General features: G+C 46.2%; 122 protein-coding genes and 3 tRNA genes (2 of these 125 only partly in view). 91 read left to right on the forward strand and 34 right to left on the reverse strand.

All coding sequences use genetic code 11. The features are described from left to right. On the forward strand, positions 1-1,536 hold the 3' portion of the coding sequence (gene lpdA / locus ICN23_RS08020) for a dihydrolipoyl dehydrogenase (RefSeq protein WP_216231643.1). 252 nt of this gene lie to the left of the window's left edge; the window shows 1,536 of its 1,788 coding nt (coding positions 253-1,788); its start codon lies off the left edge, out of view; its stop codon occupies positions 1,534-1,536. Positions 1,537-1,616: 80 nt separating this feature from the next. On the opposite strand, the gene ICN23_RS08025 is transcribed toward lpdA (ICN23_RS08020), so the two are convergent. Then, the gene (locus ICN23_RS08025) at positions 1,617-2,171 is read right to left on the reverse strand and encodes a phasin family protein (protein ID WP_216231644.1); all 555 of its coding nucleotides are present in this window, start codon (positions 2,169-2,171) and stop codon (positions 1,617-1,619) included. A 205-nt stretch (positions 2,172-2,376) separates the two neighbouring features. On the opposite strand from ICN23_RS08025, the gene ICN23_RS08030 reads away from it, so the two are divergent. Both ICN23_RS08030 and ICN23_RS08035 read left to right on the forward strand, forming a co-directional pair. Further along, positions 2,377-3,264: a DMT family transporter gene (locus ICN23_RS08030; protein WP_216231977.1), complete on the forward strand. Its 888-nt coding sequence runs from the start codon at positions 2,377-2,379 to the stop codon at positions 3,262-3,264. Positions 3,265-3,384: 120 nt separating this feature from the next. After that, entirely contained in the window at positions 3,385-4,401 is a 1,017-nt protein-coding gene (locus ICN23_RS08035; RefSeq protein WP_216231645.1) for a serine hydrolase, read from the forward strand. Between the two features lie 2 nt (positions 4,402-4,403). On the opposite strand, the gene ICN23_RS08040 is transcribed toward ICN23_RS08035, so the two are convergent. The 13 genes from ICN23_RS08040 to ICN23_RS08100 all read right to left on the reverse strand — a co-directional run bounded on the left by ICN23_RS08040 (position 4,404) and on the right by ICN23_RS08100 (position 16,195). Next, positions 4,404-5,228, reverse strand: coding sequence for an IclR family transcriptional regulator (locus ICN23_RS08040; RefSeq protein ID WP_216231646.1), 825 nt, complete (start codon positions 5,226-5,228; stop codon positions 4,404-4,406). A gap of 102 nt (positions 5,229-5,330) precedes the next feature. Continuing rightward, entirely contained in the window at positions 5,331-6,365 is a 1,035-nt protein-coding gene (locus ICN23_RS08045; RefSeq protein WP_216231647.1) for a quinone-dependent dihydroorotate dehydrogenase, read from the reverse strand. 9 nt (positions 6,366-6,374) lie between these two features. Further along, positions 6,375-7,121: an arginyltransferase gene (locus ICN23_RS08050; RefSeq protein ID WP_216231648.1), complete on the reverse strand. Its 747-nt coding sequence runs from the start codon at positions 7,119-7,121 to the stop codon at positions 6,375-6,377. After that, positions 7,118-7,855 (reverse strand): leucyl/phenylalanyl-tRNA--protein transferase, encoded by a 738-nt coding sequence (gene aat, locus ICN23_RS08055; RefSeq protein WP_216231649.1) that lies wholly within the window; start codon positions 7,853-7,855, stop codon positions 7,118-7,120. Before aat ends, ICN23_RS08050 begins: the two co-directional genes overlap by 4 nt. A 9-nt stretch (positions 7,856-7,864) precedes the next feature. Further along, on the reverse strand, positions 7,865-8,425 hold the full coding sequence (locus ICN23_RS08060; RefSeq protein WP_216231650.1) for an NUDIX hydrolase: 561 nt from the start codon (positions 8,423-8,425) through the stop codon (positions 7,865-7,867). 9 nt (positions 8,426-8,434) lie between these two features. Continuing rightward, positions 8,435-10,261, reverse strand: a complete 1,827-nt coding sequence (locus tag ICN23_RS08065) for a bifunctional chorismate-binding protein/class IV aminotransferase (RefSeq protein ID WP_216231651.1) — start codon at positions 10,259-10,261, stop codon at positions 8,435-8,437. 24 nt (positions 10,262-10,285) lie between these two features. Next, positions 10,286-10,861 (reverse strand): peptidylprolyl isomerase, encoded by a 576-nt coding sequence (locus ICN23_RS08070; RefSeq protein ID WP_216231652.1) that lies wholly within the window; start codon positions 10,859-10,861, stop codon positions 10,286-10,288. Between the two features lie 82 nt (positions 10,862-10,943). Beyond that, on the reverse strand, positions 10,944-11,570 hold the full coding sequence (locus ICN23_RS08075; protein ID WP_216231653.1) for a 2-hydroxychromene-2-carboxylate isomerase: 627 nt from the start codon (positions 11,568-11,570) through the stop codon (positions 10,944-10,946). Positions 11,571-11,576: 6 nt separating this feature from the next. Then, on the reverse strand, positions 11,577-12,890 hold the full coding sequence (locus ICN23_RS08080) for a replication-associated recombination protein A (protein ID WP_216231654.1): 1,314 nt from the start codon (positions 12,888-12,890) through the stop codon (positions 11,577-11,579). 4 nt (positions 12,891-12,894) lie between these two features. Next, positions 12,895-13,374: a DUF3429 domain-containing protein gene (locus ICN23_RS08085; protein ID WP_370624768.1), complete on the reverse strand. Its 480-nt coding sequence runs from the start codon at positions 13,372-13,374 to the stop codon at positions 12,895-12,897. 31 nt (positions 13,375-13,405) lie between these two features. Then, a complete protein-coding gene (locus ICN23_RS08090; RefSeq protein WP_216231655.1) occupies positions 13,406-14,260 on the reverse strand; it encodes a 3-hydroxybutyryl-CoA dehydrogenase in 855 nt (284 codons plus the stop codon). 1 nt (position 14,261) lies between these two features. Continuing rightward, on the reverse strand, positions 14,262-14,990 hold the full coding sequence (locus ICN23_RS08095; protein WP_216231656.1) for a glutathione binding-like protein: 729 nt from the start codon (positions 14,988-14,990) through the stop codon (positions 14,262-14,264). Positions 14,991-14,998: 8 nt separating this feature from the next. Beyond that, positions 14,999-16,195 carry a pyridoxal phosphate-dependent aminotransferase gene (locus tag ICN23_RS08100; RefSeq protein ID WP_216231657.1) on the reverse strand — a complete coding sequence of 399 codons (1,197 nt, stop codon included), beginning with the start codon at positions 16,193-16,195 and terminating at the stop codon, positions 14,999-15,001. An 85-nt stretch (positions 16,196-16,280) separates the two neighbouring features. Here ICN23_RS08100 and yaaA point away from each other — a divergent pair, with 85 nt between their 5' ends. Both yaaA and ICN23_RS08110 read left to right on the forward strand, forming a co-directional pair. Further along, positions 16,281-17,057 (forward strand): peroxide stress protein YaaA, encoded by a 777-nt coding sequence (gene yaaA / locus ICN23_RS08105; RefSeq protein ID WP_216231658.1) that lies wholly within the window; start codon positions 16,281-16,283, stop codon positions 17,055-17,057. Further along, positions 17,057-18,268 (forward strand): DUF2863 family protein, encoded by a 1,212-nt coding sequence (locus ICN23_RS08110; RefSeq protein WP_216231659.1) that lies wholly within the window; start codon positions 17,057-17,059, stop codon positions 18,266-18,268. The genes yaaA and ICN23_RS08110 overlap by 1 nt, the downstream gene beginning before the upstream one ends. An 83-nt stretch (positions 18,269-18,351) precedes the next feature. On the opposite strand, the gene ICN23_RS08115 is transcribed toward ICN23_RS08110, so the two are convergent. Then, a complete protein-coding gene (locus ICN23_RS08115; protein ID WP_216231660.1) occupies positions 18,352-18,726 on the reverse strand; it encodes a hypothetical protein in 375 nt (124 codons plus the stop codon). Between the two features lie 13 nt (positions 18,727-18,739). Then, positions 18,740-19,729, reverse strand: coding sequence for a malate dehydrogenase (locus tag ICN23_RS08120; RefSeq protein WP_215324359.1), 990 nt, complete (start codon positions 19,727-19,729; stop codon positions 18,740-18,742). Positions 19,730-19,888: 159 nt separating this feature from the next. Here ICN23_RS08120 and ICN23_RS08125 point away from each other — a divergent pair, with 159 nt between their 5' ends. The 25 genes from ICN23_RS08125 to ICN23_RS08245 all read left to right on the forward strand — a co-directional run bounded on the left by ICN23_RS08125 (position 19,889) and on the right by ICN23_RS08245 (position 43,176). Next, on the forward strand, positions 19,889-20,617 hold the full coding sequence (locus ICN23_RS08125) for a GntR family transcriptional regulator (RefSeq protein WP_370624781.1): 729 nt from the start codon (positions 19,889-19,891) through the stop codon (positions 20,615-20,617). A 132-nt stretch (positions 20,618-20,749) separates the two neighbouring features. Further along, positions 20,750-21,169 (forward strand): succinate dehydrogenase, cytochrome b556 subunit, encoded by a 420-nt coding sequence (gene sdhC / locus ICN23_RS08130; protein ID WP_216231662.1) that lies wholly within the window; start codon positions 20,750-20,752, stop codon positions 21,167-21,169. Between the two features lie 24 nt (positions 21,170-21,193). Further along, on the forward strand, positions 21,194-21,559 hold the full coding sequence (sdhD, locus tag ICN23_RS08135; RefSeq protein ID WP_068321349.1) for a succinate dehydrogenase, hydrophobic membrane anchor protein: 366 nt from the start codon (positions 21,194-21,196) through the stop codon (positions 21,557-21,559). Between the two features lie 4 nt (positions 21,560-21,563). After that, positions 21,564-23,342, forward strand: a complete 1,779-nt coding sequence (gene sdhA / locus ICN23_RS08140) for a succinate dehydrogenase flavoprotein subunit (RefSeq protein ID WP_216231663.1) — start codon at positions 21,564-21,566, stop codon at positions 23,340-23,342. Between the two features lie 17 nt (positions 23,343-23,359). Beyond that, positions 23,360-24,064, forward strand: a complete 705-nt coding sequence (locus ICN23_RS08145) for a succinate dehydrogenase iron-sulfur subunit (protein WP_062308838.1) — start codon at positions 23,360-23,362, stop codon at positions 24,062-24,064. Then, positions 24,061-24,330, forward strand: coding sequence for a succinate dehydrogenase assembly factor 2 (locus ICN23_RS08150; RefSeq protein ID WP_216231664.1), 270 nt, complete (start codon positions 24,061-24,063; stop codon positions 24,328-24,330). The genes ICN23_RS08145 and ICN23_RS08150 overlap by 4 nt, the downstream gene beginning before the upstream one ends. 82 nt (positions 24,331-24,412) lie before the next feature. Continuing rightward, entirely contained in the window at positions 24,413-25,726 is a 1,314-nt protein-coding gene (gene gltA / locus ICN23_RS08155; RefSeq protein WP_068321361.1) for a citrate synthase, read from the forward strand. 17 nt (positions 25,727-25,743) lie between these two features. Beyond that, positions 25,744-27,153: a 3-isopropylmalate dehydratase large subunit gene (gene leuC, locus ICN23_RS08160; RefSeq protein ID WP_216214580.1), complete on the forward strand. Its 1,410-nt coding sequence runs from the start codon at positions 25,744-25,746 to the stop codon at positions 27,151-27,153. A gap of 13 nt (positions 27,154-27,166) precedes the next feature. Then, positions 27,167-27,376, forward strand: coding sequence for a hypothetical protein (locus tag ICN23_RS08165; RefSeq protein ID WP_216231665.1), 210 nt, complete (start codon positions 27,167-27,169; stop codon positions 27,374-27,376). 32 nt (positions 27,377-27,408) lie between these two features. Next, on the forward strand, positions 27,409-28,056 hold the full coding sequence (gene leuD / locus ICN23_RS08170; RefSeq protein ID WP_216231666.1) for a 3-isopropylmalate dehydratase small subunit: 648 nt from the start codon (positions 27,409-27,411) through the stop codon (positions 28,054-28,056). Between the two features lie 23 nt (positions 28,057-28,079). Next, a complete protein-coding gene (gene leuB, locus ICN23_RS08175) occupies positions 28,080-29,150 on the forward strand; it encodes a 3-isopropylmalate dehydrogenase (RefSeq protein WP_216231667.1) in 1,071 nt (356 codons plus the stop codon). Between the two features lie 50 nt (positions 29,151-29,200). Beyond that, positions 29,201-30,358: an aspartate-semialdehyde dehydrogenase gene (gene asd / locus ICN23_RS08180; protein ID WP_216231668.1), complete on the forward strand. Its 1,158-nt coding sequence runs from the start codon at positions 29,201-29,203 to the stop codon at positions 30,356-30,358. A 10-nt stretch (positions 30,359-30,368) separates the two neighbouring features. Beyond that, positions 30,369-31,769: a FimV/HubP family polar landmark protein gene (locus ICN23_RS08185; protein ID WP_216231669.1), complete on the forward strand. Its 1,401-nt coding sequence runs from the start codon at positions 30,369-30,371 to the stop codon at positions 31,767-31,769. 1 nt (position 31,770) lies between these two features. Further along, the gene (gene truA / locus ICN23_RS08190) at positions 31,771-32,610 is read left to right on the forward strand and encodes a tRNA pseudouridine(38-40) synthase TruA (RefSeq protein ID WP_216231670.1); all 840 of its coding nucleotides are present in this window, start codon (positions 31,771-31,773) and stop codon (positions 32,608-32,610) included. Positions 32,611-32,636: 26 nt separating this feature from the next. Next, positions 32,637-33,314, forward strand: coding sequence for a phosphoribosylanthranilate isomerase (locus ICN23_RS08195; protein WP_216231671.1), 678 nt, complete (start codon positions 32,637-32,639; stop codon positions 33,312-33,314). A 30-nt stretch (positions 33,315-33,344) separates the two neighbouring features. Next, on the forward strand, positions 33,345-34,538 hold the full coding sequence (gene trpB / locus ICN23_RS08200) for a tryptophan synthase subunit beta (RefSeq protein ID WP_068321388.1): 1,194 nt from the start codon (positions 33,345-33,347) through the stop codon (positions 34,536-34,538). A gap of 34 nt (positions 34,539-34,572) precedes the next feature. Continuing rightward, positions 34,573-35,370, forward strand: a complete 798-nt coding sequence (trpA, locus tag ICN23_RS08205) for a tryptophan synthase subunit alpha (protein WP_216231672.1) — start codon at positions 34,573-34,575, stop codon at positions 35,368-35,370. Between the two features lie 5 nt (positions 35,371-35,375). Then, entirely contained in the window at positions 35,376-36,263 is an 888-nt protein-coding gene (gene accD / locus ICN23_RS08210) for an acetyl-CoA carboxylase, carboxyltransferase subunit beta (protein ID WP_068321394.1), read from the forward strand. Between the two features lie 4 nt (positions 36,264-36,267). After that, positions 36,268-37,593 carry a bifunctional tetrahydrofolate synthase/dihydrofolate synthase gene (folC, locus tag ICN23_RS08215; RefSeq protein ID WP_216231673.1) on the forward strand — a complete coding sequence of 442 codons (1,326 nt, stop codon included), beginning with the start codon at positions 36,268-36,270 and terminating at the stop codon, positions 37,591-37,593. Positions 37,594-37,596: 3 nt separating this feature from the next. Then, on the forward strand, positions 37,597-38,424 hold the full coding sequence (locus ICN23_RS08220) for an SPOR domain-containing protein (RefSeq protein ID WP_216231674.1): 828 nt from the start codon (positions 37,597-37,599) through the stop codon (positions 38,422-38,424). After that, positions 38,424-38,990 carry a CvpA family protein gene (locus ICN23_RS08225; protein ID WP_216231675.1) on the forward strand — a complete coding sequence of 189 codons (567 nt, stop codon included), beginning with the start codon at positions 38,424-38,426 and terminating at the stop codon, positions 38,988-38,990. The genes ICN23_RS08220 and ICN23_RS08225 overlap by 1 nt, the downstream gene beginning before the upstream one ends. Positions 38,991-38,994: 4 nt before the next feature. Next, entirely contained in the window at positions 38,995-40,533 is a 1,539-nt protein-coding gene (gene purF, locus ICN23_RS08230; protein ID WP_216231676.1) for an amidophosphoribosyltransferase, read from the forward strand. Between the two features lie 60 nt (positions 40,534-40,593). After that, entirely contained in the window at positions 40,594-41,802 is a 1,209-nt protein-coding gene (locus tag ICN23_RS08235; protein WP_216231677.1) for an O-succinylhomoserine sulfhydrylase, read from the forward strand. Positions 41,803-41,831: 29 nt separating this feature from the next. Next, positions 41,832-42,449 (forward strand): bifunctional 2-polyprenyl-6-hydroxyphenol methylase/3-demethylubiquinol 3-O-methyltransferase UbiG, encoded by a 618-nt coding sequence (locus ICN23_RS08240; protein ID WP_216231678.1) that lies wholly within the window; start codon positions 41,832-41,834, stop codon positions 42,447-42,449. Positions 42,450-42,459: 10 nt separating this feature from the next. After that, complete coding sequence (locus ICN23_RS08245; RefSeq protein WP_216231679.1) at positions 42,460-43,176, forward strand: Crp/Fnr family transcriptional regulator; 717 nt, start codon at positions 42,460-42,462, stop codon at positions 43,174-43,176. Positions 43,177-43,259: 83 nt separating this feature from the next. Here the strand turns inward: ICN23_RS08245 and ICN23_RS08250 are convergent, their stop codons facing one another. Beyond that, a complete protein-coding gene (locus ICN23_RS08250) occupies positions 43,260-43,568 on the reverse strand; it encodes a high-potential iron-sulfur protein (RefSeq protein ID WP_216231680.1) in 309 nt (102 codons plus the stop codon). Between the two features lie 200 nt (positions 43,569-43,768). Between ICN23_RS08250 and ICN23_RS08255 the strand changes: the two genes are divergently transcribed. The 8 genes from ICN23_RS08255 (at position 43,769) to ICN23_RS08290 (ending at position 48,105) form a co-directional block, all read left to right on the forward strand. Beyond that, the gene (locus tag ICN23_RS08255; protein WP_216231681.1) at positions 43,769-44,353 is read left to right on the forward strand and encodes a rhodanese-like domain-containing protein; all 585 of its coding nucleotides are present in this window, start codon (positions 43,769-43,771) and stop codon (positions 44,351-44,353) included. Positions 44,354-44,570: 217 nt separating this feature from the next. Beyond that, the gene (locus ICN23_RS08260; RefSeq protein ID WP_216231682.1) at positions 44,571-45,098 is read left to right on the forward strand and encodes a YeeE/YedE thiosulfate transporter family protein; all 528 of its coding nucleotides are present in this window, start codon (positions 44,571-44,573) and stop codon (positions 45,096-45,098) included. A gap of 1 nt (position 45,099) precedes the next feature. Next, on the forward strand, positions 45,100-45,666 hold the full coding sequence (locus tag ICN23_RS08265; RefSeq protein WP_216231683.1) for a DUF6691 family protein: 567 nt from the start codon (positions 45,100-45,102) through the stop codon (positions 45,664-45,666). Positions 45,667-45,683: 17 nt separating this feature from the next. Then, positions 45,684-45,917 carry a hypothetical protein gene (locus ICN23_RS08270; protein ID WP_216231684.1) on the forward strand — a complete coding sequence of 78 codons (234 nt, stop codon included), beginning with the start codon at positions 45,684-45,686 and terminating at the stop codon, positions 45,915-45,917. A gap of 7 nt (positions 45,918-45,924) precedes the next feature. Continuing rightward, positions 45,925-46,551, forward strand: coding sequence for a hypothetical protein (locus tag ICN23_RS08275; protein ID WP_216231685.1), 627 nt, complete (start codon positions 45,925-45,927; stop codon positions 46,549-46,551). Positions 46,552-46,561: 10 nt separating this feature from the next. Next, the gene (locus ICN23_RS08280) at positions 46,562-47,539 is read left to right on the forward strand and encodes a sulfurtransferase (RefSeq protein ID WP_216231686.1); all 978 of its coding nucleotides are present in this window, start codon (positions 46,562-46,564) and stop codon (positions 47,537-47,539) included. Positions 47,540-47,550: 11 nt separating this feature from the next. Continuing rightward, on the forward strand, positions 47,551-47,868 hold the full coding sequence (locus tag ICN23_RS08285; protein WP_216231687.1) for a helix-turn-helix transcriptional regulator: 318 nt from the start codon (positions 47,551-47,553) through the stop codon (positions 47,866-47,868). 18 nt (positions 47,869-47,886) lie between these two features. Next, positions 47,887-48,105 (forward strand): DUF2892 domain-containing protein, encoded by a 219-nt coding sequence (locus tag ICN23_RS08290; RefSeq protein ID WP_216231688.1) that lies wholly within the window; start codon positions 47,887-47,889, stop codon positions 48,103-48,105. 88 nt (positions 48,106-48,193) lie between these two features. Here ICN23_RS08290 and ICN23_RS08295 read toward each other — a convergent pair whose 3' ends face one another. From ICN23_RS08295 to modB, 3 genes are read right to left on the reverse strand one after another with little or no spacing between them, the layout of a single operon-like run. Then, positions 48,194-49,093 carry a prenyltransferase gene (locus ICN23_RS08295; RefSeq protein WP_216231689.1) on the reverse strand — a complete coding sequence of 300 codons (900 nt, stop codon included), beginning with the start codon at positions 49,091-49,093 and terminating at the stop codon, positions 48,194-48,196. Between the two features lie 21 nt (positions 49,094-49,114). Then, positions 49,115-50,224, reverse strand: a complete 1,110-nt coding sequence (locus ICN23_RS08300; RefSeq protein ID WP_216231690.1) for an ABC transporter ATP-binding protein — start codon at positions 50,222-50,224, stop codon at positions 49,115-49,117. Then, a complete protein-coding gene (gene modB / locus ICN23_RS08305; protein ID WP_216231691.1) occupies positions 50,224-50,877 on the reverse strand; it encodes a molybdate ABC transporter permease subunit in 654 nt (217 codons plus the stop codon). Before modB ends, ICN23_RS08300 begins: the two co-directional genes overlap by 1 nt. Before the next feature lie 160 nt (positions 50,878-51,037). Between modB and ICN23_RS08310 the strand changes: the two genes are divergently transcribed. From ICN23_RS08310 to mnmH, 17 genes are all read left to right on the forward strand, one after another. Continuing rightward, complete coding sequence (locus ICN23_RS08310; RefSeq protein ID WP_216231692.1) at positions 51,038-51,325, forward strand: metalloregulator ArsR/SmtB family transcription factor; 288 nt, start codon at positions 51,038-51,040, stop codon at positions 51,323-51,325. 35 nt (positions 51,326-51,360) lie between these two features. Continuing rightward, positions 51,361-52,761 (forward strand): sulfite dehydrogenase, encoded by a 1,401-nt coding sequence (gene soxC / locus ICN23_RS08315; protein WP_216231693.1) that lies wholly within the window; start codon positions 51,361-51,363, stop codon positions 52,759-52,761. Beyond that, entirely contained in the window at positions 52,745-53,836 is a 1,092-nt protein-coding gene (locus ICN23_RS08320; protein WP_216231694.1) for a c-type cytochrome, read from the forward strand. The genes soxC and ICN23_RS08320 overlap by 17 nt, the downstream gene beginning before the upstream one ends. Before the next feature lie 81 nt (positions 53,837-53,917). After that, on the forward strand, positions 53,918-54,370 hold the full coding sequence (soxY, locus tag ICN23_RS08325; protein WP_215361666.1) for a thiosulfate oxidation carrier protein SoxY: 453 nt from the start codon (positions 53,918-53,920) through the stop codon (positions 54,368-54,370). Between the two features lie 56 nt (positions 54,371-54,426). Then, complete coding sequence (soxZ, locus tag ICN23_RS08330; protein WP_068321433.1) at positions 54,427-54,735, forward strand: thiosulfate oxidation carrier complex protein SoxZ; 309 nt, start codon at positions 54,427-54,429, stop codon at positions 54,733-54,735. Positions 54,736-54,787: 52 nt separating this feature from the next. Next, a complete protein-coding gene (soxA, locus tag ICN23_RS08335; protein ID WP_068321437.1) occupies positions 54,788-55,603 on the forward strand; it encodes a sulfur oxidation c-type cytochrome SoxA in 816 nt (271 codons plus the stop codon). Positions 55,604-55,622: 19 nt separating this feature from the next. Beyond that, positions 55,623-56,261 (forward strand): sulfur oxidation c-type cytochrome SoxX, encoded by a 639-nt coding sequence (soxX, locus tag ICN23_RS08340; RefSeq protein WP_216231695.1) that lies wholly within the window; start codon positions 55,623-55,625, stop codon positions 56,259-56,261. A gap of 49 nt (positions 56,262-56,310) precedes the next feature. Continuing rightward, positions 56,311-58,041, forward strand: coding sequence for a thiosulfohydrolase SoxB (soxB, locus tag ICN23_RS08345; RefSeq protein ID WP_216231696.1), 1,731 nt, complete (start codon positions 56,311-56,313; stop codon positions 58,039-58,041). Positions 58,042-58,061: 20 nt separating this feature from the next. Beyond that, the gene (locus ICN23_RS08350; RefSeq protein WP_216231697.1) at positions 58,062-58,499 is read left to right on the forward strand and encodes a DsrE family protein; all 438 of its coding nucleotides are present in this window, start codon (positions 58,062-58,064) and stop codon (positions 58,497-58,499) included. Between the two features lie 10 nt (positions 58,500-58,509). Next, positions 58,510-59,463 carry an MBL fold metallo-hydrolase gene (locus ICN23_RS08355; protein WP_216231698.1) on the forward strand — a complete coding sequence of 318 codons (954 nt, stop codon included), beginning with the start codon at positions 58,510-58,512 and terminating at the stop codon, positions 59,461-59,463. A gap of 77 nt (positions 59,464-59,540) precedes the next feature. Continuing rightward, positions 59,541-59,852, forward strand: a complete 312-nt coding sequence (locus ICN23_RS08360) for a hypothetical protein (RefSeq protein WP_216231699.1) — start codon at positions 59,541-59,543, stop codon at positions 59,850-59,852. 21 nt (positions 59,853-59,873) lie between these two features. After that, on the forward strand, positions 59,874-60,995 hold the full coding sequence (locus tag ICN23_RS08365; RefSeq protein ID WP_216231700.1) for a YeeE/YedE family protein: 1,122 nt from the start codon (positions 59,874-59,876) through the stop codon (positions 60,993-60,995). A 19-nt stretch (positions 60,996-61,014) separates the two neighbouring features. Further along, positions 61,015-61,452: a YeeE/YedE family protein gene (locus ICN23_RS08370; protein WP_216214638.1), complete on the forward strand. Its 438-nt coding sequence runs from the start codon at positions 61,015-61,017 to the stop codon at positions 61,450-61,452. Position 61,453: 1 nt separating this feature from the next. After that, positions 61,454-61,897: a YeeE/YedE family protein gene (locus ICN23_RS08375; RefSeq protein ID WP_216231701.1), complete on the forward strand. Its 444-nt coding sequence runs from the start codon at positions 61,454-61,456 to the stop codon at positions 61,895-61,897. A 57-nt stretch (positions 61,898-61,954) separates the two neighbouring features. Continuing rightward, positions 61,955-62,299, forward strand: coding sequence for a TIGR01244 family sulfur transferase (locus tag ICN23_RS08380; protein ID WP_216231702.1), 345 nt, complete (start codon positions 61,955-61,957; stop codon positions 62,297-62,299). A 22-nt stretch (positions 62,300-62,321) separates the two neighbouring features. Then, complete coding sequence (locus ICN23_RS08385; protein WP_215349437.1) at positions 62,322-62,741, forward strand: thioesterase family protein; 420 nt, start codon at positions 62,322-62,324, stop codon at positions 62,739-62,741. Between the two features lie 6 nt (positions 62,742-62,747). Beyond that, positions 62,748-63,821, forward strand: a complete 1,074-nt coding sequence (gene mnmH / locus ICN23_RS08390) for a tRNA 2-selenouridine(34) synthase MnmH (RefSeq protein ID WP_216231703.1) — start codon at positions 62,748-62,750, stop codon at positions 63,819-63,821. On the opposite strand, the gene ICN23_RS08395 is transcribed toward mnmH, so the two are convergent. Then, positions 63,818-64,996, reverse strand: coding sequence for an acyl-CoA dehydrogenase (locus ICN23_RS08395; protein ID WP_216231704.1), 1,179 nt, complete (start codon positions 64,994-64,996; stop codon positions 63,818-63,820). The two genes, mnmH and ICN23_RS08395, sit on opposite strands and share 4 nt — an antisense overlap. A 104-nt stretch (positions 64,997-65,100) precedes the next feature. On the opposite strand from ICN23_RS08395, the gene ICN23_RS08400 reads away from it, so the two are divergent. Together ICN23_RS08400 and ICN23_RS08405 are read left to right on the forward strand one after the other, a co-directional pair. Next, complete coding sequence (locus tag ICN23_RS08400) at positions 65,101-65,811, forward strand: queuosine precursor transporter (RefSeq protein WP_216231705.1); 711 nt, start codon at positions 65,101-65,103, stop codon at positions 65,809-65,811. 103 nt (positions 65,812-65,914) lie between these two features. After that, on the forward strand, positions 65,915-67,522 hold the full coding sequence (locus ICN23_RS08405; RefSeq protein ID WP_216231706.1) for an ABC-F family ATPase: 1,608 nt from the start codon (positions 65,915-65,917) through the stop codon (positions 67,520-67,522). Positions 67,523-67,557: 35 nt separating this feature from the next. On the opposite strand, the gene ICN23_RS08410 is transcribed toward ICN23_RS08405, so the two are convergent. From ICN23_RS08410 to ICN23_RS08425, 4 genes are all read right to left on the reverse strand, one after another. Next, positions 67,558-67,827, reverse strand: coding sequence for a DUF1289 domain-containing protein (locus tag ICN23_RS08410; RefSeq protein ID WP_216214655.1), 270 nt, complete (start codon positions 67,825-67,827; stop codon positions 67,558-67,560). Beyond that, positions 67,824-68,996, reverse strand: coding sequence for a GNAT family N-acetyltransferase (locus tag ICN23_RS08415; RefSeq protein WP_216231707.1), 1,173 nt, complete (start codon positions 68,994-68,996; stop codon positions 67,824-67,826). The genes ICN23_RS08410 and ICN23_RS08415 overlap by 4 nt, the downstream gene beginning before the upstream one ends. Before the next feature lie 2 nt (positions 68,997-68,998). After that, positions 68,999-69,385, reverse strand: coding sequence for a lactoylglutathione lyase (gene gloA, locus ICN23_RS08420; RefSeq protein ID WP_216231708.1), 387 nt, complete (start codon positions 69,383-69,385; stop codon positions 68,999-69,001). A gap of 84 nt (positions 69,386-69,469) precedes the next feature. Beyond that, complete coding sequence (locus ICN23_RS08425; RefSeq protein ID WP_216231709.1) at positions 69,470-71,140, reverse strand: electron transfer flavoprotein-ubiquinone oxidoreductase; 1,671 nt, start codon at positions 71,138-71,140, stop codon at positions 69,470-69,472. 158 nt (positions 71,141-71,298) lie between these two features. Here ICN23_RS08425 and ICN23_RS08430 point away from each other — a divergent pair, with 158 nt between their 5' ends. The 16 genes from ICN23_RS08430 to ICN23_RS08505 all read left to right on the forward strand — a co-directional run bounded on the left by ICN23_RS08430 (position 71,299) and on the right by ICN23_RS08505 (position 85,341). Further along, positions 71,299-72,000 carry a CoA transferase subunit A gene (locus ICN23_RS08430; RefSeq protein WP_216231710.1) on the forward strand — a complete coding sequence of 234 codons (702 nt, stop codon included), beginning with the start codon at positions 71,299-71,301 and terminating at the stop codon, positions 71,998-72,000. A gap of 42 nt (positions 72,001-72,042) precedes the next feature. Next, the gene (locus tag ICN23_RS08435) at positions 72,043-72,693 is read left to right on the forward strand and encodes a CoA transferase subunit B (protein WP_216231711.1); all 651 of its coding nucleotides are present in this window, start codon (positions 72,043-72,045) and stop codon (positions 72,691-72,693) included. A gap of 81 nt (positions 72,694-72,774) precedes the next feature. Beyond that, the gene (locus ICN23_RS10100) at positions 72,775-74,604 is read left to right on the forward strand and encodes an alpha/beta fold hydrolase (RefSeq protein ID WP_216231712.1); all 1,830 of its coding nucleotides are present in this window, start codon (positions 72,775-72,777) and stop codon (positions 74,602-74,604) included. A gap of 21 nt (positions 74,605-74,625) precedes the next feature. Continuing rightward, a complete protein-coding gene (locus ICN23_RS08445) occupies positions 74,626-76,659 on the forward strand; it encodes a bifunctional (p)ppGpp synthetase/guanosine-3',5'-bis(diphosphate) 3'-pyrophosphohydrolase (protein ID WP_216231713.1) in 2,034 nt (677 codons plus the stop codon). An 18-nt stretch (positions 76,660-76,677) separates the two neighbouring features. Continuing rightward, positions 76,678-76,754: transfer RNA gene (locus ICN23_RS08450), tRNA-Val, on the forward strand. Between the two features lie 100 nt (positions 76,755-76,854). Continuing rightward, positions 76,855-78,777 (forward strand): threonine--tRNA ligase, encoded by a 1,923-nt coding sequence (gene thrS / locus ICN23_RS08455; RefSeq protein ID WP_216231714.1) that lies wholly within the window; start codon positions 76,855-76,857, stop codon positions 78,775-78,777. A gap of 42 nt (positions 78,778-78,819) precedes the next feature. Continuing rightward, positions 78,820-79,344, forward strand: coding sequence for a translation initiation factor IF-3 (infC, locus tag ICN23_RS08460; protein WP_205627502.1), 525 nt, complete (start codon positions 78,820-78,822; stop codon positions 79,342-79,344). A gap of 127 nt (positions 79,345-79,471) precedes the next feature. Next, positions 79,472-79,669 carry a 50S ribosomal protein L35 gene (rpmI, locus tag ICN23_RS08465; RefSeq protein ID WP_011902674.1) on the forward strand — a complete coding sequence of 66 codons (198 nt, stop codon included), beginning with the start codon at positions 79,472-79,474 and terminating at the stop codon, positions 79,667-79,669. A gap of 25 nt (positions 79,670-79,694) precedes the next feature. Further along, positions 79,695-80,060 (forward strand): 50S ribosomal protein L20, encoded by a 366-nt coding sequence (gene rplT / locus ICN23_RS08470; protein ID WP_011902675.1) that lies wholly within the window; start codon positions 79,695-79,697, stop codon positions 80,058-80,060. Positions 80,061-80,085: 25 nt separating this feature from the next. Next, on the forward strand, positions 80,086-81,132 hold the full coding sequence (gene pheS / locus ICN23_RS08475; RefSeq protein WP_216231715.1) for a phenylalanine--tRNA ligase subunit alpha: 1,047 nt from the start codon (positions 80,086-80,088) through the stop codon (positions 81,130-81,132). A gap of 33 nt (positions 81,133-81,165) precedes the next feature. Continuing rightward, positions 81,166-83,622 carry a phenylalanine--tRNA ligase subunit beta gene (gene pheT / locus ICN23_RS08480; RefSeq protein WP_216231716.1) on the forward strand — a complete coding sequence of 819 codons (2,457 nt, stop codon included), beginning with the start codon at positions 81,166-81,168 and terminating at the stop codon, positions 83,620-83,622. Between the two features lie 49 nt (positions 83,623-83,671). Beyond that, complete coding sequence (locus tag ICN23_RS08485; RefSeq protein ID WP_068321512.1) at positions 83,672-83,995, forward strand: integration host factor subunit alpha; 324 nt, start codon at positions 83,672-83,674, stop codon at positions 83,993-83,995. After that, positions 83,973-84,323 (forward strand): MerR family transcriptional regulator, encoded by a 351-nt coding sequence (locus tag ICN23_RS08490; protein ID WP_216190180.1) that lies wholly within the window; start codon positions 83,973-83,975, stop codon positions 84,321-84,323. The genes ICN23_RS08485 and ICN23_RS08490 overlap by 23 nt, the downstream gene beginning before the upstream one ends. A 25-nt stretch (positions 84,324-84,348) precedes the next feature. Beyond that, positions 84,349-84,425: transfer RNA gene (locus ICN23_RS08495), tRNA-Pro, on the forward strand. 34 nt (positions 84,426-84,459) lie between these two features. Further along, positions 84,460-84,867: a PaaI family thioesterase gene (locus ICN23_RS08500; protein WP_216231717.1), complete on the forward strand. Its 408-nt coding sequence runs from the start codon at positions 84,460-84,462 to the stop codon at positions 84,865-84,867. 189 nt (positions 84,868-85,056) lie between these two features. After that, positions 85,057-85,341, forward strand: coding sequence for an H-NS family nucleoid-associated regulatory protein (locus ICN23_RS08505; RefSeq protein ID WP_216231718.1), 285 nt, complete (start codon positions 85,057-85,059; stop codon positions 85,339-85,341). Between the two features lie 76 nt (positions 85,342-85,417). Here ICN23_RS08505 and ICN23_RS08510 read toward each other — a convergent pair whose 3' ends face one another. After that, entirely contained in the window at positions 85,418-86,116 is a 699-nt protein-coding gene (locus tag ICN23_RS08510; protein ID WP_216231719.1) for a helix-turn-helix domain-containing protein, read from the reverse strand. A 299-nt stretch (positions 86,117-86,415) separates the two neighbouring features. On the opposite strand from ICN23_RS08510, the gene ICN23_RS08515 reads away from it, so the two are divergent. From ICN23_RS08515 to bamC, 9 genes are all read left to right on the forward strand, one after another. Then, positions 86,416-89,271: a 2-oxoglutarate dehydrogenase E1 component gene (locus ICN23_RS08515; RefSeq protein WP_216231720.1), complete on the forward strand. Its 2,856-nt coding sequence runs from the start codon at positions 86,416-86,418 to the stop codon at positions 89,269-89,271. 48 nt (positions 89,272-89,319) lie between these two features. Continuing rightward, a complete protein-coding gene (gene odhB / locus ICN23_RS08520) occupies positions 89,320-90,531 on the forward strand; it encodes a 2-oxoglutarate dehydrogenase complex dihydrolipoyllysine-residue succinyltransferase (RefSeq protein ID WP_216231721.1) in 1,212 nt (403 codons plus the stop codon). Between the two features lie 12 nt (positions 90,532-90,543). Continuing rightward, positions 90,544-91,980 carry a dihydrolipoyl dehydrogenase gene (lpdA, locus tag ICN23_RS08525; RefSeq protein WP_216231722.1) on the forward strand — a complete coding sequence of 479 codons (1,437 nt, stop codon included), beginning with the start codon at positions 90,544-90,546 and terminating at the stop codon, positions 91,978-91,980. Continuing rightward, positions 91,981-93,084, forward strand: a complete 1,104-nt coding sequence (gene zapE, locus ICN23_RS08530) for a cell division protein ZapE (RefSeq protein WP_216231723.1) — start codon at positions 91,981-91,983, stop codon at positions 93,082-93,084. A gap of 9 nt (positions 93,085-93,093) precedes the next feature. Further along, on the forward strand, positions 93,094-93,945 hold the full coding sequence (locus tag ICN23_RS08535) for a 3',5'-nucleoside bisphosphate phosphatase (protein WP_216231724.1): 852 nt from the start codon (positions 93,094-93,096) through the stop codon (positions 93,943-93,945). A 28-nt stretch (positions 93,946-93,973) separates the two neighbouring features. Then, entirely contained in the window at positions 93,974-95,176 is a 1,203-nt protein-coding gene (locus tag ICN23_RS08540) for a tryptophan--tRNA ligase (protein ID WP_216231725.1), read from the forward strand. A 9-nt stretch (positions 95,177-95,185) separates the two neighbouring features. Further along, entirely contained in the window at positions 95,186-95,749 is a 564-nt protein-coding gene (locus tag ICN23_RS08545) for a bifunctional 2-polyprenyl-6-hydroxyphenol methylase/3-demethylubiquinol 3-O-methyltransferase UbiG (RefSeq protein ID WP_255532737.1), read from the forward strand. A gap of 77 nt (positions 95,750-95,826) precedes the next feature. Beyond that, positions 95,827-96,699 (forward strand): 4-hydroxy-tetrahydrodipicolinate synthase, encoded by an 873-nt coding sequence (dapA, locus tag ICN23_RS08550; RefSeq protein ID WP_216231980.1) that lies wholly within the window; start codon positions 95,827-95,829, stop codon positions 96,697-96,699. Continuing rightward, complete coding sequence (gene bamC, locus ICN23_RS08555; protein ID WP_216231981.1) at positions 96,699-97,844, forward strand: outer membrane protein assembly factor BamC; 1,146 nt, start codon at positions 96,699-96,701, stop codon at positions 97,842-97,844. The genes dapA and bamC overlap by 1 nt, the downstream gene beginning before the upstream one ends. A gap of 60 nt (positions 97,845-97,904) precedes the next feature. On the opposite strand, the gene ICN23_RS08560 is transcribed toward bamC, so the two are convergent. Together ICN23_RS08560 and ICN23_RS08565 are read right to left on the reverse strand one after the other, a co-directional pair. Beyond that, positions 97,905-98,087, reverse strand: a complete 183-nt coding sequence (locus ICN23_RS08560) for a hypothetical protein (protein WP_216231726.1) — start codon at positions 98,085-98,087, stop codon at positions 97,905-97,907. 113 nt (positions 98,088-98,200) lie between these two features. After that, entirely contained in the window at positions 98,201-99,427 is a 1,227-nt protein-coding gene (locus ICN23_RS08565) for a cupin domain-containing protein (RefSeq protein WP_216231727.1), read from the reverse strand. Positions 99,428-99,482: 55 nt separating this feature from the next. On the opposite strand from ICN23_RS08565, the gene ICN23_RS08570 reads away from it, so the two are divergent. Beyond that, complete coding sequence (locus ICN23_RS08570) at positions 99,483-100,079, forward strand: peptidylprolyl isomerase (RefSeq protein ID WP_216231982.1); 597 nt, start codon at positions 99,483-99,485, stop codon at positions 100,077-100,079. 68 nt (positions 100,080-100,147) lie between these two features. Here the strand turns inward: ICN23_RS08570 and cysE are convergent, their stop codons facing one another. Both cysE and ICN23_RS08580 read right to left on the reverse strand, forming a co-directional pair. Then, positions 100,148-100,909, reverse strand: a complete 762-nt coding sequence (cysE, locus tag ICN23_RS08575; protein ID WP_216231728.1) for a serine O-acetyltransferase — start codon at positions 100,907-100,909, stop codon at positions 100,148-100,150. A 23-nt stretch (positions 100,910-100,932) separates the two neighbouring features. Further along, complete coding sequence (locus ICN23_RS08580) at positions 100,933-101,685, reverse strand: RNA methyltransferase (protein WP_216231729.1); 753 nt, start codon at positions 101,683-101,685, stop codon at positions 100,933-100,935. Positions 101,686-101,827: 142 nt separating this feature from the next. On the opposite strand from ICN23_RS08580, the gene ICN23_RS08585 reads away from it, so the two are divergent. After that, complete coding sequence (locus ICN23_RS08585) at positions 101,828-102,616, forward strand: inositol monophosphatase family protein (protein ID WP_216231983.1); 789 nt, start codon at positions 101,828-101,830, stop codon at positions 102,614-102,616. 30 nt (positions 102,617-102,646) lie between these two features. On the opposite strand, the gene ICN23_RS08590 is transcribed toward ICN23_RS08585, so the two are convergent. From ICN23_RS08590 to ICN23_RS08600, 3 genes are read right to left on the reverse strand one after another with little or no spacing between them, the layout of a single operon-like run. Next, positions 102,647-103,429 carry a UDP-2,3-diacylglucosamine diphosphatase gene (locus ICN23_RS08590; protein WP_216231730.1) on the reverse strand — a complete coding sequence of 261 codons (783 nt, stop codon included), beginning with the start codon at positions 103,427-103,429 and terminating at the stop codon, positions 102,647-102,649. Next, on the reverse strand, positions 103,426-103,929 hold the full coding sequence (locus ICN23_RS08595; RefSeq protein WP_216231731.1) for a peptidylprolyl isomerase: 504 nt from the start codon (positions 103,927-103,929) through the stop codon (positions 103,426-103,428). The genes ICN23_RS08590 and ICN23_RS08595 overlap by 4 nt, the downstream gene beginning before the upstream one ends. Continuing rightward, positions 103,904-104,773: a M48 family metallopeptidase gene (locus ICN23_RS08600; RefSeq protein WP_255532738.1), complete on the reverse strand. Its 870-nt coding sequence runs from the start codon at positions 104,771-104,773 to the stop codon at positions 103,904-103,906. Before ICN23_RS08600 ends, ICN23_RS08595 begins: the two co-directional genes overlap by 26 nt. Before the next feature lie 87 nt (positions 104,774-104,860). Between ICN23_RS08600 and cysS the strand changes: the two genes are divergently transcribed. From cysS to ICN23_RS08635, 7 genes are all read left to right on the forward strand, one after another. Then, the gene (cysS, locus tag ICN23_RS08605) at positions 104,861-106,282 is read left to right on the forward strand and encodes a cysteine--tRNA ligase (protein WP_216231733.1); all 1,422 of its coding nucleotides are present in this window, start codon (positions 104,861-104,863) and stop codon (positions 106,280-106,282) included. Continuing rightward, positions 106,282-106,962, forward strand: a complete 681-nt coding sequence (locus tag ICN23_RS08610) for a DNA-3-methyladenine glycosylase (protein ID WP_216231734.1) — start codon at positions 106,282-106,284, stop codon at positions 106,960-106,962. The genes cysS and ICN23_RS08610 overlap by 1 nt, the downstream gene beginning before the upstream one ends. 9 nt (positions 106,963-106,971) lie before the next feature. Beyond that, positions 106,972-107,943, forward strand: coding sequence for an acetyl-CoA carboxylase carboxyltransferase subunit alpha (locus ICN23_RS08615; RefSeq protein ID WP_216231735.1), 972 nt, complete (start codon positions 106,972-106,974; stop codon positions 107,941-107,943). Beyond that, the gene (tilS, locus tag ICN23_RS08620) at positions 107,909-109,213 is read left to right on the forward strand and encodes a tRNA lysidine(34) synthetase TilS (protein ID WP_216231736.1); all 1,305 of its coding nucleotides are present in this window, start codon (positions 107,909-107,911) and stop codon (positions 109,211-109,213) included. Before ICN23_RS08615 ends, tilS begins: the two co-directional genes overlap by 35 nt. Before the next feature lie 61 nt (positions 109,214-109,274). After that, complete coding sequence (locus ICN23_RS08625; RefSeq protein WP_216231737.1) at positions 109,275-110,525, forward strand: aspartate kinase; 1,251 nt, start codon at positions 109,275-109,277, stop codon at positions 110,523-110,525. A 70-nt stretch (positions 110,526-110,595) separates the two neighbouring features. Next, positions 110,596-110,690, forward strand: a tRNA-Ser gene (locus tag ICN23_RS08630). A 128-nt stretch (positions 110,691-110,818) separates the two neighbouring features. Beyond that, positions 110,819-111,772: a Bug family tripartite tricarboxylate transporter substrate binding protein gene (locus tag ICN23_RS08635; protein WP_370624782.1), complete on the forward strand. Its 954-nt coding sequence runs from the start codon at positions 110,819-110,821 to the stop codon at positions 111,770-111,772. A 74-nt stretch (positions 111,773-111,846) separates the two neighbouring features. On the opposite strand, the gene ICN23_RS08640 is transcribed toward ICN23_RS08635, so the two are convergent. Continuing rightward, positions 111,847-112,111, reverse strand: the end of a protein-coding gene (locus ICN23_RS08640) for a hypothetical protein (protein ID WP_216231738.1). The gene runs 284 nt beyond the window's last position; 265 of the gene's 549 nt are visible here — the last part of the coding sequence; the start codon falls outside the window, past its right edge — the gene reads right to left on this strand; its stop codon occupies positions 111,847-111,849.

Below are 112,111 nucleotides of genomic sequence, written 5' to 3' on the forward strand. Positions count from 1 at the left end.
CCTCAACCAGCTCCAGTAGCAAAATCTGCCGCACCAGCGGCCCCAGCTGCACCAGTCATGACAGCAGCACCGATTGCTGGTCAATACAGTGGCAAAGTTGATCACGAATGCGAAGTATTGGTTTTGGGTGCCGGCCCTGGCGGTTATAGCTCAGCGTTTCGTAGTGCTGACCTAGGCATGAATACTGTTCTAGTAGAGCGTTACCCAACGTTGGGCGGCGTTTGTTTGAACGTAGGCTGCATTCCCTCTAAGGCGTTGCTCCATACGACTTCAGTCATGGATGAAGTCAAGACTATGGCGAAGCACGGTATTACTTTTGGTGCTCCGAAGATTGAGATAGATCAGTTGCGTGGTTACAAAGAATCTGTGATTGCTAAGTTAACTGGCGGTCTTGCTGGAATGGCCAAGGCTCGCAAAGTAAAAGTAGTGCGCGGCCTAGGTAAGTTCTTAGACGCAAACCATGTCGAGGTTGAGCTAACCGACGGTACTGGACAAGATCTCACTGGCAAAAAAGAAGTGGTCCGCTTTCAGAAAGCCATCATTGCTGCTGGTAGTCAGCCAGTGAAGTTACCTTTCTTGCCTGAAGATCCACGGATCGTTGATAGTACTGGCGCCTTATTGCTCAAAAGTATTCCAAAGCGCATGCTGGTCATCGGCGGCGGCATTATTGGCTTAGAGATGGCTACGGTCTACAGCACACTAGGTTCACGCATTGATATTGCAGAGATGATGGATGGCCTTATGGCTGGTGCTGATCGTGATTTGGAAAAAGTCTGGGAGAAATTTAACGCCGGTCGTTTTGAAAAAATCATGCTCAAGACCCGTGCTGCTAAAGCAGAAGTGAAGCCTGATGGCATTCAAGTGAGTTTCGAAGGCGAGAACGCTCCTGCTCAACCACAAACTTATGACTTGGTATTAGTTGCAGTGGGCCGCACTCCAAATGGCAAGAAGATAGACGCCGGTAAAGCAGGTGTGCAGGTCGATGAGCGCGGATTTATTCCGGTGGATAAGCAAATGCGTACCAATGTCGCCAATATCTTTGCGATTGGCGACTTAGTAGGTCAACCGATGTTGGCTCACAAGGCGGTGCACGAAGGTCACGTCGCTGCTGAAGCTGCTGCTGGTGAGAAGTCTTACTTCGATGCGAAGCAAATTCCATCGGTTGCCTACACTGATCCCGAAGTGGCTTGGGCTGGTTTAACGGAGGAGCAGTGCAAAGCTCAAGGTATTGCTTATGAGAAGGGTTTATTCCCATGGGCGGCTAGTGGACGCGCGATTGCTAACGGACGTGATGAAGGTTTCACAAAACTCATTTTTGATGCAACTACCCATCGCATTATTGGTGGCGGTATTGTTGGTACACATGCCGGTGATTTGATCGGTGAAGTGTGTCTGGCAATTGAGATGGGTGCTGATGCGGTAGATATTGGTAAAACAATTCATCCACATCCAACCCTTGGTGAATCAGTGGGTCTTGCAGCTGAGGCAGCCCATGGCCATTGCACTGATCTGCCACCAGTAAAAAAGAAATCCTAAAAGAACGCGTAGAAGAAATTACGCAAGAAAAAAGCCCCGAGTGATCGGGGCTTTTGCATTACAGAGTGCTCTGCGGTAATTTACTTCTTCTTCGCGGTTTTGCTAACAGTATCAGCGGCCTTTAATACAGTTTCTGTAGCGCTATTGAGATTGGTTTGAGCAACTTCAACCGCATGCTTTACAGCCTTCTGACTAGTCTCAAATACATTGTTCGCAGAAGCAATAGCTTGCTTCATGGCTTGAACAGCTGCATCAGATCCTGCAGGCGCATTCTTAGTCCACTCTTCTACCAAAGAATTGATTTTCTTTTGGCCTGCTTGAAATTCTTTTTCAGCAGATTGAGTAAAGCTGTTTTGAGTTTCGTGGGCTAACTCGTATAAGTGACGGCTATAAGCCATAATTTTTTCTGCCATTGGCTGTACAGCTTCTGCTTGATGAGCAAGTAATTGCTGAATGTCTTTTACTTCCAATGCTTTTTTAGCGCTATTCATACTATCGCTCAAGCTTTGCTTAGCAATATGCATATTGAGCTCTACTAATTTTTCAATGCTTTGTAGGGCTTGATTAGTCAATCCGCTCAAAGTCTCTAAGTTCGCTTTTTGTGCTGCTGCAAGTTGTTCTGGAGTTAAGTTCATTTCAGTCTCTTTCCGTTTGAGTTTGATCTGTGGCTTGATTTTGTCTTTAGGCTTTTGCCTAATGTACTCTCTTTGGCGAATTATATGGCATATATGTTGCGTTGCAGCATATGTTCCTAAACTTGGATATAAATAGGGTAGATGGGTAAAAGCGCCTAAAATCATGGATTCAGTAAAAAATCCTAATAATTTCAGCAAGTTACTCATGAAGCTTACGCTAGACAACGCGATTGCCCCGATATTTGTGCTCATTTGGAGTACAGGTTTCGTGATTGCACGTTTAGCAATGCCTTATGTTGAACCAGCAACCTTTTTGTTTTGGCGTTTTGCAGGTGTTTTAGCGGCAATGGCAGCGCTTAGCTTGGTTTGGAGAATCACTTGGCCTACCTGGTCTCAAATCAAGCATATCGCCGTTGCCGGCATCCTACTTCAGTTTGGATATTTACTGGGCGTATGGTTTGCCGTCAGACTGGGAATGACTGCAGGTTTGGTGGCCATTATTGTTGGGCTTCAGCCAATTGTGACAGCCTGGTTTGCTGCTTGGATTTCCGAGAAGGTATCGCCGCGTCAGTGGATTGGCTTGGGATTTGGTTTTGCTGGTGTCGCCCTAGTGGTGGCTGAAAAGATTGGTTTTATGCATATTCCTTTGGCGAGTTATGCGCTTGCATTTGCTGGACTACTCTCGATTACCTTTGGCACTTTGTATCAGAAGAAATATTGCCCAGTATTCGATCTACGTGCCGGCTCCTCTATTCAATTCGGTGTTTCAGCGGTGCTGTGCTTTATTTGTATGTATTTGTTTGAATCAGGCGAGATGGTCTGGAATCCCTCTGTTGTTGGAGCGTTGCTCTGGGCTATCTTCCCCTTATCAATAGGATCAATTAGTTTGTTGTTCATGATGATTCGTAAGGGAGCCGCTACTAAAGTTACTAGCTTTCTCTATTTAGTGCCGCCGACAACTGCTGCAATGGCTTGGCTGTTGTTTGATGAGCCATTTACCTTGTTGATGGCCGTTGGTTTATGCCTAACGATGACGGGTGTGGTGCTGGTAAATGCACGTCAAGCTAATACCGTAGCGACTATTGCAGAGTAAGGATGCTGGCTAGTATTAATTTTGGTGAATGAAATACCTAGATTGGGGCGAATAAAACTGCCTTGTCTTAGGAAATTAATTATCATTCCGTATGTTGAAAGTTTTGGAAGGTATTTTGGGATGCGTTTGAATCGATTTTGGCTCTTTGCCGTAGCGGTATTTTTTGCAGTTGGCGCTTTAGCGAATGCGCCTGCAATTGCTGCCAATAAAGATAAACAGCAAACCAAAACAAGTGCTAAAGCCGCTACCAAGACAAGCAATAAGGCTGCCAAGAAACCCAAAACAGTTCGCGTAACGGTGACACGTTCATCGGAGCCCGTTATTCCTGCAAGACCATCTCTTGCAACCGCATTAGGCTTACGCGGACAACACGATGAGCTCAATCTCAAATCCAGCGTGGCAATGGTAGTCAATCAAGATACCAAAGAAGTGTATTTTGAAAAGAACCCTTCAGTAAGTTTGCCAATCGCTTCTATTACCAAGTTAATGACAGCGATGGTGGTATTAGATTCTCATATGCCCCTAGATGAAACTTTAGTCATTAATTCTGAGGATGTACAAAGTTATCGCTCTTCGCGTTTAGCTGGCGGTACTGTTTTAACTCGCGAAGAAGCCTTGTTATTGGCTTTGATGTCCTCTGAGAACCGCGCTGCATATACCTTAGGTAGAAATTATCCTGGTGGCGTTTCATCATTTGTGGGTGCCATGAATCGCAAAGCCAAAGAGCTTGGCATGGACCATTCTCACTTTGCGGATCCAACTGGTCTGATGAGTGAGAACGTTGCAACAGCAGAAGATCTGACGCGCATGCTCAATGCAGCCTATCAATACAAAATGATTCGTGAGTTTTCAACCTGGCCAGATTTGACTATGGTGATTGCAAAACGTCCGCAGAAATTCTTGAATACCAATCGCCTAGTGCGCTCTGGTGATATGAATATCGGCCTACAAAAAACCGGCTTTATTAATGCCGCTGGTAAATGTTTGGTGATGCAGGCAAGAGTGAATAACACACCGTTGTTATTGGTTTTCTTGGATTCTGTTGGAACACAATCGCGCTTTGCTGATGCCGTGCGTGTCCGCGATTGGTATGAGCGAATGCCTCCTGGGGCACAGCCAATTCGTCGCTTAATGTAAGACTAGCTTGTGCTGCCTGGTTCGGCAGATTTGGGCTTAAAGCCCATGCCCTTCGAGATCTGTAGGGCAGTTTCTTGTAGGGCGCGCAGCCAGTCCGCCTGAATACGATCGGTTGGTGCGCTTAAGGAGAGGCCGGCAACTAATTTTCCTGTGTCATCCAAAATAGCGGCTGCTAAACAGCTCACGCCCAACTCTAATTCTTCATCATCACGAGCGTTACCTAGTTTACGAACTTGATTGAGTTCAGCTTCGAGTTTGCCTAATTCCGTAATACTGTTTCGAGTGTGTCCAGATAAACCAGTGCGCGTGACATATGCACGAACCTGGCCAGGATCATCGCTAGCTAAAAAGAGTTTGCCAACCGAGGTCAGGTGCAAGGGTGCGCGTCCACCAATCGCGCGAACGACTTGCATTCCTGAGCGCTCGCTATAAGCGCGATCAACATAAACGATTTCATCGCCTTGGCGAACAGATAGGTTCACTGTTTCACCGGTGAGCTTATGCAGGGTGCGCATTGGGAGTTGCGCTGCTTCACGTACTGACAATCTGGCTTTGACTAAATTGCCAAGCTCTAAGAGTTTTAAACCAAGACGGTAAGTGCCACCATCACCACGCTCAACTAGTCTGCAAGCAACCATGTCATTCAAAATGCGGTGGGCAGTAGAGGGGTGCAAGCCAGTTAATTCAGCAAGATTTTTGAGGCTACTAGAGTCTTCTTGATCGGCCAACGCATCCAGTAAATTCATCATGCGCTCCACCACCTGGATGGCAGTTTTGCCAACCTCACCGGTAGATTTAGAGGTTTTGATAGTTTTGCTAGTGCTCATAGGGCTTATTGTAGCGATTTCATATCAAATTGCATATTATGAAATCCCATTTTATAGGCCTAGCAATGGAAAAACACCCACTTAGGACTGTCTAAGACGGTATTAGGGCTGTCTTAGGGCGGCAGCGCACTCATCGACTAAATCTGGACCTCGATAGATCAAGCCACTGTACAACTGGACTAGGCTAGCGCCTGCCATGATCTTTTCTCGGGCATCGGCGCCGGACAGGATTCCACCCACGCCAATAATCGGAATTTGATTGCCCAGTCGTGCTTTTAATGCTTTGATCACGATATTGGAAGCATTACGAACAGGTGCTCCAGATAGGCCGCCAGCTTCTTCGCCAAACTCCATGCCTTTGACTGCATCACGGGAGATGGTCGTGTTGGTAGCAATGACTGCATCGATACCAAACTCCAGAAGAAGGTCGGCAATCAGATTGATATCGCCATGATCCAAGTCCGGCGCAATCTTGAGGAAGAGTGGTTTACGTACGCCGTAGCGATCGCATAAACGTTTTCTGGCTTCATCCAAACTTCCTAATAATTCACGGAGCATTGCTTCGCCCTGTAAGGCACGGAGATTTTGAGTATTTGGAGAAGAGATATTGACAGTAATGTAAGTGGCAATTTCGTAAACAGCTTCCATCGCCAAGACATAATCACGAGAGGCTTCTTCAATTGGTGTGCTGGCATTCTTGCCGATATTCATGCCAAGAACACCACCGCTTTGCCAAAATTTAGAGCGCCGTACTCTGCTTACACAGGCATCAACGCCATCGTTATTAAAGCCCATGCGATTGATGATGGCCTGCGCTTCTGGTAAGCGAAACATTCTTGGCTTAGGATTGCCTGGCTGTGGGCGAGGGGTGACAGTACCAATCTCTAAGAACCCAAATCCTAATGCAGCAAGCGCATCAATGTGTTTGCCATCTTTATCTAAGCCGGCAGCCAGACCAACAGGGTTTGGAAACTCGATACCACATAGCATTTGTGGATCATTGATAGGCTTGGTAACCAAGCGCTCTAATAATCCCCAGCGCTGCGCGCGATCCATATTGCTTAAGGTGAGGTTATGCGCCTTCTCAGGGTCTAGACAAAAAAGCCAAGGGCGCAAAAGAGAATAACGATCGATCATGGGTAGATATTATGACTCAGAGAGCGGTTGCCAATGATCGTCGATTAGACCTTCCATTGGCTGATACTTCACTTTGTACGACATCTTGTTGCTTTCTTTGATGTAGTACCCCAGGTAGAGGTAGGGTAAGCCTAAGGCGCGTGCTTGCTCGATCTGCCATAGGATGCTGTAGCTGCCATAGCTTGCTGAATGGCTTGAGGTGTCATAGAAGGTGTAAACCGAAGAAATGCCTTGTTCCAAAATATCGATCATGCTGACCATGCGTAATCGACCCGGATGTGGATCATGAGGACCATCTCGAAACTCAACAATGCGCGAGTTCACCCGACTTTGTAATAAAAATTGCATGTACTGATCTTGATCATCGCTATCCATATCGCCACCTTCATGACGTTCATGTTGATAGCGCTGATAGAGTTGGTAATGCTCTTCTTGGTAGCCTAGATTTAATACGGAGGCTTCGAGGCCAGCGTGTTTCTTCTGGGCGCGACGCTGACTACGTGAGGGTATAAATTCATTCACCAAAATACGTGTCGCAACACAGGCTCTGCATTCATCACAATAAGGTCTATAGGTATATAGACCGCTTCGCCTAAAGCCGGCATTCAATAAATCACTGTACACATCTGCATGTATCAAATGTGATGGCGTGGCTACTTGTGAGCGAGCTGTCCTGTTTGGTAGATAGCTACAAGCGTAGGGAGCAGTCGCATAAAACTGCAGTGTAGTTAAAGGAAGTTCTTTAAGCTGGGTCATAGCCAGTGATGCAGGATAGTTTTATCAAAAGTCCAAGATTTATCAATCTTAGTTTGATTTAAAGATATTTGCAGTTGCTCTAAAAAGATTTGCCGAGGAATGGGTGCGGCGCCCAGGGAATGGAGGTGGGCTGTCTCTTGTTGACAGTCAATCATGTGCACTCCATTTTCTAAGCACCAGGCGCTTAGGGCTGCCAAGGCGATTTTGGAGGCATTCGTCTTGCGGCTAAACATGGACTCACCAAAAACCATGGCCCCAAAAGAGACGCAATAAAGTCCACCCATCAGCTGTCCATTCTCTGTTACAGCAATACTGTGGGCATTACCTTGCTCATGTAATGCGGTGTAGGCATCCATAATTTCATGGGTGATCCAGGTGCCATCTTGATCTTTACGGGCACTCGTTGCACAAGAACGGATGACTGCGCCAAAATCTGCGTCAACTGCTATTTGGGAATGGGCGTCTTGACAAAAGAGGCGAATAATTTTTCGTAAGGACTCACTGCATTTAAAGTCTTTTGGCTTAAGAACCATCCTCGGATCTGGTGACCACCATAAAACTGGTTGATTGTCGGAGTACCAGGGAAAAATGCCTTGTTGATAGGCGCGTGCGAGTTGACCTGGATATATTTGCTCACTGACCGCAATCAATCCAGGAACACTAGGATCCGGATCAGCCTCCAGTAGGGGGTTTGGAAAAGGGTCGTGTGGCCCTAGCCAGGCAATCTGACCCATGTCGACTCTTTAAATTCTCTCGGATGGCAAGACATCACGACTACGCACATGAAACTCTTTGCCAGCAACCAAGTTACCTGCAGCGCGGTCTGCAAAAAACCACTCTAGGGTCTGCTTCACCGTGGGGAAAGCTAAATCCTCCCAGGGAATCTCGTGTTCAAGAAAAAGAGCCACTTCAAGACTCTCTTCGCCAGCTGAAAACTCTGGAGTACTCATCGTCGCTAAATAGAAAAGATGGACTTGCTCAGCATGCGGCACATTCAGTAGGGAGTATAGCGGTCCAATTTCGACAACAGCACCAGCCTCTTCCAGTGTTTCGCGAGCAGCTCCATGACTTGTGCTTTCGCCAAGTTCCATAAACCCCGCGGGAAGCGTCCAATATCCATGACGAGGTTCAATTGCTCTGCGACATAAAAGCACTTGCTGGCCATATACCGGAATGCTACCTACTACATTACGAGGATTTTGATAGTGAATGCTGCCACAAGCGTCGCATACATGGCGCTCACGAGAATCATCGGCCGGAATTTTGATCGTCAATACAGCGGCACAGTTAGGGCAATACTTCATACTGACTTTCTAAAAATGGGCTTTGATGGCACCGCGGAGGGCATTACTAAGAATAATCTCATCCGCCATTGAAACATCATTAATAGTCAGGTTGGCTTCACGGGCATTCATTTTGGGATCAGCAAGCAAAGCGGCACGCATGACACCAGGCAAAAGACCGGCGGAGACAGGTGGCGTAAGCCATTCTGAGCTATCTTGAGATTTAACAAAAATGCTAGTCCTACCACCCTCTGTCACAAAGCCTTGCTCATTACAGAAGAGGGCATCAAAACCACCTAACTTAGTAGCTTCTTGCCATGCTTGATCGTAAAGAGTTCGTTCGCTAACCTTGTGTCTCAGTAGTGCATCCCCTGAATACATCGTTACGTCACCAGGCAGGATGTCTTTAGCCCAGAAGATTTTGACTGGTTCATTTGTCTGATGAATGACGGCGCTTGAAACAGAAAGTTCTCCATTAGCTGCGAGATCGAGTCTTAAGCGATGCGACAAGTTTTTATCAAAAGACGTACAGGCCTCCAGAATCAACTTTTCTGCAGTCGCAATATCAAAGGAAATTCTTAAAGCAAACGCAGATGCTTGTATGCGCTGTAAGTGCGATTGAAGTCTCTGCGGCTCACTATGAATCACAGCAATCGTTTCAAATAAGCCTGTAGCACTGGGAAGATCCATCAGAAAAGCCGATTTAATATGGCATTCCTGCCATTCTTCCTTGGTATTCGAGTCATTGGTAATGCCAGCACCTATTCCCAAGGCAAAGGAGGATGCATGCGACTGACGATCCACAGCAATTTCAACAGTACGAATGGGTACGCTAAATGCAAAGTTGCCATTGGGATCGAGCCAGCCTAACGCGCCACAGTAGTAACCACGATCTTCGGGTTCAAGCTCTTGAATAATCTCCATGCTGCGCTTCTTTGGGGCGCCAGTAACAGAGCCGCATGGAAAAACAGCCTTAAAAATATCAAATAGACCAACGTCAGGTCTGATCTGACCTTGCACAGTGGAGGTCATCTGCAAGACATCACCATGTCTTGCAACTTCAAATAAATTGGGTACGGTTACCGATCCCGGTAAAGAGACGCGACTGAGATCATTGCGGAGTAAGTCAACAATCATGACATTCTCTGCTTGATTCTTGGGGTCATCAGATAAAGCACTTGGAACCGCAGATAAAGCGCTAGCAGTACCTTTCATGGGCATGGCTTTTAAAGTATCACCATCACGCGCAATAAACAGTTCTGGGGACTGAGACAGTAGAAAATTACCATCATGTTCCAGATAAGCGCCAAATCTCCCTGGCTGCCTATCTCGCAGGCGACTATATAAGGCTAAAGGCGCTCCATAGGTTTCACCCTTAATGCGATAGGTGTGATTAATTTGGTAGCTATCACCACTGCGGATATATTCCTGAATCGCAGCCATATCAGCATTAAAGCGATCTTCGGATATAGACTCTTGTACATTGATGACGCCAGAGCAGCACTCTGAAGCACCAAGTAATGCCAGTTTTTTCGCAATGCAGAGATCTACATCCTGTTTAGAGAGTTTTGTGAAGCTCGAGAAAGCCCAGGCTTCAATTAATGGATGTGGTTCATCAGATAAAGATGGTCTCTGGGGAAGCTTGTGTATTTGTCTGCCTAATTCATAAGCAAAAGCAGCGACAACATATTCACCCTTGGCTAGAGACGCAGATATCTCAGAAAAGCATTTTTGGGTTGCAGATAAATCTAGAACGTCATCACCAGTCGGGAGTACGCGCCAGTAGTGGAGCACATTTTCATAAAGGCGACTGGTAGGTGAGGCCGCGGTGCTTTGCGCATCATCGAGCAAAATCATCGCGGCTTACCTGGTAACGTCTGATTACTTGAGAATCGTGGCAGATTCGATGGTGACAGTTTTGGTCGGAACATCGGCCATTCTGCCCATACGAGGTGCTGGCGCAACCATCGTAGGTATCTTGCGAATCGCATCAATCGTTTGTGTGCCTGAGATGACTTTGCCAAACACGGTATAGCCATTACCCATTGCATTTGGATAATCTAATCCGGTATTGTCTTTAACGTTAATGAAAAACTGAGAAGTGGCTGAATCGGGATCGGATGTACGGGCCATCGCAATGGTGTAGATATTATTTTTTAAGCCGTTTTGTGCCTCAGAAACTACTGGAGCATCAGTTGGTTTTTGGTTTAAGTCTGCAGTAAAGCCGCCGCCCTGAATCATGAAGCCATCAATCACACGATGAAAGATAGTGCCGTTATAAAAACCGCTCTTCACATAGTTTAAAAAATTAGCAGTGGTCTTAGGTGCTTTAACGTCATCTAACTCCACCACAAAATTACCCATGGTTGTTTTAAATTCCACCTTTGGTCCAGCAAATGCCACTTGACTGGAGAGGCAGGCAACTGCAACAACGAGGGCGGCGAATAGCTTACGCATATGAACTCCTTAAACAAGATAAAAATGACTTGAGTTGATTGTATTGCTCAATACCGCAGGGCGGGTAAATGGAGTGGTGCCCTTAACTCAGGCCATTGGGAACATTGCCAGCATAGGCGTAAGAGGCTTCGCCAAACATGCCTGGCCTGGCAAGGTAATCCAAAACCCAATCAATAGTGTCGACACCCCAAAAGCAGTGTTGATTGACAACCAGAGCGGGAACTCCAAAAGCACCATCCGCCTTTGCTTGATTGGTATTGGCAATCAGTTTTGCCTTTACCTCTGGGCTTTCAGGTTTAGGGGTGTCTATAGGCAGACCTAAGTAGGTACAAAACTCTGGCCAAGATAGATTGGGATCCTTGCCTTCCACCCAAACATAATCAAAGGCGCGCTCAACCATTGGCCAGTCTGCATTTTGTTCAACCAGAAGACGTTGTGCTGCAACCGTCATAAATGGATGGTGTTCCGGAAAGCGAAAGGGGATACCTATTTTCTCTGCTTGCCAGACACAGAACTGATAAGTGTGTGGACGTTTGGCGGCCACCTCACCCGGACCCTTATTTTCGGCAGCACGGAGTAGGCCGCCCAACAGAATCGGAACGGGTTTGATGTCTAGCTTACCTTCGAGACGCTGTCTTTGCTTAACGTAAAGATAAGCAAATGGCGAAACAATGTCGTAATAAAAAGTAGCCGGAGTTTTTGTGCTCATATGGCTTTACTTCTTCCTGTGCTCGTCATCGAGCTTTTTTAAGAAAGCTAACTTTTCTTTAATCTGAGACTCCAGGCCACGTTCAACTGGCTCATACCAGTGTGGTTCTTTCATACCCTCAGGTAAGTAGGATTCGCCGGCAGCATAGCCATGAGGTTCGTCGTGGGCGTAGCGATATTCTTTGCCATGACCAAGCTCTTTCATGAGCTTTGTTGGGGCATTGCGCAAATGATTCGGCACACCTCTAGATTGATCTTGCGCCACAAAGGCACGTGCAGCATTAAAGGCGTTGTAGCTGGCATTACTCTTAGAGGCGACGGCAAGGTAAACCACTGCCTGGCCAAGTGCAAGCTCACCCTCAGGTGAGCCGAGTCTTTCAAAGGTTTGCGCAGCATCATTGGCTAATTGCATTGCTCTTGGATCTGCTAAGCCAATATCTTCCCAAGCCATGCGGATAATGCGACGCGCTAGATAGCGGGGATCTGCTCCACCATCGAGCATGCGGCAAAACCAATACAAGGCTGCATCAGGATTGGAACCACGAACAGATTTGTGTAGTGCAGAGATTTGATCGTAGAAGTGATCGCCACCCTTGTCAAAACGTCGCGCTTGAGCGCTGAGGGCATTTTCAATAAATTGCTGATCGACGTTCTTGAGTTCAGCATTCGGAGTGAGTGCCGCATTACGTACTTGTTCAACCAGATTTAATAGACGCCTTGCATCGCCATCAGCATTGGAGATGAGCGTGTCAATGGCGGCAGATTCAAATTGCACATCAGGCATTGCATGTTGGCGCGCACGATCAAAGAGTAATTTCAACTCCTCTGGAGTGAGTGACTTCAATACATACACCTGAGCTCGCGACAAGAGTGCGGAGTTCACTTCAAAAGAAGGGTTCTCAGTAGTGGCGCCAATAAAGGTAAACAAGCCCGATTCCACGTGGGGTAGCAGGGCATCTTGCTGGCTCTTATTGAAGCGATGAATCTCATCTACAAACAAAATCGTTTGCTTGCCATACTGAGCCATGTTCTGTTGTGCTTGCTCAATAGCCTCGCGGATTTCTTTGACTCCAGCAAGAACTGCAGAAATCGCTATGAACTCTCGATCGAATGCTTTTGCTGAGAGACGTGCCAATGTTGTCTTGCCAACACCCGGGGGCCCCCACAAAATCATGGAGTGTGGCTTGCCCGAGGCAAATGCTAGGTTAAGAGGTTTGCCGCTGGTTAATAAATGTGTTTGCCCAATGACTTCTTCAATCGTTTTTGGGCGCAGCGCCTCCGCTAAGGGTGGGGGCGGAGTGCTATCAAAAAGACTGCTCATTACATCATGCTTGAATAAAAAGAATCACTAAAGATGCCCAGGTTAGGCATGCAGCGGCAATATAGGTCAAGCGATTACGCATCGTCATAAATGCTGCGCGAGTAGCGTCATCAGAAAAATAATATTGATAAGTATTCTGATCAATATTGCGCTGAATAATCAGAGTGGAGGCAAGGATGAGTAGACCCACAGGGATATAAATATGAAGTGCAACCCATGCAACTAAGGCTGGGATAACCCCCCAGATCCAAGCATTGCGGTCTTCCCAGCGATCTCCAGCGGGTGCTTTGCCCAAGAGGTGCAAATTAGCGCCCCAATGTAAGGCCCCCATAAATGAAGTAATGACAGCTCCATAGCCTGCTAATGATTCAGCGCTCAAGTAGTTCATCGGTGTTGGTGCAAGTTGCACCATTAAAGCTAGACCAATAAATGGAATAAGACCGGCATAACCAAGTTTGCGTACTAGAGGTGGAATGGGGTTCACGATGGGATGGTTTCGTTATTTAAAGTAAAAATTATTTATCGTAGGTATAAACGCCGCGTCCTGTTTTGCGACCGAGGTATCCAGCTGCAACCATTTCACGCAACAGTGGGCAAGGGCGATACTTAGAGTCGCTGAAGTTTTCAAAATAAACTTCCATAACTGCTAGGCAAGTATCTAAACCAATGAGATCAGCCAATGCCAGTGGACCAATCGGCTGATTGCAGCCCAACTTCATTCCGGCATCAATATCTTCCGGACTAGCAAGTCCTTCTGACAGAACAAAGAATGCTTCATTGATCATTGGTAACAAAATACGATTGACTACAAAGCCAGGAGAGTTTTTAACGGTGATCGGCTCTTTACCAACTCGCTTAGCCATCTCAATAATGGCGGCATGAGTTGCATCGCTAGTTTGTAGGCCACGAATCACCTCTACTAGAGCCATCAAGGGTGGCGGGTTAAAGAAGTGCATTCCAATAAAGCGCGCAGGATTGGAATCAAGAGCTGCTAATTTGGTGATGGATAAAGAAGAGGTATTGGTAGCAATGATGGTGTCTTTGCTCACAATCTCATCGACTTGCTTCAAGATTTTCTCTTTAATTGCTTGGTTCTCAGTAGCGGCTTCAATCACCAAACCCAAACCTTTGAAGTCGTGATAAGAAGTGCTGCCTTTAATTCGTTTCAGCGCAGCATCTTTAGCTTCAAGTGTTAAGGTTTCTTTTTTGACGAGACGATCCAGGCTTTTACTAATTTGATCGAGACCGCGTTGAACTGCTGCGTCGTTAATATCAACCATGACGACATCAAGGCCAGCAACTGCACACACTTGCGCAATACCATTTCCCATAGTGCCTGCACCGATTACACCGACGGATTGAATACTCATCTTATTTCCTCTTTTGATACTGGGTTGAACCAAATAACTGCTCTCTAGCCTTGTCATCGTGCAAGGGTTTGCGTAATGCGGTTAATACTTCACAACCACGCTTTACAGCTGGTCGTGCACCAATCTTTTCAAACCAACGTTTGAAATGCGGGTACTCGTTGATATCGATACCTTGATTTTTCCAATTACGCGTCCATGGATAAATCGCAATATCGGCAATCGAATACGTTTTCCCTGCTACATAGGGATTATCTTTCAGTTGGCTATCCAACACCCCATAGATTCGCCTAGCTTCATTGGTATAGCGATTAATCGCGTATTCAATTTTCTCAGGTGCGTAGAGGCGGAAATGGTGGTTTTGCCCAAGCATAGGGCCTAGGCCACCCATTTGGAACATCAGCCATTGCAGCACTTCATACTTGCCGCGGGTGTCTTGGGGTAAGAGCTTGCCAGTCTTGCCGGCTAAATAGAGAAGAATCGCTCCAGACTCAAAAAGACTAATGGGCTTGCCATCTGGACCATCAGGATCAACTATTGCCGGGATTTTGTTATTGGGGCTAATCTTTAAAAAATCAGGGGCAAATTGATCTCCTGCACCAATATCGATGGGGTGAGCGATCCAATCCTTTCCCAGTCGAAAGCCGCATTCTTCCAGCATGATGTGCACTTTGTGGCCATTTGGTGTCGGCCAGCTATAAACATCAATTACGGTAGATTTTTTATTTGCCATGATGTCCTTTAGATTTTTTCTAAACGTTGTAAGGCGCTTGATAGTGTTTGATCTTGTTTAGCGAAACAAAAACGAATGACGCCAGATTCAGTAGCTTGCTCATAAAAAGCAGAGACTGGTATCGCTGCCACCCCAATCTCCGTTGTAAGCCATTTACAAAAGTCAGCCTCATTGAATTTTGCCTGGGGAATACCTAATGCTGAGTAGTCAACGCACTGAAAATAGGTGCCTGGAGTAGGGAGCAACTTAAATTTAGTTTTGCTCAGTCCCGCCCTAAAAAAATCACGCTTAGCCTGATAAAAGGCGGGGAGATTTAAATAATGTTCAGCATCTGCAAGATATGTTGCTAGACCATATTGCATCGGTGTGTTCACGGTAAATACATTGAACTGATGGACCTTGCGAAACTCTTTTGTAAGTGCCGGTGGTGCGGCAACATAACCTACTTTCCAGCCTGTCACATGATAGGTCTTGCCAAAACTAGAAATCAGAAAGCTCCTAGCGGCAAGCTCAGGATGAGAGGCAACGCTGTGATGCTGAGCTCCGTCATAGACCATGTGCTCATAAACCTCATCACTCAAAATCAATGTGGAAGTATTGCGCACTAAGCCTGCGAGGCGATCTAAGTCAGTCTTGTCCCAAACCATTCCAGTAGGGTTGTGTGGCGTATTGATGATGAGCAGTCGGGTTTTGGTGTTGATTGCTTTGGCTAGGATTTCCCAAGGAATTTCATAAGAAGTCACTTGCCCATGCTCATCACGAATGACTTGTAAAGCAATGGCAATAGTTTTGCCGCCTGCCAATTCAATAGCAGGTCGATAGCTGTCATACGCTGGTTCAATAATGATGACTTCATCGCCCGGACTAACGCAAGCGAGTATGGTCGTCAAAATACCTTGTGTACCGCCCGCAGTGATGGTGATATCGGTATCAGCATCGTAGTGATGTCCATACAAGTTTTGAATCTTCTGGCTAATGCCATTGCGTAGCTCTGCAATACCAATCATGGGTGGATATTGATTGCGATTGGCTAACATCGCTTCATTGACCTCGGCAATCAGTTTTCGATCACAAGGAAAATCTGGAAAACCTTGGCCTAAATTAATTGCTTTGTGCTCTGCAGCTAAAGCTGACATTACCGTGAAGATCGTGGTCCCCACCCTTGGCAGGCGACTTGGAAAAGAGGGGGTCTCTAGTGGGTTCATGGAGGTGAAGGCAGGTGGTCAGTCTTTTAGAGCGGATATATCCGGTAGTCGCTAGAATGGTAAAAATACATAAACAAATTGTGCCATGCTGATCGTCCTTTCACCTGCTAAATCCCTGGATTACAAGACCCCGGCCAAGGTCAAGGCACCCACTTTGCCAGAATTTGTCTCCGAATCAGCCAAGCTGATCGCCGATCTCAAGAAGCTCGCACCACAAGATGTTGCCAAGCTCATGGGCTTATCTGACCAATTGGCAACTTTGAATGTCGGGCGCTATCGCGATTGGTCTAAGAAATTTACCGAAGAAAATAGCAAGCCGGCGATCTACGCCTTTGATGGTGATGTATATGACGGTTTTGATGTCAAAACCCTGGATGCCAAGTCCGTTCAGTTTGCTCAAGACCACATTCGGATTTTGTCTGGCTTGTATGGCGCCCTGAAGCCCTTGGATTTGATGCAGCCATATCGTCTAGAGATGGGCACCTCCTTCAAAAATGCAAGAGGTAAGGATCTCTATGCATTCTGGGGCGGTAGAGTGACTGATTCCATTAAGAAGGTTTTAGAAAAACAAAAGAAGCCCGTACTACTTAATTTGGCCTCGGAAGAGTATTTCAAGGTACTTCAGCCCAAAGAATTGGATTGCCTAGTGATTGCTCCTGTGTTTCAGGATGCTAAAGATGGTAAGTACAAGATCATTTCTTTTTATGCCAAGCGGGCTCGCGGTTTAATGGCGCGCTATGTAGTTGAGAATCGCATTACTGATCCAGCAGATTTAAAAGGCTTTAATTTAGATGGATATAAGTACTATGCCGCAGAATCTAAAGTAGATAAGCCTGTGTTTAGAAGGGCAGAAAGAAAATAATGGCTGTTCATCGCACCAAAGCATCGCAACGCAATTCTCCAGAGGTGGAGAAGTTGGTGGCTGACGCTATTTCTTTGGCCGCTTCTGGAAGTCAGGTCGAAGACCGTTTTTGGGAGGAGCGCTTGAACGTGCGCTTAATGCGCTTACTCAAAAGCCAAAATCAAAATGTGATTGATGCTGCCCTAGATCAAACCTTTCGGATTAATACAGTCGCTTTTGAGGTACTTGCCGATATCGCAGAAACCTTGGCCGAATCCTTAAGGATCGAGCATGAAGGGCAGGAGTGGGATGTGTTGTTATTAGCGCTGCCAATCGTTGCACATACGCGCTATCAAATTCCTTCTGGCCCACTGCCAACCAACATCATTGAATCCACAGCCCAAGCATTACATAGCGCGATTGCCTCAACAGATACACGTTTAGCGATTGTTCCTTGGTTGTACAGCATCGATCAAATGCCTCATTCGCATTGTCAAACTCGCATCCTGACTGAATCATTAGCAAGTGCAGCAATCTCTGGAAAAGACGTCAAGCTCGAGTTGCGCGACATGTCAGAAACCATTGCTGTTTTGGCTGATCCCCGTTTCATTATTGCTGCCTTAAGTGCGCCTGCTGGCTCACCAATCTTCCGTTGGCAGGCAGAGCCACCAGCACGCCAAGAGCGTGGAGTGAGTTTGATCGGTTGGCAAAACGCCATGCAAGAGCCGATTGCTTCTTTATTGCCGGGCTGTGAGTTTGAACTTCTCTTGCCGGAAGCGTATTTCACAAACTGTCGTTTGGCTGATAAACATGTGCGGCCATTAAGCATTCGTGCAGCAGTGAACTTTCTCGAGAGCACTCTCGGAATTCTGCCTGCAGGCTTATCCTGTGTTGTTGGTGCATTTGGCGAAGAACAGGCTGATGAGTACCGGATTTCTTTTAGTGCAAAAGGATCCTCAGAGGTAATGTATGGCGTGATCTGGCCTCTATATGACCGCGAGAGTGTGGCAAGCGACGCCTTAAATGATTTATCGGATGATGAGAGTCCGATTAAGAAGATTTGCGATGCCTTGCATGATGCTGGAGTGGAGGATGTCTTCCGCCATGCCATGCTATTTGATCCAGAGCTGTGCGACGACTGCGGCGCACCGTTATTTCCGGATCGCTCTGGTGAAGCGGTGCATGCTGAAATGCCTGATGACGCACCGTCACAGCAACCTTTGTTCCACTAGAGAAATAAGAAATTAAGTAAAGAAACTAAGCAATAAAAAAGCCGAGGAATCCTCGGCTTTTTTAATTAATGCAACGTGAGAAATTAATTCTGCACAAATGGTTCCGCACCAGCAAACAAGTGTGGCAACTTACCAGACTTCATATCTGCTGTTTGGCAGAAATCGGCAAGACGTACACCTGCTTTGATGTTAAACAACATTGCTTTGTTACCTAGCACTACAAGATCGTAACCAGAGTTCATGTTCTTGTAACGCAAGCTGCCTGGCAATGAAGTTTGGCGCTCTAAATCATAAGACTTAGATTCCCAAGTTAAGCGAACTTTTTCAGTAGTGCCAGTAGTTTTGAACTGCTTACTTTCCTGACAAGTCCATGTGATTACTTCTTCACTAGCGCTAGCATTTACAGCGCCTAAAAGGCTTGCAAGTACTACGCTAATGGCGAGAAGATTTTTTTTCATGTGCGAATTTTCCTTATGAGAGCAGGTGCTTAACGCCAGCTTGCTCTTCGAGTAATTCATTCAAGGTGTGTGTCATGCGCTCACGGGAGAACTCATCGATCTCTAAACCTTCGATCATTTTGTATTCGCCGTTTTCGCAAACAACTGGGAAGCCATAAATTACTTCAGCAGGAATGCCGTATTCGCCTTTAGAAGGAATACCCATAGTTACCCACTTACCATTTGTACCGAGTACCCAGTCATGAATATGATCAATCGCTGCGTTCGCTGCAGAGGCTGCAGAAGATAGACCGCGAGCTTCAATGATGGCTGCACCACGTTTGCCAACAGTAGGAATAAATACATCTTTGTTCCATGCTGCATCGTTGATAGCGTCTTTAACTGACTTGCCATCGATGGTTGCAAAGCGATAGTCTGGGTACATTGTTGGGCTATGGTTGCCCCAAACAACTAATTTCTCAATATCAGCAACAGGCTTATTCAACTTGTTAGCTAATTGTGAGAGTGCGCGGTTGTGGTCAAGACGTAACATCGCAGTAAAGTTTTTCGCAGGAATATCTGGAGCAGATTTCATAGCGATGTAAGCGTTTGTGTTTGCTGGGTTACCAACAACCAATACCTTGACAGTCTTTTTAGCAACGGCATTCAGTGCTTTGCCTTGTGCTGTGAAAATTTGTGCGTTAGCGGAGAGCAAATCTTTACGCTCCATGCCAGGGCCACGTGGACGTGCGCCAACTAAAAGAGCAACGTCGATATCTTTAAATGCTGTCATTGGATCTGAGTGAGCTGTCATACCAGCCAAGAGTGGGAATGCGCAGTCTTCCAACTCCATCATTACGCCAGTTAAGGCTTTTTGTGCCTTTTCATCAGGAATCTCAAGCAATTGCAAGATTACGGGCTGATCTTTGCCCAAAAGGTCGCCATTGGCGATACGGAATAAAAGGGAATATCCGATTTGACCGGCTGCACCGGTTACGGCGACACGCATTGGGGCTTTTGCCATTGCTTAGAACTCCAGAGGAAGGTTAATTAAACGAAAACTTTTCTATTATCCATTCAAGTGTAGGGACTTTAGCTTTACACTGTCAATGATGTCTTATATAAGACTAGAATTACCTAGAATTTTATCCAATTGACGCGGTCTGGAGTTAATTTGTCTGATGTGACTTTGCCTGTTGCCTCATTTAGCCCTCTGTACGAGCAGATTAAGGCGATGATTTTGGCTAGTTTGCAAGCCTCTGAATGGCTTCCAGGGGAGGCTATTCCCAGTGAAATGGAGCTGGCAGCCCGGTACGCTGTCAGTCAGGGCACAGTACGCAAGGCAATTGATGAGCTTGCCGCTCAAAACCTCCTAGTTCGTCGCCAAGGGAAGGGTACTTTCGTGGCCACCCATCAAGAAGATGACTGGCAGTACCGTTTTTTACGTTTAGCTCCCGATTCTGGCGAGAAATTTCACCTTACCAATCTGTTTTTGTCCTGTGAAAACACTAAAGCAAGCCCATACGTGGCTAATTTGCTTAAATTAAAGGCAGGCGACCCCATCATTCATATTGATCGGGTACAGAGTTTTGCAGGCAAACCCATTGTTTTTGAAGAGATTTTTCTTCCTGGTGCACGATTTAAGGGCTTAGACTTAGAGGCTCTCAATGCTTGGCATGGCCCGGTGTACGCTTTCTATGAAGGCCAATATGCCACCCATATGGTTCGAGCGGAAGAAAAGATTAAAGCGATCACGGCAGACGAAGTGCTGGCCAAACACCTTCATTTGCCCATCGGTGCGCCACTGCTTTCTGTGGAGCGTGTTGCCTTTACCTACGGGAATAAACCAGTAGAAATTCGTCACGCAAGGTACGACACTTCAGAGCAGCATTACGAAAACAAATTGAACTAAGCAAATCAGTAAAAACCAGTAATTAACCCCTTTAAACGCCAAAAAATCCCCACCATCCCTAAGGTTTCCAATAGAATATGTTGCGATACAACAAAACCACACTGAACCTCCACCTAAAGATAGAGATTACCCATGGTTGATTCACAGCAAAACGTAAAAAAAGATAGACCGGTTTACCGCAATATTGGTCTTGCCCAGTTGATTAAATACCGCCTCCCTTGGGCTGGTAAGGTATCCATTCTTCACCGCATTAGTGGAGCAGTATTGTTCCTCTTGTTGCCATTTATCTTGTATCTCTTCGACCAGAGCATTGCCTCTGAGTTGAGCTATCAAAAATTCCAGGCTTTTACCGGCAACATACTGGTAAAAATTATTTGCCTCGGTTTGATTTGGTGTTTCTTACACCACTTCTGTGCTGGTATCCGCTACCTCTTACTCGATTTAGAAATCGGCGTAGAAAAGTCTGAAGCTAATCGTTCGGCCATAGTTGTTCTCGTGATTGGTCTAGCTTTGACTGCAGTAGTTGGTCTCAAAATGTTCGGCTTGTACTAAGCGCTAATCATTTAAGGAAATCTCATGCCTATTTATCAAATCGGACCAAAGCGCTTAGTTGTCGGTGCGCATTACGGCCTTAAAGAATGGATCATCCAACGCGTTACAGCGATTGTGATGGTGGTATTTACGATTGTTTTGTTAGTTGACTACTGCATCACTGGTAGCGCCTCCTACGAGGGCTGGTCTGGCTTGTTTAGCGGTCAAGTAATGAAGCTGCTAACACTCTTGGCTTTCATCAGCTTGTTCTACCACGCCTGGATTGGCGTGCGTGACATCTGGATGGATTACATCAAGCCCGTCAGCATTCGTTTGACACTCCAAGTGTTAACTGTTCTGTATCTCGTAGCCTGTGCGGCCTATGCCGTTCAAATTTTGTGGAAAGTGTAATTCGATGACTGCAATTAAAAAATCATTGCCACGCCGCCGTTTTGATGCGGTGATTATTGGAGCAGGTGGTTCAGGTATGCGCGCTTCATTGCAGTTGGCTGAAGCCGGCTTGAATGTTGCTGTTCTTACAAAAGTTTTCCCAACACGTTCACACACTGTTGCTGCACAAGGTGGCATCGGTGCTTCATTGGGCAATATGAGTGAAGACAATTGGCACTATCACTTCTATGACACCATCAAAGGTTCTGATTGGTTGGGTGACCAAGACGTTATCGAGTTCATGTGTCGTGAAGCTCCAAAAGTTGTTTATGAGTTAGAGCACTTTGGCATGCCGTTTGACCGTAACCCAGATGGCACGATTTATCAGCGTCCATTCGGCGGCCACACAGCAAACTATGGCGAGAAGCCAGTACAGCGTGCTTGCGCTGCAGCTGACCGTACTGGTCATGCGATGTTGCACACTTTGTATCAACGTAACGTCCGCGCAAAAACCAATTTCTTCGTTGAATGGTTAGCGCTCGATTTGATTCGTGATGACGACGGTGATGTGGTTGGTGTAACTGCTCTCGAAATGGAAACTGGCCAGGTTTACATCTTGGAAGCCAAGATTGTGATGTTGGCTACTGGTGGTGCAGGTCGTATTTGGGATGCATCTACTAACGCATTTATTAATACCGGCGACGGCATGGGCTTAGCAGCTCGCGCAGGCATTCCATTGGAAGATATGGAGTTCTGGCAATTCCACCCAACTGGCGTAGCTGGTGCGGGCGTATTGTTGACAGAAGGCTGTCGCGGTGAAGGCGGCATCTTGCGTAACAAAGATGGTGAGCGTTTCATGGAACGTTATGCGCCAACATTGAAAGATTTGGCTCCACGCGATTTCGTATCTCGCTCAATGGATCAAGAAATTAAAGAAGGGCGCGGTTGCGGTCCTAACGGTGACTACGTTGTGCTCGATTTGACGCACATTGGTGCCGATACGATCATGAAGCGTTTGCCTTCTGTTTATGAAATTGGTATCAACTTTGCTAACGTTGACGTTACTAAAGAGCCAATTCCAGTGGTGCCAACGATTCACTATCAGATGGGCGGTATTCCTACCAACATCAATGGTCAAGTAGTTGTGCCTGCTAATGGCATTCACAATGAAATCGTGAATGGTTTGTATGCAATCGGCGAGTGTTCATGCGTTTCTGTGCACGGCGCTAACCGTTTAGGTACAAACTCATTGCTCGACCTTTTAGTATTCGGTCGTGCAGCTGGTAACCACATTGTTGGTCTTGATCTCAAGAATCGCGAATTCAAGCCATTGCCTGCTAATGTTGGTGAGCAAACATTGGAGCGTATTGCGAAGTTGGATAACTCAACTTCAGGCGAGTACGCGCAAGATGTTGCAAACGATATTCGCAAGTGCATGCAGAAATATGCTGGCGTATTCCGCAATCAAGAGCTGATGGACGAAGGTGTTCGTCAAATGGCTAAATTGACTGAGCGCGCTAAGCACTTATGGGTTAAAGACAAATCCGAGATTTTCAATACTGCACGTATTGAGGCTTTGGAAGTGGCTAACTTGGTTGAGACTGCAAACGCAACCATGATTTCTGCGGCAGCTCGTAAAGAGAGTCGTGGCGCTCACTCACATGATGACCATCCGCATCGTGATGATGAGAACTGGATGAAGCATACCCTTTGGTACAGCGAAGGCAATAAGCTTACTTACAAACCAGTTATTTTGAAGCCTTTAACTGTTGAGTCCTTCCCTCCAAAAGAACGTACTTTCTAAGCGAAGAGAAATAGAAAATGAGTGATATCCGTATATTCGAAATTTACCGCTACGATCCAGATGTCGATGCAGCTCCACGCATGGAACGCTATGAGTTAGAACTCACTGGCGAGCGCATGTTGTTGGACGCGTTGATTTCCTTGAAGAAGCAAGACGAAACTATTTCTTATCGTCGTTCATGCCGTGAAGGCGTGTGCGGTTCAGATGCCATGAACATTAACGGTAAAAACGGCTTGGCTTGTTTGACCAATATGTTGACTTTGCCTAAGGTCATCACATTGCGCCCATTGCCTGGCTTGCCGGTTGTGCGTGATTTGATCGTCGACATGACTTTGTTCTTCAAGCAATACTTGTCTATCAAGCCTTACTTGGTAAACGACAATCCACCTCCTGAAAAAGAGCGTCTCCAGAGTCCTGAAGAGCGTGAAGAGTTGAATGGTTTGTATGAGTGCATCTTGTGCGCATCATGCTCAACTTCATGCCCATCATTCTGGTGGAATCCAGATAAGTTCGTTGGCCCAGCCGGCTTGTTACAGGCATATCGCTTTATTGCTGATAGCCGTGATGAAGAAACTGCTCAGCGTTTGGATAACTTAGAAGATCCATACCGCTTGTTCCGCTGCCACACCATCATGAATTGCGTGGACGTATGTCCTAAGCACTTGAATCCAACGAAGGCAATTGGCAAGATCAAGGAGTTGATGGTTCGTAGGGCAGTATGACCCTCGGAAATGCAGAGTTATATCGTTTAAAGAGTGATGCTCGCAGGGGCTTGCTAGAGAACGATTTAATTCTGCAGCGTTTTTTTGAGCGCTACGGTACTCAGTTAAGCGTTGAAGATGGAAAGGTTTTAAGCCAACTATTGGCTCTAGATGACAACGACTTAATGGATTTATTAATTGGTCGTAAAGATTCTGTAGCAAGCTTGGAGAAAGAGATGCAAACAAACTCTTTCAAACTAGTTTTACAGAGGTTGAGAGAGAAGTAATTCAACCTTTTGGTGCAGTAAGCGTATAGATGCATGAATGAATAGTGTATTAATCATAATTTTGAATGACTAAGGATTAGAAATGATTGAATCGGACATCAAGGCAAAACTCTCGTTTTCGGATGGAACACCAGATATTGATCTGCCAATTTACAAAGGGACAGTTGGTCCTGACGTAATTGACATTCGTAAGCTCTATGGTCAGACCGGTAAGTTCACTTACGATTCAGGCTTTCTATCTACTGCGTCATGCAATAGCAAAATTACTTATATTGATGGCGACAAGGGCGAGTTGCTCTATCGTGGTTATCCAATTGAAGACTTAGCGAATAACTGTGACTTCTTAGAAGTTTGCTACCTCTTGATCAATGGCGAATTGCCAAACGCAACTGAGAAAAAAGCATTTGACGAAATGGTCATGCACCACACCATGGTTCATGAGCAAATGCAATTCTTCTTGCGTGGCTTCCGTCGTGATGCGCATCCAATGTCTGTGTTGACTGGCTTGGTTGGTGCAATGGCTGCTTTCTACCATGATGAGATTGATTACAGCGATCCGCATGCTCGTGAAGTTGCCCAAATTCGTTTGATCGCAAAGATGCCTACATTGGTAGCGATGGCATACAAGTATTCCGTAGGGCAGCCATTTATCTATCCAGATAACTCCTTGTCATACACAGCAAACTTTATGCGCATGATGTTCGCAACACCATGTGAAGAGTACAAAGTGAACCCAGTATTGGTTCGTGCTTTGGATCGTATCTTCACATTGCATGCTGACCACGAGCAAAATGCTTCTACTTCTACAGTGCGTTTGTGTGGCTCTTCTGGCACCAATCCATTTGCTGCTATCTCCGCTGGTATTGCTTGCCTTTGGGGTCCAGCACACGGCGGTGCAAACGAAGCTTGTTTGCAGATGTTGAATGAGATTCAAGCTCAAGGTGGCGTAGACAAGATTCATGAGTTCATTGCTCAAGTAAAAGACAAGAACTCTAGCGTTCGCTTGATGGGCTTTGGTCACCGTGTTTACAAAAACTTTGACCCACGCGCTAAATTAATGCGTGAGACTTGCTATGAAGTCTTGAATGAATTGGGCTTGCAAGATGACCCATTGTTCAAGTTGGCAATGACTCTAGAGAAGATCGCATTGGAAGACGACTATTTCGTTAGCCGCAAGCTCTATCCAAACGTAGACTTCTACTCAGGAATCGTTCAACGCGCTTTGGGTATCCCAACAGAAATGTTTACCTGTATTTTTGCTTTGGCAAGAACAGTAGGTTGGATTGCTCAGTGGGAAGAAATGATTACTGATCCTGAATATAAGATTGGTCGTCCACGTCAGTTATATGTTGGCGAAACAGCGCGTAAGGTTCCAAACATTACAGTTCGTAAATAAGGTTTTTAAGGTCACTCATGTCTCGTACGCTTTATGACAAATTGTGGGATGACCACGTTGTTTACTCTGAAGAGGATGGCACAGCCACGATTTATATTGATCGTCAGTTGCTTCATGAGGTAACCAGCCCTCAGGCATTTGAAGGTTTAAATTTAGCTGGCCGTCCTGTTTGGCGCATCTCTGCCAATCTGGCAGTATCCGATCACAACGTTCCAACAACGGATCGCTCTGAAGGCATTACTGACCCAATTTCCAAGCTGCAAGTAGATACCCTGGATCAAAACTGCGATGCTTTTGGCATTACTCAATACAAAATGAACGATACCCGTCAAGGGATTGTTCATGTGATTGGACCAGAGCAGGGCGCTACTTTGCCCGGCATGACAGTGGTTTGCGGAGATTCTCATACCAGTACTCATGGCGCCTTCGGTGCTTTGGCATTTGGTATCGGCACCTCTGAAGTCGAACACGTATTAGCTACTCAAACCTTGCTCATGAAAAAGAGCAAGAACATGTTGGTAAAAGTGGATGGCCGTTTACAGCCAGGCTCTACTGCTAAAGATATAGTGCTTGCCGTGATCGGTAAGATTGGTACAGCTGGTGGCACTGGTTACACCATTGAATTTGCTGGCGAAGCGATTCGCGAGCTGTCGATGGAAGGGCGCATGACTTTATGCAATATGGCAATTGAAGCTGGCGCACGTGCTGGTTTAGTTGCTGTAGATGAAACAACCATTGAGTACATTCAAGGTCGCCCATATGCCCCTAAGGGTCCTGCGATGTTGCAAGCTCTGCAATATTGGAGAACCTTGCACTCTGATCCAGATGCAAAATTTGATGCTGTTGTTGAATTACGTGCCGAAGAAATCGCTCCACAAGTGACCTGGGGAACTTCTCCAGAGATGGTGTTAGCAATTAGTGATCGCGTACCCGATCCAGAAAAAGAACGTGATCCAAACAAGCGCTCTGCAATGGAACGTGCGTTGCAGTATATGAATCTCAATCCAAATACACCAATTAGCAGCATCGCTATTGATAAAGTATTTATTGGTTCTTGCACAAATAGCCGCATTGAAGATATCCGCGCTGCCGCAAAAGTGGTGGATCGTTTGGGTAAAAAAGTAGCTGCCAATGTGAAGTTGGCTCTTGTAGTTCCAGGTTCTGGTTTGGTTAAAGCTCAAGCGGAACGCGAGGGTTTGGATCGCATTTTTAAAGCCGCAGGTTTTGAATGGCGTGAGCCAGGTTGCTCTATGTGTTTAGCAATGAATGCTGACCGCTTAGAGCCGGGAGAGCGTTGTGCATCTACCTCCAACCGCAACTTTGAGGGTCGTCAAGGTAATGGTGGGCGTACCCATTTAGTTAGTCCAGCAATGGCTGCAGCTGCAGCCATTGAAGGTCACTTTGTTGATGTTCGTAAGATTTCATAAGGGTAATCAAGTCATGAAATTTTCTTCAGCCTCTTTAATTTCTAAATTAGCCATTGTTGGTATTGCTGGACTTCTGATTTCTGCTTGCAGCAGCACTATGGAAGGCGTTGGAAAAGATTTGCAAAACCTAGGAACTTCCATGGGTGGATCAAGCAACACAACACAGCAGGGCAATCAATCTCAAACTAAGGGTAAGGACGTTGTCGTTACTCCTGTGAAGTAAATACTTAGAGCAAACAGAGTAAAAGTCGAATCATGGAAAAATTTACGGTATACAAAGGTTTAGTTGCTCCGCTTAATCGCGAGAACGTGGATACCGATGCCATCATTCCTAAGCAGTTTCTGAAATCTATTAAGAAAACTGGCTTTGGTCAAAACCTCTTTGATGAATGGCGTTATTTAGACCATGGTGAACCTGGTCAAGATTGCAGTACACGTCCAATCAACCCAGACTTTGTTCTCAATCAACCTCGCTATAAGGGCGCAGGAATTCTTTTGGCTCGTAAAAACTTTGGTTGCGGCAGTTCACGTGAACATGCGCCATGGGCCTTGGATCAATTTGGCTTTAGAGCGGTAATCGCACCTAGTTTTGCAGATATTTTCTTTAATAACTGCTTTAAGAACGGTCTTTTACCTATCGTTTTGACCGAAATGCAGGTTGATCATCTGTTTAACGAGACCATGGCTTTTAATGGCTATCAGTTAACAATTGACCTAGAAGCTCAGCAGGTCATTGCCCCTGATGGCACCGCATACAGCTTCGATGTGGCCCCATTTAGAAAGTACTGCCTTATTAACGGCTTAGACGATATTGGTTTAACCCTGCAACATGCAGATAAAATCAAGGCTTATGAAGCGGAGCGCATCCTCAAGATGCCTTGGCTTGCGACACAATTGCCGTAATTTCGTTGATTTAAAGGCCTTTCATGAAAATTGCAGTCCTACCGGGCGATGGTATCGGCCCGGAAATCGTTGCTCAAGCCGTTCGAGTGCTCCAAGCACTTGGCCCCAAGTTTGATTTAGAAGAGGCTCCAGTTGGTGGTGCTGCTTATGACGTTGCTGGTCATCCTTTGCCGCCTACAACACTAGAGTTAGCTAAAAAAGCCGATGCTATTTTGTTTGGTGCGGTAGGTGATTGGAAGTACGACACGCTTGCGCGCGAACTGCGCCCTGAGCAAGCGATCTTAGGTTTGCGTAAACATTTGGAGTTGTTTGCTAACTTCAGACCAGCGATTTGCTATCCAGAACTGACTGCTGCATCAAGTCTCAAGCCAGAAATTATTGGTGGTTTAGATATTTTGATCGTCCGTGAGCTCAATGGGGACATCTATTTTGGTCAGCCGCGCGGCATTCGCACTTCAGAGTTACCTTTGTTTAAAGGTGCTCGTGAAGGCTTTGACACTATGCACTACAGCGAACCAGAAGTAGAGCGTATTGGACATGTTGCTTTTCAAGCTGCACGCAAGCGCGGCAAGAAAGTATGCAGCGTTGATAAAGCGAACGTATTAGAAACTTCACAGCTTTGGCGTGAAGTGATGATTCGTATTTCTAAAGAGTATCCAGACGTTGAGTTATCGCATATGTATGTCGATAACGCTGCAATGCAGTTGGTTAAAGCACCTAAGGCATTTGACGTAGTAGTTACTGGTAATTTATTTGGCGATATTCTGTCTGACGAAGCAGCTATGTTGACTGGCTCAATTGGTATGTTGCCATCTGCCTCTTTGGATAAGAACAATAAAGGCTTGTATGAGCCAAGTCATGGATCTGCGCCTGATATTGCTGGTAAAGGCATCGCCAACCCATTGGCAACGATTTTGTCTGCTGCCATGATGTTGCGCTATTCCTTAGGAATGCCTGCTGAGGCGGACCGTATTGAAAAGGCGGTTCAAAAAGTGTTGGCGCAAGGATTACGTACCGCTGATATTTATACCGAAGGCACGAAAAAAGTATCAACCATTGAAATGGGCGATGCTGTTGTTGCAGCACTTGCATAAGAAACAAAACAAACGTAAACAGAAATTAAATTCACTAGATAGTTAACATCATGGCAAATACAAAAACACCTTTGGTTGGTTTAGTTGGCTGGCGCGGTATGGTTGGTAGCGTTCTTATGGAGAGAATGTTGGCCGAGAAGGATTTCGATCTGATCGAGCCAGTATTTTTTAGTACTAGCCAAGCCGGTGGTGAAGTGCCCCTCCTTAATGGTAAGAAAGTTACTAAGAGCGAAAGCACTTTGCAAGATGCCAATGACATCAAGGCATTGTCACGTTGCGACATCATCTTGACATGCCAGGGTGGCGACTACACCAATGATATTTTCCCTAAGCTACGCGCTGCAGGGTGGAATGGCCATTGGATTGATGCTGCCAGTGCGTTGCGTATGAAAGATGACGCTGTATTGGTCTTGGACCCAGTGAATCGTCCGGTGATTGATAAAGCTTTGGCTGCTGGCGGCAAGAATTGGATTGGTGCCAATTGCACTGTGAGCTTGATGATGATGGCTATGGGCGGTCTGGTGAAGGCTGACATGGTTGAGTGGATTAGCGCCATGACTTACCAAGCAGCTTCTGGTGCCGGTGCGCAGAACATGCGCGAGTTGCTTCTGCAAATGGGGGCGTTGCGTGATAGCGTCGCTACTGAATTGGCTGACCCATCTTCCTGGATTTTAGATATTGATCGCAAAGTTACTGAGACATTGCGCTCTCCTGACTTTCCGAAGAAAAACTTCCGCAATACCGCATTAGCGGGTAGCTTGATTCCTTGGATTGATGTGCCTGTTGAGAACGGTCAAACTAAAGAAGAGTGGAAGGGTGGCGCTGAGTTCAATAAGATCTTGGGTCGTCCAGCATTCCGTACGCCAGGCAGCATTCCTATTGATGGCTTATGTGTGCGTGTTGGTGCAATGCGCTGCCACTCACAAGGTTTGACTGTAAAGCTCAAAAAAGATATTCCACTCAAAGAGATCGAAGAAATTTTGGCTGCGGATAACCAGTGGGTCAAAGTGGTTCCAAATGATCGTGAAACAACTGAGCGTGATTTATCTCCGGCAGCTATCAGTGGTACGTTGACTGTACCTATTGGTCGTTTGCATAAGATGGCAATGGGTCCAGAGTACTTAGGTGCATTCACGGTTGGCGACCAACTCCTGTGGGGTGCTGCTGAACCATTGCGTCGCATGCTCCGCATATTGCTCGAAAAGTAATCTTAAGTTGATGCTACGTCTTAGCCAATCAAGCTTTTTAAAGCTCCTTTGCTTTGTTTGGCTAAGCTGGTCTTTTAACGTCACTGCTATCTCCTTAGGAGCACCGCAACTCCAGTCTCGCCCAGGCGAACCATTGCGAGTAGAAATTCCTATTCGGGTGGGGACTGATGAGCAGGGAGTTCTATCCAGTCTGAATGTGGCGATGCCGAATAAGGCTGCATATGAGCGCCTCGGTATCTCTCAAAAGATCCTGCAGTTAAATCCGCAAGCGATGGTGTATCGCAATCGTCAAGAGCGGTTAATGGTGCTCGTTGAAACCGTTGACTCTGTTCCCATGACAGATGATCCATTTCTAGATGTATTGGTCAACCTCAACTGGTCGAGCGGAAGTCTCACTAAGACATTTACTTTATTGCTGGGTGATGTACAAAAAATCACCGTAAAGCCAGGTCAAACCTTATCTGAGATTGCCGCCACCATTGCGCCTCAACTAGAGGGTGCTACTCTCGATCAAACCATGATGGCTTTGTATAAAGCCAATCCGGATGCCTTTGCTAGCGGCAGTATTAATCGCCTTGCTGCTGGCGCTGAGTTAACTAAACCAAGTCAGGCCTTGTTACGCTCTATCAGTCCTGCTGAAGCCAATCAGTTTGTTGCGGATGCCAATGAACAGTGGCGTGCTGAGCATGGGGATAAAGGGGCTAATGCGGGAACTGGAAAATCCAATACCGCAAAGTCTGGAGAGGTCGCGCCTAAGGATCGCTTAAAGATTGGCTCTAGTGCCGAAGGTAACGAGCAAGAGCGTCGCTATACCGAAGAGTTGGTCGCTCAAGAGAAGATGCTTGAGCAAACTAAAGCTCGTGTCGCTGAATTGGAAAAGAATATTGCCGATCTACAAAGACTTTTAGATAAGACAAAAGAGAAGAAGGCGGTAGATAGTAATTTTGGTTTAGGCGGCTTTGGCCCAGCTATTTTGGCTATTGGCTTAATCGCTCTAACTGGTCTACTTCTGTGGGGCTTGGCTCGTAATGCTCGTCGTTCAGAGGCGCCAAGTATTCATACGCATGCCCAACAAGCAAGCAAAGAAGAAAAATATCATGAAGAGAAACCTGCAGCAGGAACTCCTTTTGAAATGCCAGCTCGTGCTAAAGCATTGTTTGAGGGAATCGATCTTGATCTTTCAAAGCCAGCAAATGCGGCGCCATCTGTTACGGCAGTCCCAGCTTCCAATCCTCTAGCCGATACCTTGCGCGTCAAACTCAATTTGGCACGTGCTTACATCACGATTGAAGATTTTTCTGCTGCTAAAAAGTCTTTGGATGAAGTGCTCCGAATGAGCAATTCAGTTGACCCTGCAATTACCATTGAAGCACAGGGCTTGTTAGCAGAAATCTCGCATCGCAATACCTAATATGCGTATAGCCCTTGGCCTTCAGTATGACGGCAGCCCATATTCTGGTTGGCAAACTCAGGTCAATCACAACACCGTACAGGACGAATTAGAAAAAGCAATCTCTGCTTTTGTTGGTGAGCAGGCGAGTGCTGAGCATCCCATTCATACCATCACCGCAGGTAGAACGGATACTGGAGTTCATGCTCTAGGGCAGGTTGTGCACTTTGATACCAATGTCGAGCGCGAAGATTTTTCTTGGGTTAGGGGTGTGAACTCTTTCTTGCCGCCATCGATTGTGGTGAACTGGGCAAAGCCCGTTTCAGATGAATTTAGTGCTCGTTTTACAGCTTATGAGCGCGAATATATTTATGCGTTACAGGTTGGACCATGTCGTTCGCCAATGTCGCATTCGCGTGCTGGATATTTAATGCTGCCGCCAGGTCAGTGGCTCGACGTGGATGCAATGAAAAAATCGGCTGAATGTTTAATTGGTGAGAACGATTTCAGTTCATTTCGCTCATCTGAATGTCAGAGTAAAACCCCAGTCAAAACGATTTATTCCATAGAGATTATTTCTGAGCAGCCTTGGGTTTATTTCCGGATCCGTGGAAACGCTTTTTTGCATCATATGATCCGCAATATTGTTGGATGCTTTTTACAAATCGGGCAGGGCAGACAAAAGCCAGAATGGATGACAGAAGTGCTAGCAGCCAAGAATCGGCAAATTGCTGCCCCGACCTTTATGGCGGATGGTCTGTACTTGGCCAAAATTACTTATCCCGAGGAATTTGCTATTCCTCAGCCATGGCTGGAAAACTCCTGGCTACCTGCCAAGGTTATTGGGAAGCAAGAGAAATAATAGGCCCCAGGCCTTATCATTCATTTATGGGCTTACTGACATATTCTCCCGGCCGAACTAGGGTCAAAATCTGCGGTTTAAAGACGTCTGGTGATGTGGATTCAGCCGTTTCCGCTGGGGTGGATGCTGTCGGCTTCGTCTTTTACCCTCCAAGTGTGCGGGCTGTAAGCCCTAATATCGCTGCCCAGCTTATTTCCAGGCTCCCAGCAGGGGTCGATGCCGTTGGGTTGGTTGTAAACGCTACAGATGAGCAATTTGCCGCTATTCGAGCCGCTGCTTCGATCACCTTATGGCAGTTTCATGGGGATGAGACCCCAGAGCGCTGTGCCCAGCTTGCTGCTGGTGAGCCTTGGATGAAGGCCGCCCGCGTAGGAACAGGCTTCGCTTTTGATGATTTTTCCCTACAATATGGTCAAGCAAACGCTTTTCTGCTGGATGCCCTCGTCGAGGGATATGGTGGCGGAGGCGTTCCTTTTGATTGGCAAGGAATACCGCAGACATGGGTAAGCGAAAACGCGCCTCGGGTCGTTTTGAGTGGTGGATTGAACGCGCACAACGTGGGCGAGGCGATTGCACGCCTGCATCCTTGCGCGGTTGACGTCAGCAGTGGCGTAGAAAGCAGCAGGGGTGTTAAAGATCCTGCGCTCATGGCTCAATTTATCCAAGCAGTGCGCGCAGCTGATGCGAAAACATCATCCCAATAATTTGCTGTAACCAAATCAAAAGAGGTAGTTATGTACGATAAGCCAGATGCACGAGGACACTTTGGTCCCTATGGTGGCGTATTTGTTTCTGAGACATTGATGTATGCATTAGATGAGCTGAAGGAAGCCTATGCAAAATATCAACACGATCCAGAATTCATTGAAGAGTTTCATTACGAACTCAAGCACTTTGTAGGCAGACCATCACCGGTCTATCACGCTAAGCGTTGGAGTGAAATGCTCGGTGGTGCGCAGATCTACCTAAAGCGTGAAGATTTAAATCACACTGGTGCACACAAGATTAATAACGTGATTGGCCAAGCAATGTTGGCTAAGCGTATGGGCAAGCCCCGCATCATTGCTGAGACTGGAGCAGGGCAGCATGGCGTTGCCACAGCTACTATCTGTGCCCGGTTTGGCTTGGACTGTACGGTCTATCAAGGTTCTGTTGACGTAGCTCGTCAAGCGCAAAACGTATTTCGCATGAAGTTGCTCGGCGCCAAAGTCGTTCCAGTGGAATCTGGCACAAAGACTTTAAAAGACGCGCTCAATGAAGCGATGCGCGATTGGGTTACAAACGTTGACAATACTTTCTACATTATTGGCACTGTTGCAGGACCGCATCCATATCCAATGATGGTGAGAGATTTTCAAAGCGTGATTGGTGAAGAGTGCAAAGTGCAGATGCCGGAGATGACTGGTCGTCAACCAGACTTTGTTCTCGCTTGTGTAGGTGGTGGTTCAAATGCGATGGGTATTTTCTATCCGTACATTGATTACCCCGAGGTAAAACTTGTTGGTGTTGAGGCGGCGGGACATGGTTTGGGAAGCGGCTTACATTCTGCAGCGTTATGCGTAGGTAAGCCTGGCGTATTACACGGCAACCGTACTTACTTATTGCAAGATGAAAATGGTCAGATCTCTGAAACCCATTCTGTTTCTGCTGGTATGGACTACCCAGGAGTAGGCCCTGAACACGCTTGGTTAAAAGATTCTGGGCGTGCAGACTATGTGGCAATTACTGACGAAGAAGCATTGCAAGCATTCCATGACTGTTGTCGTATTGAAGGCATCATTCCTGCGCTTGAGTCTTCTCACGCTATTGCCTATGCCTGCAAGTTGGCTAAGACATTACCAAAAGACAAAACGATCTTGGTGAACCTATCTGGTCGTGGTGATAAAGATATGCATACCGTTGCTCAAGCAACAGGCTCCGAAGGCTAAAAAGAAAAAATAAAAATAGAAAAATAAAATAGCTATGTCAAAAATTACAGCGCTCTTTAAACAGCTAAAAGCAACGGGTAAAAAAGGATTAATTCCTTTCATTACTGCTGGCGATCCAGATCCAAAACAAACTGTTGAACTCATGCATGCATTAGTGCGCGGTGGTTCAAGCGTGATCGAATTAGGGGTGCCATTTTCAGATCCAATGGCTGATGGTCCCGTCATTCAAAGATCATCCGAGCGCGCATTAACGCATGGCGTTACTTTGCATAGTTGCTTAGAGATGGTGAAAGAGTTTCGCAAGAAAGATGCCAATACTCCAGTGGTGTTAATGGGCTATGCAAATCCGGTTGAGCAAATGGGAGCAGAGCGTTTTGCTACAGAAGCAAAAGCTGCTGGCGTTGATGGCGTGCTGGTAGTAGATTACCCTCCAGAAGAGTGCGTTGATTTTGCTGCTCGTATGCGCGTTGCTGGAATTGACCCGATTTTCTTATTGGCACCTACTTCATCACATGAGCGTATTAAAGAAGCCGCCAAAATAGCTTCTGGTTATATCTATTACGTTTCTATGCGGGGCGTTACAGGTGCATCCCACCTCAATACCCAGGACGTAGCCAGCATCATCCCGAAAATCCGCGAAGAAACCGATATTCCAATCGCTGTAGGCTTCGGAATTAGCGATGCCGCTAGCGCTAAGGCTGTGTCGGCCAGTGCTGATGCCGTGGTGATTGGTAGCCGAATTATTCGCCTTTTAGAGGATGCGCCCCCTGGCCAGGCGGTACAATCACTGGAAACCTTCATTCGTGAGATTCGCGACGCATTGGATAGTTAAAACTAATGAGCTGGATAGATAAATTACTCCCACCCCAAATTCAACACACTGATCCTGCAAATCGCAAATCAGTGCCTGAAGGATTGTGGGTTAAGTGCCCTGGTTGCGAAACGGTTCTCTATAGCACTGACATCGAAGCGAATTTATCAGTCTGCCCAAAATGTAGTCACCACATGCGCATCGGTGCGCGTCTACGTTTAGATAGCCTGTTAGATGAAAAAGGTCGCTATGAAATCGGTGCAGATATTTATCCAACCGATCCACTGAAGTTTAAAGATTCTAAAAAATATCCAGACCGCATTAAAGAAGCAAACGATGCTTCTGGTGAATCTGAAGCTCTGATTGTGATGGGCGGCAAGATTGAAACGATACCTGTAGTTGCTGCATGTTTTGAATTCCAATACATGGGCGGCTCGATGGGCTCCGTTGTGGGTGAGCGTTTTGCCCGCGGCGTTCAAGAAGCGATTAATAAGAAGTGTGCATTCATTTGTGTCACTGCTACTGGCGGTGCACGTATGCAAGAGAGTTTGTTATCTCTGTTTCAGATGGCCAAGACCAACTCGATGTTGACCTTGTTAGCTAAAAAAGGCCTGCCTTATATCAGTGTACTGACCGACCCAACTATGGGCGGTATTTCTGCAAGCTTTGCCTTTATGGGCGATGTAGTGATGGCTGAACCTAAGGCTTTGATTGGTTTTGCAGGTCCACGCGTGATCGAGCAAACTGTTCGTGAGAAATTGCCAGAAGGTTTCCAGCGCTCAGAATTCTTGATGCAAAAGGGCGGCATTGACATGATTGTTGATCGTCGTCAGATGCGCGGTGAAATTGCTCGTTTGCTGGCTTTGCTGCAAAAGCTTCCTGAGCCTGCGATAGCGGGTAGCGCAGCCGTTTAAGCGCTTGAGCTCAGCACACCAAGCCCCCATTTTATTTTCCAGCCTAGAGGCTTGGCTTAGCCACCTCGAAACTGCTCACCCTGTTGGTATCGATATGGGACTTGAGCGCATCAATCGCGTGAAGGCGGCATTAGATTTGCATTTCGATTGTCCGGTGATTACGGTTGCTGGCACTAATGGCAAAGGATCCACTTGCGCCTTCTTAGAAAGCATTCTCCTATCATCTGGTTACCGCGTTGGTTGCCACACTTCACCGCACCTACTGCAATTTAATGAGCGTGCTCGCATCAATGGTGAGGATGTTAAAGACAATATCTTGCTTGAGCATTTTGCTGCTGTAGAAAAAGCGCGCGTTAGCTTGGTGGATGCGCCAACGTTGACCTATTTTGAATTCACTACCTTAGCCATCATGCATCTGTTTTCTAAATCGAATCTAGATGCCGTTGTATTAGAAGTAGGCATGGGTGGACGTTTAGATGCAGTCAATATTGTGGATGCCGATTGCGCCATCGTGACTAGTATTGACATTGATCATGCGGATTTCTTAGGCGGTACACGAGAAGCGATTGGTTTAGAGAAAGCCGGCATATTCCGCCAAGGTCATATTGCGGTATGTGGTGACCCTGTGCCGCCACAAACACTCATCGACCATGCTGAAAAGCTGGGTTGTGATCTTTGGTTGCAGGGGCGTGATTACAACTTCCAGGGTGATAAGCAGCAGTGGGGTTGGGCAGGGCGCAATAAGCGCTTTAGTGGCCTTGGTTATCCAGCATTGCGTGGCGCCAATCAGATTCTCAATGCATCCGCTGTTATTGCCGCCTTAATGGCACTTCATCAGCGCTTGCCTGTAAGCGCTCAGGACATCCGCAATGGCTTTGCCTTAGTGGAGTTGCCTGGCCGCTTTCAGGTCCTTCCTGGTCAGCCTACGGTCGTTTTGGATGTCGCTCATAACCCCCATGCTGCAGCTACCTTGGCTCAGGGCCTGGATAAGATGGGCTATCACCCCTATACCTATGCCATTTTTGGGGCAATGGCTGACAAAGACATCGAAGGCGTCATCAAGCCCCTTCTGAATATCGTGGATTTCTGGTTTTGCACGGATTTACCGACTCCCAGAGCCGCCAGCGCCAAGGCCTTGGCTGAGAAGCTTGAGTCTTTGGGCGTAAAGCCTAAAAATGGAGCAGACGGAGGGATAGAATGCTTCCCAGAACCCGCTTTGGCGTATCAAAAAGCGCTATCTCAGGCAGGTGAGGGTGATAGAATTGTCACCTTCGGATCCTTCTATACCGTTGCAGGCGTAATGACTTACCGAAACAACCAGGCCCACTGATCCATGATTCGTTTACCAAGCTTTTTTAAGCGAAAAACCCAGTCTGATGACCTTGAATTCGATTCAAGGGGTGGTCGCACCGCCAATAGAGCCGCGCCACGCAGTTTTCAGCGTGCAGCAGAAGCTGAAGAGTTGGCCCTAACCGAAGATCCAGAACAGCAAAGAGCGCGTCACCGTCTGATTGGCGCAGCTGTATTGGTCTTAATCGCAGTCGTTGGACTCCCTCGCATTTTGGATAGCAAACCAAAGTCTGCGCCAAATGATATCGCCGTCAACATTGTGGCTAGCTTGCCGATCCCGGGTACCGAAACCAAGCCTGAAGAAAAGCCAAAAGCAGAAGTACCGGTTGAGCCTGCTAAAGAGGCTCCAAAAGTTGCTGCCACACCGGTGCCAGTACCAGAAGTAAAAACCGAATCTAAGCCTGAAACTAAGCAAGAAGCAAAAGCTGACACTAAACCAGCGCCACCTGCAGTAAATAAATCTGGCACATTGGGTTTGGCAGCGGGTGAAGAGGTGGTTGCTGCGAACACACCCAAAGCAGACAAGCCAAAAACAGATGACGTAACTAAGCCTGCCACTACAAACGGTTCAGGTAAGTACGTTATTCAGATTGGTGCTTTTGCATCAGAAGAGCGTGCCAAAGGTTGGATTGCAAAACTCAAAGATCAAAAGATTCCAAACTATGTCTTAAACAAGACTGGTACCGATGGGGCTAAGTTGTATGTACTGCGCGCAGGTCCATATACCGATAAAGAATCCGCCGAAGCAGCGGAGAAGAAAATTAAGGCGATGGGTCTGTCACCAAGACTCGTCGAATCCGGTAAGCAGTAATGGAATACTTATCCACCCTCAAGCTAACATCGGTGGATTACTTCACCCTAGTTGTGCTCTTGATCTCCGCTTTGGTTGGTATCTCACGCGGCCTGTTTAAAGAGGTGCTTGCTTTAGCATCTTGGTTTGCTGCGGCTTGGGTTGCCTATCACTATAGCAATTACCTATCTACCGAGTGGCTCTCTACATTTCATCTAGATGAGCTACTGAGTTTGGGTGTGAGCTTCCTTATTTTATTTATATTGACACTCATCATCTGTGGCTTGTTTGGTGGAGTAGTGCAAAAAATTATTCTGTCTGTAGGGCTGAGTTTGACTGACCGCTTCTTGGGTTTGATTTTTGGTGTAATTCGTGGCGGCTTGATCGTTGTAGTGCTTGCTACCTTGGCGGCACTCACTCCCATTCCGCAAAGCATGGCCTGGAAGAATGCCATTACCAGACCAGCAATTGACATGGCAACCGGTTTAATTAAAGGTTGGCTTCCTGCCGACTGGGCAAAGCAATTGGGTGATGCTATGCCTAAAGTTACCCCTACCATTACTCCTAAATTAACAATAGGAATCTAGAGATATGTGCGGCGTCGTCGGAACTGTTTCTCACTCACCAGTAAATCAACTTCTCTATGATGCCTTGTTGCTTTTGCAACATCGCGGTCAAGATGCCGCAGGTATTGCGACGATGAACGGTAATTCGTTCACGATGCATAAAGCCAACGGCTTAGTACGAGATGTTTTCAGAACACGTAATATGCGCAGCTTGGTAGGTAATGCAGGCATTGGTCAGGTGCGTTATCCAACTGCTGGCTCGGCAAGTAGCGAAGAAGAAGCGCAACCTTTTTATGTCAGCGCACCATACGGCATTATCTTGGCGCACAACGGCAATTTAACCAATGCACCAAGTCTGCGTGTTGAGATGGCGTATCGTGATCGTCGTCACATCAATACGAGCTCCGACACTGAAGTATTACTGAACGTATTGGCTGACGAACTACAAAAAGAAACCAATAGCGCAGCTCTTGATGAGGGCGCGATGTTTAATGCCGTTACTGGAGTCACCAGTCGCGTTAAAGGTTCATATGCAGTTGTGTCATTAATTGCCGGCTATGGCTTGTTGGCATTCCGTGACCAGTACGGCATTCGTCCTTTGTGTATCGGACGTATTGATACACCGCAAGGTCCTGAGTGGATGATTGCATCCGAATCTGTTGCTCTCGAAGGTTTGGGCTTCACATTTGTACGTGACGTCAATCCAGGCGAAGCAATCTATATCGATTTAGATGGCAATTTCTATTCACGTCAGTGCGTACCAAATGCAGTGCTTACTCCTTGTATCTTTGAGTATGTCTACATGGCTCGTCCAGACTCCACCATCGATGGCGTCACCGTCTATAACGTGCGTATGCGCATGGGCGATTACTTGGCTGAGAAGATTCGCAAAGAGACCAATGTTGACGAGATCGATGTGGTGATGCCGATTCCGGACTCTAGCCGTCCAGCAGCAATGCAGGTTGCCAAGAACTTAGGCGTGGATTACCGCGAAGGCTTCTTTAAGAACCGTTACATCGGTCGCACCTTCATCATGCCGGGGCAGGCTGTGCGCAAGAAGTCTGTCCGTCAAAAACTCAATGCGATGCGTATTGAGTTCAAAGATAAGACTGTATTGATCGTAGATGACTCCATCGTACGTGGAACTACATCTTTTGAGATTGTGCAGATGGCTCGCGAGTCTGGCGCCAAGAAAGTGATCTTTGCTTCGGCTGCGCCTCCAGTACGTTTCCCGAACGTCTACGGCATTGATATGCCTACGCGCAGTGAATTGGTTGCTTATGGCCGTACTGATGAAGAAATCAACAAGATGATTGGTGCAGATCAACTCATCTACCAAAGTGTTGAGGATATGAAACAGGCGGTGCGGGATATTAATCCCAATATTCAGCAGTTTGAAGCCTCTTGTTTTGATGGAAATTACATCACGGGCGATATTACTGAGTCCTATTTGGATGCTTTAGAAGCTGCCAGAAATACTTCAGCTGCTAAGGCTGACCGTCAAAAGGATTCGAGCGATTTTGCCCGCTCCCAGCTTCACCTGCATTTGGCTACCGAAGACTAAAAAGCGACAGGATATTGCCTCACACGAGGCAATTCCTCAATTCGGTGTCAAAATAGCAGTATGAAGAGCAAAACCACACGCAAAAAACCGGATTTTTCTAAGCTGGCCCTAGAGACTCTAGCGGTCCGTGCTGGCACACGTCGTACCGCTGAGTATCAAGAACACTCCGAGGCAATGTTTCTCACTTCAAGTTTCTGTTTTGATAGCGCTGAATTAGCAGCCGATGGCTTTGCTCACGCTGATCAAGGATTTATCTACTCCCGCTTTACTAATCCAACAGTCAGTATGTTCCAGGATCGCTTGGCTGCTCTAGAGGGTGGTGAGGCTTGTATTGCAACTGCTTCTGGAATGGCTGCCATCATGACATTGGCGATGGCGCATCTGCAGGCAGGTGACCATGTTGTTTGCTCTCGCTCAGTATTTGGTGCAACGATCCAGTTGTTCACCAATATCTTGGGTCGCTTTGGCATTACGACGACTTATGTTGATTTGGCTGATACCAAGTCATGGCAAGCTGCTGTCCAGCCAAACACTAAACTCTTTTATCTAGAGACGCCTTCCAATCCATTGACTGAGATTGCGGATATCAAAGCAATTTCAAAGATCGCCAAAAAAGCAAAAGCATTATTTGCGGTAGACAACTGCTTCTGCACACCAGCCTTACAGAAACCATTAGCACTTGGTGCGGATGTCGTCATTCATTCGGCTACTAAGTACTTAGATGGCCAAGGCAGGGTAGTTGGCGGTGCGATCGTGGGTAGCAAAGACTTCATCATGGGCAAAGTATTCCCATATGTCCGCACTGCAGGCCCAACGCTGTCCGCATTTAATGCTTGGGTGTTCCTGAAAGGCTTAGAGACTTTAGAGCTTCGCATGAAGCAACAAAGTCAGAATGCACTCGCCTTGGCTCAATGGTTAGAGAAGCAGCCTGGTGTCGAGCGCGTATACCATCCAGGCTTGAAGTCACATCCTCAGCATGCATTGGCTAAGCGCCAGCAAAAAGAGGGCGGGGCGATTCTGTCTTTCACTCTAAAAGGCGGCAAGAAAGCTGCGTTTAAGCTCATTAACCAAACCAAGCTTTGCTCGATTACAGCAAACCTAGGTGACACGCGCACAACCATAACCAATCCAGCAACAACAACGCATTGCCGCGTTCCGCCTGAAGCAAGAATAGCTGCTGGTATCACGGATGGCTTGGTGCGTATTGCAGTGGGCCTGGAGAATATTAATGATCTCAAGAATGACTTGGCTGGCGGCTTAAAGAAGTAAATAAAACTCAAGTTGAAAAGAATATCCCAATGAGTTTTGCTGATGCAACCCAGTTCTGGAATGAGCGTTTCGATAAAGAAGAATTCATCTTTGGTAAAGAGCCTAACGAATATTTGGTTGAAAAGGCAAATCAGTATCTAAAGCCAAAAAATAAAGTTCTTTGCATTGCTGATGGTGAAGGGCGCAACGGTGTCTGGCTTGCTAAACAAGGAATGCAAGTTGTTGGCTTTGACGCCTCTGATATTGCGCTAGCTAAAGCAAAACAGTTTGCTAAAGACAATCAAGTCGAGGTGGAGTATTCATTCTCAGATACTGATAGCTTTATATGGCAAGCCAATGCTTATGACGCAGTGATTGGTATCTTTATCCAATTTGCTGACCCCGCAATGCGTGAGCGTATCTTTAAGCAAACGTATCAAGCACTCAAGCTAGGCGGCATCTTTATTCTGCAGGGCTACACGCCAAAGCAGTTGGAATATAAAACTGGTGGACCAAGCTTAATAGAGCATCTCTACACAGAAGAATTAATTAGAGATCTTGCTAAAGACTTTCAGATACTTGAACTAATGAGTTATGAGAAAGAGCTCTCAGAGGGACCAAGGCATACCGGCATGTCTGCAATTTTGGGCTTAGTCGCTCAAAAGTGAGTTTTCTCTTATGAAGACCATTGAAATTAAAAGTGCATGGCAGGGTAACAGCGATTGCAATGCATGTTCTATTCGTAGCTCGGCATTATTTGCCGAGTTGAATGAGGAAGATTTTTCCAAAATTCATTCGCCTATTGATGATCTCCGCTTTGAAGCCAATTCAGGTATCTATATACAAGGCGAGTCTGCAGATCACCTATACACATTGCGCGAAGGTTACATTAAGTTATTGCATGTTAATTCTGATGGCTCCAGCAGAATCGTGCGATTAGTTATGCCTGGAGATCTTTTTGGTATGGAGGCGCTGTTGGAGGAAAGCTATGCCCATTCTGCTAGCGCTTTATCGAATGTTCATTTATGCCGCATTCCAAAAGCAATCATCTCTAGCCTAGGGGAAGAGTCGCCACGTCTACACCGCCAGATAGTTAAAAAATGGGGCGAAGCTTTAGCTCAATCCGAATCCTGGTTTTCTGAAATTAATACCGGTCGAATTGAAGTGCGTTTGGCGCGCTTTTTTCTTAGAGTTGCCAAGGCGTCTGGAGAGATGGCAGTTGCACCGCTCTTTAAGCGTGAGGATATGGGATTAATGATGGATGTGAAGTTTGAGACCATCAGCAGAGCTCTTGCCTCAATGGCCGAGCAGGGGCTGATTTCCAATATCAGCAGGCTGAGTATTCAGATTCCGAATATGGAAAAGCTTAAAAGCTTTTCTCAAGCAGGGTCTTAAAGCTAATAGAAGATAAGCAAGAGGAAATAAAAAAGACTGCCGTAGCAGTCTTTTTTTGCCTTAGTGCTTAACTAAATATTTAATTAAGCCTTCTTAGCGTAAGCAGAGCACCAGCCTTTGCCAGCAACTTTCTTAGTTCCAAATAAAGAACAACCGCCAGTTGCATCACCCACTTTACCTTGGAACAAAGCGCAGTTATCGCACTCTTGACCAGCGGCATATTTAGGATATTTAGCTTTATCTACAGCAGTTGCAACTGCCTTGTATCCCAAAGCGGCAGCTTGTGGGTCAGTCTCAGCAACCATTGCTTGAGCTTGAACTTTACCGTTCAATGCCAATGTGCAGGCACCAGCAGCAGACAAAATCATAAATTGGCGACGACTATTCTTCATAAAGACTCCAGTATTCAGGTAAGTAAAAAAGTTCAAATAACTAGCTATGTTGGATATTAAAGGGGATAACACCTTCAACAATAGGGGTTTCTCTGTATTAAGTTTAGCAAGTCTAGGCCTCACACTACGTAAATATGCATAAATGCGTATATAAGCAATTAAATCACTGTTTTACGACAAAATAATACATAGAGGGTTTTATGAAAAAGTTTATTTCTCTTGGTCTGATGTTGTTTTCAGGCCTCGTATCAGCACAATCCGCTGCACCTGCAAGTCCTGAGCTGCTGCAGATTATTGATAAATCCACCAAATTTGTCGTTAACACCCCAAAGGGTCCGGTAGAAATCACTCGTGTGATGACGCCCTGTGCCAAGAATAAAGGCTGGCTGCAACCATTGATTCCAATCAAGGGTGTTGTGCCAGTTGATGAGATTGACGTATTGAATGCGCTGAATGATAAAGACTCAATCGTGGTTGATATGCGCGTGGTTGATGACCGCGTTAAAGGAACAATTCCAGGCTCAGTCGGTATACCGTACACCGAAGTAGCTATGCGCATGGATGAGTTGGGTTGCAAAAAGCCTGCTGCTGGATCAACTAAATGGGATTGCTCTAAAGCCAAGAAGGTTTACGCATTCTGCAACGGCCCTGTTTGTCCACAAAGCCCAATGGCAATGGCTGCGATGACACGCGACGGCTTCCCAGCAACGAAGATTTATTACTATCGTGGCGGCATGTTGGATTGGGATGCATTGGGATTAACAACTGTAAAAGGTGAGTTCTAATCTTATTAACTTAAGACCCGAAATTCGAAGGGGGCCGCGGCCCTCTTTTTTTATTGTCTGATAGCTGCATGAGCACCCATTCAGCACCCTAGACCCATTCATTCATGATGTAGATCAAATTCTACTAACTTGTTTGCTTCCACCTATTGACATTGCAATTTAAATTGATAATATATAAATGTATATATTATTTAAACCTTAAATGAGGTCAGTAAAGATGGTAAATAAAGCAGGGCAGGCGAAACCAGCGCCGTATATGAATCCATTGCTTGCAGGCATCCTGCTTGGAATGGTTCTATTGGCAACTTTTGTAGTCACTGGTCATGGACTTGGGGCAACAGGATTTACTACCCGCTTGACTGCGTGGGTTGGAATGTATGTTGCACCGGTTGCTACAAATGCAAATGACTATTTGGGTGGAATGGTAGAAGAAGGCAAACCTTTAAATGCTTGGATTACTTGGCAGGTGATCGGCGTAGCATTAGGCGCATTGATATCTGCATTCCTAGCAAAGAGAATTCGTATTCAGATGGACGGCAAGAAATTTCTCGGTGGCGCTAAGCGTCCGATGACGGCATTATTTGGCGGCATCTTGGCAGGCTTTGGAGCACGTGTTGCTGCAGGATGTACTAGTGGTCTGGGTTTATCTGGCGCCGCGGTACTTAGTTTGGCTGGATTTACTTTCCTTGGCACATTCTTTGCGGTGGGTTTATTGGTAAGCCGCTTCTTGAAAGAGGGGAAATAAGATGAGCGAGATTCTTTCAGGACTTCTTTTGGGCGCTGCTTTTGGTTTTGTTTTAGAGCGTGCGGGTTTTGGCAATCCTAATAAATTAACTGGCCAATTTCGACTAACGGATTGGTCCGTGTTTAAGGTCATGTTCACCGCTATTGTGTTTGCTGCAGTAGGGCTCATGGTCTTAGAAAAGACTGGGCTGGTTGATGCTGGTAGTTTGTTTGTCCCCCCAGCATTCTTGGGCGCAGCTGCATTGGGTGGAGCGCTTGTTGGTGCTGGCTTCGCAATTGGTGGGTATTGCCCTGGAACATCAGTGGTTGGCTTAATGTCTGGTCGCATTGACGCAGCAATCTTTTTGCTTGGCCTGCTTTTGGGCACCGTAGTTTTTGCTGTTATTTACCCAGAGATAGAGGTCTTAACTACTTTAGGTGAATTCGCTAAAGCGGATTCATTGCCAGATGCTTTCAATATCTCAGATTGGTCGATTGATGTCGGAATGATTTTCGCGGCCGTTGGTGTTTTTGTCTTGGGCTCTTGGATGGAAAAGAAATCCAAAGGTCCTGTTAGTTCTCAAGCTTAATCATTAAAAGGAAAAATATGTCTAAGAAATCTACTGTAGCTGCATTGGCGCTTGCCTTGGCGGGTTTATCTGCAGCACCGCTCGCCCTTTCTGCTGATGCGCCTGCGAACCCAACAAGGTCTGAGCAAAAGAATCCTTGCGGTCCTAAAAAAGAAGCCTCAAATCCTTGTGGTCCAGCAAAGAAAAAGGCAGCTAACCCATGTGGGCCAGCCAATCCTTGTGGGCCAAAGAAGCGTAAGGCAGCGGAGTAACTTTTAAATGCTCACTCAATCCAATCTTTGGTTAGCCGCTCAGAAGCTGGCAAACATTCAAATGCAGTACGCTAAATCTGGGCGTACATTGAATGAAGCTGCTTTATGCGGTGCCAAGGATTTTGTTGAGTGGCAGCATTATCCGAACAATGACTTAGCTGATGTGAATAGTGGCTATGAGTTTTATTACCATGCGCATTCAGCTGATGAGATGCCCGATGGAGAGCATGGCCACTTTCATGTGATTAAACGGGACGCACAGAGCTTTCATCATCTTGTTGGCATTGCATTAAATCAAAAGGGCTTGCCAACCCGTTTATTTACAACAAATCAGTGGGTCACAGGCGAGGAAATGATCGATTCGGACTTGGTCATCAAGTCCTTAAAGAGCTTTGAGATGGTGGTCAAAGGTCGTATGGCACCAGTAAGTAACTGGGTGGGTGCACTTATTCAATTATTTAGTACAGATATTGAAAAATTGATTGTGGATCGTGATCAAAAGATTGCATCAATGGAGGTTGAGTTTGGTGGTCGTGCACTTGTACTAAATTCTAGAAAGCATCATGTTTTAACGGAGTGCAAGATTGATCTGCTAGGTCGTCTTTCAGAGAATTTATTGGTAGTTAATTCATAAGGGAGTAGAAATGAAAAAAATTCAATGGGCAGTAGCTCTTGTCTTGGCTAGCATGGTAAGTTTCGTGCAGGCTATTACATTGCCTGGGCCAGTGGTTAGTGCTGAATGGCTTGCTGCAAACCAATCTGAAGTGCAAATTCTGGAGGTAAGAGGCGATGTGGCTAGCTATGTACGTAGCCCTGAATTTGAAGTCGATAAAAAGACTGGAAAAAAGGTGCTAGTAGAGGTTGGCGGCCATATTTCAGACTCTAGCTTGTTAGACTTTAAAAAGGTTAGAGCTGATCGCATGATTGATGGAAAAAAGATTAAATACTTGATTCCTGAAAAGGCAGATTTTGAAAAAATTATTCAAGCTGTTGGCGTTAACTCTGACAAGCCTATCGTTTTGGTACCAATTGGATTGGATATTTCCGATGTGGACGAAGCCCTAAGAGCCTATTGGCAGTTCAAGGTTTATGGTGAAGACAATATTGCCGTTTTAGATGGTGGCATGGCAGGCTGGCTTGCTGAAGGTCGTGATTTTGTAGTTAGCCCTTCAACCAAGACCGGCGGAAACTGGACTGCAAAAGCCGAGCGCAAAGAATTGATTGCCAATTCAGAGCAAGTAGCTCTTGCATCAAAAAGCAGTAAGGTGAATTTGATTGATGCACGTCAACCAGCACAATTTTTTGGCTTAAGTAAACGTGACTATGTAGGTGCTTATGGACACATTGCTGGTGCAAAAGAATTGGCCCCAGAGTTGTTGGCAAAGACTTCAAAGGGTGCACTGTATTTTTGGGATAAAAATACCTATAACGCATTGTTGACAGCAAACGGCATTAATCCAAAATCACCAGCCATTAGTTATTGCAATAGCGGCCATTTGGCAGCTGGTGGTTGGTTTGTATTGTCAGAGCTGGTAGGTAATAAATCCACCAAGCTGTATGACGGCTCCTTATATCTTTGGACTCTTGAAGGTCGTCCATTGGTAGGCGTTCCGCTGAACTAAGGTTGCGTGCCATGTCACTTCTTGCCACCAACATCAACCTGCAAAAGATGCAGTCATCAGCAGATGATGCCTGTCGTTTGATGAAGGTTCTTTCTAATCGCGATCGGATGATGTTGTTGTGTCAAATTAGCCAAGGGGAGAAGTGTGTGGGTGAGCTGGAGGCATGCCTTGATATTCAGCAGCCCACCTTATCGCAGCAGTTAACCGTTTTAAGGAATGAAGCGTTGGTGAAAACCAGAAGAGAGGGTAAGCAAATTTATTACTCGCATTCCAATCAGGTTGCCTTAGAAGTGATGAATGTGCTTTATCGGAATTACTGTAGTAAATAATTTAAAAGGAGCTTTAATATGAAATGCAATGTTGGCGGTATTGATCGTATGTTACGTATGGTAGTGGGCCTAGTATTAATTGGCCTGGCTGCAACTGGCACTGTTGGTGTTTGGGGTTGGATCGGTGTAGTGCCGCTCGCAACAGGTCTATTTAGATTCTGCCCGGCCTATCCATTGTTGGGAATTAATACTTGCGGTACTGATTCTTCTTGTGGCGGTGGCGGTTGCTGTAAATAAGCTGCTTCAGTAAAAGTAAATAAGGGGCACTTAGTTGCCCCTTATTTTTTCTCCGAAGCATAGATAAAAGACATCTATGCCTAATTAATTAGCCCCACAATAGCCCAAAGAATAAAAGCAGTGCGTAAAGGTGAATGGCTGCTAAATTATTCACAATCAACCTCTTCATTTTCTCTTTCTCGCTTATCTCCGCCGAAACCTCCTTTGCGCAGTGCTGAAATATTGGCAAAGGGAGGAGTGTGATGAGAGTTGCCTTTGGTAATTCAAGGTAATGGATGCCAATCATTTGCAGCGCATAAGAGCCAGCAATTACAGTTAGATACCAACGACCTAATTCATTGCGAGTAGTTTGTGTTGCAAGCGTGAGTTTATGCGCAAGTTGGTCAGCCCTAATATCGGGAATCTGATTGACCAACAATATATTGGACACAATTAATCCGAACGCAACACCAATTGGAATTGCTTCGTATGCAATAGCGTTTATTTGGATGCTGGCAAAACCAATGACCACAAGTGACCAAGCTATTGAGATTGCTAATTCACCAAGAACTCCTTTAGACATCAACTCAAAAGGAGGGGCAGAATATGCCCAAGCTATAAATATCCCAATCATTCCAAGGGGAATGAGATGCCATGTAGTTTGTGAGCATAAATAGAGGCCCAATCCTGCGCTTAATAAGATGAGGGTGATACCAAGCAGAAGTATTTGCCTCGGTTTGAATATCTGGTTTTGTATGAAGCGACTGCCCCCGGTGAATGGGGTAATACGATCTTCATTATTCTGGTCAGATCCGTTGAGATGATCGAAGTAATCGTTTAGTAGGTTAGCTGCTCCGTGAGCAAAAAGAGCCAAGCTGAGGGCTAGAAAGTTAATTCCAAAAGTTGCTTTGGTAGCGCTAGGTAATGCAAGGCCTATCAAGCAGCCCAACAGAGTGATGGTGAGAAATGCAGGCCTAGTTGCTAAAAGTAGATTTAACTTTATGCTCATGACGATGTCATGTATTGCGTATTAATGATCTACAAATCGTCTTGGATCATTAATGGGGCGCAGGGGCATGATATGAATTTGATCTCCATCGAATTCAATATGCATTTGACTGCCAACTTCCATGCTCAGTCTTTTAACTTCAGATGCTGAAGCAACCCATTCAATTTTGTGCGCACTATTTTGAATTTGTAACTGCACAACGGCAATTTGACCTAAGCTGCTAATTTCTACGGTAGTAGCTGGAATGCTGGCAGGGGTTGGTGCGTTAAAGACCCTTAATCCATCCTGTGGAATCACCCAAGCAACTTGCGCGTTTGGGGGAATCTTTCCTTTGTCAGCCACAGTAAACGTTTTTTCACAACCATCCCAAGTGAGATTTCCTGCATTAAATATTCCATGAAACATATTGCTGATGCCTACCAACTCAGCTACGCGTGAGTTTCTGGGTCTTTGGAATAAGACTTGTGGTGGAGCCGTTTGCAGACTAATTCCATTATCAATAACGGTAATGCGGTCAGCCAGCAGGTCCGCCTCGCGCAAATCATGGGTTACTAGCAGAATGGGAATGTTCAAGTCCTTGCGTAAATCTGCGAGGGTTTTGTAAAGACTCTGACGGGTTGGTGCATCTACTGCGGAGAAGGGCTCATCTAGTAACAAAATCTTTGGCTGCCGAGCTAGAGCTCTGGCAAGCGCAACGCGCTGCTGCTGCCCGCCAGAAAGCTGGCTGGGTAAACGATGAGCAAGTTCTGCTATTCCCATCCGATTTAACCAATCTTGAGCAATTTCTTTGCGCTCACTTACTTCGTAGATGGAGTTTTGCAGCGGGATGATGACGTTTTCAACGGCGGAAAGATGCGGAAAGAGGGCGTACTGTTGAAATAAGAAGCCGCAAGAGCGTTGTGCTGGTGCTAGGTTTTTAATTACCCCTGAAAGTTCGCTCGCTTCAAACCAGGTTTCTCCATCACACTCAATTTTTCCGAACTTCGCTTGACTCAGTCCGGCGATAGTTCTAAGGGTGCTGGTCTTGCCGCTACCAGACGGCCCTACAAGTGCATGCAATTGACCAGGAGCGCACTCCAAGTTGATTTGCAATGGATTGGGGAGAGTTTGGTTGATTTTGAGTTTGAGCATTAGCCTCTCCCTTTGCTCTGTGGGGTGGCGCTTCTTCCAAAGACGCCATAAGAGAGCGCAATCGCAATCAGTGAAATTCCCAGAAGAAGCAAGGCAAGCGCCCCAGCGCCGGCAGTATCAAAACTTTGTACCTTGTCGTATATAGAAATAGATACCGTTTTGGTTTCGCCTGGGATGGCGCCTCCGACCATGAGGACGACCCCAAATTCCCCAAGAGTATGGGCAAAAGTCAGTACGGCTGCACTGGTAATACCCCTCCAGGCCAGCGGAAGCTCAATTAAACGAAAGATTTGCCAATTGGATAGGCCGCTTACTTGGGCGGCTTCGCGAATTTCTGGGTTAATGGCTTCAAAAGCGCGCTGAATCGGCTGTATGGCAAAAGGTAGGTTGACTATGAGGGAGGCTATCAAGATGCCGGTAAAGGAAAAAACTAATGGAAAGCCTAAGAAGCTCTTCCCACCCAGGCCAACCAGCAGGTAATAGCCCAAAACTGTAGGTGGCAGAACGAGTGGGAGGGCTAAGGCTGCCTCTACCCAGGGCTTGCTTCTATTGAGGCTAAGCAGGCTATGGGATACCCAAACCCCAAAAGGGATGATGAGAGCCAAAGTCCAAAGTGCCAGCTTTAGCGAAAGAAGGATTGCGTCTATATCCATCGTTTTGATTGTATTGCCAAGCAATATAGGGTAACTCACTATACCGATTTAGCTACTTCAGGAGTCCAATATATGCGTATACATGCATATATATTACAAGGCGATGATTTAGGTGAAATCTAGGGTTCAAAAAGCAACAAAAAACTTATCTCCGAAACAGATGGAGAAAGTATTTTCTCAGGTCGCCGCCTATTTCAATGTGCTGTCTGAACCAGCGCGCCTCCGCATTATGTATTCAGTCTGCAGCGGAGAGAAGTCCGTTTCTGAAGTGGTTGAAATGTGTGGCTCAAGTCAGGCGAATGTTTCAAGACATCTTTTGGCTTTGCATAAAGCGGGAATATTGCTCAGACGTAAAGAGGGTGTAACGGTTTATTACTCAATTGCAGATAATGCAACTGTAGAAATGTGTCAGTCAGTCTGCGCAAAGATTGCTGAAGGTATTCATTAAGTTTTGCAGTAAATCACTTTTCAAGTAGAGGTCAAATGACTAAGAAGCAAATTGAATTAAGTGTCGAGGATATCTCGGCAGTTGAAAAGCCGGCAAATAGAGCCCGCTTAGTTAAAGCGCCAGAGCACTTTATCTCTCAAGAGTTAATTGCCGACATCAACGCCAATGGCCTTGATGAAACGCGCCGTGGCTTCCTGCGCAAAGGCTTCATGTCTGCAGTTGGCGGAGCGGCAGCAGGCTTGGCTGCGCCTCTGGCCTTTGCTGCAGGCGAGGGCGACCCAGCAATTTTAGAAAAGCAAGAATGGCAAACAACACTTGGTAAGAACGTTGCCACCATGCCTTATGGCGTGCCGTCTATTTATGAGGCTAATTTAATTCGCCGTGAGTCACCTGGCTTGACACGTGTATCGGCTGCATCAGTTGCCTTTACACCTTTGCAAGGCTTGTTCGGGACAATTACGCCAAACGGTTTGCACTTTGAGCGCCATCACCAAGGTTGGTACAACTTAAATCCTGAGACCCATCGATTGATGGTGAACGGTATGGTGAAAAATGCTCGCGTCTTCACAATGAATGACTTGATGCGTTTGCCTTCAGTTTCTCGTACACATTTTATTGAGTGCGGTGCAAATACCGGCTTAGAGTGGGGCAACGTTGCTGTCCCGACAGTGCAATACACACACGGCATGTTGTCCTGCTGCGAATTCACAGGCGTACCACTGAAAGTATTGCTTGAAGAGTGCGGTGCAGATCTGAAAAAAGGCAAGTTCTTACTTGCTGAAGGTGGTGATGGTTCTGGCATGACTCGTACTATCAACTTAGAGAGTTGCCTTGATGACACTATCGTAGCCTGGAGTATGAATGGCGAGATGCTCCGCCCCGAAAACGGCTTCCCATTGCGCTTGGTAGTCCCTGGGGTACAAGGCGTTAGCTGGGTTAAATGGTTGCGCCGTCTTGAAGTGGGCGATATGCCTTGGAATTCAAAAGATGAAGCGGTTCACTATATTGAACTCATGCCGGATGGCACTCACCGTCAGTACGCTTCTATCCAGGAGTGCAAATCAGTTATTACAACGCCTTCAGGCGGTCAGCAATTGCTCGACAAAGGTTTTTATAACGTAAGTGGTATGGCTTGGTCTGGGCGCGGAAAGATTAGGCGTGTTGACGTTTCTTTTGACGGCGGCAATAACTGGCGTCAAGCGCGCCTCGAGACTCCAGTACTCACTAAGTCAATTACACGCTTCAATATTGATTGGGTTTGGGATGGATCGCCTGCAATATTGCAATCTAGAGCGGTTGATGACACTGGTTACATCCAGCCTTCAATTAAAACTTTGCGTAATGTTCGTGGTACACGTTCGATTTATCACAACAATGCAATTCAGTCTTGGAAATTAGATTCAAACGGCGAGGTGAGCAATGTACAAGTTGGGTAAATCGATTGCTCGTTTAGGGCTGTTGTTCGCAGCATTGTTGGCTGCTAATCTTGCCTATGCGCAAGGAACGCAGGGGTCTGCTAAATTTCCTGGAGTCGGCCGTAATGCTACTCCAGCTGAAGTAGCGGCATGGGATATTGATGTGCGCCCTGATTTCAAAGGATTGCCAAAGGGATCTGGTTCAGTAGAACAGGGACAAACAATTTGGGAAGCCAAGTGCGCTAGTTGCCACGGCATCTTCGGCGAATCAAATGAGATCTTTACACCGATTACTGGCGGCACGACCAAGGACGATATCAAGACTGGAAGGGTGGCTTCTCTCGCAGATATGAAGCAGCCACAGCGAACCACTTTAATGAAGGTTCCTACTGTTTCTACTTTATGGGATTACATCTATCGCGCAATGCCGTGGAATGCACCAAGATCCTTAACTCCAGATGAGACGTATGCTTTAGTTGCTTTCATCTTGAGTATTGGTGAAGTCGTTCCGGATGATTTCGTTCTCAGCAATACTAATATTGCTGAAGTACAAGCCAAAATGCCTAACCGCAACGGCATGACTAGAAAGCATGGCTTCTGGAATGTGAAAGACAAACCCGATGTCAATGGTTCTGCTTGCATGAATAATTGCGTAGCGTTTGTTCAAATCGGCTCTACTTTGCCTGATTTTGCTCGTGATGCTCATGGCAATATCGCAGATCAAAATCGTATGTATGGTCCGTATCGTGGAGCTGATACGACCAAGCCACCAATTGCAAAACTACCTGGTGCAGCGGGAGAGGGTCTGGCGCATGCTAAAGATACTCATGCCAATGCCCCTAAGGGTGCTGCAGCGTTATTTAAGAATGAGAATTGCTCTGCCTGTCATGCTCCAAACGCTAAGCTGGTTGGGCCATCCATAGCAGATATTGCTGCTAAATATAAAGATCAAAGCGGTGCTGTAGACAAATTGATGGCTAAGGTCAAGAATGGTGGAGCCGGAGTTTGGGGCTCAATACCGATGCCACCGCAAGCACAATTGTCAGACGCTGATCGCAAGGCGCTGGTGGAGTGGGTGCTATCAGGGGGTAAATAAGGGGTGCTTAGGTAATAACCAGTATGGTTTATTAGAAAGCAGATAATATATTCACAGTAAGAGATTAATAAAGGAGTTTTTATGAATCAGCAGCGACGCAGTTTATTGAAATATTCAGCCGTTTTTGGCTTGATGGCTTCTGCGGGTCTTATTAGCGTAGCCCAAGCTCAAGAGTGGAATAAAGCCGCTTTTGAAGGCAAGAGCCTTGATGATGTATTTAAGATCTTGGGTGCAGGCAGCCCAGAGAAGTCTGGTGCAGTCACTTTGAATGCCCCTGACATTGCAGAAAATGGTGCAGTTGTGCCGGTCGGCATTACAACCACCCTTAAAGCAGAGCAAATGGCAATCTTGGTTGAGAAGAACCCAAGCGCCTTAGCTGCTCAATTCTTCATTCCTGCGGGCACCGAGTCATTTGTTACTACACGTATCAAGATGGGTCAGACCTCCAACGTTTATGCCTTGGTAAAAGCCGATGGCAAATGGAGCATGTCTGTTAAGGAAGTGAAAGTTACTTTGGGTGGTTGCGGCGGTTAATCACCCCCAATTTATCTGAATACCATTAATTAATTACTAGATTACAAGAGGAAAACATGGCTGATCCAATGCGCGTTAGAGCTGCTGAGAACGGTGGAATTGTTGATGTAAAAATTTTGATGAAACACGACATGGAATCTGGTCAGCGTAAAGACGCTTCCGGTAAAACAATTCCAGCATGGTTTATCAGCACAATTAATGTCAAAGCAAATGGCAAAGATGTATTGAATGGTCAATTTGGTCCAGCGGTTTCTAAGGATCCATTCTTGAACTTTAAATACAAGGGCGCTAAGGGCGACAAGATTGTTGTGAGCTGGGTAGATAGCAAGGGTGACAAGCGCACCGACGAAGCAACCGCTTCTTAATTGCTCGTCTCCATAGATTTTTACTATCACCTGAGTTTTGAAAGGGTTGCAAATGCAGCGTAAATTAACTTTAGGGCTGGCCTCTGGATTGTTGGCTACCTTATTAGCAGTGTCATCTTCAGTCTCTGCGCAAAAAAGTGCAACAGACGATATCGCTAAATATCGCGAGATGATTGCTGACGGCAACCCATCGGAGCTTTATGAAGCAGCTGGTGAAGATCTATGGAAAAAACCTGCAGGCCCTAAAAACGCTACTCTTGAGAAGTGTGATTTAGGTCTAGGGGCTGGTGTTGTGAAGGGCGCAGCAGCACAGTTGCCGCGCTACTTTAAAGATACAAATAAAGTGCAAGATCTCGAATCACGTTTGATGACTTGTATGCAAGTCCTTCAAGGTCGTGATCCGCAAGAAATGATTGATGCTCCATTCCAAAAAGGTCCTAAAAAGGATATGGAGGCGATTGTTGCTTATGTAGTCACTGCATCTAAAGGCGACAAAATTAAGGTGAGCACGAATCATCCAAAAGAAAAAGAAATGTATGAGCTCGGTAAGCGCGCATTCTTCTTCCAGGGTGGCCCAATGGATTTCTCATGCGCATCTTGCCATGCTGAAAACGGTAAACGTATTCGTTTGCAAGATTTGCCTAACTTAACGGAGCAAAAAGGCGCCGCTATGGGTTGGGGTTACTGGCCAGCGTACCGTGTTTCTAGCGGTCAGTTCTGGACTATGCAACAGCGCTTGAACGATTGCTATCGTCAGCAGCGTTTCCCATTCCCAATTTATGGTTCAGATGTAACGATTGCTCTGTCTATGTATATGGCAAAGACCGCTAACGGCGGAACAGTTGAAACACCTGGATTAAAGCGTTAAGAGATAAGAGATAAAGATCATGAAAAATACAAATATCAAAAAGCTCTTAACTATTACTGGATTTATTCTTGCTTCAAGCTTGCTACAAAACGTAGCTGTGGCTCAACAAAAGAATGATCCAAAGTTCAACAAAATGATGACCGATAGCTTTAAAGCTCAAGGTATTGCAGGCTTGGATCGTATCGATCAAGATGCAACCCAGAAGTTTTGTTCAGACCCTGTATTTGCAAATAGCAAGCAGGGCGAAAAGATGCGCGACAAGATTCAGAAAATCAATATGGACACCATCAAGCAGCCTTCTGATGGCAAATATATTGGCGACTGGAAGAATGGCGAGAAGATTGCACAAAGTGGTCGTGGTGCAACCTGGACTGATAAGGCTGATACCGTAGTTGGTGGTGGTTGCTATAACTGTCACCAGATTGATCCTAAAGAAATTTCTTATGGAAACATCGGGCCATCATTAACCGGATACGGAAAGCTGCGTGGTTATTCACCTGAGGTGGTTACATACACTTGGAATCGTATTAATAATTCCAAAGCCTATAACGCATGTAGCAATATGCCGCGATTTGCGCACTTCAAGCTCTTAAATGAGCAGCAGATTCAGGATGTCATGGCTTTACTGCTTGATCCTGCCTCTCCAGTTAATCAATAACGAATCAAAGAACAGGCCGACAGGCCTGTTTTCTTAAGGGAATACTTATATGTCATTAAATCGTCGCGACTTTCTGCAGGCTTTGGCTATTGCATCAGCAGGCGGATTGAGCTTGCAGTCCAATTTCGTGAATGCTCAGAGCACCGCACAGAAATACTATGATTTGCCTAAATTCGGCAATGTCCACTTCTTGCATTTCACAGACTGTCATGCGCAGCTATTACCAATCTACTTCCGCGAGCCTAATGTCAACTTAGGTATTGGCGCACAAGAGGGCAAGACTCCGCATTTGGTCGGAGAATACTTCCTAAAAGCAAATGGTATTCCTGCTGGAACACGCGATGCCCATGCATTCACTTACTTGGATTACGTTGCTGCAGCCCAGAACTACGGCAAGATGGGTGGCTTCGCCCATATGGCTACATTGGTTAAGCAAATGAAAGCAAATCGTCCAGGCGCTTTATTGCTTGATGGTGGCGATACATGGCAGGGTTCCGGTACGGCTCTTTGGACCAATGGTCAAGATATGGTCGATGCTGCCCTTGCGCTGGGTGTGGATGTAATGACACCTCACTGGGAGATGACTTTAGGTGAGAAGCGCGTGATGGAAATCGTGAATGGCGATTTCAAAGGCAAAGTCAATTTTGTTGCGCAAAATATTAAAACAGCCGACTTTGGTGATTCAGTATTTAATCCGTATGTCATGAAAGTGCAGAACGGTATTCAGGTAGCCATTATTGGTCAGGCCTTCCCGTATACACCAATTGCTAACCCACGTTACTTCACGCCAGATTGGACTTTTGGTATTCAAGAAGAAAACCTCCAGAAGACCATTAATGAAGTGAAGTCCAAGGGTGCCAAGGTTGTGATTCTGCTCTCCCATAATGGTATGGATGTGGATTTGAAGATGGCTTCTCGCGTAAGCGGTCTAGATGCCATTATGGGCGGACATACGCACGATGGTGTTCCTATTCCTGTCAAGGTTAAGAATTCCGGTGGTGTCACTCTAGTTACCAATGCTGGATCTAATAGCAAGTTTTTGGGTGTGCTCGATTTTGATGTGAAGGGCGGTAAGGCAGTTGATTTCCGCTACAAGCTCTTCCCAATATTCTCGAACATGATTCCAGCCGATCCAGCAATGAGCAAGTTGATTACCAAAATTAGAGCGCCGTTCGAAGCTAAGCTCAATGAAAAATTAGCCACAACTGAAGGTCTCTTGTATCGTCGTGGCAACTTCAATGGTAGCTTTGATCAATTGATCTTAGATGGCCTCATGGCACAGAAGAATGCCGAAATTGCTTTCTCACCAGGCTTCCGCTGGGGAACCAGTCTATTGCCAGGCCAAGCAATCACTCGCGAGAACCTATTGGATCAAACGGCGATTACTTATCCGTACACCACGGTTACCAATATGTCGGGTGAAATGATTAAGACGATATTGGAAGACGTTGCTGATAACTTATTTAACCCAGATCCGTATTATCAACAAGGTGGTGACATGGTTCGCGTTGGTGGCATGCAATACACCATTGACCCTGCGCAAACAGCTGGTAAGCGTATTACAGATATGCGCTTAAACGGCAAGCCAATTGAGGCAAGCAAGACTTATAAAGTTGCAGGCTGGGCACCCGTTAGCGAAGAAGCCAAGAATGCTGGCGGCGAGCCAATCTGGGATGTGATTGAGCGTCACCTGCGTGATGTTAAGGTGGTTAAAGCAGTCAAGCTCAATGAGCCAATCATTAAGGGCGTTGCAAACAATCCTGGCATGGTTTCGATCTAATTTAAGTCATAGGACGTGAAATGAAAAAACTACTTTCCATCATTGCCGTTTTGACTTTTTCGATTGGTTTTGGTTCTTTGGTTTCAGCTCAATCTACGGGTAATACAAAAGTGGTTTACCACATTGATGATGCTGAGACCCAAGGTCTAAAAGGTCTGCGCAATATCCGTAATCATTTAGACGTAGCGCCTCAAACTACCATTATTGTGGTGACCCATGCCAATGGCGTGGACATCATGATGGAGGGGGCGAAAGATAAGAAGAACAATGTGGAATACGCACCTTTAGTTGGTGCTTTAAAGTCTCGCGGTGTGAAGTTTGAGGTTTGCGAGATTACGCTCAAGAATCGTAACTTGAAAAAAGACCAGTTCACTTTAGATGCTGATTTCACGCCATCGGGTGTAGTTCGTGTTGCCGATTTGCAATATAAAGATGGTTTTGCTTACATCAAGCCTTAAACAGTCTTATATGAATTGCTTCAAAAGTCTTGCGGGGATCCTGATGGGATCCCTTATCTTTTTGGGTTCAGCTTTTGGTCAGGTCAAGTCTAGCGATACGATTCAGCTAAAGCCAATACAGGTAGCGCCACACACCTATTTTGTACAAGGCTTTCCGGAAATGGGAAGCAGCGCTAATCAAAACTTTATTTCTAATGCTGGCTTTGTTGTTACGCCAGGTGGAGTAGTTGTTGTTGACGCCTTAGGCTCGCCGATTCTTGCACAAAAGCTCATTGCTGAAATCAAGAAAATTACCCCACAGAAAATAGTCGCTGTAATTGTTAGTCACTATCACGCAGACCATGTTTACGGGTTGCAAGAATTTAAAAAGATTGGTGCCAAGATCTATGCGCAAGGTGAGGGTAGAAACTACCTCTCTTCTGAAACCGCTAAGCAACGCTTGATAGCTTCAAGAATCGATTTCGCTCCTTGGATTAATGCAAATACCAAATTAATCTCTGCGGATGTATGGGTGGATCAAAAAACAAAGTTGACCGTTGGTGGGGTGGACTTCTTCGTAAGTAGAGTTGGACCTGCGCATGCTCCTGAAGATCTCATGGTGTATGTGCCCTCTGAAAAGGTACTGTTTGCTGGTGATCTTGTATTCAGGGGTCGCATTCCGTTTGTTGGAAACGCTGATAGCAAAGGGTGGCTGATTGCTCTAGATGAGATTGAAAAACTTAACCCTAATATTGTGATCCCAGGACACGGCAATTACTCGGTTAAACCGGCTGAAGATATCGCCTTCACCAGGAATTACCTCAAGTATTTGCGTGAGTCCATGTCTGAAGCCGCCATTAACCTAGATCCTTTCGAGGATGCCTATAAACAGGCTGATTGGTCTGAATACGAGGGGATGCCGCTGTTTAGGGCTGCTAACCGCATGAATGCCTATAACGTCTATCTGTCGATCCAGGCTGAGTAAGACAAGCAACTAAGGCAAATTCAGCCATTGGGCCTTAAAATAGAGGATTAATGCTAAATCCTTGATTTGTAATGAAAATGACTTTTCTCCGATCTATCTCAGCAATCGCATTCAGTGCGCTTATTAGCACTCCAGCGCTTGCCGCTCCAGATTTGGCTAATGGCAAGACCATTGACCAGCAAAAGTGCTATGCCTGTCATGCCAAGAAAACCGGCTTTGGTAATGGCGACATGATTTATACCCGCTCTGATAGCAAGGTGAAGTCGCTGGCTGACTTGAAAAAGATGGTTGGCTTATGCAATACCAAACTACGGCTTGATCTGTTCCCCGAGGATGAAGCGGATGTCACCGCTTTTCTCAATAAACAGTTTTACAAATTTAAACCTTAATTTTTTCAAGATTTGATCGCTATGGATGTTGTAGATATTAGTTCTTTAAGCAAGTCTGTTCTCTGGGCTACTTTTGCCATCACCTTTTTTCTGGGCGCTGTTATGCAGAAGACTGGGTTTTGCAGCATGGGCGCAGTTTCTGACATTTTCATCATGTCTAGCTGGGGTCGTTTAAAACAATGGTTCTTAGCTATCGGTGTTGCCATTATTGGTTTTACCTTGATGTCTTACTTTGGCTTGATTGATCCGCTCAAAAGTTTTTATACCGGCAATAAATTTTTATGGCTTTCCACAATCGTTGGAAGCGTTTTATTTGGCTTGGGTATGGTTTTAGCGTCAGGGTGCGGCAGCAAAACCTTGATCCGTATCGGTGGCGGCAACTTAAAGTCCATCGTAGTGTTTATGGTCCTCGGATTGACGGCCTATATGACCATGCGCGGTTTCTTGGGTGTGGTACGCATCAATACCTTGGATACATTCTTTATCGCCTTTAATACCCCACAAGATTTACCTAGTCTTTTAAGTGCGCCTCTTGGCATTGCGCGTCCTCAACTTCATCTGGCTCTAGGCTTGATCATTGGTGCAGCATTCATTGCTTATGCCTTAGCTAGCAAAGCATTTTGGACTGCTGAAAATCTATTTGCAGGTATCGCTGTTGGGTTGGCAATCTGTGCGGTATGGTGGGTATCAGGTAACTTGGGATATGTGGCCGAAGATCCAAACACCCTAGAAGAAGTATTTTTGGTAACGAATTCAGGTCGCATGGAAAGCCTTTCGTTTGTTGCACCTTATGCCTATTCCTTGGATTGGTTGATGATGTATAGCGATACATCCAAAGTAATCACAGTGGGTATTGCAGCTGTTGTAGGAATGATTTTGGGTTCTACTGCAGTATCAATTGCAACCAAATCATTTCGTTGGGAATCCTTTCGTAATACTGAAGATACCGCCAACCATTTAGTCGGCGCTGCACTGATGGGCTTTGGTGGTGTGACTGCCTTAGGCTGTACAGTAGGGCAGGGCTTGAGCGGTATCTCCACTCTTGCCATTGGTTCATTGCTGGCTTTGCCTGGATTTATCTTTGGAGCTTATATAGGTTTACGTTATTTACAAATTCGCCTTGCTCCTAACCCTTGCAGTTAATTTTAAATACGGCTGAATAATGCAAATTGATTGGATGTCTTTTACCCCCATTCCTTCCTTATTAGGCGGGATGATTCTTGGGGTTGCTGCAGCCTTGTATGTTTTATTGCATGGTCGTATTTTGGGTATCAGCGGAATTGTTTCTGGTTTGCTGCATCCTAAATTGACTGATTCAGCATGGCGTGTTGCTCTGGTGCTGGGTTTGGTAACCGCACCTTTTCTGGCGGCGTTATTTTTTGGCATATTCCCGGTAGTGGAAATTGAAGCGGATTGGATTGCGATTGTGATTGCTGGTCTTCTAGTAGGCTTTGGTGCTCAATATGGTTCAGGCTGTACTAGTGGTCATGGTATTTGTGGCCTTTCACGTTTATCGCCACGTTCATTAGTTGCCACGCTCTCTTTTATGGGTGCAGGATTTATCACTGTTTACGTGCTGCGTCACTTGATTGGAGTTTGAGATGAGAAAACATTTCAGCCTCTTGGGTCAGTATGCAATTGGTGTGCTTTTTGGCTGGGGTTTGATTATCTCCGGCATGAGCAATCCACAGAAGATCTTGGGATTTTTGGATTTAGCTGGTAACTGGGATCCATCATTAATGTTCGTGATGATGGGTGCTGTCATCGTAGGTCTCGGCGGGTTCTATGTTGTTAGTAAAAGAACTGAAGCTTTTTTTGGTGGGGCACTGCATATTCCTACACGTAGAGACATCACTAAGCCATTAATTATTGGTAGTTTGATTTTTGGCGCTGGCTGGGGAATTGCTGGTTTCTGTCCTGGCCCAGCATTGGTTGCTCTAGGCGCAGGTCATCTGAAAGCCTTGGTGTTTGTGGTTGCCATGCTCGCTGGCATGGAGATTTGCGAACGTTTCTTTACAGCCCATAAGAGCAAGCCAAGCCTCTGAGTCAACCCTGATTTAAAATCAACCCTATTGCATAATTAATTGAATGTAGAGGGTTTCATGAGTCTTCCTATTTCTTGCCATAACGCTCAGTTTGGCACTCTCGGTCAGATCGACCCAAGCCATTTGGCTGAAATAGCCAAGCAAGGCTACAAGAGCGTGATTAATAACCGTCCTGATGGTGAGGGTGGCCCAAGCCAGCCTTTGAATGCTGCGATTCAAGCTGAAGCAGAAAAGCTCGGCTTAAATTACGTTTACTTGCCAGTAGTGCCTGGCGCATTTACTCAAGCTCAAGTACAAGAGATGGCTCGTCTCTTAAAAACTTTGCCTGGACCCGTTCTAGCGTTTTGTCGTTCTGGCGCACGTTCAACGAATTTGTACCAACTTGCTTTGCAACTTGGTTAATCTAAAGAGCACTCGCTAAACCATGCGCATCACTATTCCCGAAGAACGAAAGTTAGTGCATGAAATGATCATGCCTATTCGTTGGGGTGACATGGATGCATATGGACATGTCAACAACACCGTGTACTTTCGTTACATGGAACAGGCCCGTTGCGAATGGATTACTGCTATGGGTTACGAGGTTGCCCCTGGTCGTGAATCCATGTTGATGCTCAATGGTTTTTGTAATTTCTATCAACAACTCTCTTTCCCGGGTGAGTTGATATTAAAGACCTCCATTGGCGCCATCGGCAGAACCAGTTTGGATGTCTATACCAGCATGGCTTTAACTACATCGCCTGAAGTCGAAGCAGCTATTGGCGGCGCCACTATGGTATGGGTAGACCTCACGACTAATAAGTCTGCCCCTTGGCCTGAGCATATTTTGCAAAAGTTGCGCTAGTCTATCGTGCAACCCAGCAATCCGCACATCTTAAGAGTTGATCAATTTTTATCTGAGCTAGATCAGTTTGATCTCGTTATTGATGTGAGATCTCCTGCTGAGTTTGCTTTAGATCACATTCCTGGCGCAGTTAATTACCCCGTTCTTGATAATGAAGAGCGCGCCAAAATAGGAACGCTCTACAAACAAGAGTCGCCATTTGCAGCCAAAAAACTAGGCGCCGCATTGGTCTCTAAAAATATTGCCACCCATCTTGAAAACCACTTTCTAGAATTACCCCGTGAATGGCGTCCCTTAATTTATTGCTGGCGTGGTGGTGAGCGTAGTGGTGCCTTTACCCACATTCTCAATCGGATTGGCTGGAAAGCTAAACAGCTGGAGGGTGGTTACCAAGGTTTTCGTCGTACGGTAATCGATGGTCTAGACAAGGCGGCTGGTCAATTTTCATTTCAGGTGATTTGTGGAATGACGGGCAGCGGTAAGACGCGAGTACTTCAAGAGATTGGCGCCCTAGGGGCTCAGATCCTTGATTTAGAGGGCCTAGCAGTTCATCGTGGCTCGGTGCTTGGTAATGAGCCTAATGAAGACCAGCCATCCCAAAAAGGCTTTGAAACTGCTCTATGGAATGCCTTACGTTCGCTTGACCCCGCTAAGCCAGTATTTGTTGAGTCCGAAAGCAAGAAAGTAGGGGGCTTGCATGTACCAGACGCCTTGATGGAGAAAATTCGTAATGGTGTCTGTATTGAGTTGAGATCAAGCACTCAAACACGAGTGTCCTGGTTAATTCGTGAATACCATCACTTTCTAACCGATACCGATAATTTCAAGCGTAAGTTAGCATTACTCACTGCACATTATGGAAAAGTGCAGATTGCTAAATGGAATGATGCAATTGATGCGGGTAATTTTCCGGAGCTTGTTGAAGAGTTGCTAGTAAAGCATTACGACCCATCCTACCAATCATCGATTGTGCGCAATTTTCCTCAATACAGAATTGAGAATTTTGTACAACTAGATGATGATAGTGATGAGGCCTTTGCCAGAGCAGCAAAGGCCATCGCAGGTAAGCTGGACGCCTAACTGAAGGCCTGAATCCCCGTTTGCGCACGACCCAAAATGAGAGCGTGAATATCGTGAGTGCCTTCATAGGTGTTAACTACCTCTAAGTTCAGCATGTGACGCACGACGCCATACTCATCTGAGATACCGTTACCACCATGCATATCGCGTGCCATGCGGGCAATATCCAAAGACTTGCCGCAGGAATTGCGCTTCATGATGGAGGTGATTTCTGGAGCGGCAATACCTTCATCTTTCATGCGACCCAAGCGTAAGCAACCCTGTAGTCCCAAGGTGATTTCAGTTTGCATATCGGCTAATTTCTTCTGAATCAATTGATTCGCAGCCAGTGGCTTGCCGAATTGCTTGCGATCCATGGTGTATTGGCGAGCGGCATACCAGCACCACTCAGCAGCGCCAAGTGCTCCCCAGGCAATGCCATAGCGTGCGGAGTTTAAGCAAGTGAAGGGGCCTTTGAGGCCTTCAATTTCTGGGAATTCATTTTCCGCTGGTACAAATACTTCATCCATCACGATTTCGCCGGTGATAGACGCGCGCAGGCCCATCTTGCCAGTGATCTTCGGTGCACTTAAGCCTTTCATGCCTTTTTCAAGGATGTAGCCACGAATGATGCCTTCATCATTCTTTGCCCAGACTACAAACACATCTGCAATCGGGGAATTGGAGATCCACATCTTGGAGCCAGTCAAAGAAAATCCGCCAGGAACTTTCTTGGCGCGAGTAATCATGCCGCCAGCATCTGAGCCATAGTTAGGCTCGGTCAAACCAAAGCAACCAATCCATTCGCCGCTAGCTAATTTAGGAAGGTACTTTTGTTTTTGGGCTTCGCTGCCGAATTCATTAATTGGAACCATCACCAAGGAAGACTGCACGCTCATCATGGAGCGATAACCAGAATCCACACGTTCGATTTCACGGGCGATTAAACCGTAAGAGACATAGTTGAGATTTGCTCCGCCGTACTGTTCTGGGATGGTGATCCCCAAAAGACCAAGCTCACCCATTTCACGGAAGATAGCAGGATCGGTGGTTTCATTGCGATAGGCATCATGAATGCGCGGCATTAAACGACCTTGAGCATATTCAGCGGCAGCATCGCGAACCATGCGCTCTTCTTCGGTTAGTTGGGTGTCGAGAAGCAGAGGGTCTGCCCAGTTAAAACTTACTTTACTCATTACCTTGTCATCCTCTATGCGGTGTTGTTGTTACTTTTGGCCTGCGTCCTGCGAATTTTCAGGAATGCAGATATTCTGTTTCTATTATCCATTTTTCTAGACTTATGGACTCGCCTAGACGCCACCATCGTTATTACGACCTGATTCTGACCGCATTCGTAGTGGTTTTATTGTGCTCGAACTTTATTGGCGCTGGTAAGGCAGCCGTAGTTGATTTGCCGTATTTTGGGACAGTGCCATTTGGCGGGGGAATTCTATTTTTCCCCATCGCCTATTTCTTTGGCGACATCCTCACGGAAGTCTATGGGTACGCTTACGATCGGAGGGCGGTTTGGGCCGGCTTTGCCGCTCTTGCATTTGCCGCAATCATGGCGCAAATAGTCATTGCTTTGCCGGTTGCTCCTGGTGATTACATGGCAAATTACCAGCATGGATTGGAGACGGTATTTGGAAACTCTTGGCGTATTGCTTTGGCTTCCATGTTTTCTTTCTGGTGCGGAAGTCTGGTTAACAGTTATGTATTAGCAAAGATGAAGATCTGGACCCAGGGCCGTGCTCTATGGATGCGCACGATCGGCTCTACAGCGGTGGGTGAGATGGTCGACTCCTCCTTTTTCTATATGTTGGCCTTTTATGGCATTTGGCCGACCCATGAAATCATTCAGGTGGCCTTAGCGCAGTACGTTCTCAAGACATCCTGGGAGGTCTTGGCAACCCCATTGACTTACTTGGTCGTGAACTTCCTTAAGCGCAAGGAAAACGAGGATTTCTACGATATTCATACGAATTTCACCCCATTTAGGGTCAAAGTCTAAGTAAGGCCACGGCTTCCTGCCAAGAAAGACGTCTAAGCCGTTAAAATAACGGTCTTTGCCCCTCCGGGGTAACTATTGAATTTCAGAAAGCTAGAAAACATCCGTGCTGTCAGCATCTAATATCACCATGCAGTTTGGGGCGAAGCCTCTGTTTGAAAACATCTCCGTGAAGTTTGGCGGCGGTAATCGTTACGGCCTCATTGGCGCAAATGGTTGCGGTAAGTCAACCTTTATGAAAATTTTAGGTGGCGAGCTTGAGCCAACTAGCGGTAACGTGAGCTTAGACCCAGGTATTCGTTTGGGTAAATTGCGTCAAGATCAATTTGCATACGAGGATGTGCGCGTTCTTGATGTAGTGATGATGGGTCACGAAGAGATGTGGAAGGCTGCAGCAGAGCGTGATGCGATCTACGCTAACCCAGATGCTACTGATGAAGATTACATGAAGGCTGCTGAGCTTGAAGGTAAGTACGCTGAATACGGTGGCTATACCGCTGAAGCAAAAGCAGGTGAGTTGTTATTGGGTATTGGCATTCCTATCGAGCAACACAACGGCCCAATGAGCAATGTTGCGCCAGGTTGGAAATTGCGTGTATTGCTAGCGCAAGCATTGTTCTCTGATCCAGATGTATTGCTGCTTGATGAGCCAACCAATAACTTGGACATTCACTCCATTCATTGGCTTGAGGACATCCTCAATCAAATTAAGAGCACCATCGTCATCATTTCCCATGATCGTCACTTCCTCAATGAAGTCTGTACGCATATGGCCGACATGGACTATGGAACCTTGAAGGTTTATCCAGGTAATTACGATTCCTACATGCTGGCATCTGTTCAGGCTCGCACTCAGCAGCTGAGTAATAACGTGAAGGCGAAAGAGAAAATTGCTGAATTGGCAGCTTTCGTAGCACGCTTCTCTGCAAACGCTTCTAAAGCACGCCAAGCGACTTCACGCCAGAGACAGCTAGAGAAAATTGAGATTGTTGAAGTAAAGCCTTCATCACGTCAGAACCCATTTATTCGTTTTGATACTGAGAAGAAGCTGCACAACATGGCGGTAGAGTGCAATGCGCTAACTAAGGCTTATGACCGCGTTATCTTCAAGAATTTCAAATTAGGCGTTCGTGCTGGCGAGAAGATTGCCATCATCGGACAAAACGGTGCTGGTAAGACGACACTACTCAAGACCATTCTAAGCAAACGCTTTGAAGGTATTGCTGCTGATAGCGGTGATGTGAAATGGGCTGAGAACGCTAACGTTGGTGTGATGCCTCAAGACAATACTGAGATGTTCGCAAAAGACGAATTGCTCATGGATTGGATGAACAACTGGCGTAATACTGGTGATGACGATCAAGTTATTCGTGGCACATTAGGTCGTCTCCTGTTCTCTGGCGATGATATTGGCAAGTCCGTTAAGGTGCTCTCTGGTGGTGAAAAGGGCAGAATGATTTGGGGCAAGCTCATGCTCCAAAAATATAACGTGCTAGCAATGGATGAGCCGACAAACCATATGGATATGGAATCCATTGAGAGCTTACAAATTGCACTTGAGAAATTTGACGGTACTTTGATATTTGTTTCTCACGACCGTGAGTTTGTATCTGCTTTGGCTAATCGCATCTTAGAAGTGAAGATGGATGGCACGGTTACTGACTACTCAGGAACGTACGAAGAGTATTTGCGCAGTCAGGCATTAGAAGGTTAAAGCAACCTCACTAGTAGCTACTTAAAAATAAGCCCCTAAGCGGGCTTATTTTCTTTGGCTTGACGTTGAAAGCGGGTCGCAGTACCTTCTTCGCGAATGCGCTTCCACACCGAATCTTTTTCTTCCTGAGAAAAGAATACCCAATTACTTACTTCTCCGAGAGTGCGACCGCATCCTTGGCAGATTTCATCGTAAAGAGTGGTGCATACACCAATACAAGGGGAGTCGGACTCATTGTCCCCAGTCGATAGGGAGTGAGAGCCATCTTGCGAGGCTGATTTAGTATCGTTGCTTCCAGAATTCATGGCTGTACTTTAGACGATTTCAAAGGACTGTGCTCGGCAAGCTCATCGACATAAGCCCCAATCCCTTGATGCTCACGATCTAAGAAGTGCTGCACTGCTTTGGCAAAGCGGGGATCGGCAATGAAATGGGCTGATTGAATCGTGGTGGGTAAGAAGCCGCGGGCCATCTTGTGTTCACCTTGTGCGCCACCTTCAAAGGTCTGTATCTTGTTGGAAATGCAGTATTCAATGGCTTGGTAATAGGCAGTTTCAAAGTGCAAGCAGGGAATATGTTCTATCGCACCCCAATATCTGCCATAAGCCTTAGAGGTTTTCGGGTCTATCACTAGTAATGATGCAGCAATAGGATGGCCCGCACGTTCAGCAATGATTAAATGAAGATTCTCAGGCATTCTCTGAGCCCATAGCTTGAAGAAAGTCTTACTGAGATATGGATTAGAGCGATGCTCTAAGTAGGTATTTTCATAGCAGCGATAGAAAAATTCCCAATCGTCATCGGTTGAAGATATTCCTGGCACATGCCTAAAGTGAATAGATTCTTTTGTCACTTGCTCGCGCTCGCGCCGAATATTTTTGCGGCGCTTCATTGTGAGGGCTGCTAAAAATCGTTCAAAGTTCTCAAAGCCCTGGTTATGCCAATGAAATTGCACGGAGTCACGTAGCATGAAGCCTTGCTCTTGAAGGTTTTTAGATTCTGAGGCATAAGGGAATAAAACATGCGCTGAAGACAGATTGTTTTGAACAACTACAGTTTTTAAGCCTTCAATTAGATGCTGCCTAACCATGTCGGCATCAATGTGACTGGCACTAAGAGTTCTGGAGCCTTGTACGGGGGAGAAGGGGATGGCGCAGAGCGCTTTCGGAAAATATTGCATTCCTTGTTGTTCATAAGCCTGCGCCCAAGACCAATCAAACACAAACTCTCCATACGAATGTTGTTTCATATACAGAGGCATTGCGCCAATCAGTTGGCCATGATCTTTTAGGAGCAGGTGTGCGACTTGCCACCCAGTATTGCCTCCAACACAACCCGTCTCTTCTAGAGTGCTAAGAAATTCATGGCGCAGAAAGGGGCCTGCATCAGCAGGAAGTAAAGCATTCCAGTCCTCGCACGGAATATCGCTTAAGCGATCAAGTATTTCTAGTTGATATGAATCGGGCTGGGCCACGATTAGCGCTGAATGAGCTCTATTTTGTAGCCATCAGGATCGGTCACAAATGCAATGATGGTATCGCCGCCAGCTACTGGACCAGCTTCACGAGTGACATTACCGCCAGCTGCCTTAATCTTGGCGCACGCAGCATAGGCATCAGGAACACCAATGGCTATATGACCATAGGCTGTTCCCATCTCATAGCTAGAAACTCCATGGTTATAGGTTAGCTCAATCTCAGCTTGTCCATCTCCATTACCTTTGCCGAACCCCACAAAAGCGAGCGAGTATTTTTGCTCAGGACGCTCAGTAGTACGCAATAAATTCATTCCCAATACTTTGGTGTAGAAATCAATCGAGCGACTTAAATCGCCAACGCGAAGCATGGTATGTAGGATCATCATGAGCTAAATATAACGCTATTTATTGATTCCTGTTTTGAATGAAAAACCCCGGCATCTAACCGGGGCTTGTTGTATTGCATTGCTTTACATCGATGCGTAGTTCGGTCCACCACCACCTTCTGGAGTAATCCAGATAATGTTTTGGGTTGGATCTTTAATGTCACAGGTTTTGCAATGAACACAGTTTTGCGAATTGATTTGTAAGCGAGGCTTGCCGTCGGTTTCCACATACTCATACACACCAGCAGGGCAGTAGCGTTGCTCGGGGCCTGCATAGGTTTTGAGATTGATATCCACAGGCACGGAATCATTCTTCAATGTTAAGTGGATAGGCTGATTCTCGGCATGATTCGTATTGGAAATAAATACGGATGAGAGGCGATCAAACGTAATCTTCCCATCTGGCCTCGGATAATCAATGGGCTTGTGTTGTGCAGCCGGCTCTAGGCATTCGTGGTCAGCATGCTTCAGATGAACCGTCCATGGCATATTACCGCCCAACAGCTTTTGCTCTAAACCAACCATTAGGGTGCCGAGATAGAGTCCTTTGGACATCCATGGCTTGAAGTTACGCGCTTGATTGAGTTCTGTATGTAGCCAACTATTTTGGAATGCGGTTGGATAGGCTGATAGAACATCCTCAGAACGATTTTCATTAATAGCCGCAACTGCTGCTTCTGCAGCAAGCATGCCGGTCTTAATGGCTGCATGACTACCTTTAATGCGAGAGGCGTTTAAGAAGCCTGCATCGCATCCGATGAGCGCGCCACCAGGAAATACTGTTTTAGGAAGGCTATTTAATCCACCGGCTGTCAGAGCACGGGCACCATAGGCAATACGCTTACCGCCTTCAAAAGTTTCCCGAATCTTAGGATGCAACTTATAGCGTTGAAATTCTTCAAAAGGAGAGAGGTAAGGGTTCTTGTAAGAGAGGCCGACTACCAAACCAACTGTCACCTTGTTATCGCCTAAGTGATAGAGGAATGAGCCACCATAGGTATCACTCTCCAATGGCCAGCCTGCTGTGTGGACAACCAGCCCCGGCTTGCTCTTAGAAGGTTCGACTTCCCAGAGTTCTTTGATGCCAATCCCGTAGCTTTGTGGATCAGCATCTTTATCTAATGCAAATTTAGAGATGAGCTGTTTGCCAAGATGGCCACGTGAACCTTCAGCAAAGAGGGTGTACTTGCCACGCAACTCCATACCAAGCTGGAACTGATCTGTTGGGTTGCCTTCTTTATCTAAACCCATTGAGCCGGTAATCACGCCACATACCGAACCTTGTTCGTTGTAGAGAATTTCTGCAGCAGGAAAACCAGGGAAAATTTCAACACCGAGATTTTCAGCTTGTTGTCCAAGCCAGCGTGTCACGTTTGCAAGACTAACAATATAGTTGCCTTCATTTTTAAAGCAGTGGGGTAGCATCCAATTTGGAACTTGATAGGAGTTATCGCTGGTCAAGAATAAAAATTGATCTTCGGAGACTGGGGTGTCGAGTGGCGCACCTAATTCTTTCCAATCCGGAAATAACTCAGTAAGCGCCTTTGGATCCATCACCGCGCCAGAAAGAATGTGAGCGCCGATTTCGGAACCCTTTTCTAGAACGCAAACGCTAATTTCTTTGCCGGAGGCATTTGCTAGTTGCTTAGCTTTAATGGCGGCCGATAAGCCTGCAGGGCCGCCTCCAACGATGACTAAGTCATAGTCCATGGAGTCTCTGGGTCCAAATTGCTCGACCAGTTCAGCAGCATTCATTCAATTTCTCCGAAATTTCTCAAAAATAGGGTATTTAAGCCCTAATAGTTTAGTTCCAACTGCCAAAATCCGAATTAGTGCCAAGACCGTCTGGATCAATGGCCCCAAAGCGTTATGATTGCTTTTTTACCCTTTTTGGCAATATTAGGACAAAAGTTATGAATAAAACTTACCCATCGGCAGTCGATGCCTTGCGGGACATCTTAAAAGACGGACAAAAATTGGCTGTTGGCGGTTTTGGTCTCTGCGGCATTCCTGAGGCATTAATTCAGGCGGTAAAGGATTTGGGCGTTCAAAACCTCACTGCAATTGCTAATAACGCAGGCGTAGATGGATTCGGGTTGGGTTTATTGCTGAACTCCCGCCAGGTTAAAAAGATGGTTGCCTCTTATGTGGGTGAGAACAAAGAATTCGAGCGTCAGTATTTAGCTGGTGAGCTGGAGTTGGAATTTACTCCGCAAGGAACCTTGGCAGAAAAACTGCGCGCCGGTGGTTGCGGTATTCCTGCTTTCTACACCAAGACTGGTGTTGGCACTTTAGTTGCTGAAGGTAAAGAGGAAAAAGAATTCGATGGCGAGAAATACATCATGGAGCGCTCAATTATTTCTGATATTTCTTTGGTGAAAGCTTGGAAAGCAGATAAGTCAGGGAACTTGGTCTATCGCTACACAGCGCGTAACTTTAATCCGGTAGTGGCAATGGCCGGCAAGATCACGGTAGCTGAAGTAGAGGAGATCGTTGAGAACGGTCAGCTGCATCCCGATGAGATTCATACGCCTGGTATTTATGTACACCGATTGGTACTCCATAAGACTCCAGAGAAGCGTATTGAGCAGCGCACGATGACTGCAACAGCTTAATTTCCCGAACGGCAACAGAACAGAATATTTAGGAAGATCGACATGGCTTGGACTAGAGATGAGATGGCAGCACGTGCTGCTAAAGAATTAAAAGATGGTTACTACGTAAACTTGGGTATTGGTATGCCTACTTTGGTAGCTAACCATGTGCCAAAAAATATGGAAGTGTGGCTTCAGTCTGAAAATGGTCTATTAGGTATTGGCCCGTTCCCAACTGAAGATACGATTGATGCCGACCTGATTAATGCAGGCAAACAAACCGTGACTACTTTACCCGGTTCATCTATTTTTTCTTCCGCAGATTCTTTCGGAATGATTCGTGGCGGCAAAATCAACATTGCGATTTTGGGCGCAATGCAAGTAAGCGAATATGGTGATTTAGCTAACTGGATGATTCCAGGAAAAATGGTCAAAGGCATGGGCGGCGCAATGGACTTGGTGGCCGGCGTAAAACATGTTGTTGTGCTAATGGAGCACGTTGCCAAGAAAAAGGATGGCACAGAAGAGCTGAAGATTTTGCCTAAGTGCACATTACCTTTGACCGGTGTAGGTGTTATTAGCCAGATCATTACCGATCTTTGTGTCTTGGACATTACTCGCTCGGGCTTGAACTTAGTAGAGCTAGCTCCAGGCGTGACAAAAGAAGAAGTGATTGCAAAGACAGGTGCCCCTGTTGATACAACGGGTTTCTGAGCAATTTATCCAGATGAATGAAATAATGGAATCACTATGTCGGGATTCCATTTTCCTCATTCAAAATCCTCAGTACCCAAGATGAATTCGGGCGTTGATCCCTCTCTTCATGCTCATAAAAAGGGTGATGCAAAACACACCCATAGCAAGCAAGTCTCCAATCAAAATTTACTGTTAATTGCCTTAGTACTTACTTTAGGCTTTTCAGGCATTGAAGGCGTGGCAGCATATTTTGCTAACTCATTAGCGTTGATTTCTGATGCGGGTCATATGGTCACCGATGCTGCAGCGCTCGGATTGGCTTTGTTGGCACAAATTATTTCCCGTCGCCCACCATCCCCAAAACATTCATTTGGTTTTGGCAGAGCAGAGGCCTTAGCAGCATTTGTCAATAGCATTGTGATGCTGGCTTTAGTTGTATGGATTATGGTTGAGGCAATTAGTCGATTCTATGAGCCACATAAAGTGGATGGTCTTACCGTCACTGTTGTCGCTGCTATCGGCTTATTGATGAATATCGTGGTTGCATGGGTGTTGTCGCGTGATAAGAAGAGCGTTAATACTCGTGCAGCCTTAGTTCATGTCATGGGCGATTTGCTGGGATCAATCGCTGCGTTGATTGCAGGCGTTGTGATTCAGTTAACGGGCTGGATGCCAATTGATGCCATTTTGTCTATCCTGGTATCGCTACTGATTCTGAAATCAACCATCTCCATTCTCCATGAGTCGTATCACTTTCTCATGGAGGGTGTGCCTCTCCACATTGACTATTTACAAGTTGGTACTGATTTAAGAAGAGTCCCGGGCGTACTTGCGGTGCACGATTTACATGTCTGGGAGATGACTCCAAGCTTTCCAGCATTGATTGGCCATATTGAAATTGCCGATATTCAAGAGTGGCCACAGATCATGGCCAGAATTAATGAAATGTTGTTAGATAAGCATGGTATTGATCATGTGACCTTACAGCCTGAGGTGATTGGTGAAGACCATGATCATGAGCATGATCACGCAAGTCATGAAATTCACAATGAAGCGCAAGCTGCAAATGTATTTCATGATGGCGAAACTTTTTACGTCGACTGCTCTAGTGGCGATGAAAAACATCGCATGGCCTATCACGCATGGGGCAATCCAGGTAATCCAGTATTGATGTGTGTTCATGGTCTCACCAGGCGGGGTAGTGACTTTAAGACCCTCGCACTAGCTATGTGCAAGGATTATTACGTTGTCTGTCCAGATATTGTTGGTAGGGGTGATTCAGACCGCCTTAGCAATCCGATGCTGTATGCCGTACCACAGTACGTTTCAGATATTGCCTCCTTAGTGAAAAAACTTGGTGTAACTCAAGTGGACTGGTTTGGTACATCGATGGGCGGTCTCATTGGAATGGTTTATGCATCAATGCCAAACTCGCCAATACGTCGCATGTTGATCAATGATGTGGGCCCGAAGATTGAGTCTGAGGCTATCAAGCGTTTGGGCTCTTACGTAGGGCAGCCATTTGCTTTTGCCAATCGTGAAGATGCGCTAACTCGCCTGAATGAAATCTGCGCCAGCTTTGGCGAGCACACTCCGCAAGAGTGGGAAGTCTATAACGGCCCCATGTTAGTTCAGAAAGATGGTAAATGGATCATGCATTACGACCCAGATATCTCAGTGCCGTTTGCCTCAGTGAATCCAATCATGGCCAAGGCAGGCGAAATGGCGATGTGGCATGCATTTAAGCAAATTCATATTCCGATGCTGATTGTGCGGGGTGGAAATTCTGACTTGCTTTCTGCTGCAACCGTAGCTCAAATGTGCAAAGTAAATCCCTATGCTCGCAGTATTGAGATTCCAAACGTAGGCCATGCTCCTGCATTTGTGAAGCCAGAGCAAATTGCGTTGGCAAAAGAATTCTTCAGCTAATTCCTACAAATCATTTTGCCTATGGCAAATAATCCCACTACATCCGAAAAAGTAGCCGTCTTTCAGGATGCCTGGTATGGCGAGCCAGCTGAAGTGCATGCGCTTGGGGTTTCGCAAGTCCTACAAGTGCTTAATTTAGACGAAGCAACCCTAGTTGCGGCAAATAATATTGCGCGTACCCACGGTAAAGAAGCGCTCATTAAATTGATTGGTGAAGAGCCTGCCAAGTTACTGATTGGTTATCGCGGTTTACGTCAGGCCCAAGCAAAATTGATGCGTGATGATGGTGGACTCAGTGTTACCGGCCAAGAAGAAATGCTGCGCAAAATGCTTCTAGCATTTGGTGATGACTTAAGGGTGGTGCTGATCTATCTCGCATCTCGATTGCAGACTCTGCGCTGGATCACTCAAGAGAAAATGGAGATGCCAGCTGCTTGGGCGCAGGAAATCCTGAATATTGATGCCTCATTAGCGAATCGCTTGGGTATTTGGCAGATGAAATGGGAGATGGAGGACTTAGCGTTTCGGGCGCTATCTCCAGAAACCTATCGAGAGATCGCCAAGATGCTCGATTCGAAACGTATTGAGCGCCAATCCTTTATTGATCAAATTATTTTGCAACTACAGGAAGAGCTCAAGGCTGCGCAAATTGATGGTGAAGTACTTGGGCGACCCAAGCACATCTACAGCATCTGGAAAAAAATGCAAGGCAAGTCTTTAGATTTCGCCAATCTCTATGACGTTAGAGCATTTCGAGTATTGGTTGATGATGTGAAGTCATGCTATGCCGTGCTGGGTATCGTGCATAACGTTTGGCAACCAGTGCCACGTGAATTTGATGATTACATTGCTAGACCTAAACCCAACGGCTATCAATCCTTGCATACCGTAGTCATGAATGATGACGGTACTGCATTTGAAATTCAGGTGCGCACACAAGAAATGCATCAGCAGGCTGAGTATGGATTGGCAGCACACTGGCGTTACAAGGAGGGTGCCTACGTTGGTATGGCGACGCCACCCAATGCAGCAAAAACCAATAAGCCCAGCATTAACCATCAACAAGGAACGCATAGCGCAGAAGTGGCCTATGAGAGGCAAATAGCGTGGGCTCGTCAGCTTATCTCCTGGAAAGAAGATGCTTGGGAGCAACTCAAGCACCATGAGATTGACGATCATATTTATGTGCTCACTCCCTTGGGTAAGGTGATCTCATTAGAGAAGGGCTCAACGCCCATTGATTTTGCTTATGCGGTGCATACCAATCTTGGTCATCGTTGTAGAGGCGCAAGAGTAGATGGCGCTATGGTGCCGTTAGAGACATCACTGCAGAATGGTCAAACAGTTGAAATCATTGCGGTGAAGCATGGCGGTCCATCGCGCGACTGGATTAGCCCTGATAAAAATTACCTTCGTTCGCAAAGAGCGCGCCAAAGAGTTCGCGCTTGGTTTAATGCATTGGACGATGAGGAAGCTGGTCAGTCAATCAAGACGATTGATAACAAGCAAGATGCCAACTCAGAAACTAAAGTTACTCCTGCTACGCCCGAGATTATTCTGCGCAGCAGTACGCGTAAGCACGCGCAAAGCGGCGATGTCTTGGTGGTTGGGGTGGATTCTTTGTTAACGCAGTTGGCGCGTTGCTGCAGACCTGTTCCTCCGGACGCTATTGCCGGATTTGTGACTCAGGGTAGAGGGGTATCGATTCATCGACGCTCATGCAAAACCTTCAGAGGTCTTTTGGAAAGGGCTCCGGAGCGAGTAATTCAAACGGCTTGGACAACTTCAGCAGCAGATCCTATCGTCAACCAGGAGCAAAAACGGGTATTCCCAGCAGATTTGGTTGTAACTGGCCTAGATCGACCTGAGCTCATGCGGGAGCTCTTTGAGATTCTCACGCGGCAGGGTGTGCATGTGATTGATTTACGTAAATCAGCTAAAAAAGGCTTAGCTCAGATCCTTTTAACGGTTGAGGTGAAGGATTCTGAAGTCTTACGAGTGGTTCAAAACAGCTTAGAAGAGGTCAAAGGGGTAACCCAAGTGCGCCGCCGGTGATAAACTCTATGGCTGTATAGGCTCGTAGCTCAGCTGGTTAGAGCACCACCTTGACATGGTGGGGGTCGTTGGTTCGAGTCCAATCGAGCCTACCAACGAATAAGACCCAAAGAGGCGCGGATGCCCTAAAGCTACCGCGCTTTCTTTTTGGGAAAGATGTCAGGAATGTAGTTCAGTAAATAAGATGGGGTCATCATGCTTGTAGTTACTCTGCCCGATGGATCAAAACGTGAGTTTGAGGCACCTGTTCGCGTAGCGGATGTTGCACAAAGCATCGGTAGCGGTCTTGCGAAAGCCGCATTAGGTGGCATTGTTGACGGCAAGATGGTGGATACCAGTTTTGTTATTGATAAAGATAGTCAACTGGCCATCATTACTGATAAGAGTCCTGAAGCGTTAGAAATTGTTCGTCATTCGACCGCTCACCTATTGGCATACGCTGTAAAAGAATTATTCCCTGAAGCGCAAGTCACTATTGGCCCAGTTATCAAGAATGGTTTTTACTATGACTTCTCATATCACCGCCCATTTACTCCGGATGACTTAGTTGCTTTAGAAAAGAAAATGACTGAGCTCGCTAAAAAAGATGAGCCAGTAACGCGCACCGTAATGCCACGCGATGAAGCTGTTGAGTTTTTCAAAAAGCAGGGTGAAAATTACAAAGCAGAATTGATTGCGAGCATTCCGCAGGGTGAAGATGTATCTCTATATGCCGAAGGCAAGTTCACCGACTTGTGCCGCGGCCCGCACGTACCATCTACAGGCAAGCTCAAGGTATTTAAGCTGATGAAGCTTGCTGGTGCTTACTGGCGTGGCGATAGTAAGAATGAGATGCTGCAGCGTATCTACGGTACAGCCTGGTTACGTAAAGAAGATCAAGATGCTTACTTACATATGCTGGAAGAGTCTGAGAAGCGTGATCATCGCCGCCTCGGTAAGCAGCTCGATTTATTTCATTTCCAAGAAGAGGCTCCAGGCTTAATTTTCTGGCATCCAAAAGGTTGGTCAATTTGGCAAGAGGTTGAGCAATACATGCGTCGCGTGTATCAGCAAGAAGGCTACCAAGAAGTTAAAGCGCCACAAATTTTGGATCGTGGTCTGTGGGAAAAATCGGGCCACTGGGATAACTACAAAGAGAATATGTTTACGACAGAGTCGGAAAATCGTGCTTATGCGTTAAAGCCGATGAACTGTCCTGGTCACGTACAAATTTACAACTCTGGTTTGCATAGCTATCGTGAGTTGCCATTGCGCTTCGGTGAATTTGGTCAATGTCATCGCAATGAGCCATCGGGCGCTTTGCATGGTTTGATGCGCGTGCGTGGTTTCACACAAGACGATGGCCATATTTTCTGTACTGAAGATCAAATTCAATCTGAGGTGGCAGCATTTGATAAAGCAGTTCGTGCTGTTTATCAAGATTTTGGCTTTACCGAGGTTGCCGTAAAACTTGCTTTACGTCCAGCTAAACGCGTTGGCGATGACGCCATTTGGGATAAAGCTGAAGATGCTCTGCGCGGTGCCCTGAAGGCCTCTGGCCAGGAATGGGAAGAATTGCCAGGCGAGGGTGCTTTTTACGGTCCAAAGATCGAATATCACCTCAAAGACTCCATTGGACGTACTTGGCAGTGCGGCACGATTCAGGTGGATTTCTCCATGCCAGCCCGTTTGGGCGCTGAATATGTCGCTGAAGACAATAGCCGCAAGACCCCAGTCATGCTCCATAGGGCAATTGTGGGCTCTTTAGAGCGTTTTATCGGCATTTTGATCGAAAATCACGCCGGAAACATGCCAGTTTGGCTTGCTCCGACCCAGGCTGTAGTCCTTAATATCTCAGGAAATTCTGCTGCATACGCACAACAAGTGCAGCAATTGCTGAAAAAACAAGGGTTCAGAGTCGAATCTGATTTGCGGAACGAGAAAATTACGTATAAAATACGCGAGCACGCATTACAGAAGATCCCATTTTTGCTCGTTGTAGGGGATAAAGAATCTGAAAGTAATACGGTGGCCGTTCGTGCCCGTGGCGGAGTGGATTTAGGTGTAATGCCTCTTGATGCCTTCGTTGCCCGACTCCAGCAGGATATTTCCCAGAAAGTCGGACCCGAGCCTAGCTAGGGTTAGAACGGTTTTTATTGTTTTTTTAAAGGAATTAAGAAGATCGCTACTGAAAAATTGCAACGCATTAACCGGGAAATTACTGCTCCTGAAGTGCGTTTGATTGGAATCGATGGTGAACCCATCGGTGTAGTTAAGTTGAGTGAAGCCTTGGCTGCAGCAGAAGAGAAAGAAACCGATTTGGTTGAAATTGCTCCGACGGCTGTTCCACCTGTAGTCCGCATCATGGACTTCGGCAAATTCAAATACCAAGAAGCCAAGCGGATGCATGAAGCAAAGCTGAAGCAAAAAGTCATTCAGGTGAAGGAAGTGAAATTCCGCCCTGGTACTGATGATGGTGACTACGGTGTGAAGCTACGCAATCTAATCCGCTTTTTAGAAGATGGCGATAAGACAAAGATTACGCTGCGGTTTCGGGGTCGTGAGATGGCCCACCAAGAAATCGGAGTCAGAATGTTGGAGCGTTTGAAGTTGGATCTCGTTGAATACGGCCAAGTCGAACAGTTTCCAAAGATGGAAGGCCGCCAGATGGTGATGGTATTGGCCCCCATTCGTAAGGCTAAGTAATCAGGTTCTACCTGGTTCTTATGTAGGGAGGCGCTGAAAGGCGCCGGTAGTTTGAAGTGCTTCTGGGTACAGGAAGAGTAACCGTCGGTTACCACCTATGTTGCACAAGTAATTGAAGGGGTGCTTTATGCCCAAGATGAAGAGCAAGAGTAGCGCTAAAAAGCGCTTCACGGTTCGCGCAGGCGGAACGATTAAACGAGGTCAGGCTTTCAAACGCCACATCCTCACCAAGAAGACCACAAAGAATAAGCGTCACCTCCGTGGTTCCACAGAAGTTGCGAAAGCTGACGTTAAGTCAATTCGCTCTATGCTTCCATACGCTTAACCTCAGACTAGATTAGGAGAATTAAATGCCAAGAGTCAAACGTGGGGTTACAGCAAGAGCCCGTCATAAGAAAATCACCGATGCCGCTACAGGTTACCGTGGCCGTCGTAAGAACGTATTCCGTATTGCTAAGCAAGCGGTTATGCGTGCTGGTCAATATGCATACCGTGACCGTCGCAATAAGAAACGTGTATTCCGCGCTTTGTGGATTGCTCGTATCAACGCGGCAGTTCGTCAGCATGACATGACTTATAGCGTATTCATGAATGGTATGAAGAAAGCTGCGATCGAACTCGACCGTAAAGTGCTTTCTGATATGGCCATTGCTGACAAAGCGGCTTTCGCTGCTTTGGTTACTCGGATCAAATCCGTAGTAAACGCTGCAGCTTAATCTTAGTTTTCTAAACTAAGCTGCAATGGTTTCTCTCGACCACATTGTCGAGGATGCTAAACGTGATTTCCTCGGAGCTGCCGATGCGGCAGCTCTAGAGGACGCGAAAGCCAAGTATCTCGGTAAGTCAGGTGTTCTCACTGAGCGTTTAAAGGCGCTTGGTGGAATGTCGCCTGAGGAGCGCAAGAGTGCTGGCGCCCAAATTAATCAAATCAAAACTCAAGTAGAAGCTGCGTTACAAGAGCATCGCCAAGCTTTGGCTGATGCTGTGTTGATGCAACGTCTTGCGGCGGAGTCTATTGACGTTTCCTTGCCTGGCCGTGGCCAAGCAGTAGGTAGCTTGCATCCTGTAATGCGCACCTGGGAACGCGTTGAAGAGATCTTCCGCTCGATTGGTTTTGATGTAGCAGATGGCCCTGAAATTGAAACCGATTGGTTTAATTTCACCGCCTTAAATAGCCCCGAGAATCATCCTGCTCGTTCTATGCAGGACACTTTTTACATCGATGGCAAAGATTCCAATGAGAAGCCTTTGTTATTGCGCACGCATACCAGTCCAATTCAGGTTCGCTATGCGAGCGAGCACGTTAAGAAATACGCCAACGCAGATGTGATGCCGCCAATCAAAGTGATTGCACCAGGTAGAACTTATCGTGTTGATAGTGATGCAACCCATTCGCCGATGTTCCATCAGGTTGAAGGCTTATGGATTGCTGAGAGTGTTTCATTTGCAGATCTCAAAGGTGTCTATACAGACTTCTTAAGAACTTTCTTTGAAACAAACGAATTACAGGTGCGTTTCCGCCCATCTTATTTCCCATTCACAGAACCTTCTGCTGAAATCGATATGGCCTTTGGTAGCGGTAAGCTTGCTGGTCGTTGGTTAGAAATCTCTGGAGCAGGGCAAGTTCATCCGAATGTATTGCGCAATATGGGTATCGACCCAGAGCGTTATACCGGCTTTGCCTTTGGATCTGGATTAGAGCGCTTAACCATGTTGCGTTACGGCGTAGATGATCTTCGTCTGTTCTTTGAAAACGATCTGCGTTTCTTGGGGCAGTTCCCCGCATAACCAAATCAGCATTAATAAATCTTAGATCGCGCTATGCAATTTTCTGAATCTTGGCTCCGTCAGTATGTAAACCCATCACTTGATAGTGATGCGCTTGGTCATGCAATTACTATGGCCGGTTTAGAGGTTGAAGAGCAGCATTCAGTGGCACCAGCATTTACCAAGATTGTCGTTGCACAAATTCTCTCTGCAGAGCAGCATCCTGATGCAGACCGTTTGCGAGTTTGCAAAGTGGATGCAGGTACTGGCCAAGAATTGCAAATCGTTTGTGGCGCACCTAATGCGCGTGCTGGCATTAAGATCCCTTGCGCTCTGGTTGGTGCTGAATTACCTCCAGCAGAAGCGGGTGGCAAGCCTTTCCTGATTAAAGTAGGCAAGCTACGTGGTGTAGAAAGCCAAGGCATGCTGTGTTCTGGTCGTGAGCTCGGTTTGGGTGATGACCATGAAGGCATCTTAGAGTTGCCTACGGATGCTCCAGTTGGTCAAGATATTCGCCAATACCTCAATCTCGATGATCAAATCTTCGTTATCAAATTAACGCCAAACAAAGCCGATTGCCTCTCATTGATGGGGATGGCAAGAGAAGTTTCAGCAATCACTGGTGCTGCCCTCTGTGCTCCAAAGTGGACGCCGCCGGCAGTAACCATTCAAGATAAGCGCAAAGTTACTGTCGAAAATAAAGAACTTTGCGGTCGCTTTGCAGGCCGTGTCATTCGTGGTGTGAATCCGCAAGCCAAAACACCTGATTGGATGATTCAGCGTCTGTGTAATGCCGGTCAAAGAAGTATTTCTGCTTTGGTAGATCTATCGAATTATGTGATGTTAGAGATGGGTCAGCCTACACACGTATTTGATATCGATAAATTGAATGGCGACATCACTGTGCGCTGGGCTAAATCAGGTGAGACACTCGAGCTTCTCAATGGCCAGACAGTGACTTTGCAGGGCCCAGATTCTGCTGGCAAGATGCAAGATGCGGGCGTAGTTGCAGACCAATCTGGTCCAGTAGCGCTTGCAGGCATTATGGGTGGAAATCACTGCGCAGTAACAGATGACACCAAAAATATCTATGTTGAAGCAGCTTATTGGCTGCCTGCAGCGATTCAGGGTCGTGCCCGTCGCTTCAATTTCAGTACAGATGCAGCCCATCGCTTTGAGCGTGGCGTAGATCCGCAAAATACGGTTAATTGCTTAGAGTATCTCAGCGCCTTAATTATTGAGGTTTGCGGTGGTCAAGCAGGTCCAGTGGATGATCAGGTTCTCAATGTTCCAGAGCGTAAGCCGGTCAAAATGCGTTTGGCTAGAGCGGAAAAAGTCATCGGCATTCCGCTGACAAGCGAAGTAGTGGCCGATGTATTTAAGCGTCTCGGTTTTGAATTCAAGCAAGAGGGTGATGCGTTTGTTGTTACTCCTCCAAGCTATCGTTTCGATATTGAGATCGAAGAAGATTTAATTGAAGAAGTTGCACGTATGTACGGCTTCGAAAACATTCCCGATCAACCGCCAGTCGCCTCATTAAAGATGAGCGCTAAAGCGGAAGCGAAACGCGGTATTCATTTGCTACGTCAGCGTTTTGCATTGCAAGGGTATCAAGAGGCTGTGAACTTTGGTTTCACGGATCTTGAAAGCGAACAGCGTCTTGCAGGGGCTAAAGAGGAAGACCTAATTAAGGTGCTCAATCCAATCGCCAATCAATATGGTGTGATGCGTAGCAATCTGTGGGGTGGCTTGCTTTCCAATCTGAAGTCTAATTTAAACCGCGGAGCAGGTCGTGTGCGCCTGTTTGAGACTGGCCGCGTATTTAAGCGTGACCCTAATGCGCAAGAAGAAGCCGGCAAAGTAGCAGGTTTTCATCAGCCGCAAAAAATTGGCGGCTTAGCTTATGGTTCATTCGTACCCGAGCAGTGGGCCAATGCAACGCGTGCGGTAGATTTCTTCGATGTGAAGGGTGATCTTGAGCGCGTCTTAGATCCGCTGCATTTTGTAACAGAATCCGCGCAACATCCTGCACTGCATCCTGGCCGTTCAGCACAAGTGATTTTGAAGTCCGGAAAAAACAATATTGCCATTGGTTGGATAGGTGAATTGCATCCAGGCTTGCAACAAGCCTATGAACTTCCGCAAGCACCAGTGTTATTTGAATTGGACTTAGAGCCAATTCGTGAACTGGGATTGCCGGTTCCTGAAGAATTAAGTAAATTCCCTGCCGTGCAACGAGATTTAGCATTGGTAGTAAAACAAAGTGTTTCTGCGCAATCTTTGCTAGATGTTATGGCTGCGAGTAAACAGAATTTTGTCCGCAATATTGAGCTCTTTGACGAGTTCAAGCCCAAGGCGGGTTCAAGCAGCATGGCAGACGATGAGAAAAGCTTAGCTTTCCGTGTCACCCTGTTAAATCCTAATGAAACATTACAAGACCCCCAAATTGACGCAGTAATGGCTGCTTTATTGGCTGCCGTTGAGAAAAAATGTGCGGCTCGTCTGCGCTAGGTTTAGTATTAGATATAAATCGAATAATTAGTTACCAAAGAGACATGCAATGACCGAATTGATTTCTAACGATACCGTTACTAAAAATGAGCTATCAGAGGCTCTCTTTGATCAGGTTGGATTGAATAAGCGTGAAGCGAAAGACATGATTGATGCTTTCTTTGATCGCATTGGCCAATCTCTTGAGACCGGCGTAGAAGTAAAGATTTCTGGTTTTGGTAATTTCCAGTTGCGCAATAAATCGGCTCGTCCTGGCCGAAATCCAAAGACAGGTCAAATGATTCCGATTGCTGCTAGACGTGTAGTTACTTTTCACGCTAGTCAAAAGCTTAAAGATGTAGTGGAGTCACATGCTCGAGAAAACCGAGTTTGATGCCAGCTCAGCGCTGCTGAGCTCTCAACTTCCCCCGATACCAGCTAAGCGTTATTTCACTATTGGTGAAGTGGCAGATCTTTGTGGTGTTCGTTCTCACGTATTACGCTATTGGGAGCAAGAGTTTTCCCAATTAAGCCCGCAAAAACGACGTGGTAACCGTCGCTATTACCAGCACCATGAGGTAGTCCTCATCAGAAAAATTCGCTCACTTTTATACGAAGAGGGCTTTACGATTAGTGGTGCACGTAATCGCCTTGAAGAAGCTCGCGGCGACCTCCGTCTGCGTGAAGAATTGCAAGCTGTTCTGCAGATTCTCTCTAAATAGTTACTGATACAATTTTGTCTTTCGTCGGGGCGTAGCGCAGCCTGGTAGCGTACATGCATGGGGTGCATGTGGTCGGAGGTTCAAATCCTCTCGCCCCGACCATACAATTTCTTCTCATCATTTCAAAATCGATTCCATGACAAGCACTGATAAATCTATTGAGTATTTTGGCCTCAAGATTCCTTTTTTGGCTCATTTAGGTGTAGTCCCAGAGTATGCGAAAGATGGCAAATCACGGATTAGCCTGGAAATTAGACCTGAGTATGAGAATAGCTTTGGTATCGCTCATGGCGGCGTGATCATGACTTTGCTTGATTTTGCGATGGGTGCTGCAGCCAGAAGTACGACCGACGTGCCTTTGGGTGCCATGACCATTGATATGGCCGTTAGCTTCTTACGTCCCAGCGTTGGCAAAATCGCCGTTGAGGGCACTATATTGAAACCAGGTAAAACCATTAATTACTGTGAAGCGATTGTCTTAAATGAGGCTGGGGAGATTACGGCCAAATCCAGCGGTACTTTCATGTTGAGAAAATCAAGCTGAACTTAATTATCTATAGTATTTATAAAGATTATGTCTTTTATTTAATTTAATAGATATAGCACTGATAAATATAGGTTAATAATCCCAATAATATATATTGCTAGATAAATTAATTTATATATAATTACTCTCTAATACGGTTTATATCTACCGTATAAAACAACATATTATTTGGAGAGTAAAAAGAATATGCCTTCTTATAAAGAGCTTTTAGCCCAACGCGAACAGTTGGATAAACAGATTAAAGAAGCAATTGCCCTAGAAAAGGCAGATGGTATTGCCAAAGCCAAGCTCATTATTGAGCAATATGGATTGAGCGCCTCAGACCTATTTAGCCGTAAAGCGGGCGCTAAGAGTGCTGGTGGCAAGGTTGCCCCTAAATACCGTAACCCGTCCACAGGCGAAACTTGGACCGGTCGCGGCAAAGCTCCTAAATGGATCGAGGGCAGGGATCGTAGTAGCTATTTAATCTAAGTTACTGTATTAATTGAGTTTTAGGATAAAGGCCGCTAATAGCGGCCTTTATCATTTCCTTTGTATCTAATGCGCGCTATGCGCACTTTCTAGTGAGGGCCTCAACAAAGAGGGGCTCAAGTAGCTCATGTCTACTTCCATGTGCCCAGCTGCCTTCTATCTCAGGATTGGTGGCTGGGTAGCCAATAATGAGGGGATTCATGTCAATTAAGCCATTTTCCAGCTCCTTTTTGATGCTTTCGCTTAATGGGGGCTTGCCCCCGGAATTCTCATCAACCAGAGTGACTACCCCTGGATGAAGTTTGATAAAACCTTCATCTACTAGAATAGGTATACGCTGTGTGTCCTTGTTTTTACTCAAATAATGGATCAAATGTACTTGCTCTACCGGCGGAATGAGGGCATCTAAAAAGATTAAATCGGGGGCTATTGAAACAGCCTTCATCAGGCCCTCTAGGCTATCGACTGCCATCTCCATGTCCACTTTGAGCTGCCAATCGGCAATGGCATCTATTAATTCTTGCCCATTTTCAGATCTTCTAAAGATTCCCATGGCAATGCAGTTCTGAGTGGTCTTTTGCCGCATAGCTCTCTTTCTTCGCTGTAGCTGCTGATCTAGAGAGCTTGCTAATATGCGTCGATGGCCGCCACGAGTTTTCCAGGCGATTAACTCACCTAATTCAACCATTTTTTGAACGGTACCCAAGGAAACTTGCAAAATCTTGGCGCTTTGACGGGTGCTGAGGTATTCAGTTTCTGGGGTCATTGATTTCATATTTCCCTTAATTTCATTTATTTGTTTGAAGATTTAGAGAATAAAAATCAAAATCATTTGAATCTGTCGGCAAATCTTTAAAGCAAGGTAGGAAACTTCTTATTAATTGCTCAAAATAGGGGGATACCCCCAAAACCCCTTAAATCAGGGAAAGCCCTTTATGTATCAATGGTCATTCGTGTTAAATTACTGTCGTAGTACCGGTATTTGCACAGATCAATTCGTGAAGCGGTATAGCCGTAGAGCGGATGGTTTTAACCACAGTTTTTAATCGGGAAACCCGATGAAAGGTGAGCATCATGATGCAGGATCAAAGAGATAATTCCTATCTCTTCGGCGGAAACGCCCCCTACGTAGAGGAACTCTACGAATCTTACTTGCACGATCCAGCTTCCGTAGCTGATCATTGGCGAGATTATTTCGATAACGTGAAACAGGTTCCAGCAGTTGATGGTTCATCTCGAACTGATATTGCACACGGACCGATTGTTGCTTCATTTGCTGAGCGCGCTAAGCAAGGTCCAATCAGAACGATTTCTGATTCGGCTGACTCAGAGATGGGCCGCAAACGCGTTGCTGTTCAGCAGTTAATTGCCGCGTATCGTAACGTCGGCAATCGCTGGGCAAACTTAGATCCATTGAAGCGGACAGAGCGCCAGGATATTCCTGAGTTAGATCCCGCTTTCTATGGCTTTACTGATGGCGATATGGATATCGTCTTCAATACAAGTAATACATTCTTCGGCAAGAACGAAATGTCTCTGCGCGATTTGCTCCAGGCATTGCGCGAAACCTATTGCGGCACGATTGGTGTCGAGTTCATGTTTATTGCCGATCAAAAAATTAAGAAGTGGTGGCAAGAGAAGTTGGAGTCCATTCGCTCAACCCCACAATTTAATGTGGATGAAAAGCGTCAGATCTTGGATCGTGTGACTGCTGCTGAAGGCCTTGAGCGTTACCTCCAGGCAAAGTATGTAGGTCAAAAGCGCTTCTCCCTTGAGGGTGGTGAGAGCTTTATTGCCTGTATGGACGAGTTGATTCGTGATGCGGGTAATAAGGGTGTTCAAGAGATCGTAATTGGTATGGCCCACCGTGGTCGTCTCAACGTATTGGTAAACACCTTGGGCAAAATGCCTAAAGACTTGTTTGCTGAGTTTGAGCACAAAGGTCCTGAAACATTGCCTGCGGGTGACGTGAAGTATCACCAAGGTTTCTCAAGCGATATTTCGACTCCTGGCGGCCCGGTTCATTTGTCGTTGGCATTTAACCCATCCCATTTAGAGATCGTTAACCCAGTAGTTGAAGGTTCTGCACGTGCTCGTATGGAGCGTCGCGGTGATATGTTGGGTGATCAAGTGATGCCAATCTTGGTTCATGGTGACGCTGCGATTGCTGGTCAGGGTGTGATGCAAGAAACTTTAGCGATGTCTGAGGTTCGTGGTTACTCAACCGGTGGCACAGTGCACATCGTGATTAATAACCAAATTGGTTTCACAACTTCTGACCCGCGTGACTTGCGTTCTAGCTTGTATTGCACGGACATCATGAAGATTGTTGATGCCCCTGTATTGCACGTGAACGGCGATGATCCTGAAGCGGTGGTCTTGGCAACCAAGTTGGCTGTTGAGTTCCGCATGAAGTTCCATAAAGACGTAGCGATCGATATCATCTGCTTCCGTAAGCTTGGCCATAACGAGCAAGATACGCCTGCAATGACTCAGCCGTTAATGTACAAAATCATTGCTGCACACCCTGGTACCCGCAAGCTCTATGCTGACAAGTTAGAAACTCAAGGTGTATTGCCGGCCGGTACTGGTGACCTGATGGTTAAAGAGTATCGCGCTGCAATGGATGAAGGTAAGCAAACGTCTGATCCAGTATTGAGTAATTTCAAAGGCAAGTTTGCCGTGGATTGGTCCCCATTCTTAAATAAGAAGTGGACTGATGAAGCTGATACTGCAATTCCATTGACAGAGTGGAAGCGATTGGCTGAAAAGATCTCCACTATTCCAGAAGGCTTTAAAGCGCATCCATTAGTTGCGAAGGTTTATAACGACCGCGCTGCAATGGGACGTGGCGAGGCAAATGTTGACTGGGGTATGGGTGAGCACATGGCTTTCGCATCCTTAGTTGCAAGTGGCTATCCAGTTCGTTTATCTGGTGAAGATAGTGGACGCGGTACCTTTACCCACCGTCACGCGGTATTGCATGAGCAAAACCGTGAGAAGTGGGATACCGGCACCTATATCGCACTCCAGCACGTTACTAAAGATCAAGCTCCGTTTGTGGTGATTGACTCCATTCTTTCCGAAGAAGCAGTGCTTGGATTTGAATACGGTTACGCAGCAGCAGAGCCAAACACTTTAACTATTTGGGAAGCCCAGTTCGGTGACTTCGCAAACGGTGCTCAAGTGGTTATCGACCAGTTCATCGCCTCTGGCGAAGTGAAGTGGGGTCGTGCTAACGGCTTGGTAATGATGTTGCCGCATGGTTATGAAGGTCAAGGACCTGAGCATTCCTCAGCACGTCTTGAGCGTTTCATGCAGTTGTGCGCCGATACCAATATGCAAGTCATTCAGCCGACTACTGCAGCGCAAATCTTCCATGTATTACGTCGTCAAATGATTCGTCAGTTCCGCAAGCCGCTGATCTTGATGACTCCAAAATCATTGCTGCGTAATAAAGAAGCTGCATCACCTTTATCTGAATTTACAAAAGGTGGCTTCCAAACTGTAATTGGTGAACGCGATGAATCTATCGACGCTAAGCAGGTTACCCGCTTGGTAATGTGTTCTGGCAAGGTCTATTACGACTTGGTGAAGCAACGCGCCGAGAAGAAGATTGGTGATGTTGCCATTATTCGCTTGGAGCAGCTGTATCCATTCCCGCACAAAGCATTGACTGCTGAATTGAAGAAGTATCCAAAGCTAGAAGAGGTTGTATGGTGTCAGGACGAGCCACAAAACCAAGGTGCTTGGTTCTTTGTGCAACACAATATCTTGGAAAACATGTCTGATGGCATGAAGTTGGGCTATGCGGGCCGTCCTGCATCAGCGTCACCAGCTTGTGGTTATGCACATCTCCACCAAGAACAGCAGAAGTCTTTACTGAATGCGGCATTTGCCAAACTCAAAGGTTACGTGATTACGAAATAATCGTATTCATAACTCAACATACACACATATATATAAACAGGATTAATCATGGCTATTTTCGAAGTTAAAGTTCCCCAACTCTCAGAGTCAGTTGCTGAAGCAACTTTGTTGCAATGGAAAAAGAAGGTTGGCGACGCTGTTGGTCAAGATGAGATCTTGATCGAAATCGAAACAGATAAAGTGGTTCTCGAAGTACCAGCTCCATCAGCTGGCGTGCTCACGGAGATCGTTGTTGCTGACGGCGGCACCGTTGTTGCTGAGCAGTTGATTGCGAAGATCGACAGCACTGCTGTTGCAGCTGCAGCTCCTGCTGCTGCCGCACCTGCACCAGCTGCTGCTCCTGCAGCCGCAGCACCGGCTAAAGCAGCCGCTCCTGCAGCTAAAGCTGGCGCAGCCGCAGCTCCTTCAGCTGCAAAAATTCTTGCTGAGAAGGGTGTCGAGGCTGGTCAAGTTGCCGGTTCTGGGCGAGATGGTCGTATCACTAAAGGTGATGCATTGAATGCTTCTGCAGGTGGCGCTAAGTCTGCTGCATTGCCAAGCGCACCAATTCCAATGGGCGATCGTCCAGAAGAGCGCGTTCCAATGAGCCGCTTGCGCGCTCGTATTGCTGAGCGTTTGCTCGAGTCTCAAGCAAACAACGCCATCTTGACTACATTCAATGAAGTCAACATGGGTCCAGTGATTGCTTTGCGTAATAAGTACAAAGACCAGTTTGAGAAAACCCATGGCGTGAAGTTAGGCTTCATGTCTTTCTTCGTAAAAGCAGCGACACACGCTTTGAAGAAATTCCCACTCTTGAATGCTTCTGTTGACGGTAATGACATCGTTTACCACGGTTACTTTGATATCGGTATCGCTGTGAGCTCACCACGTGGCTTGGTAGTTCCAATTTTGCGTGACGTTGACCAAATGAATTTGGCTGATATAGAGAAGAAGATTGCTGAGTTTGGTACTAAAGCTCGTGAAGGTAAGTTGTCTATTGAAGAGTTGACTGGCGGTACATTCTCCATCTCTAACGGTGGCGTATTCGGCTCCATGCTTTCTACTCCGATCATCAACCCACCTCAATCCGCTATTTTGGGTATCCATGCTACTAAAGACCGTGCTGTTGTTGAAAACGGTCAAGTAGTTGTTCGCCCAATTAACTACCTTGCTTTGTCATACGATCACCGCATCATTGACGGCCGTGAGGCTGTGCTTGGTTTGGTTGCTATGAAGGATGCGTTGGAAGATCCTTCACGTCTTCTCCTTGATTTGTAAGAAGGGAAGATCATGAGCCAAGCTTTTGACGTAGTAGTTATTGGTGGTGGCCCTGGTGGCTACATCGCCGCAATTCGTGCAGCGCAACTTGGTTTTAAGGTTGCCTGTGCTGAATCTAGTTCTTATGATGATCCTAAGGGTGAGCCACGTTTAGGTGGTACATGCTTGAACGTTGGTTGTATTCCTTCTAAGGCCTTGTTGGCCTCTTCTGAGGAATTCGAGAAGATCAATCATCATGCTGCTGATCACGGAATTAAAGTGGGTGCTGTAAGCATCGACTCTAAGAAGATGATCGCCCGAAAAGATGACATCGTTACCAAGATGACTGGTGGTATTCAGTACTTGTTCCGCAAGAACAAAATCACTTTATTAAAAGGCCATGCGTCATTTGAAGGCAAGGGTGCTGATGGTTATCAAGTGAAGATTGATGGCAAAGACAAAGAAACCGTTACTGCAAAGAATGTCATCATTGCAACTGGTTCTAAGGCGCGTCATCTTCCGGGTATCGCTGTAGATAACGTATTGATTTGCGATAACGAAGGTGCCTTGAAGTTTGATTCTGCTCCTAAGAAATTAGGCGTAATTGGTGCAGGCGTGATTGGCTTAGAGTTGGGTTCTGTATGGCGTCGTCTCGGTGCTGAAGTAACCGTGCTGGAAGCAATGCCTTCATTCTTAGCTGCTTGCGACGCAGGTATCGCTAAAGAAGCGCAGAAGCTTTTTGCAAAACAAGGCTTGAGCATTAACACTGGCGTCAAAATTGGCGATGTGAAGGCTGATAAGAAAGGTGTAGTAGTTAATTACACTGACAGCGCTGGTAAAGCTGCTAAGTTGGAATGTGACCGCTTAATTGTTTCAGTGGGTCGTGTGCCAAACACTGACAAATTAGGTTTAGACAAGATTGGCCTCAAAGTGGATGAGCGTGGCTTCATTCCTATTGATGATCACACTTGCGCGACTGCAGCACCTGGCGTGTACGCTGTTGGTGACGTAGTTCGTGGACCAATGTTGGCACACAAAGCAGAAGACGAAGGTGTCTTGGTTGCTGAGGTGATTGCTGGTCAAAAACCACATATCGATTACAACTGCATTCCTTGGGTTATTTACACTGATCCAGAGATTGCATGGGTTGGTAAAACAGAGCAAGCTCTCAAAGAAGCTGGTGTTGCTTATAAAGCAGGTCAGTTCCCATTTGCTGCTAACGGCCGTGCATTAGGTATGGGTCGTGCTGATGGTTTCATCAAAGTATTGGCTGATGCTAAGACAGACGAAATCCTTGGCGTACACATCATCGGTGCTAATGCTTCTGACCTCATTGCTGAAGCGGCAGTAGCTATGGAATTCAAAGCAGCAGCAGAAGATATTGCTCGTATCTGTCATGCACATCCAAGTTTGTCTGAAGTGATGCGCGAAGCAGCGTTAGCGACAGACTCACGTGCATTAAATATGTAATTGAAAACCATTGAGTTTTACCAACAAGAGTTAAAGACGCGCGGGTATCAGAGTGATCCCGCGCAGCTTCGCGCTGTAGAGCGTCTACAGAAATGCGAAGACGAGTGGATTGCATACAAGGAAATCCGCAGTAATACCCTAAAGAAAAAGATATTCAAGCCGAATCTCCCACGTGGTCTGTACTTATGGGGTGGGGTAGGACGCGGTAAGTCTTTCTTAATGGACTGCTTTTATGCAGCTTCGCCACTAGAAAAAAAGATCCGCATTCATTTTCATGAGTTCATGCGCGAAGTCCATCGTGAGCTCCATGAGTTATCAGGCCTATCAGATCCGCTAGATGAATTAGCTAAGCGCATCTCCAATCGTTATCGTTTGATTTGCTTCGATGAATTTCATATCAATGACATCGCTGATGCAATGATTTTGTATCGCTTGCTTGACGCACTTTTTGCAGACCGCGTGCAGTTTGTGATGACGTCAAACTATCGTCCTGATCAGTTGTATCCCAATGGTTTACACCGCGATCGATTGATTCCTGCGATTAAATTGCTGGAAGAAAAATTAGATGTATTAAACGTTGATGCTGGCAATGACTACCGTCGCGTACAGATGGCCCAAGTTGAGGCCTACCTAACTCCTGTCAATGCTGAAACACAAGCGACCTTGGGTCAAATGTTTCAAACGCTGATTGGCAATCAAAAAGAGACGCGCAATCCTATTTTAAATATTGAGTCCCGCGAATTGCGCCCCTTGCATATGGCTGATGGCGTAGTTTGGTTTGACTTCAAAACTCTGTGCTGCGGCCCACGCTCTCAAAATGATTACCTGGAGATTGCTAACCAGTTTCATACGGTCATTCTGTCGGGGGTGCCCTATATGCCACCTAGAATGACTAACGAAGCCCGTCGTTTTATTTGGCTCATTGATGTCCTATACGACCATAAGATCAAGCTCATCATTTCTGCTGAGGTCCCAGCCCCGGATTTGTATACCGAGGGTCAAATTACCGCTGAATTCTCCAGAACCGTGTCCCGTTTGATCGAGATGCAGTCTCGTGACTACCTCGATGCTCCGCGTCGGGTAATTGATACCAGCTTGACCTAAAATAGGGTCATGAGTAGCTTTTCACCCCTAAATGCCGATTTGCATTGCCATTCAGTGATTTCTGACGGCACTTTGACGCCCGAAGAATTGGCCGAGCGCGCCAAAGCAAATGGAGTGCATTTATGGGCTCTGACTGACCATGACGAGTTGGGTGGACAGAAGCGTGCCCGAGAGGCAGCTAGCGCATTACAAATTGATTACCTTGCTGGAGTAGAAATTTCTGTCACCTGGATGGGTGAGACCATTCACATTGTCGGTCTTGGAATTGATGCAGAGCATGCTGGAATTATTGAAGGTTTGCGTCAAACGCGAGATGGTCGTGCAAATCGCGCCAAATTGATGGCTGAGCAATTACTTAAAGTCGGTATTGCGGGTGCTTATGAGGGGGCACTGCATTTCGCAGGTAACCACGACTTAATTTCTAGAACCCACTTCGCACGTTTTTTAGTGGAGCAGGGCGTATGCCGCAATACTGAACATGTATTCAAGAATTACTTAATTGAAGGAAAGCCGGGATATGTCCCGCATCAGTGGGCGAACTTGGATAATGCAGTTCACTGGATTAAGTCGGCAGGGGGTGTGGCCGTTATTGCCCATCCCGGTCGTTACAGTAGACTGAATGCAATGCAGATGGACGAGCTTTACAAGCACTTTAAAGATCTTGGCGGCCTGGCCATTGAGGTGATTACCGGCAGTCACAGTCCAGATCAATATAAAACTTTTGCAAAGATTGCTCAGCAATATGGTTTCTTAGCGTCTCGCGGTTCAGACTTTCATGACCCGAACGAGAGCCACATTGACTTAGGTAATTTGCCACACTTACCAGACCACCTGACTCCAGTATGGTCTGCCTTCCACTAAATAATTAATCACATAGAAAAAAATACAGATGTTTGCTGAACGCGTTCTCTCTGGTATGCGCCCAACCGGTAATTTGCACTTAGGTCACTACCACGGTGTTTTAAAGAACTGGGTACGTTTGCAGTCTGAATACCCCTGTTTCTTTTTTGTAGCCGATTGGCATGCACTAACTACCCACTATGAAACCCCAGATGTGATTGAGCAATCCGTATGGGATATGGTGATTGATTGGTTGGCAACTGGCGTAGATCCAAACCAAGCCACTTTGTTTATTCAGAGCAAAGTGCCTGAGCATGCCGAACTATTTTTATTGCTTTCAATGGGTACCCCATTGGGTTGGTTGGAGCGGGTGCCAACCTATAAAGATCAGATTGAAAAGCTCAAAGAAAAAGACCTGCAAACCTATGGTTTCTTGGGCTATCCATTGCTCCAAGCCGCAGATATATTGATCTATCGCGCTCAGTTTGTTCCTGTAGGCGAAGATCAAGTTCCCCACGTTGAGATGACTCGCGAAGTGGCACGTCGCTTTAATTATTTATATGGACGTGAGCCTGGTTTTGAAGAAAAGGCTTTAGAGGCCGTTAAAAAATTAGGAAGCAAGCGCGCCAAGATGTATGCGGAGTTACGAGTGGCATATCAGGAGCGTGGTGATGATGAGGCGTTAGAGCAAGCTAAAGCATTGCTCCATGAAGCGCAAAGTTTATCCATGGCTGACCGCGAAAGGCTTTTTGGTTTCTTGGAGGGTGCGCGCAAAATTATTCTGCCAGAACCCCAGGCATTATTGACTACGGCCTCTCGCATGCCTGGTATTGATGGACAGAAGATGTCCAAGTCTTATGGCAATACGATTAGCATTCGTGAAAATCCGGAGGATGTGATTAAGAAGATTCGCACGATGCCTACAGATCCTGCTCGCGTTCGTAGAACCGACGTTGGTGACCCAGCACGTTGCCCAGTTTGGCAGCTCCATACCGTCTACTCTAATGAGGAGACCAAGCAGTGGGTGGATAAGGGTTGTAAATCCGCTGGCATTGGCTGCCTGGAGTGCAAGCAGCCTGTTATAGATGCGATTCTGGCTGAGCAGCAACCCATGTTTGAGCGTGCACAGAAGTATTTAGATGATCCTAGTTTGCTACGGTCCATCATTGCCGATGGTTGCGATAAAGCACGCAAGGTTGCTCAAGAAACTATGCGTGAGGTTCGCGAGTCTATGGGACTGGCTTACGATTGAGGATTGATCTTGCCTAATGCGCATGATGTGATTTCCAATGCATCTCCTTGGGTGAAGCGGTTTTCCCCGCTCATTCCAAAGGATGGTGTTGTTTTGGATCTTGCCTGTGGATCTGGGCGTCATTCAGAGTGGTTGGCAAACGCAGGTCACCAGGTATTGGCGGTTGACCAAAATCTTGCAGCACTAGAATCTTTAAATCACCCACTGATTTCTCTCCAGAGTTGCGATCTTGAGCAAGCGGATTGGCCCCTCATAGGGGGCGATTTCAGCGCTATTGTTGTAACCAATTACCTGTATCGGCCACATTTAGACGAGTTACCCAAAATGCTGCAAGCAGGGGGTGTCTTAATCTATGAAACTTTTGCCCTGGGCAATGGGGAATTTGGTAAGCCTTCGAACCCAAATTTCCTTCTAAATCCTGGGGAATTGCTCGCATTTGCAGCCCGCCACGAGCTTAAAGTAGTGGCTTATGAGGATATTTATGTGGATGAGCCCAAACCAGCTATGGTTCAGCGCCTATGCGCTGTAAAAGGTGAGCTAAAACAGCGCATTCCGTTACAATTTCAGGGTTAAGACAGCTAAAAATCGGTGCATATTCGGTGACAAATACAGCTCATTCCAAAGGTAGTAAAAAGCCCATCGCTGGCAGTATGCCCGCTATCGTTACTCCGATGTTTGAAGATGGCAGCTTAGATTACAAAAGTCTGCGCTCCTTATTGGATTGGCATGTCGCTGAAGGTACTGACGGAATTGTGATTGTTGGCACCAGCGGTGAATCTCCTACAGTTTCAGTTGAAGAGCATTGCGAACTCATCCGCGTAACAGTCGAGCAGATTGCTGGACGCATTCCGGTGATTGCTGGTACTGGTGGCAACTCTACGATTGAAGCAATTGAGCTAACCAAATACGCGAAGCAAGTAGGCGCAGATGCCAGCTTGCAAGTAGTTCCGTACTACAACAAACCTACCCAAGATGGTATGTATGCCCATTTTAAAAAGATTGCTGAGTCAGTAGATCTGCCAGTTATTTTGTATAACGTTCCTGGAAGAACGGTTGCTGATTTGAATGGCGATACTGTTGTTCGTTTGGCCGGTGTGCCAGGCATTATCGGCATTAAAGAAGCTACTGGTAGCTTGGAGCGTGGCACTTTATTAATTAATGATCTCAAACGCGCCGGTCATCAAGACTTCTCCGTGTTTTCTGGTGATGATCTCACTGCTGCAATGCTGATGTTGATGGGTGGCAAAGGAAATATTTCAGTTACCGCCAACATTGCGCCTCGTTTAATGCATGAGCTCTGTGTTGCCGCCATGTCAGATGATGTAAAGCGTACTCGTGAAATTCAATATCAATTGATTGCAGTTCACAAAGCCATGTTTACAGAAGCAAATCCGATCCCGGTTAAATGGGCTCTGCATGAGATGGGCAAAATTACTGCTGGCATTCGTTTGCCGCTAACTCCCTTAAGCAATTCCCTACGTGAGCCGTTAAAGGCAGCTTTAAAACAGGCCAACTTATTATGATGAATTTGCTTCCATTAGTCCGTCGATATTTATCGATCTTGGCTTTGCTCTCGATTGCATCGGTTGCGTTAACTTCATGTAAGTCAGTGACCAGTAGCGATACGGTTGACTACAAGAGCGCTGGTGCAGTACGCGGTCCAAATTTATCGTATCCACCTGACTTAATTACTGCCCAAGCAGATCGTCGCTATATTGTTCAAGACGGTACAGCTACGATGTCCGAATACAATGCTGCCGCCAAGAAGTCTATACAGATGAGAAGTAATGTGATGACTGGTATTCCAGGCATGCGTATTGCGCGAGATGGTGAAAGACGTTGGTTGGTTGTCGAAAAACCTGCTGCTGAGTTATATCCACAAGTTAAAGATTTCTGGCAAGAGAATGGTTTCTTGTTGGTAGTTGACTCACCATCTACCGGCATTATGGAAACCGACTGGGCCGAAAATCGCGCGAAGATTCAGCAAGACTGGATTCGATCAACACTGAATAAGGTCTTAGACTCAATAGCGGATACTGGTGAGCGCGATAAATATAAAACCCGTTTGGAAGTTGCTAAGCCAAATGAAACTGAAATTTATATTACTCAAAAGGGCGCTTTAGAGAAGTGCGTCTCCGATACCACTGGTAACTGTTTGTACACCATTTGGACTGCGCGCCCCAATGATCCAGAGCTTGAGGCAGTATTTTTGCAGCGCCTCATGGAACGTTTGGGAATGACGCAAGAGCAGGCGAAGGCAATGGTTGCAGCGCCGCTTGGTCCTAAGACTCCTAAAGCGAAGTTTGTTCAAGAAGGTCCTAACCAGGGCTATATCGAACTGAGTGCGAGCTTTGATCGTTCTTGGCGCGATGTTGGTTTAGCTTTGGACCGCTCAAACTTTACAGTAGAAGATCGTAACCGTACCGCTGGTGTTTACTTTGTGCGCTACGTTAATCCAAAAGATTTGGGTGATACCAAAGGATTCTTCTCAAATCTGTTTAGTAGCAAAGATGACTCTAGTCTGAAGGCTAAAAAGTATCAGGTGATTGTGAAGAGCACGGGTGAGAATTCTGCCAATGTGTATGTACAAAATGCAGATGGCAAACCTGAAAATACACCTGCAGGCTTCCAGTTGTTGACTTTGTTAACTGATCAACTGACGAAGTAAGGCGATTTAATGCAAATAAAAAAGCCGCTTTTCAGCGGCTTTTTTTCTTCATGAAGAAGATTACTTCTTAGCGTCAGCAGCAGGAGCAGCAGCTGGTGCAGCAGGAGCGGCAGCAGGAGCTTCAGCAGCAGGAGCAGCTGGAGCAGCAGCAGGAGCGGCTTCAACAGGCTTTGCTTCTTCTTTTTTACCGCAAGCGGCCAAGGCGATTGCTAACATAGCAGCGAGTACGAGTGACTTCTTCATTTGTAAATTCCTTTAAAAAAATTAACAACAATTACCGGTAATTGTTTTCTGGAAAAACCAAGGGATAGTCCCTAGGTAGTATCCAGTATTTATTATATCCATCTCGAAATTCACTACTGAAAAATCACCCATCCGGCTAAGTAGGCTTCATAAAGACTAGATTTATCAAGACCTTGTAGTTTTGCCTGGAGCTTTTTAAGTGCCGCCAGCTTCTGCCAGGCTCTTACAGTAGCGAGACTTTGCCCCTTGGTCATATTTTCCCCGTTGCAATACACCTGCGTCTTGAGGTTCAAAATACGGGTTTGCGGATGAGGAATGAGAGTGTTGGCCTCAAGCGTTTTAGCAAACTGTTTGGGGTTCAGGGGGGTTTCTGGTGTTTCAAAGATGGCTTGTTGTTTGGGTTCAGATAAATAAGCTGTAATACCCGGTAAAAAACCATCAATTTGATCAAGCTTCAGATCTTTCAGTTTCTTGCTCAGTTGCTCAATAAGTTCGTTTGGTAATTGCTCGGCTTTAAGGGTAGCCCTTTGTTTTGGGTCTGCAAATTTTTGATCCAATTCCGGAATGTCCTCAAGAGACTCAGCTAAACGCCACAAGCCTTCTTGTAGTAACTCTTTAAAGCTGGGGGAACGAAATCCAACTGACCATGTTTGGCAACCAGGATCGAGGGCAATGCCATCATGCGCAATATGCGGCGGTAAATACAGCATGTCACCGGGTTCCAGAATCCATTCTTGTTCGGGCTTAAAGTGCTGCAAAATTTTCAGAGGCAATTTGGGGTTAAGGCTTAAGTCCTTTTGCTCTGAAATCTGCCATTGTCTTCTGCCTGACATTTGAATCAGAAAGACATCATATGAATCAAAGTGAGGCCCAACACCACCGCCAATTCCGGCAATACTAATCATCAAATCATCAAGGCGAGCATCTGGAATGAAGCGAAACCAAGATAGTATTTTTGCCGCAGCTGGATGATGCGCTTCCATGCCTTGAAACAACAAAGTCCAGTTGGGCTTGTCTATCGCAGGAATAGCTTGCTTGGAGAATGGACCATGCTCAAAGCTCCAAGGTTTCGCTTTGACTAATCGGGACCCCACCTCATCCTTGGATGCAAATTGCAGTAATTCCTTTGCTGGAATAGGGCTGTCAAGCGGTTCGCCATTTTCGGCGGATAGGGCAAAAGCCGGAATCGCCTTGCGGATCAGTAGAGGCTTTTTGTGCCAATACTGAGCCATGAACTGATCTGGGCTAATCCCACCAAATAGGGCCCAGGACTTGCCTAAAGGCAGCTTTGCGGGCGCTTGGGGCGGTTGATAGGGTTTGCTCAAGTAAAATGATGTCATAAAGAAATAAATGCTTTTAGAAACTGATTAAAACCGAATGTTCGACAAATTCCGCATGAAGATTGAAAAAAATACTATCGTATCCCTTCGTTATAAGCTGACCGACGCACAAAATAATGTAATCGAAGAACCAGATTCTCCGATGGTATACCTGCACGGTGGCTATGAGGGTACTTTTCCAAAAATTGAAACTTTGCTCGATGGACAGGATATTGGCTATGAAGCCACGATCCAGTTAGAGCCTAATGAGGCATTTGGAGAGTACGATCCTGAGCTTTTGAAAATTGAACCACGCACACGCTTTCCGGAGCCTTTAGAGGTTGGTATGCAATTTGAAGGTGTGCCTGATGCCGAAGAGGATGCGGCTGCAGATGATGTCGATGATGAGCCATTGATTTATACCGTTACCGATGTTGCAGATAATCAAGTGGTGCTCGATGGTAACCATCCCTTAGCGGGAATGGCTTTACGTTTTTGGGTACAAGTTGAAGATGTCCGAGCTGCTACTGATGATGAGATTGAGAATCGTCATCCAGAAGGTGGTGAGAGTTTTTCATTTGGCATGCCTAATGACGATGATGGTGATGACGATGAAGAGTTTCCAGGTGGCGTATTAGGTGATAACAACGCGGGCCCACGTACTCTGCATTAATAAGCTACTGCAAATAAAAAAAGGAATAGTGCGCTATTCCTTTTTTTGCTTTAGAGGGCTGATTAAATCTATTCCTTCAGCCATTCTTTGATGGCATCAAGATCACGCTTAGTATCGCTTGAGCCAGCATCTATACCGCCCGGAGTGTTGTTTAACTTAGCAATGGCTTTTTCCAGCGCTGCAATTTTGGCTTCTTGCTCAATCGTTGCATCAATCAAACCTTTTAAGGCCATGGATACAGGGTCATCAATATTGGGTGTGATGCCATAAGCAGAGAAATACTCTTTGGTTTTACTATCAGCGCTTTGTGGCAAATCGGGATGCAAGATGCGTGCAGGAATACCAACTGCAGTAGCACCTGCTGGAATCTCTTTGAGCACAACAGCATTCGATCCAACGCGCGCACCATCACCCACAGTGAAGCCGCCGAGCACTTTTGCGCCAGCACTCACTACAACACCTTTACCCAGTGTAGGATGGCGCTTAATACCTTTGTAAAGGGATGTACCACCTAACGTTACGCCCTGATAGATGGTGCAATCATCGCCAATTTCAGTGGTCTCGCCAATCACAATGCCAAGGCCGTGATCGAGAAATACTCGACGACCAATCTTAGCGCCAGGATGAATTTCAATACCAGTCAAAAAGCGCGAAAACATTGAGAGTACGCGCGCGATCCATTTCAGACCGAGATTCCATAAAAAGTGAGAGATGCGATGCAACCAAACTGCATGCAGGCCTTGATAGCAAGTAATGACCTCAAGACGGTTCCGAGCAGCTGGGTCTCTGGCAATGATGGAGTCGACTTGGTCGAAGAAAGGATTTGACATGGTTTGATTTTAACGGGATGCGCTTATTTTCTCAGGAGCATCTGTTTTGCGATCCCTCGCAGAAGGTCTATTTCTTCCTTATGAAGACGGCTACGGGCAAATAGCGCCTGTATACGTGGCATGAGTTTCTTAGGGTTGGCGGGGTCTAAATAGCCGATTGCCTCTAATCCTTCGCGCCAGTGATCTAGCATGGCAGCAACAGCTGCAGGGTCGGCAAAATCTGCCATTTCTTCGCGGTTGGCTAAAGAGTTGCGCCCCCCGGCATTGCGTACCAGCTTCTCTCTGAGGCCGTATGCACAGACCATGAGGGCTTGGGCAAGATTGAGGGAAGGATAGTCTGGGTTAGCGTCTAGCCAGACTCTGTGGGTACACAAAGCCAAATGGTCATTATCTAGACCCGTTCTTTCCGGACCAAAAAGGAGGGCTACTTTTCTACCATCTTGGACTGTGTCACCAATGAGAGATCGTGCCGATTCCCAATCGATGGCAGGGGGCCCAAATTCTCGGTCGCGGCTGGTAAGACCTAAAACCAGAGTGCATCCCTCTACGGCCGAGTTTAAGGAGTCGCTCTCAATGGACTTTTCTAGAACATCTCTAGCGCCGCTTGCTAGGGCTATAGCATCATGATTAGTGGCTATGCCCTTGATCTTGGGATTGATCAGCCTGAGATCGCTAAAACCCATGGTTTTCAGGGCGCGAGCGGCTGATCCCACGTTGCCGGGATGGCTGGTTTCCACTAAAACCCAGCGGAGTAATTCAGAAATTTCGGTATTCATCAAGGCGCTGTGGCATGGTTAATAGGGGGTAATGGACGCTAATCGTTTAGAATCAATCTGTTAGCTTCGTATTGTCATGCAATTTACCCTAGTTGTAGGCATTACAAGGAGCTTGTTCTTATTTAATTTGTCCATCAATACTATGCATCCCATGTTAAATGTGGCCGTAAAGGCCGCCCGTCGCGCTGGAACTGTCATTAATCGTGCTTCCTTAAATTTGGAGCGCTTACAGGTTGACCGTAAGCAACATAACGATTTCGTAACCGAGGTGGACAAAGCTGCAGAAGCGGCCATCATTGAAACGCTTAGCGAAGCCTATCCATCCCACGGATTTTTGGCGGAAGAAACGGGTGAGCGTAATGCTGATGCAGAAAATGTCTGGATCATTGATCCGCTAGATGGCACAACGAATTTCATTCACGGTTTTCCTCAGTACGCAGTATCGATTGCATTAGCAGTCAATGGCGTAACGCAACAAGCAGTTGTCTATGACCCAACACGTGATGAATTATTTACAGCTACTCGTGGTGCTGGTGCTTATTTAGATCGTCGGCGTTTACGGGTTGCCACGCAAGATCGTTTAGCCAACTCTTTATTAGGCACAGGCTTTCCATATCGTGAAGATCAAGATTTGGAAAAGTACTTAAAAATCTTTGGTGAGATGTCACGTCAATGTGCAGGTTTGCGTCGCCCTGGCGCAGCTTCTTTAGATTTAGCATACGTAGCAGCAGGTCGTTACGATGGTTTCTTTGAGAGTGATCTCAAGCCATGGGATATGGCTGCGGGCGCCTTGCTCATTACTGAAGCAGGCGGTTTGATTGGGAACTATCGCGGTGAAGAAGGCTTTCTGAAGAGCGGTGAAGTTATGGCAGCCAATCCACGCATCTTTGCGCAGATGGTACAAACACTTTCAAAATACTCTGCTTCTTAATTAAAGAATTGAGCTGAGCAGTCGACCTGTTTAGTTTTTAATCAGGTCGATATAGCGAGCGCCGGCATTATCAATCAGTAGTGCACTTGCTCTAGGGCGACCGCTCTCTGGGTGATCAAGATCCCAGTCTGATAAAACCCAGCGTTGCCAATTCTGGGTACCTAGAGACTCTTCATGATGTCTTGGTGAGTGGGTATGCCCATGAATCAATTGATCGCCAGATTGATCTCTCAAAACTGCTGCACATGCTTCTCGCGTTACATCCATCTTAAGTTGATATGAGCTGGAATGCTGCGTTTGCTGATATTGGGCGTGGCTATTGCTACGAAGATGCTGAGCAATACCCTTGCGCCAATTGAGAGGCATGCTCAAGAAGATTTTTTGTATCCAAGGCTTTCTTACCCAGCCACGAAAGACTTGATAGCCAACATCTGCAGTACATAAAGCATCGCCATGGGCTAATACCCACTTTTGCGATGCGATTTCCACAGAGCTTGGATCTTGCAATAGTGTCATGCCAGTCTTTTTAATAAAGCTTTGGCCGATTAAAAAATCACGATTGCCATGCAGATAATACGTTTTTACTTTGGTAGAAAGATGAGCGATTGCACGCTGTACTTCTTGCTGAAATGGGGAGTGAGCAGCAGCGTCATCACCCACCCAATATTCAAATAAGTCACCCAGAATAAATACAGCCTCAACTTTTGGAGCTTCTTTTTCACAGAAGTCAAAAAAGCGTTGCGCCGTCAAGGGCATTGACGGCGTGAGGTGTAAATCTGATATGAGCAGTGCGCTCGCGTGATGCGAAATCATTCCTCGAGAACGGTCGCCTTCTCAATCACAACATCTTCAGTTGGCACATCCTGATGAAATCCGGAGCTACCAGTTTTCACTTTACGAATGGTGTCTACAACATCCATGCCATCAGTGACTTTGCCAAATACGGCATAACCCCAGCCCTGAGCATTAGGAGCGGTATGGTTTAAGAAGTCGTTGTCATTCACGTTAATAAAGAATTGAGCAGTAGCAGAATGTGGGTCGCTAGTGCGAGCCATCGCCACGGTGTAGCGATCATTCTTCAAGCCATTAGTTGCTTCGTTTTCAATTTCTGCGCCAGTTGGCTTTTGTTTCATGCCAGCAGACATGCCACCACCTTGAATCATAAAGTTATCGATGACGCGATGGAAGATAGTCCCATCGTAGTGGCCACTTTTTACATACTGCAAAAAGTTAGCAACGCTTTTAGGCGCCTTAGCAGCATCAAGGGAGAGGGTGATATCACCCTTATTAGTTTTTAAGAGTACTTTCGCCATTGTTAGATTTGCTTTCTGGAGAGTTAGTGGAAGGATTGATTGCAGGATTCACTGCGCGATTAACCGGACGTTTTGCTGGAGGCTTTAATACATCTAAGAGCGCCTTAGCGCGATTGGTGTATTGACGTTGATTCAGTGGCGCATTCTTGGCAGCGTCTTCATAGGCTTGTGCACCAAGGCGTGTATAGATTTCACCTAGATTGGCCGAAGCAATTGCATAGCTTGGTCGTAATTTGAGGGCGAGCTCTAAATAGTCTCTGGCCTCAATCCACTGACCTTGGTTTGCCGCAATCGCTGCAAGGTTGTTATAGGGTTCTGGAAGCTCCGGAAATTGTTGTGTGATTTCAATCAAAGTCTTTTTGGCTTGATCAAATTGACGCATCTCAATTTGTAGGCGTGCTTTCACAAAACGAATTTGTACATTACGAGGAGTCTTTTTCAGATCAGTATTAATTTGCGTAACCGCATCTTGATATTTACGTGCCTTGATGAGTTTTTCTACATCTGATGGCACTGCATTCTTGCTAATGGGATCCGGTTCAATAATCAAGAAGGATAAAAACGGCACTCCCACAGTCTCAGACAATTCTGGGTTCAATGGGTCATAGCCCATGTCGGCAGAAAGTCTTGGAGGATCGGTTGGGCTATAGCCACCCAGATAGGGTTGGGGTACAGCTTGAGGGGAGCTCATTTCTTGAGTGTTTAAGGCCCGAATCTCCGAATCCGCACGCTGTTGGGCGGGTGTACTGCAGCCCGTTACAAAAGCCATACATGCCAATGCGGCAAAAGCGGGGGTCAGGACCTTATTCAAGGTGAGGCGTGGCGCTGGGGCGTTGTGGGGCATAGGGGAAGGGGTGTGAAACGGGCTCATTCGATATACTCAGCGCTCAGTCTAACAAATTGGCGCTACTTGCCCCACCTTTATAGCCCTATGCTGCAAATCTATAACACCCTTAGCCGTTCTAAACAGGTCTTTAAGCCCATTGTGCCGGGCAAGGTGAAGATGTACGTCTGCGGCATGACGGTTTATGACTTTTGCCATATTGGGCATGCCAGGGTCATGATTGTCTTTGACATGGTGGTTCGCTGGCTTAGGGCTAGTGGCTACGAAGTGCTTTATGTACGCAATATCACTGATATTGATGACAAGATCATTAACCGCGCGATTGAGAATGGCGAGCCCATATCCGCATTAACTAATCGCTTTATTGATGCCATGCATGCCGACTCCGATGAGTTAGGTTTAATGCATCCCGATCAAGAGCCGCGTGCTACGGATTACATCGGACAAATGCAAGGCATGATCGGCAAGCTCATTGAAAATGAATTGGCCTATCAAGCAAATGATGGCGATGTGAATTTCGCAGTGCGCTTGTTGCCACGTTACGGTCAACTATCTGGCAAAACGCTGGATGAATTAAATGCTGGTGAACGCGTAGCGATCGGTGATGGCAAGCGCGATCCACTAGACTTTGTTTTGTGGAAAAGTGCCAAACCTGAGGAGCCCGCAGATACACGCTGGAAATCCCCTTGGGGCGAAGGCCGTCCTGGTTGGCATATCGAATGCTCTGCAATGTCTTGTGATCTATTGGGAGATCACTTTGATATTCATGGTGGCGGTGCTGACTTGCAGTTCCCGCACCACGAAAATGAAATCGCCCAAAGCGAAGGTGCTTTATATGGCAAAGACCGCAAAGAAGATGATGCTCCCTTTGTAAATTACTGGATGCATAACGGGCACATTCGGGTCAATGAAGAAAAGATGTCAAAGTCATTGGGCAACTTCTTCTTAATAAAAGATGTGCTCAAAAGTTTTGATCCGGAAGTATTGCGTTTCTTTATGTTGAAGGCGCATTACCGTAGTCCAATTAACTACAGTGACGCGCAACTCGAAGAGGCGCGCTCAGGATTAGCAAGGCTATACACCGCACTAGCTCAGAGTCCGAAGGCTCAAGCCAGCACCTTAGATGCAAATAATCCATGGGCTAAGCGCTTTGCTGACGCTATGAATGATGACTTTAATACGCCTGAAGCGATTGCAGTCTTGTTTGACTTGGCTAGTGAAGTTAATCGTGCGCAAGGCGAAGAGAAGCAATTACTTGCTAATACATTGAAGGCTCTTGGCGCGGCATTGAATTTCTTGCAACGTGACCCTACTGCCTTCTTACAGGCGGGCTCTAAAGATCAAGATAGCCTAAGCCCTGAGCAAATTGAAGAGCAAATTGCTGCACGGGTTGCCGCTAAGCAAGCCAAAGACTTTGCTAAGGCAGACTTGATTCGCAAAACCTTGCTAGAGCAAGGAATTGTTTTGGAAGATAAACCTGGCGGCTTAACAGAATGGCGTAGGGCTTAATGACAGTAGTTAAAGAAAAATCAGGTAAAGCAGTAAAAGCTGAACCGATTCTTGAAGAAGTGGCCCCAGAATATTGGGAGCAAGCTTGTAAAGAATTGATGAAGCAAGACCGCATTCTCAAGAAACTCATTCCCAAATATGGCTCGGGCTTTTTAGTCACCCGCGGCGATCCATTTAATACTTTGGCGCGAGCGATTGTTGGCCAACAGATTTCTGTAGCGGCTGCACAATCCGTTTGGAATAGGGTGGTTGCAGCTAGTAAAAAGAAAGTCACCCCGAAAAATATCCTAGCCCTCTCAGTAGAGGAGTTACGCGGTGCTGGATTGTCTGGACGCAAGGTGGAGTACATCCGCGACCTAGCAGACCACTTCGATTCCGGCCGTCTCCATGCCAATCAGTGGAAAGATATGGACGATGAGAGCGTTATTAAGGAATTAAGCTCAATTCGGGGTATTGGCCGCTGGACCGCCGAAATGTTCCTTATTTTCAATATGATCAGGCCCGATATTCTCCCTTTGGACGATGTCGGCCTCATTAAGGCCATTTCCCTCAATTACTTCAGTGGAGAGCCTGTCAGCCGCCATGAAGCCCGAGAGGTGGCTGCCAATTGGGCCCCGTGGCGTACGGTTGCCACCTGGTATATGTGGAGAAGTATCGACCCAATCCCGGTTGAATATTAAAATCAGACTATGAAAACGACTTTCCTGGATTTTGAGCAGCAAATCGCCGAATTAGAGTCAAAGATTGAAGAGCTGCGTTTTGTACAAGATGAGTCATCGGTAGATATCTCCGATGAGATCAAAACGCTCGCTGAAAAAAGTCAGCAGCTCACAAAAGATGTTTACGCCAATCTCACTCCTTGGCAGGTTTCTCAAGTGGCGCGTCATCCACAGCGTCCATACACCTTAGATTATGTTGGCGCATTATTTACGGATTTCCACGAATTACATGGTGACCGTACTTTTGCAGATGATCAATCAATCATCGGTGGCCTAGCCCGTTTTGAAAATCAACCTTGCATGGTGATTGGTCATCAAAAAGGTCGCGATACTAAAGAGCGTGCTCTGCGAAACTTTGGCATGAGCCGTCCTGAGGGCTATCGCAAAGCAATGCGCCTGATGCGCCTCGCAGAAAAGTTTGGTATTCCAGTTTTCACTTTTGTAGATACACCAGGTGCATTCCCTGGTATTGATGCAGAAGAGCGTAACCAGTCAGAAGCGATTGGCCGCAACTTATACGTACAAGCAGAGCTTGAAGTACCGATCATTGCCACAATTATTGGTGAGGGTGGTTCAGGTGGTGCATTAGCAATTGCCATGGGTGATGTGGTCTTGATGTTGCAAAACTCTACATACTCTGTAATCTCTCCAGAAGGTTGCGCTTCTATTCTCTGGAAGACGGCGGATAAGGCTCCAGAGGCGGCTGAGCAGTTGGGCCTCACAGCACAACGCTTGAAGGCTCTGGGCCTGATTGACAAGATTGTGGCCGAACCGATTGGTGGTGCGCATCGTGATTACGACAATATGATGAGCAATATGCGCAAAGCACTTGCGGAATCTTTAAAAACCTTTGATGGCATGAAAGTTGATGCATTACTTGATCGTCGTCATGAGCGTTTGATGAGCTATGGCAAGTTCAAGGAAATCACAGCAAAGTCCTAAGTCGGAAAAACGAATTGCGGTTGCCTTAAGTGGTGGCCTCGATTCGGTTGTGTTACTCGACACGGTTTGCAAAGCGCAAGCCAAGAACAAAACCAACTACCAAATCTTCGCATTCCATATTCATCATGGTTTACAAAAACCGGCAGATGACTGGTTAGTCTTTTGCGAGAAACTCGCTAAAAAATACAAAATCCATTTTGATTTCCGACTGCTTCATCTCAACTTAGATCAAGAGAATGGTAATGTTGAAGCAAGAGCAAGAGTAGGGCGCTATGAAGCGCTTGCCGATCTTTGTGAAGAGTATGGCATTGAAGATCTCCTCCTCGCACACCATCAAAACGATCAAGCAGAGACCGTACTCTTGCAGCTCCTTCGAGGCTCTGGCGTGGCGGGCCTATCGGGCATGCCGGCGAGTAGGGGGATTTCAGATAACCCAGGAATCACTCTCTGGCGACCACTCTTAAATCAAAGTAGGAAAGAGCTAGAGGCTTATGCCAAAGAGCATCAGCTTAAGTGGATCGAGGATCCTAGTAATCAAGACACCAAATATCGTCGCAATGCAGTGCGCAAGAAAATTATTCCTGCGCTTGAAAAGATTCAGCCAGAAGCATTGGCCAATATGGCGCGTAGCGCAGAATTATTGAGCGAGGCACAAGTCTTACTCAATAGGCTGGCAAAGCAAGACGGCAAAAGCATCATTAGCAAAGGTCAGTTGAAGGTAGATTCGCTACTAGCACTAGCAACAATCGATTTGCCAGCGGCGAATAATGTCTTGCGCTATTGGTTGCAGACACAGCAGTTGGCTATGCCATCTCAAGAGCGTTTACAAGCATGGTGGCGCGATCTCGCTAAAGTTAAAGTGGATGCCAAACTAGAGTGGCTGCATGATGAAAGAAAAATCTACCTATGGCGCGGAATGTTGCAGCTTGCTAATTCAGAAGGGGGGCGCTGGGTTTTAAAGACATTACCAGCCAATTCCAAGCAATTGGGCTTGCCTGCCGATTGGGTTAAAAGCGCTCAGGCAAATAATCAAATTCGTCTTAGGGAGCGCCAAGGCTCGGAGAAGATTCAGATTAAAGCCAAGACTCCACGTAAAACCCTCAAAAACCTCTACCAGGAGGCCGATATCCCTCCTTGGGAGCGCCAGGCACCCTTGCTCTACATCAACGATGAATTGATCGCTGTAGCCGGTATTGGGCTTAGCTATCCTCATCTAACCACCTCTGGTCGACGTGTACTCCCAGAATGGGTGCAAAACCCTGTAAAATAAGCCCTTTTTAGACCCTCAGGGATTCATTTCCCTGTCATAGATAGTTAAATAGACGGTTTTTATGGCTCTTATCGTTCATAAATATGGCGGCACCTCAATGGGCTCAACTGAGCGCATTGCGAATGTTGCTAAGCGCGTTGCTAAATGGATGCGTGCTGGCCACCAAGTGGTGGTGGTACCTTCAGCCATGTCAGGCGAAACCAATCGCTTGCTAGGCTTAGCAAAAGAAATCAATCCTGATGCAAATCCACGCGAGTTAGATCAAATTGCTTCTACAGGCGAGCAAGTGAGTTCCGGCCTATTGGCGCTGGCGCTAATGCGTGAGGGCATCGATGCAGTTAGCTATGCAGGTTGGCAAGTAACCGTGCATACCGATTCTTCTTTTACGAAGGCACGTATCAAGAGTATTGAAAGCGAGAAGATTCTCAAGGATCTCAATGCAGGTCGCGCAGTTGTAGTTACTGGATTTCAGGGTGTTGATCCTGATGGCAATATCACGACATTAGGTCGTGGTGGATCTGACACTTCAGCAGTAGCCATGGCAGCTGCACTCAAAGCAGATGAGTGTTTAATCTATACAGACGTTGATGGTGTTTACACTACCGACCCACGTGTTTGTGAAGATGCCCGTCGCTTAGACAAAATTACTTTTGAAGAAATGCTAGAAATGGCTAGCTTGGGTTCAAAAGTATTGCAGATTCGTTCGGTTGAGTTTGCAGGTAAGTACAAAGTTAAAACCCGGGTTCTGTCTTCTTTGACAGACCCATTGATGCCTTTAGCTGATGAGATGAGCTCAGGCACCTTGATTACATTTGAAGAGGACAGCACTATGGAAGCCGCAGTTATTTCCGGCATCGCCTTTGCGCGTGATGAAGCGAAGATTACCGTTCTTGGGGTTCCTGATCGCCCAGGTATCGCCTATCAAATCCTTGGCCCGATTGCGGATGCCAATATTGATGTGGATATCATTATTCAGAACCAATCTGTTGAAGGTAAGACTGACTTCACTTTCACAGTGCCACGTGCAGACTATCAAAAAGCATTAGATATTTTGAAGAACACTGTGCAAGCACATATTGAGGCAAAAGAAATCTCTGGTGATCCAAAGGTTTCTAAAGTTTCAGTAGTGGGTGTTGGTATGCGTTCCCACGTTGGTATTGCCAGCAAGATGTTCCGTACTTTGTCGGAAGAGGGCATCAACATCTTGATGATCTCTACTAGCGAAATCAAGATCTCAGTCGTCATTGATGAGAAATACATGGAATTGGCTGTGCGTGCCTTGCATAAGGCATTTGAGTTAGATCAGAAGTAAGCCAAAAGGTGCAATAAACCCCTCAGAGGCGGTTATCCGTTAAACTGTGGGGCGTTGTAGTAAGAAGTACGGAGACGTGGCCGAGCTGGTCGAAGGCACTCCCCTGCTAAGGGAGCATCGGGGCTAAAACTCTGATCGGAGGTTCGAATCCTCTCGTCTCCGCCAAGTACTTAAAGATAAAGGGGCCTTTGGCCCCTTTATTTATTTCTAGCCCGTGGTTAGCACTTTTATTATCATCATTCCAAGTATCATTAATTTTTCATCCACTACAAAAAAGGATTCTTGTGAAACGAATCATCCATTTAGTGTTTGCTACTTGTTTCTGTTTTTTCTCTAGCCTAGCACTTGCTTATCCTACTAAACCCATAACGATTATTGTTCCTCAGGCGCCGGGTGGAACAAACGATATTGTTGGGCGGGTTGTAGCCCAGCGTCTTGGTGAGCAAATGAAAGCTTCGGTGATTGTCGAAAATCGACCAGGTGCTGGCGGTAATATTGGCACTCAGTTTGTTGCCAATGCCCCTAAAGATGGCTACACACTCTTGATGACCATTAGTAGTGCTCAAGCCATTAACCCTGCGCTTTATAAAAACCCAGGGTTTGATCCCGTCAATGACTTTGTGCCTTTGGCCATGATCGGCTCAGTACCTAATGTATTGGTGGTCAATCCCAACTTCCCTGCCAAGAACTTAGATGAATTCTTAAAGTTGGTTAAATCAAAGCCTCCTGAAACCTATCAATATGCTTCAGCAGGAAATGGCACCTTAAACCACCTCCTTGGTGAAATGCTCAATCAGAGCTATGGCATCTCCTTGCAACACATTCCTTATAAAGGTGTAGCGCCCGCACTTAACGATCTTTTAGGTGGTCAAGTACAAATTGCCTTTGCGAGTTTGCCGTCTGTACTGCAATACATCAACTCACAAAAACTCATTGCACTTGGTGTCAGCTCTGCTAAGCGTTCACCCATTCTGCCGGATGTTCCTTCTATTTCAGAGAAAGTTCCTGGATTCTCTGGATCCTTATGGATTGGCTTGTTTGCACCAAAAGGTACGCCAAAGCCTGTGGTTGATAAATTGCAAAAGGAGATGCAACTCACACTTGCAAACCCAGAGTTAAGAGAAAAACTACAAGCCTCTGGAGTAGAGCTTGCAAATATGTCTCCAGCTGAATTTGCGAAACAGTTACAAGAAGATATTGCTCGCTGGGCCAAGATCGTTAAAACCTCCGGCGCATCACTAGATTAAGTCTGATATTGACGATGTAAATAAATAAAGGGGCCGCGGCCCCTTTATTTATTTCTAAATCTACTCAAGACAGATTAGTTGGAGCCATTAACTGCTTGCATATAGCCTTGAATGTATTGCGGTGGTACATAGAGTTCAGTTTTAATGCCTGACTTAGATGAAACGGTCATGATGAAACCTTTCTTCATCTTGTCCTTGAGGAATGCTTCAGTCAATTGAACTGATAGTACTTCTCTGAAGATGCAACCTCGATCGCCACAAGCGCCAGCTTCTCTGCCAACTACTTTAAACGTGCTTGCAGGATTGCCTTCTTGAGATGCTGAATCGTAGTAACGCCAT

This window comes from Polynucleobacter sp. MWH-Jannik1A5 (assembly GCF_018881795.1).
Classification (GTDB): domain Bacteria; phylum Pseudomonadota; class Gammaproteobacteria; order Burkholderiales; family Burkholderiaceae; genus Polynucleobacter.

Excerpts from the sequence above, each read along its gene's own strand:
- ICN23_RS08025 (WP_216231644.1), bottom strand. The coding sequence starts at position 2,171 with ATGAACTTAACTCCAGAACAACTTGCAGCAGCACAAAAAGCGAACTTA.
- ICN23_RS08030 (WP_216231977.1), top strand. The coding sequence starts at position 2,377 with ATGAAGCTTACGCTAGACAACGCGATTGCCCCGATATTTGTGCTCATT.
- ICN23_RS08035 (WP_216231645.1), top strand. The coding sequence starts at position 3,385 with ATGCGTTTGAATCGATTTTGGCTCTTTGCCGTAGCGGTATTTTTTGCA.
- ICN23_RS08040 (WP_216231646.1), bottom strand. The coding sequence starts at position 5,228 with ATGAGCACTAGCAAAACTATCAAAACCTCTAAATCTACCGGTGAGGTT.
- ICN23_RS08045 (WP_216231647.1), bottom strand. The coding sequence starts at position 6,365 with ATGATCGATCGTTATTCTCTTTTGCGCCCTTGGCTTTTTTGTCTAGAC.
- ICN23_RS08050 (WP_216231648.1), bottom strand. The coding sequence starts at position 7,121 with ATGACCCAGCTTAAAGAACTTCCTTTAACTACACTGCAGTTTTATGCG.
- aat (WP_216231649.1), bottom strand. The coding sequence starts at position 7,855 with ATGGGTCAGATTGCCTGGCTAGGGCCACACGACCCTTTTCCAAACCCC.
- ICN23_RS08060 (WP_216231650.1), bottom strand. The coding sequence starts at position 8,425 with ATGAAGTATTGCCCTAACTGTGCCGCTGTATTGACGATCAAAATTCCG.
- ICN23_RS08065 (WP_216231651.1), bottom strand. The coding sequence starts at position 10,261 with ATGATTTTGCTCGATGATGCGCAAAGCACCGCGGCCTCACCTACCAGT.
- ICN23_RS08070 (WP_216231652.1), bottom strand. The coding sequence starts at position 10,861 with ATGCGTAAGCTATTCGCCGCCCTCGTTGTTGCAGTTGCCTGCCTCTCC.
- ICN23_RS08075 (WP_216231653.1), bottom strand. The coding sequence starts at position 11,570 with ATGAGCACAAAAACTCCGGCTACTTTTTATTACGACATTGTTTCGCCA.
- ICN23_RS08080 (WP_216231654.1), bottom strand. The coding sequence starts at position 12,890 with ATGAGCAGTCTTTTTGATAGCACTCCGCCCCCACCCTTAGCGGAGGCG.
- ICN23_RS08090 (WP_216231655.1), bottom strand. The coding sequence starts at position 14,260 with ATGAGTATTCAATCCGTCGGTGTAATCGGTGCAGGCACTATGGGAAAT.
- ICN23_RS08095 (WP_216231656.1), bottom strand. The coding sequence starts at position 14,990 with ATGGCAAATAAAAAATCTACCGTAATTGATGTTTATAGCTGGCCGACA.
- ICN23_RS08100 (WP_216231657.1), bottom strand. The coding sequence starts at position 16,195 with ATGAACCCACTAGAGACCCCCTCTTTTCCAAGTCGCCTGCCAAGGGTG.
- yaaA (WP_216231658.1), top strand. The coding sequence starts at position 16,281 with ATGCTGATCGTCCTTTCACCTGCTAAATCCCTGGATTACAAGACCCCG.
- ICN23_RS08110 (WP_216231659.1), top strand. The coding sequence starts at position 17,057 with ATGGCTGTTCATCGCACCAAAGCATCGCAACGCAATTCTCCAGAGGTG.
- ICN23_RS08115 (WP_216231660.1), bottom strand. The coding sequence starts at position 18,726 with ATGAAAAAAAATCTTCTCGCCATTAGCGTAGTACTTGCAAGCCTTTTA.
- ICN23_RS08120 (WP_215324359.1), bottom strand. The coding sequence starts at position 19,729 with ATGGCAAAAGCCCCAATGCGTGTCGCCGTAACCGGTGCAGCCGGTCAA.
- sdhC (WP_216231662.1), top strand. The coding sequence starts at position 20,750 with ATGGTTGATTCACAGCAAAACGTAAAAAAAGATAGACCGGTTTACCGC.
- sdhD (WP_068321349.1), top strand. The coding sequence starts at position 21,194 with ATGCCTATTTATCAAATCGGACCAAAGCGCTTAGTTGTCGGTGCGCAT.
- sdhA (WP_216231663.1), top strand. The coding sequence starts at position 21,564 with ATGACTGCAATTAAAAAATCATTGCCACGCCGCCGTTTTGATGCGGTG.
- ICN23_RS08145 (WP_062308838.1), top strand. The coding sequence starts at position 23,360 with ATGAGTGATATCCGTATATTCGAAATTTACCGCTACGATCCAGATGTC.
- ICN23_RS08150 (WP_216231664.1), top strand. The coding sequence starts at position 24,061 with ATGACCCTCGGAAATGCAGAGTTATATCGTTTAAAGAGTGATGCTCGC.
- gltA (WP_068321361.1), top strand. The coding sequence starts at position 24,413 with ATGATTGAATCGGACATCAAGGCAAAACTCTCGTTTTCGGATGGAACA.
- leuC (WP_216214580.1), top strand. The coding sequence starts at position 25,744 with ATGTCTCGTACGCTTTATGACAAATTGTGGGATGACCACGTTGTTTAC.
- ICN23_RS08165 (WP_216231665.1), top strand. The coding sequence starts at position 27,167 with ATGAAATTTTCTTCAGCCTCTTTAATTTCTAAATTAGCCATTGTTGGT.
- leuD (WP_216231666.1), top strand. The coding sequence starts at position 27,409 with ATGGAAAAATTTACGGTATACAAAGGTTTAGTTGCTCCGCTTAATCGC.
- leuB (WP_216231667.1), top strand. The coding sequence starts at position 28,080 with ATGAAAATTGCAGTCCTACCGGGCGATGGTATCGGCCCGGAAATCGTT.
- asd (WP_216231668.1), top strand. The coding sequence starts at position 29,201 with ATGGCAAATACAAAAACACCTTTGGTTGGTTTAGTTGGCTGGCGCGGT.
- ICN23_RS08185 (WP_216231669.1), top strand. The coding sequence starts at position 30,369 with ATGCTACGTCTTAGCCAATCAAGCTTTTTAAAGCTCCTTTGCTTTGTT.
- truA (WP_216231670.1), top strand. The coding sequence starts at position 31,771 with ATGCGTATAGCCCTTGGCCTTCAGTATGACGGCAGCCCATATTCTGGT.
- ICN23_RS08195 (WP_216231671.1), top strand. The coding sequence starts at position 32,637 with ATGGGCTTACTGACATATTCTCCCGGCCGAACTAGGGTCAAAATCTGC.
- trpB (WP_068321388.1), top strand. The coding sequence starts at position 33,345 with ATGTACGATAAGCCAGATGCACGAGGACACTTTGGTCCCTATGGTGGC.
- trpA (WP_216231672.1), top strand. The coding sequence starts at position 34,573 with ATGTCAAAAATTACAGCGCTCTTTAAACAGCTAAAAGCAACGGGTAAA.
- accD (WP_068321394.1), top strand. The coding sequence starts at position 35,376 with ATGAGCTGGATAGATAAATTACTCCCACCCCAAATTCAACACACTGAT.
- ICN23_RS08220 (WP_216231674.1), top strand. The coding sequence starts at position 37,597 with ATGATTCGTTTACCAAGCTTTTTTAAGCGAAAAACCCAGTCTGATGAC.
- ICN23_RS08225 (WP_216231675.1), top strand. The coding sequence starts at position 38,424 with ATGGAATACTTATCCACCCTCAAGCTAACATCGGTGGATTACTTCACC.
- purF (WP_216231676.1), top strand. The coding sequence starts at position 38,995 with ATGTGCGGCGTCGTCGGAACTGTTTCTCACTCACCAGTAAATCAACTT.
- ICN23_RS08235 (WP_216231677.1), top strand. The coding sequence starts at position 40,594 with ATGAAGAGCAAAACCACACGCAAAAAACCGGATTTTTCTAAGCTGGCC.
- ICN23_RS08240 (WP_216231678.1), top strand. The coding sequence starts at position 41,832 with ATGAGTTTTGCTGATGCAACCCAGTTCTGGAATGAGCGTTTCGATAAA.
- ICN23_RS08245 (WP_216231679.1), top strand. The coding sequence starts at position 42,460 with ATGAAGACCATTGAAATTAAAAGTGCATGGCAGGGTAACAGCGATTGC.
- ICN23_RS08250 (WP_216231680.1), bottom strand. The coding sequence starts at position 43,568 with ATGAAGAATAGTCGTCGCCAATTTATGATTTTGTCTGCTGCTGGTGCC.
- ICN23_RS08255 (WP_216231681.1), top strand. The coding sequence starts at position 43,769 with ATGAAAAAGTTTATTTCTCTTGGTCTGATGTTGTTTTCAGGCCTCGTA.
- ICN23_RS08260 (WP_216231682.1), top strand. The coding sequence starts at position 44,571 with ATGGTAAATAAAGCAGGGCAGGCGAAACCAGCGCCGTATATGAATCCA.
- ICN23_RS08265 (WP_216231683.1), top strand. The coding sequence starts at position 45,100 with ATGAGCGAGATTCTTTCAGGACTTCTTTTGGGCGCTGCTTTTGGTTTT.
- ICN23_RS08270 (WP_216231684.1), top strand. The coding sequence starts at position 45,684 with ATGTCTAAGAAATCTACTGTAGCTGCATTGGCGCTTGCCTTGGCGGGT.
- ICN23_RS08275 (WP_216231685.1), top strand. The coding sequence starts at position 45,925 with ATGCTCACTCAATCCAATCTTTGGTTAGCCGCTCAGAAGCTGGCAAAC.
- ICN23_RS08280 (WP_216231686.1), top strand. The coding sequence starts at position 46,562 with ATGAAAAAAATTCAATGGGCAGTAGCTCTTGTCTTGGCTAGCATGGTA.
- ICN23_RS08285 (WP_216231687.1), top strand. The coding sequence starts at position 47,551 with ATGTCACTTCTTGCCACCAACATCAACCTGCAAAAGATGCAGTCATCA.
- ICN23_RS08290 (WP_216231688.1), top strand. The coding sequence starts at position 47,887 with ATGAAATGCAATGTTGGCGGTATTGATCGTATGTTACGTATGGTAGTG.
- ICN23_RS08295 (WP_216231689.1), bottom strand. The coding sequence starts at position 49,093 with ATGAGCATAAAGTTAAATCTACTTTTAGCAACTAGGCCTGCATTTCTC.
- ICN23_RS08300 (WP_216231690.1), bottom strand. The coding sequence starts at position 50,224 with ATGCTCAAACTCAAAATCAACCAAACTCTCCCCAATCCATTGCAAATC.
- modB (WP_216231691.1), bottom strand. The coding sequence starts at position 50,877 with ATGGATATAGACGCAATCCTTCTTTCGCTAAAGCTGGCACTTTGGACT.
- ICN23_RS08310 (WP_216231692.1), top strand. The coding sequence starts at position 51,038 with ATGGAGAAAGTATTTTCTCAGGTCGCCGCCTATTTCAATGTGCTGTCT.
- soxC (WP_216231693.1), top strand. The coding sequence starts at position 51,361 with ATGACTAAGAAGCAAATTGAATTAAGTGTCGAGGATATCTCGGCAGTT.
- ICN23_RS08320 (WP_216231694.1), top strand. The coding sequence starts at position 52,745 with ATGTACAAGTTGGGTAAATCGATTGCTCGTTTAGGGCTGTTGTTCGCA.
- soxY (WP_215361666.1), top strand. The coding sequence starts at position 53,918 with ATGAATCAGCAGCGACGCAGTTTATTGAAATATTCAGCCGTTTTTGGC.
- soxZ (WP_068321433.1), top strand. The coding sequence starts at position 54,427 with ATGGCTGATCCAATGCGCGTTAGAGCTGCTGAGAACGGTGGAATTGTT.
- soxA (WP_068321437.1), top strand. The coding sequence starts at position 54,788 with ATGCAGCGTAAATTAACTTTAGGGCTGGCCTCTGGATTGTTGGCTACC.
- soxX (WP_216231695.1), top strand. The coding sequence starts at position 55,623 with ATGAAAAATACAAATATCAAAAAGCTCTTAACTATTACTGGATTTATT.
- soxB (WP_216231696.1), top strand. The coding sequence starts at position 56,311 with ATGTCATTAAATCGTCGCGACTTTCTGCAGGCTTTGGCTATTGCATCA.
- ICN23_RS08350 (WP_216231697.1), top strand. The coding sequence starts at position 58,062 with ATGAAAAAACTACTTTCCATCATTGCCGTTTTGACTTTTTCGATTGGT.
- ICN23_RS08355 (WP_216231698.1), top strand. The coding sequence starts at position 58,510 with ATGAATTGCTTCAAAAGTCTTGCGGGGATCCTGATGGGATCCCTTATC.
- ICN23_RS08360 (WP_216231699.1), top strand. The coding sequence starts at position 59,541 with ATGACTTTTCTCCGATCTATCTCAGCAATCGCATTCAGTGCGCTTATT.
- ICN23_RS08365 (WP_216231700.1), top strand. The coding sequence starts at position 59,874 with ATGGATGTTGTAGATATTAGTTCTTTAAGCAAGTCTGTTCTCTGGGCT.
- ICN23_RS08370 (WP_216214638.1), top strand. The coding sequence starts at position 61,015 with ATGCAAATTGATTGGATGTCTTTTACCCCCATTCCTTCCTTATTAGGC.
- ICN23_RS08375 (WP_216231701.1), top strand. The coding sequence starts at position 61,454 with ATGAGAAAACATTTCAGCCTCTTGGGTCAGTATGCAATTGGTGTGCTT.
- ICN23_RS08380 (WP_216231702.1), top strand. The coding sequence starts at position 61,955 with ATGAGTCTTCCTATTTCTTGCCATAACGCTCAGTTTGGCACTCTCGGT.
- ICN23_RS08385 (WP_215349437.1), top strand. The coding sequence starts at position 62,322 with ATGCGCATCACTATTCCCGAAGAACGAAAGTTAGTGCATGAAATGATC.
- ICN23_RS08395 (WP_216231704.1), bottom strand. The coding sequence starts at position 64,996 with ATGAGTAAAGTAAGTTTTAACTGGGCAGACCCTCTGCTTCTCGACACC.
- ICN23_RS08400 (WP_216231705.1), top strand. The coding sequence starts at position 65,101 with ATGGACTCGCCTAGACGCCACCATCGTTATTACGACCTGATTCTGACC.
- ICN23_RS08410 (WP_216214655.1), bottom strand. The coding sequence starts at position 67,827 with ATGAATTCTGGAAGCAACGATACTAAATCAGCCTCGCAAGATGGCTCT.
- gloA (WP_216231708.1), bottom strand. The coding sequence starts at position 69,385 with ATGATGATCCTACATACCATGCTTCGCGTTGGCGATTTAAGTCGCTCG.
- ICN23_RS08425 (WP_216231709.1), bottom strand. The coding sequence starts at position 71,140 with ATGAATGCTGCTGAACTGGTCGAGCAATTTGGACCCAGAGACTCCATG.
- ICN23_RS08430 (WP_216231710.1), top strand. The coding sequence starts at position 71,299 with ATGAATAAAACTTACCCATCGGCAGTCGATGCCTTGCGGGACATCTTA.
- ICN23_RS08435 (WP_216231711.1), top strand. The coding sequence starts at position 72,043 with ATGGCTTGGACTAGAGATGAGATGGCAGCACGTGCTGCTAAAGAATTA.
- ICN23_RS10100 (WP_216231712.1), top strand. The coding sequence starts at position 72,775 with ATGAATTCGGGCGTTGATCCCTCTCTTCATGCTCATAAAAAGGGTGAT.
- ICN23_RS08445 (WP_216231713.1), top strand. The coding sequence starts at position 74,626 with ATGGCAAATAATCCCACTACATCCGAAAAAGTAGCCGTCTTTCAGGAT.
- thrS (WP_216231714.1), top strand. The coding sequence starts at position 76,855 with ATGCTTGTAGTTACTCTGCCCGATGGATCAAAACGTGAGTTTGAGGCA.
- rpmI (WP_011902674.1), top strand. The coding sequence starts at position 79,472 with ATGCCCAAGATGAAGAGCAAGAGTAGCGCTAAAAAGCGCTTCACGGTT.
- rplT (WP_011902675.1), top strand. The coding sequence starts at position 79,695 with ATGCCAAGAGTCAAACGTGGGGTTACAGCAAGAGCCCGTCATAAGAAA.
- pheS (WP_216231715.1), top strand. The coding sequence starts at position 80,086 with ATGGTTTCTCTCGACCACATTGTCGAGGATGCTAAACGTGATTTCCTC.
- pheT (WP_216231716.1), top strand. The coding sequence starts at position 81,166 with ATGCAATTTTCTGAATCTTGGCTCCGTCAGTATGTAAACCCATCACTT.
- ICN23_RS08485 (WP_068321512.1), top strand. The coding sequence starts at position 83,672 with ATGACCGAATTGATTTCTAACGATACCGTTACTAAAAATGAGCTATCA.
- ICN23_RS08490 (WP_216190180.1), top strand. The coding sequence starts at position 83,973 with ATGCTCGAGAAAACCGAGTTTGATGCCAGCTCAGCGCTGCTGAGCTCT.
- ICN23_RS08500 (WP_216231717.1), top strand. The coding sequence starts at position 84,460 with ATGACAAGCACTGATAAATCTATTGAGTATTTTGGCCTCAAGATTCCT.
- ICN23_RS08505 (WP_216231718.1), top strand. The coding sequence starts at position 85,057 with ATGCCTTCTTATAAAGAGCTTTTAGCCCAACGCGAACAGTTGGATAAA.
- ICN23_RS08510 (WP_216231719.1), bottom strand. The coding sequence starts at position 86,116 with ATGAAATCAATGACCCCAGAAACTGAATACCTCAGCACCCGTCAAAGC.
- ICN23_RS08515 (WP_216231720.1), top strand. The coding sequence starts at position 86,416 with ATGATGCAGGATCAAAGAGATAATTCCTATCTCTTCGGCGGAAACGCC.
- odhB (WP_216231721.1), top strand. The coding sequence starts at position 89,320 with ATGGCTATTTTCGAAGTTAAAGTTCCCCAACTCTCAGAGTCAGTTGCT.
- lpdA (WP_216231722.1), top strand. The coding sequence starts at position 90,544 with ATGAGCCAAGCTTTTGACGTAGTAGTTATTGGTGGTGGCCCTGGTGGC.
- ICN23_RS08535 (WP_216231724.1), top strand. The coding sequence starts at position 93,094 with ATGAGTAGCTTTTCACCCCTAAATGCCGATTTGCATTGCCATTCAGTG.
- ICN23_RS08540 (WP_216231725.1), top strand. The coding sequence starts at position 93,974 with ATGTTTGCTGAACGCGTTCTCTCTGGTATGCGCCCAACCGGTAATTTG.
- dapA (WP_216231980.1), top strand. The coding sequence starts at position 95,827 with ATGCCCGCTATCGTTACTCCGATGTTTGAAGATGGCAGCTTAGATTAC.
- bamC (WP_216231981.1), top strand. The coding sequence starts at position 96,699 with ATGAATTTGCTTCCATTAGTCCGTCGATATTTATCGATCTTGGCTTTG.
- ICN23_RS08560 (WP_216231726.1), bottom strand. The coding sequence starts at position 98,087 with ATGAAGAAGTCACTCGTACTCGCTGCTATGTTAGCAATCGCCTTGGCC.
- ICN23_RS08565 (WP_216231727.1), bottom strand. The coding sequence starts at position 99,427 with ATGACATCATTTTACTTGAGCAAACCCTATCAACCGCCCCAAGCGCCC.
- ICN23_RS08570 (WP_216231982.1), top strand. The coding sequence starts at position 99,483 with ATGAAGATTGAAAAAAATACTATCGTATCCCTTCGTTATAAGCTGACC.
- cysE (WP_216231728.1), bottom strand. The coding sequence starts at position 100,909 with ATGTCAAATCCTTTCTTCGACCAAGTCGACTCCATCATTGCCAGAGAC.
- ICN23_RS08580 (WP_216231729.1), bottom strand. The coding sequence starts at position 101,685 with ATGAATACCGAAATTTCTGAATTACTCCGCTGGGTTTTAGTGGAAACC.
- ICN23_RS08585 (WP_216231983.1), top strand. The coding sequence starts at position 101,828 with ATGCATCCCATGTTAAATGTGGCCGTAAAGGCCGCCCGTCGCGCTGGA.
- ICN23_RS08590 (WP_216231730.1), bottom strand. The coding sequence starts at position 103,429 with ATGATTTCGCATCACGCGAGCGCACTGCTCATATCAGATTTACACCTC.
- ICN23_RS08595 (WP_216231731.1), bottom strand. The coding sequence starts at position 103,929 with ATGGCGAAAGTACTCTTAAAAACTAATAAGGGTGATATCACCCTCTCC.
- ICN23_RS08600 (WP_255532738.1), bottom strand. The coding sequence starts at position 104,773 with ATGCCCCACAACGCCCCAGCGCCACGCCTCACCTTGAATAAGGTCCTG.
- cysS (WP_216231733.1), top strand. The coding sequence starts at position 104,861 with ATGCTGCAAATCTATAACACCCTTAGCCGTTCTAAACAGGTCTTTAAG.
- ICN23_RS08610 (WP_216231734.1), top strand. The coding sequence starts at position 106,282 with ATGACAGTAGTTAAAGAAAAATCAGGTAAAGCAGTAAAAGCTGAACCG.
- ICN23_RS08615 (WP_216231735.1), top strand. The coding sequence starts at position 106,972 with ATGAAAACGACTTTCCTGGATTTTGAGCAGCAAATCGCCGAATTAGAG.
- tilS (WP_216231736.1), top strand. The coding sequence starts at position 107,909 with ATGGCAAGTTCAAGGAAATCACAGCAAAGTCCTAAGTCGGAAAAACGA.
- ICN23_RS08625 (WP_216231737.1), top strand. The coding sequence starts at position 109,275 with ATGGCTCTTATCGTTCATAAATATGGCGGCACCTCAATGGGCTCAACT.